Origin of the sequence: Nocardioides sp. Root140 (genome assembly GCF_001426745.1) — a bacterium.
Classification (GTDB): Bacteria; Actinomycetota; Actinomycetes; order Propionibacteriales; family Nocardioidaceae; genus Nocardioides.
Genome location: NZ_LMFI01000015.1, coordinates 1 through 111,664, shown reverse-complemented (window position 1 = coordinate 111,664; position 111,664 = coordinate 1). Strand labels below are relative to the sequence as shown.

Below are 111,664 nucleotides of genomic sequence, written 5' to 3'. Positions count from 1 at the left end.
TTCGATCGACCGCTCGTGCCACTGGTGAACAGGATCACCGCCGGGTCGTCCTCGTCGACGTCGGCGACGGGCATCGGGGTCCCGCGGTGCCGCTCGACGAGGGCGGCCAGGTCGGTCTCGAACGACAGCACGGGCACCGCGGTCTCCGCGATCAACGCCGCACGCGGACCGTCGGCGAAGATCACGGAGGGTTCGGTGAGCTCCAGGCCGTGCGCGATCTCGTCGGTGACCCACATCGAGTTCACCCCGACCGCCACGGCACCCAACGCGACGGTGGCCCAGAACGCCACGATCCACTCCGTCGAGTTCGCGCCGCACAACGCGACCCGGTCGCCGGGGTGGACGTCGTACTCCTCACGCAGTGCGGTGGCCAGCGCGGCGACCGCCTCGTGGTGCTGGGCGAACGTCACCCGGCCCTCGATGGTGACGAGGTAGTCGGTGTCACCGAAGGCCTCCGAGGCGTGGAGCAGCTCGGTCAGGCTGCGGTGCCGGTTGCGGAACACCTGCATCGGCACACCGCGCACCAGCTCCTCGTGCAGCTCGAAGGGCTGGCCGGGGCCGGTGAGTCGAGCCATCGCCTGCTCGCGGGGCGTCATCCGTTCGTCCTCCAGAAGGGGTGGGCTCACCGGACGGTGAGCTGGCCACCGTCGATGTTCCAGCACTGCCCGGTCACCCACGCGGCCTGATCGCTGGCCAGGAACACCGCGGCGTGGGCGATCTCGACCGGTTCGCCGACCCGACCCAACGGCAGGTTGGCCCGCACGTAGGTCTCCCACGCCTCGGGCGACCAGTCGTCGAGGCGGCTGGTGGCCGTGACGCCGGGACAGAGTGCGTTCACCCGGATCCCGTGCTTGCCGAGCTCCTTGGCGGCGGTGGAGGTCAACGACTGCACGCCGGCCTTCGACGCCGAGTAGACGCCGGTGCCCGGACCCGACAGCTTGCCGCCGATCGAGGAGATGTTGAGGATGCTTCCTCCGTCACCGCGTTCGACGAAGGCCCGGGCGAAGGCCTGGGTCATCAGGAACGTGCCGCGCAGGTTGATGCGGACCACCCGGTCGAAGTCGGCGACGTCGAGGTCCAGCAGCGGCGCACGGTCGCCACCGCGGGAGGCCGCGGCGTTGTTGACGAGTACGTCGACCCGGCCGAACTCCTCAAGCGTTCCCGCCAGCAGCGCATCGACCTGGTCGGGTTCGGAGACGTCGCAGACCACCGGCAGGGCGCGGCGTCCGAGCGCACGGACCTCGTCGGCCACCGACTCGATGTCGCGCCACCCCGCCTCCTGCTCGTCGGCCGGCCGGTGTGCCGGCGTACGACCGGTGCCGGTGACCACCACGTCGCACCCGGCCCGGGCCAGCTCGACGGCGATCTGGCGTCCGATCGACCGCATCCGGCCGGCACCGGTGACGACCGCGACCTTCCCGTCGAGCCCGGTCAGCTGGTAGCTCATGCGTGCACCCCGTCGATCGTGATGAAGAGGCCGGTCGCCTCGACGCACCGGACACCCTCGTGCTCGATCCAACCCACGGCGTGGATCTTCCGGCCGCTGCGCCCGGTGATCTCGGCGTGCAGGTCGAGCGGTGCGTCCAGCGGCGTACGGCTCAGGTAGCGCAGGTCGAGGGTGCCGGTCACCGCCCGTTCGCCCGTGCCCTGGACGAGGCTGCCGAGCAGGCAGTCCATCAGGTGCGCCGAGAAGCCGCCGTGCAGGTGATCAGGCGGGCCCTCCAGGAGCGCGTCGCCGACCAGGGTGGCCCGCGCGGTGTCGCCGTCGAAGTGGATCTCGAGCGGGATGCCGAACGGGTTCACACCGTAGGTGCGCCACGGTTCGCCGGCCCCGCGCAACTCGGCGGGCAGCTCGAACGACGTCCTCAGCACCCGGGTCCGCGTCTCGGTGCCGAGCAGGTCGGCCAGTCCGGAGATCGACTTGGTCGCCTCGACGAGGTCGTCGACCGGCAGGTCGGTGGTGGCCACCGCGAGCATCAGGGCCCGGGTCGCCTCGACGAGCTCGACGGTCGCGGCCCGGCGCTCGGGGTCCGTCACAGGGGTGGCTTCGGATTCTCGGGGGTTGCTGGACACGCACTGTTTCTAGCGGCTGGGCCTCGGATTCGATGGGACCGCTCCCGGCCACCGGGAACACCTGCACCGCGGGGTGGGTCCGCGCCTAGGTTCGCGACATGAAGTTCGCCGTGATCGCACCCACCGCTGCCGGAACCACCGCCGATCCCGTCTGGATGACGGCCTACGCCCAGCACGTCGAGGCCTGCGGCTTCGAGTCCCTGGTCCTCGTCGAGCACGCGGTGGTGATGAGCCGCTACTCCAGCGTCTATCCCTACGACGCGTCCGGGAAGATGGAGCTGGCCGACGACCTCGACATCCCCGACCCGCTCGACCTGCTGGCGTTCCTCGCCGGTCAGACCACGACGCTCGGCCTGGCCACGGGCGTGCTCGTCCTTCCGAACCACCACCCCGTGGTGCTGGCCAAGCGGCTGGCCACCATCGACCGCCTCTCCGGCGGTCGGCTGCGGGTCTGTGTCGGCATGGGCTGGATGAAGGAGGAGATCGAGGCCTGTGGCGCCCCGTTCGAGTCCCGTGGCCGCCGCGCGGACGAGCAGCTGCAGGTGCTCCGCGAGCTTTGGGCCGACTCGTCGCCCGACGGCGCGGACCACCACGGCGAGTTCTTCGACTTCGACGGCGCGATGTCCTACCCGAAGCCCGCCCAGCCCGGCGGCGTACCCCTGCACGTCGGCGGTCACAGCAAGGCTGCGGCGCGACGCGCGGGCCGGTACGGCGACGGCTTGCAGCCGCTGGGCGTCGCCGGTGAGGAGCTGGCCGCGCTGGTCAAGCTGATGAGGACCGAGGCCGAGGGCGCCGGGCGCGACCCGGAGGCGCTCGAGGTCTCCCTGGGGCACCTGGTCTCCAGGATCGACCAGCCGCGCGCCGAGCGGCTCGCGGCCCAGGGCGCCGACCGGATCGTGCTCGCCGCCGGCGAGACCGCCGACCTCGACCAGGCCTGCGAAGAGCTGTCGGCCTGCGCCCAGCGCCTGGGACTCTCATGAGTGGCCCGGCTCTGACGCCGGAGTCCGCCGACCTCGTCGAACTGCGCCACCTGGTCCACCGGTACGCCGGGGCCGTCGACGACCGCGACCCGGCCGGGGTCGCCGGGCTCTTCACCGACGACGGGGTGCTGGCCACGGCGCAGCCCCCGACACACCTGGACCCGGTCGAGGAACACGTCGGGCAGGCCGGCGTACGTGCCGCGATGGAGCAGGTGCTCGGACTGCGCGGCACGTTCCACGCGGCCTGTGGCGAGGTCTTCACCGCCGGTCCGGACGCGGACACCGCGACCGGGCGGATCGCCTGCGAGGCGCACCACTACACCGACTCCCCCGACGGCCCACGCGACCTGGTCTGGACGGTGACCTACCGCGACCACTACCGGCGTACGCCGGCGGGCTGGCGGTTCAGCCGCCGAGAGGTGCACGTCGGCTCGGTGCGGACCCAGACGTTGAAGGCCGTCCGGTGAGCCGGGTCAGCGTGGTGACCGGTGGGGCGCTCGGCATCGGCGGCGCCACCTCCAGGCGCCTGGCCGCCGACGGCGACACCGTCGTGCTGGTGGACATCGACGCGGAAGCGGCCGACGCCACCGCCACGGAGATCCGGGCCGCAGGAGGGACCGCCCACGTGGTGGTCGGCGACGTGGCCGACGACGGCGTGGTCGAGGCGGTGTCGGCGCAGGTCGGCGAGCTCGGCCGGGTCGACGTCCTTGTCAACAACGTCGGCGACTTCCGCCCGGCGTCGAAGACGTTCCTGCACAGCAGGCCCGAGCAGTGGCAGCGCCTCTACGAGCTCAACCTGCTGCACGTGCTGAAGGTGACCCACGCGCTGCTGCCCCGGATGGTCGAGCAGTCCTCCGGTGCGATCGTGAACAACTCGACGGTCGAGGCGTTCCGCGGCATCCCCGGCAACGCCGCCTACTCGGCGTACAACGCGGGCGTCTCGGCGTTCACCAAGAGCCTGGCGGTCGAGGTCGGGCAGTACGGCGTCCGCGTGAACGCCATCGCGCCCGACCTGGCCGACACCCCGCAGACCTCGCGCGACGCGATGCTGCGCGGCCGCGACCCCGACCTGCTGCGCACCTGGATCCCGCTGGGCAGGTTCGGGCACGTCGACGACTACGCCGCGGTGATCGCGTTCCTCGCCGGCGACGAGGCGCGGTTCGTCACCGGCCACACCATCCCCGTCGACGGCGGCACCCTGGCCGCGTCGGGCTGGTATGCACGCGAGGACCGCAAGGGCTGGACGAACATGCCCGACCATCCCTAGGCGGGTCGCTCAACGTGAGCTGAACTGCACAGTCTCGCCCTTGACTCCCTGGCGGCTGTTGGCGGCGATCGCGACCCCTGCAAATCCGACGCCCATGAACACGATCGTCCACGACCCGAACAGGCGCGGCGCCAGCGCACCGAGCGGAAGGGTGGCCACGTGGGCCAGCAGCAGGGCGGGCACCCACTTCGACGTGGTGCCGGCCCGCAGCAGGGCCAGGCCGATCAGCAGCTCGCCGAGGTAGAACGCGGCCACCCACCCGAGCAGGAAGCCGTTCAGTCCGGGATCGGCGACCACCTCGTCGAGTGCCTCCGCGCGCACCGCACCGCTGAGGGCAAGGGCCCGGAAGAACGCCAGCAGCATGGCGTAGCCGGCCGTTCCGACACAGCCGATCAGGAAGATGCAGCAGCCGACCAGGCCGAGCAGCCCGCCCCGCTTCTGGAAAAGGGTGAGCACCGCCGGGAGGCCGAGGACGAGTGCGATCGCGGCGATGAAGAAGAGCACCGAGACCGCGAGCCACTGCGAGTCGTGTTGCTCGACGAGGTGCAGGGACTCCGTCGGGGTGTCTCCGCCGGGCAGCAACGTCGATCCCAGGGCCAGCGTCACCGCGCCGGCAATCAGCGACGCCGCCGAGGCCGGCACCCAGTCGAAACGCATGGAGACACGTTACGGCGTACCGCGGCCACGGTGCAGGCGTTCGCGCGAGTGGACGCGGTGAGAGTTACCTATCGGTAGCAGTTAGCGTCGTTGTGACAGTCGTCGATCGGATCAACGAGGAGAAGACATGGAGAAGATCGGGGTCGTCGGATGCGGCCTGATGGGAGCCGGCATCGCGGAGGTCTGCGCCCGCGCGGGGCTCGACGTCGTGGTCGCCGAGTCGTCGCAGGGTGCCGCCGACTCTGGCCGGTCACGACTCGAGAAGTCGCTGGCCCGTGCCGAGGCCAAGGGCAAGATCTCCTCCGCTGCCGACGTCCTGGCCCGGATCCGTGTGGTCATCGACCTCGACGAGCTCGCCGACCGCGACCTGGTCGTCGAGGCGATCCTCGAGGACGAGGACGCCAAGACCGAACTGTTCCGCCAGCTCGACAAGATCGTCACCTCCCCCGACGCCATCCTGGCCTCCAACACCTCCTCGATCCCGATCATGAAGCTCGGCGTGGTCACCAACCGCCCGCAGAACGTGCTCGGCATCCACTTCTTCAACCCGGTGCCGGTGCTCAAGCTGGTCGAGCTCGTGCCGTCCATCGTCACCGCGCCCGAGGTCACCGAACGCTCCCGCGCATTCGTGCAGGACGTGCTCGGCAAGGAGGCGATCGACTGCCAGGACCGCGCCGGCTTCGTGGTCAACGCGCTCCTGATCCCGTTCATCCTCTCCGCGATCCGCATGATGGAGTCGGGCTTCGCGACCGCCGCCGACATCGACCGCGGCCTGGTGCTCGGTGCCGCCCACCCGCAGGGCCCGCTCGCGCTGGCCGACCTGATCGGGCTCGACACCACCAAGGCCGTCGCCGAGTCGCTCTACGAGGAGTTCAAGGAGCCGCTCTACGCCGCCCCGCCGCTGCTCAACCGCATGGTCGACGCCGGCCTCCTCGGCCGCAAGACCGGCCGTGGCTTCTACACCTACAACTGAACGAGGAATCCATGCCTGACGAGAAGATCGTCCTGGTCGACGGCGCCCGCACGCCGGTCGGCAGCTTCGGCGGAGTGTTCAAGGACGTGCCCGGCTTCGAGCTCGGCGCGACCGCTGCCCGCGAGGCCCTGAGCCGCGCCGGCGTCGACGGCGCCGACATCGAAGAGGTGGTGATGGGCTGCATCGGCCAGGTCGGGCCCGACGCCTACAACGCCCGCCGGGTCGCGATCACGGCCGGCCTGCCGAAGAACGTGCCCGCCTACACCGTCAACCGGTTGTGCGGCTCGGGGCTGCAGGCCATCTGGTCGGCCGCCATGGAGATGCGCTGGAACGACCTCGGCCTCACCCTGGCCGGCGGCGACGAGTCGATGACCCGCATGCCGTTCTACGACTTCGGTGCCCGCAACGGCTACAAGCTCGGCAACCGGTCGCTGGTCGACGGCACCGTGATGATGCTGACCGACCCGTTCCACGACATCCACATGGGCGTCACCGCCGAGAACGTCGCCACCAAGTACGGCGTCTCGCGCCAGGAGCAGGACGAGTTCGCCCTGCTCTCCCAGCAGCGCGCCGCCAGCGAGGCCGCCAAGGCCGCGTTCGCGGAGGAGATCACCCCGGTCGAGGTGGGTGGCCGCAAGCCGTTCACCGTCACCGAGGACCAGCACCCGAAGCCCGACACCACGCTCGAGACGCTGGCCGGACTGCGTCCTGCGTTCAGCAAGGACGGCACGGTCACGGCCGGCAACGCCTCCGGGATCAACGACGGCGGCGCGGCCGTCGTACTCGCCCGTGAGTCGGTGGCTGCCGAGCGCGGCCTGACCGGACTGGTCTCCATCGAGGCCGTCGCGACTGCGGCGATGGAGCCCGAGCTGATGGGCTACGCACCCGTGCTCGCGTTGCAGAACCTCTTCGAGAAGACCGGCACGAAGCCCTCCGACATCGGCTCGATCGAGCTCAACGAGGCGTTCGCCTCGCAGGCCGTCGCGGTGATCCGCGACGCGAAGCTCGACCCCGAGCAGGTCAACCCGTACGGCGGCGCGATCGCGCTGGGCCACCCGGTCGGCGCGACCGGGGCGATCCTGTCGCTGCGGGTGGCCAAGGACCTCGTGCGCCGCGACCTCGAGCTGGGCATCGTCACCATGTGCATCGGCGGCGGCCAGGCCCTGGCCGCCCTGTTCCGGAGGATCTGACATGAGCGACCTTGTCTCGTACGCCGTGACCGACGGTGTGGCCCGCATCGAGCTCAACCGCCCCGAGGTCTCCAACGCGGTCGACCTGCCCACCGCCCACGCACTGTCGGCGGCGATCAAGTCGGCGGCCGCTGATGATGACGTACGCGCCGTGCTTGTGACGGGTGCCGGCAAGCGGTTCTGTGCCGGTGGCGACGTGGCCTCGATGGTCGCGTCGGACGGCGACCAGGCGGCGTACCTCCTCGAGCTGGCCGGCGCACTGGACGGCGCGCTGCAGGAGCTCACCGCGCTCGAGAAGCCCGTCGTCGGCGCCGTCCAGGGTGCCGTCGCGGGAGCGGGTCTCGCGGTGATGCTCAGCTGCGACCTCGTGGTGGCCGATCCCGGCACGAAGTTCGTGACCGCCTACCCCGGTGTCGGGCTGACCCCCGACTGCGGTGTCTCGTGGCTGCTCCCCCGCGCGATCGGGCAGCAGCGCGCCCTCCACATGGCGCTGACCAACACCCCGATCACCGCCGACGTGGCCCTCGACTGGGGCCTGGTCACCGAGGTCGCCGGCGCTGACCGTGCCCTCGAGCTGGCCACGACGCTGGCGGCCGGGCCGGTCTTCGCGTTCGGCCAGGCCCGGCGACTGATCCGTGGTTCGTGGGAGTCCGACCGGGCCTCTGTCGGACGCGACGAGGCGGTCACCATCGCCAAGGCCGTCGGCACCGACGACGCCCAGCGACTGCTCGCCGCCTTCACCAAGCGCTGAGCTCGGCTGGCGCGTCCCTGACTGGGACGCCTTCGCACTTGTGCGGCGCTGTGGTCGCCTCGCCCGCGTCACGACGCGTGTGGAGCGACCGTAACCCCGCGTTGCACGAGGCGGCGCGGGTGTGTTCGGGTCAGGGCAGCGGCGGGAAGATCGGGCCGCCACCGAACATCCGCCTCGGCGACACCGGGGTCCCACCGCCGGGCTCGACGATGCCCAGCTCGGCGGCCGCCTCGGCGGTGATCACCACGCCGCCCGTGCGCCGGTGCAGGTCAGGATCCGCGGCGATCGCGGCGAGCACCCGCCCCTGCAGCTCCGGCGTCTCGGTGTCGGACACCGAGACGCCCGCGATGTTGTCGACCCCGCTGGCCAGCAGCTTCTCGGTGCGGACCAGACCGGGCCACAGCGACAACACGGTCACCCCGTGCTCGCGCAGCTCCAGTGCCGCGTCGTGGGTGAGTTTGTCCAGCCCTGCCTTGGAGATCCCGTACAGCGTGGAGTGCAGGTAGGCACGGGTGCCGACGGAGGAGATGTTGATGACCAGCCCCGTGCGCCGGGCGACCATGAGGGGCGCCGCGACGTGGGTGGCCACGTAGTGCGCGCGCAGGCCCACGCCGATCAGCGTGTCCCAGTCGGACAGCGGCCTCTCCCAGAACTTCTCCGGCGTCACGTGGTTCATCGGCGGACCGGCCCAGGCGTTGTTCACGAGCAGGTCGAGACGTCCCGCGTGGTCGTGCACCTCCGTGACGAGTCGGCGTACGTCGTCATCGTCGGTGTGCTCGCAGGTGTGGGCGTGGCCCGTGCCTCCCGCGGCACCGACGCGGTCGACGGTGGCCTGCAGGCGCTCGCGGTCGCGGCCGGAGACGTGCACGGTCCAGCCGGACTCGGCCAGGCCCACCGCGATCCCTTGGCCCACGCCCTTGCTGCCCCCGGTGACCAGGGCGACCCGGCTCCCCCCGCTCACGAGAACGACTCCGTGACGGCGAAGCCCTCGGGCAACGGTGTGGTCAGGGTCCACAGCACCGTGACCTCGCTGCGGGCGATCCGCCACTCCCCGTCCTCGACGACGTAGCGGTCTGCGTATTCGACGGCGCTCACTGACTCGGTGCTCCGAGTCAGGTCGACCTGGCGGAAGCGCAGGGTCCAGGCACCGGTGGCCTCGTCGTCGTCGACTTCGATGTCGGCGTGCAGGGCGTGGTGCATGTCGAGGACGACGACCTTCCCGTCCACCCGCTGCAGGGCGATCCGGCGAAACACCGCCGCGATGCCGTCGGCGTCGTCGAAGCTCCCGATCCGTGGCCCGTAGTCGAGCACCGCACCGCGCTCGATGAAGCAGGCGCGGAAGTCCTCGGGACGCTTCGCGTCACAGGCGCGCAGGTAGCGATGCTTGAGTGCCTTGATCTGCTCGACCGCCTCGAGGCGGGAGACACGTGCTTCCAGGTCCACGGGGACACCTGCCCTTTCGCGGGGTGGTCGGTCTCGCGCAGGAACCAACGGCCCCGAGCGTTGCTGCAAGGCAAGCACTGACCCGCCATCAGCTCGACGTCAGTCCCGCCCAGTGGGCACCGTGGTCAGGCCCGTTGCCCGGCCCGTCCGTGCGCGCAGCATCGGAGCGAGTGCCGACAGTCCGGCCAGTGGCAGCAGCGCGAGCACGACCAGGCTCCAGTCGATGCCGACCACGTCGCCGAGGCCGCCGACGACGGCCGAGCCCACGGACCCGCCGACCAGGAACAGCAAGGTCGCGACACCCAGGGCCACACCGCGTACGTCGGCGTGCACGGCGTCACCGACCGCGGCACTGAGCGCGGGCTGGCCCATGCCGAACGAGGCGGTGGCCAGCATCACGGCGACCAGCAGCACCGGCGCCCACGTCTGGTGAGCACCGACCGCGGCCACGAGCATCGCGACCGAGACGATCGCGCCCGATGCGGCCAGGGTGTTCGTGGCGCCGACCCGGTTCAGCAGCGGACCGGCGAAGCGAGGGGTGATCAGGCCGACCGCAGCGCTGGGCACCATCAGCAGGCCGACCTGCCACGGCTCCCAGCCGTCGCCGACCAGCACCGCCGGGATGGCGATCAACAAGGCGAACCATGCGGCGGGGATGGCCATCGCGGCCAGCGCGCTGCGCACCACGACAGGGTTGGTGATCACCGAGGCGGGCAGGAAGCCGTGTGGTCGGCGGCGGACCCGCAGTACGACGGCCGGTGTGCCCAGTGCCATCAGCAGGACGCCGGCCACCGCCACGGCCACGCCGGTCGACGGTGACTGCACCAGCAGGACGGCGCCGGCGGCCGTGGCCGCGACCAGCACGGCACCGACGATGTCGAGCCGGGCCCCGGTGCCCTCGTTGTGCAGGGCGTGCCAGAGGAACGGGATCACGAGCAGTCCGAGGATCGGCAGCGCCATCACCGCACGCCAGCCGAACTGGTGCTCGACGATGCCGCCGATGAGGGGGCCGAGGCAGCTCAGTGCCGCGGCGAAACCGGCCAGCCGGCCGAACGCCAGGCCCCGGATCTCGCCGTGGTAGCGCGCGCTCAGCACCGCGACCCCCATCGTGGGTACGGCGGCCGCGCCCGCACCCTGGAAGATGCGGGCCACCAGCAGCACCTCGAAGTTGGGGGCGAGGGCAGAGACGATCGCGCCGCTGGTCATCAGCGCCACGCCGACCAGCAACGGCAGGCGTACGCCGACAAGGTCGGCCACCCGTCCGTAGACCGCGGTGGTGACCGCGAGCATCAACGCGTAGAGCGTGATGGTCCAGGTGCTGACACCGACGCTCACACCGAGGTCCTGGGAGATCAACGGCAGCGCGATCGCGGCCGAGGAGGAACCCATGCCGGCGAGGCCGAAGAGGAGTCCGAGCAGTACGGACACACGTCTCGCGTCTTTGGCCATCACAACCTTCACCAACCGCCGCCCGGCACCATTCATTCCTCTCCGGCGGGGGCGGATGTCGGGCGAGGCCCCGACTCGTCACACTCAGGAGACGAAGACGACCGAGTCCTCGAACGTGGCCCGGCTGGTCCGGAAGGCGTTGACCGGGTGATCGGTGTCAGCGAAGCCGAGAGAGACCGCGCAGACCACCAGTCGGTCCGCCGGCAGGTCGAGGACGTCGCGAACGGTCGGCGACTGCATGGCGATGGCAGCCTGCGGGACGGTCGCGACCCCCAGCTCGTGGGCGGCGTTGAGCAGGTTGGCGACATAGCCACCGCAGTCGACCGCCCCGTAGACACCCTGGTTGGCGTCGGTGGTGATGATCGCGACGTGGGGTGCGTCGAAGAACGTGAAGTTCTTCAGCATCTGGAGATCGCGCGCCACGCGGTCATCACGGGCGATGTCGAGGCTCTCGTAGAGCGCGTAGCCTGCCTCGCGCCGACGCTCCTGGTGGACCCCGACGTAAGCATCCGGCATCGGCAGGTCGGAGCCACCGGCTCCAGAGACCACAGCGTCGACAAGGCCCTTGGCCAACCGCTCCCTGGCCTCGCCGCTGAGCAGGTGCACCTGCCACGGCTGGGTGTTGCACCACGACGCCGTGCGTTGTGCGAACGCGAAGATCTTGCGCAGAGTCGTCTCGGGCACCTCGTCGGTGGTGAAGGCGCGGCAACTCCAACGCTCTTCCAGAACACTGTGAAACTCCACCATCACTCCTGTCTCGTGTCTGGCACCCGTCTGGTACCCGTGTGGTGCCCGTGGTGCTTGGTCGACCGAGTCAGAGGCCTCACACGGTCAGCGCGCCGACGACGAGCGCGGCGAGCTCGGTGTACGCCTCCGCGTCGCTCATCTCGAGCCGCGCGAACATCTCGCCACGCTGGATCTCGAACATCGTCGCGGCCACCATCTCCGCAGCGAACGCGGCGTTGACCGCGCGGAACTGGCCGGCTGCGATGCCTTCCGCGATCAGCTCGCGGATGCGGTTGGCCGCGGCGATGGTGTTGGTGCGATAGACCTCCGCAGCCGGCGCGAACGACGCCACGTCGTCCATGAAGTCGCGCGAGAGCGGGGCGAGGTAGTCGGCCACGGCGAGCAGGTAGGCCGTGACCCGATCGGCCGGCGCCTCGGCCGCGGCGACCGACTCCTCCATGCGAGGTACCGAGTTGCGGAAGTACTGCTTGACCACCTCGACCACGAGCTCCGGCTTCGAGGGCGCCAGCGCATAGAGGGTGGTCTTGGAGCACCGCATGCGCACGGCGATGTCGTCGAGGGTGAACCGCGCGAAACCCTCGCTCGTCATCAGGTCGACCAGGCGGTCGAGCAGGTCGAGCTGACGGGGCGTACGCCGACGGCCGGTGCCGCGCACCACCGCGCGGCCCGGCCCCTTCGACGTACCGGCACTCACGACTGCGACGCCGCCGCGATCTCGGAGGCCCGCTGCGAACGGAGCTGGAAGCGCTGGATCTTGCCCGACGGGGTCTTCGGGAGCTCGGCGACCAGGTGGATCTGGCGCGGGTAGGCGTGCGCCGCCAGCTTGGTCTTGACCCGCTGCTTGAGCTCGTCGACGAATTCCGGCGTGGCCGAGGTTCCGGGGGCGAGCACGACGAACGCCTCCACGACCTCGCCGCGCAGGTCGTCGGGGACCCCGACCACGGCCGCCTCGACGACCCGCGGGTCACCGACCAGCACGCTCTCGACCTCGAACGGGCCGATCCGGTAGCCGGCCATGATGATCACGTCGTCGTCGCGCGACGAGAAGTAGACGTAGCCGTCCTCGTCCATCGAGCCGGCGTCGCCCGTGTAGTACCACCGGCCGTCGGCGCTGAACCGCTCGGCTGTCTTCTCGGGAGCGTCGACGTAGCCGGTGAACCACATCAGCGGACTGCCCTGGAGGTCGATGGCGACCCGGCCCAGCTCGCCGGCGTCGGCGGGTTCGTCGGCCTCCTCCTTGAGCACGGCGGCGTCCCACCCGGGCATGGGGCGCCCCATCGAGCCGTGGCGCAGCTCGCCGGCGACGTCCGCCTGCCAGCCGTTGACGATCGACATGCCGAGCTCGGTCTGGCCGTAGGTGTCGTGGATCGCGGCGCCGAGGACGTCGGCGCCCCAGGTGACCACGTCGGGGTTCAGCGGCTCGCCGGCGCTGGAGATGCGGCGCAGGTCGAGCCCGGCCGGGGCAGGCGTCTCGGCGCTGCGCAATGACCGGAACACGGTGGGCGCGGCCGCCAGGTTCGTGACGCCGAGCGACTGGATCACCTGCCAGGTGGTCTCGGGGGTGAACTTGGCCTGCAGCAGGATGTTGCGGCGACCAGCGGCGAGCGGACCGGCGATTCCGTAGTAGAGGCCGTAGGCCCAGCCCGGGTCGGCAGCGTTCCAGTAGACGTCGTCGGCGGTGACGTCGAGGCCGTACTCCAGGTAGACCACGAACGTCGCCAGCGCCTTGACCGGGATCGGCACGCCCTTGGGCGTTCCGGTGGTGCCCGAGGTGAAGAGCCGCACGAACTCGGCACTCCCGGCAACGGCCACGTTCGGGGCGGCAGCCGGGTCGGCCTCGGCGAGCAGGGCGGTCAGCGAGAGGTCGCCCGACGCGACCCGGTCGCCGGCCACGATGACCTGCCGGGCCGGGTCCTCGGGGAGGTCCTCGCCGGGCTCGAGCTTGGCGCGCTGGTCGGCGTCGCAGACGACGTACTTCGCATCGCTGCCGTCCAGGCGCAGCGCGATCGCCGGCGTCGCGAAGGCGGTGAACAGCGGCACGTGCACCGCCCCGGCGCGCCAGATGCCGAGGATGACGGTGACCAGGTCTGCCGACTTGCCCATCAGGGTGGCCACCCGGTCACCGGGCTCCACACCCTGGTCGGCGAGGTAGGCGGCGAAGCGGCGCGAGCTCTCGGCCAGGTCGCCGTAAGTCAGGTCGCCAAACTTCAGGTCGCCAAACTTCAGGTCGAGCGTGGACAGATCGGGCTGGACGACGGTGAACGCGACCGCGTCGGCCGGGTGGCCGTCGCAGAGGAGCTCGCCGAGGTTCACCTCCGGTGCGTCGAAGGTGTCCAGCAGTTGTGCCACGCGGGCCTCGGGGGTCATCTGTTCTGCCTTTCGGATGCGCTCGGGGTCACTCCGTCGTGACAAGATCGTACTCGTATTAGTACGCTAGGTTCAGTCACAGTATCAATATCGCATGACCCAAGCCACAGGAGTGACCATGCCCGCCAGCCGCGTGCTGCCCACGTCCGAAGCCGCCGACCTGCTCAGGCTGGTCCGCGACCTGGCCACCAAGGAGCTGCTCCCCCGCGCCGCGCAGGACGAGGCGACAGAGACCTTCCCGCGCGACGTCTTCAAGCTGCTCGGTCGCGCCGGCCTGCTCGGACTCCCCTACTCCGAGGAGTACGGCGGCGGAGGCCAGCCCTACGAGGTCTACCTCCAGGTGCTCGAGGAGATCGCCTCGGTCTGGTCGAGCGTCGGCGTCGGCGTCTCGGTGCACGCGCTCAGCTGCTTCGGCCTCCACGAGCACGGCACCGAGGAGCAGAAGCAGGCGTGGCTGCCCGACATGCTCGGTGGCGAGCTGCTCGGCGCCTACTGCCTCAGTGAGGCGCACGCCGGTTCCGACCCGGCCGCAATGAAGACGTCGGCCCGCCGCGACGGCGACGACTACGTGCTCAACGGCGCGAAGGCGTGGACCACCCACGGCGGCAACGCCGACTTCTACAAGGTGATGGCCCGTACGTCGGACGACCGCAACGGCATCTCCTGCTTCCTGATCCCGGCCGACACCCCGGGCTTCGAGGCCGACCCGCCCGAGAAGAAGATGGGCCTGACCGGCTCCTCGACGACCACGATGCGCCTGAACGACGTACGCATCCCGGCGTCGCGGCTGCTCGGCAACGAGGGTGACGGGCTCAAGATCGCGCTGGCCGGGCTCGACTCCGGCCGCCTCGGCATCGCCGCGGTCGCCACCGGCCTCGCCCAGGGGGCGCTCGACCACGCCGTCGCCTACGCCAAGGAGCGCGAGACGTTCGGCAAGAAGATCATCGACCACCAGGGGCTGGCGTTCGTGCTGGCCGACATGGAGGCGGCGATCCAGTCCGCCCGCGCGATGGTGCTGCACGCCGCACGTCTCAAGGACCGGGGGCTGCCGTTCAGCCGCGAGGCGTCGATCGCGAAGATGGTGGCCACGGACAACGCCATGAAGGTCACCACCGACGCCGTCCAGGTGCTCGGCGGCTACGGCTACACCCGCGACTTCCCGGTCGAGCGCTTCATGCGCGAGGCCAAGGTCATGCAGATCTTCGAAGGCACGAACCAGATCCAGCGCATGGTGATCAGCCGCGCGCTGGCCAAGGACAACAACGGAACCATCAAGGAGAGCAACTGATGCAGGTCGAGAACACCGCGGCGATCGTCACCGGCGGAGCGTCGGGTCTGGGTGCGGCGACCGCCGCCGCCCTCGCCGGTCGCGGAGCCACCGTCTACGCCTTCGACCTCCCCTCGGCGATCGACGGCGCGCCCGCCGTCGACGGCGTGCACTACGTCGGCGTCGACGTGACCGACCCGGAGCAGGTCCAGGAGGCGGTCGACCAGGCCGCCGCCGACCCGACCACTCCCCTGCGCGTCGTCGTCAACTGCGCCGGCATCGGTCCCTCGGCGCGCATCCTGTCGAAGAAGGGCGTCCACGACCTCGCGCTCTACGCCAAGATCGTGCAGATCAACCTGATCGGCTCGTTCAACGTGCTGGCGCTGGCGTCCGAGAAGATCGCGGCCACCGAGCCGCTCGAGAACAACGCCCGCGGCATCATCATCAACACCGCCTCCATCGCCGCCTTCGAGGGACAGATCGGCCAGGCGGCGTACGCCTCGTCGAAGGGCGGCATCGTCGGCCTGAACCTGCCGGCCGCCCGCGACCTCGCGCAGCACGGCATCCGTGTCAACACGATCGCCCCCGGCATCGTCGAGACGCCGATGCTGGCCACGGTCTCGGAGGAGTTCCGGGCCGGCCTCGCTGCCGGCGTACCGTTCCCGCAGCGCCTCGCCAAGCCGTCGGAGTACGCCGACCTCGCGCTGTTCCTGGTCGACCACGACTACCTGAACGGCGAGGTGTTCCGCATGGACGGCGCCCTCCGCATGGCCCCCCGCTGACAGTTCCCGCTCGTCGTGTCGTTCACGCCGCGGGCCGTCCGGGAACCCACCGGTGCAGACTTCGGCTCAGCATGACCGCTCGACTGTTCAGGTGAACATACAGTTCGCTGTCCCGGCCCCGGATCCACGCTCACCAGCGTGGATCCGGGGCCGAACTGCGTGCTCAAATGAACGGCGCTCCGCCAGTGGCGGCGAGGCACGAGCAGGCTAGGCGAGTCTTGACCAGCAGGTGCAAGGCTTCGCGGACCCGTTCGGGCGCGTGCATCACGTCCTCCCAGAGGAACCGCGCAACCACCCATTGCTGCGTCGCGAGCCACGTGTAGCGGCGCACGTCCGCGCGGAACAGCTCCTTGCTCCCGTGGAAGGCGTAGGACTCGGCCTCGATCACCAGCCGGAGCCGGCGGTCGGCCAGATCGACGCGGTGAGGCCCGATCTCCACCTGCGGCTCTGCACAGAGTCCGGTCACTTGTGCGGCGATCACGCGAAGACAGCTCTCGAACGGGTTGGCGGCGCGGCCATCGGCGAACTCGACGACCGCCATCGCTCGTGAGCGACCAGTCCTCGGCAGCGACACGACAACAGCTCGGAGGTCCTCCTTCGTCACCAGCCTGCTGCGCAGAGCGGAGTCCGCGACACACACCGCCTCGTCGAACGGGAGCCAGCGCGCGCAGTCGGCCACTGTCCGGGCGAGTGAGGTCACGCCTTGGAAGACGTGGCCGGCAGGCAGGGTGTCGCGATGAAGCTGGACACCCTCGCGGCGCGATGCGTCGACCCGGCGACTGCGAGGCACGGTCACCGTCGGATGCTCCGGTTCCTTCTTCATCTTGAGGCCCCAGTGCAGGGCAGCACTCAGGCCAGAGACGACTCCGCAGAGTTCCCCGGCCGCGCGACGATGATCGTCCGTCGGCAGTGCATAGCTCCCGTGCCTGTGCTTGACGATCACGCCCAGCTGCAGTGCCTTGTCGAGGCCTCGACGGTTGGTCAGGCCCTTGAGCTCTGCCCACGTCGCGCTGCCGCCACAGCGGTGCAGAGCGGTCAGAGCGTCCATGGACCCAGTCTTCTTCGCATGGCGCGGCGGCGCATCTCGCTGTCCACAGGCTCTGTGCTCGGAGGCCTGTGGAGTCAGCGTGCGTGCAGATGGACCTGCAGTTCGCGGCGCCGCCTGTCGATGCACGCTCGACTGCCGGGCGACCGGTCCGAACTGTATGTCGAACTGAACATCTCGCGCTGGGTTGTCGCGTGGTACGGCGGTGTACGGCGGTGTGCGGATCCGTGCGCGTGTCGCCGGAGGCAGCTGCGCCGTGTGACGCGCAGATCAGCGGGCGATGAAGAGGATCTCCTCGCGCCCGTAGGTCATGCCGGGGTGCTCGGCCGCGAGGTGGGCCTGTGTCTTCTCGACCAGGTCGTCCTCGTCGGTCCCCTTGATGTGCGCCCCACAGGGGCAGTGCAGCTGCGTCTTCATGGTCGTCACCCTACGACCGGTCAGTGCAGGAGCGCCGCGAAGCGACGGTTCATGTCGGCCACGGCGGCGTCGGCGGCCGGCGAGAACGCGGGCATGTCGACGAAGCCGTGGATCAGGCCGTCGTAGGTCACCGAGTCCACGGGTACGCCGGACGCGGCCAGTGCGTCGGCGTACGCCCGGCCCTCGTCGCGCAGCGGGTCGAACTCGGCGGTGACCACGATGGCTGGCGCCAGCTCGGGTCGTACGCCGTGCAGGGGCGAGAGGCGGGCGTCGTCGGGTGCGGCGGCGGACTGCAGGTAGTGGCCCAGGAACCACTCCATCAAGGGCAGCTCGAGGAAGTAGCCGGTGCCGTTGGACTCGCGGGACGCGTAGTCGCCGAACACGTCGACGGCCGGGTAGATCAGCAGCTGCGCGGCGACCCCCGGCACCTGCTGGGCGACGACGGCGGAGAGGTTGCCGCCGGCACTGTCGCCCGCGACCGCCCAGACGTCGGAGCCGCCGTAGGCCGCGAGGTCCTCGCTGATCGCGGTGGCTGCCGCGAGCGCGTCGTCGACCGCGGCCGGGAAGGCGTGCTCGGGTGCCACGCGATAGTCGACCGAGACGACCACGGACGACGTGTCGCGGCACAGCCGACGGCAGGTGTTGTCGTGGGTCTCGAGGTCACCGACCACCCAGCCGCCGCCGTGGAAGAACACGATCGTGGGCACCGGACCGTCGACCGCCGGACGGTAGACCCGGGCCGCGAGTCCGGCGACCGAGATGTCGACGACCGATCCGACCTCGATCCGGCCCGACTGCGCGGCCGCGATCTGGGCCAGGGCCGCGAAGGCCTTGCGCGCATCGTCGGGCGACGACTCGTGCATCGGCGGGTTCCCCGACGATTCGATGAATTGGAGCAGGGCCGAGATTCCTGGGTCCAGGGGCATGTCCGCGACGATATCGGTGCGCCGTGCCGAACTCCGGCAGTTCCCGCGGTGGGTCGCCTCAGCGGGCCAGGAAGACGCGGATGCCCCGGGTCAGCCCGGCGGCGTACGACGACCGTCCGCGCGGCGTGGTCATCCGGCGGGCGTCGGCGGCCGAACGCATGTTGCCCAGCTCGACCATCACCGCGGGCATCGCGGAGAGGTTCAACGTGCCGAGGTCGCCGCGCACGTCGAGGCCGTCGCCGCCGGCGATGTAGCCGGCGTACGGCAGTCGGCGCGCGTGCAGTCCGGCGCGAACGTCGAGCGCCAGCCGACGCGCGGCGCGGTCACGGGGCGGCGTGATCACGTGGAAGCCCGGGCCGCCGGCGTACGACCCGTCGCCGTGGAGGCTGATCTTGAGGTCGGCCCCGAGCGCGTTGCCGCGGCGGCCGCGGACGTCGACGCACGGCCCCCAACGATCGAGGCGGTTCGACGTGCGGGTCAGCACGACCTTCGCGCCCAGGCCGGTCAGTCGAGACTGGAGGAGGCGGGCGACCTGCCAGGTGAAGGTCGCCTCGGGGTAGCCGTTGTTCGTCGAGGCCCCCGTGGTGTTGCAGGGTTTGCGGAAGCCGCCGGCCGGCACGAGGCGGTTGATCTCGCTGGGGAAACGCGCGTTGCCGAGCTGGTGCCCGGGGTCGATCACGATCACCTTGCCGGCCAGCGGCTCGGGAGCGGCGGGGGCCTGGACGGCGGCCCGGTGGGTCGGCGCCTCCACCGGCGGCACCGGCAGCAGGGCTCCCGCACAGGCCGCGGCGGCGACCACGAGCGCAGCAAGACCGGACCGGAACATGGCCGCCAGCCTACGTGGCCGCGGGGTTGCGAGACGGGGTGCCGGGCAGCAGGCTCGCGGCTGCGTCGACCCACGAAATGGCGTACCCGCGAGTAGGTCCGGGAACCCCCGAATGACCGTCACCTCGGCGTGCTGGCGTCGTTGGGCAGGACAGCGGTCACCTGCCGGCCGCACTGGTCGACAGCGGCCACTCGCGAGACAACGGGGACTTGTGTGAGCAACGACGTGGAACTGGACGGACCGGAGGTCGGCACCGTCGACACTGCACCGACGTCCGGCGAGCGAGTCCTGGTCCGGCGGCGTCGGCGCCGCAGCTGGATCAAGCGCCGCTGCGCATGGTTCCGCAGGCACAAGGCGATCACCACGCTCGTCGTGATCGCCCTCGTGCTGCTGGCGATCCTGATCGGCTGGCTGCTCTACCTGAACTCGAAGCTCGGCGACGTACGCCGGTTCGAAACCGACCTCGGCGACAACCGCCCGCCGCAAGGCCAGGGCACGGACATCTTGCTGATGGGAGTCGACGACCTCGACGGCTCTCGCGAGGTCGGCGACAGCGTCTACGAGATGCTCGAGGCCGGCACCTGGAAGCCGGGCACCGCCCGCAGCGACACGATGATGGTGCTGCACATCGAGGCCGACCACCGGGCCGCCCAGCTGGTCTCGATCCCGCGCGACTCGTACGTCGCCATCCCGGGCCACGGCCGGTCGAAGATCAACGCGGCGTTCTCCTGGGGCGGCCCCGACCTGGCTGCGCGCACGGTCGAACAGACCATGGGCATCCGCATCGACCACCTCGTGATCGTCGACTTCGACGGCTTCAAGGACGTCACCGGGGCCATCGGTGGCGTCAACGTCTTCGTGCCCAGGACGGTGAGTGATCCCCGGTCCGGCACGGTCGACTGGGAACGAGGATTCCACCACCTCGAGGGTGACGAGGCGCTGCACTACGTGCGCACCCGCTACAGCCTGCCGAACGGCGACTTCGGCCGCATCCAGCGGCAGCAGAACTTCCTCCGCACGGTGCTGGAGAAACTGACCACGCGTGGCGTGATGTTCAACCCGGTGCGCCTCACCAGGCTGGCGCGGAACCTCTCGAGCCTGGTGATGGTCGACGAAAGCCTGACCAGCGCGAAGATCCGCGACCTCGCCCTGGCGAACAGGCACCTGCGCAGCGGGTCGTTCCGCTTCCTCACCCTGCCCAACTCGGGCAGCGGCATGGTCGGCGACGCGAGCGTCGTGAAGGTCAAGCCGCGCCAGGCCCGCGCCATGTTCGAGGCGATCTCGAAGGACCAGTTCGAGTCGTGGTACGCCCATCACCCGGTCAGCGAGCTGCCTGCTGGCAACGAGGTGCCGTGACGTCAGTCGAGCAGACCGAGCAGGTACTCGCCGTACCCGCTCTTCGACAGCGGCTCGGCCACTCGCCGCAGGTCGTCGTCGCTGAGCCAGCCCTGACGCCAGGCGACCTCCTCGGGCGCGCCGATCTTCATGCCCTGGCGGCTCTCGATGGTGCGCACGAAGTTGCTGGCGTCGTTGAGGGAGTCGAACGTGCCGGTGTCGAGCCACGCCGTGCCGCGCGGCAGCACGGTCACCTGCAGCTTGCCCTCGTCGAGGTAGAGCCGGTTCAGGTCGGTGATCTCCAGCTCGCCGCGCGCCGACGGCTCGAGCGTGGCGGCCCGCGCCAGCACGGAGTTGTCGTAGAAGTAGAGCCCCGGAACGGCGTACGACGAACGCGGTGTGGCCGGCTTCTCCTCCAGCGACAGTGCGCGTCCTTCGGCGTCGAACTCCACCACGCCGTACGCCGTCGGGTCGGCCACCTGGTAGCCGAAGATGGCCGCACCGTCGAGGTCGGCGAAGCGGGTCAGCTGGTTGCCCAGGCCGTGGCCGTAGAAGACGTTGTCGCCCAGCACCAGCGCGACCGACTCGTCGGCGACGTGGTCGGCGCCGATCAGGAAGGCCTGGGCCAGTCCGTCGGGCGAGGGCTGCACGGCGTAGGTCAGCGAGACGCCCAGCTGCGACCCGTCACCGAGGAGTCGCCGGAACGCCTCGGCCTCGTGAGGGGTGGTGATCACCAGCACCTCGTGGATGCCGGCCAGCATCAGCGTGGAGAGCGGGTAGTAGATCATCGGCTTGTCGTAGACCGGCACCAGCTGCTTGCTGATGCCTTGCGTGATCGGGTGGAGCCGGGTGCCGGTGCCACCGGCCAGGATGATTCCACGCATGGCGGTCAGCATAGGTGCGAACGCGTGAATAGGGTGGCCGCATGAGACTGCTCGTGACCGGTGGCGCCGGGTTCATCGGCTCCAACTTCGTGCACCACGTCATCACGCACACCGACCACCACGTGAAGGTGCTCGACAAGCTGACCTACGCCGCCTCCCGCGAGGCACTGGCCGGGCTGCCCGTGGAGCTGGTGGTCGGCGACGTCGCCGACGCGGCCGTGGTCGACGCACTGGTGGCGGAGGCCGACGCGGTCGTGCACTTCGCCGCCGAGTCCCACAACGACAACTCGCTCGACGACCCGTCGCCGTTCATCCGCACGAACCTCCTTGGCACGTTCGCGATCCTCGAGGCGGTGCGGAAGCACGACGTACGCCTGCACCACGTCTCCACCGACGAGGTGTACGGCGACCTCGCCCTCGACGACCCCAAGCGGTTCACCGAGGACACCCCCTACGCGCCGTCGTCGCCGTACTCCGCGTCGAAGGCCGGGTCCGACCACCTCGTCCGTGCGTGGGTGCGCAGCTTCGGGGTGCGCGCGACGGTCAGCAACTGCTCCAACAACTACGGCCCGTGGCAGCACGTCGAGAAGTTCATCCCGCGGCAGATCACCAATGTCATCCACGGCATCCGGCCGCGGGTGTACGGCGACGGGCTCAACGTGCGCGACTGGATCCACGCCGACGACCACTCGTCCGCGGTGCTGCGGATCCTCGATGCGGGCCGGATCGGCGAGACCTACCTGATCGGTGCCGACGGCGAGAGGAACAACCTCGAGGTGGTGCGGCTGATCCTCACGCTGATGGACCGGCCGGCCGACGCGTTCGACCAGGTGACCGACCGGGCGGGCCACGACCGGCGCTACGCGATCGAGTCCGGCAAGCTCCGGGCCGAGCTCGGGTGGGCGCCGCGCTTCGAGGACTTCGAGCAGGGCCTGGCCGACACGATCGAGTGGTACCGCACCCACGAGGAGTGGTGGCGCCCGCACAAGGCCGCCACCGAGTCGTCGTACGCCGCGAAGGGCATGTGATGGGCGGTCCCTCCCTGGAGGTCGAGGCCACCCCGGTCCCCGGCCTGCTGGTCGTCCGCCTGCCGGTGATGGCCGACAGCCGCGGCTGGTTCAAGGAGAACTGGCAGCGCGAGAAGATGACCGCGCTCGGGCTGCCCGACTTCGGACCGGTGCAGAACAACGTCTCGTTCAACACGCGCCGCGGCACCACCCGCGGCGTGCACACCGAACCCTGGGACAAGTTCGTCTCGGTGACGAACGGCCGCGTGTTCGGTGCCTGGGTCGACATGCGTGAGGGCTCGAGCTTCGGGACGTCGTACTCGATCGAGATCGACCCGTCGGTGGCGGTGTTCGTGCCGCGCGGCGTGGGCAACAGCTACCAGACGCTCGAGGACGCGACCACCTACAGCTATCTCGTCAACGAGCACTGGCGGCCGGGCGCGGCGTACCCGGCACTCGACCTGGCCGATCCGACGGTGGCGATCCCGTGGCCGATTCCGCTCGCGGAGGCGGAGATCTCGGAGAAGGACCGGCACAACCCGCGCCTCGACGCGGTCGCCCCGATGGCGCCGCGGCGTCCACTCGTCATCGGCGCCCACGGACAGCTCGGCCGCGCCCTCGTCGCCGAGTTCCCGGACGCCCGTGCCGTCGACGCGGACGAGCTCGACATCACCGACGCCGAGGCACTGCGAGCCTGGCCGTGGCACGAGCACGACGTGGTGCTCAACGCCGCGGCCCACACCGCCGTTGATGCCGCGGAGACCGAGCGCGCGGAGGCGTGGGCGGCCAACGCTGCAGGTCCTTCACTGCTGGCGGCGATCGCCCGCGAGCACCGGCTCACCCTGGTGCACTGGTCCAGCGACTACGTCTTCGACGGCACGGCCGAGTCCTACGACGAGGACGACGCGGTCTGCCCCCTGGGCGTCTACGGGCAGTCGAAGGCGGCCGGCGACCTGGCCGTGGTGACGGCCCCCCGGCACTACCTGGTCCGTACGTCGTGGGTGATCGGCGACGGCCACAATTTCGTCGCGACGATGGCGCGACTGGCCCGCGACGGGGCGTCTCCAGGCGTCGTCGACGACCAGGTCGGCCGGTTGACGTTCACCACCGAGCTGGCCCGCGCCGTACGACACCTGCTCACCACGCGCGCGCCGTACGGCATCTACAACGTGACCGGCGGCGGCCCCGCGACGAGCTGGGCCGACGTGGCCGCCGAGGTCTTCGAGCAGTGCGGGCGCTCCCGCGGCGACATCGGCCGGGTCACGACGCAGGAGTACGCCGCCGGCAAGGCGCTGGCACCACGTCCGGCGCGCGGTGTGCTGTCGACCGGGAAGATCGAGGCCACCGGCTTCACCCCCGAGGACGCGATGACGACCCTGCGCCGCCACGTGGCGGGCTGAACGAAGGGGCCGGCGGCAGGCGCCGGCCGCAGAGTCAGCGGCGGGTGAGCTCCTGGACCGCCGGGCGTACGTCGACGAGATAGACGATCGCGGCGATCGAGCCGATGAGGTGCAGCAGGTTCAGCGGCGAGGAGTCGATCAGCAGCAGCTGTGCGGCCAGGGCAACGCCGAGGATGCCGACCCACGCGGGCTTGGTCAGCTTGTTGGCCGCGTGGTAGGCCTCCGCGGGCCAGAGCAGCGCGTTGACGAACGCGAAGACCTTGACGGCGATCGCGATGAAGACCACGGCAAGCATGACGTAGCCCTCGACGGCAAAGATGTTCAGCACGCCCCAAAGCCTACCGGGGACACTCCCGGAGGCGGATTCCGCGCGAGATCGCGTGCCGCGGCGCGCGACCTGCCGGCACTGGGGACTCGGGCCCGATCGCCCCCAGAACGTGCACAACCCCGGACCGCATACGTCCGGGGTTGTGCACGCCCCCGAGTTCGGGGCAATGAAGTCAGAACAGCGTCAGCTGTTCCGATTCAGCCTCAGTCCTTCAGGCCTGCTCGGCCGCCGGCGCCTTCTTGGCGGCCGGGGCCTTCTTGGCCGGAGCCTTCTTGGCGGCGGGCGCCTTCTTGGCGGCCGGGGCCTTCTTGGCCGGAGCCTTCTTCGCGGCCGGCTTGGCGGTGCCGGTGGTCGACTTCGCCGAGGCGGAGACGGTGGTCTTCGTCTGCTTGGCGTCGACGTCCAGCTTCAGCTCGACCTTGCGGAGCTTGGCAACGGCCTTCTCGCCGCGCTTGGCGAGCTCGGTGTAGGTGTCGGTCGCCTCGCTGACCGCGTCGGCGACGAAGTTCTGCGCCTTGGCGGGGAACGCCTTGGCCTCGGCCTGGAGCTCGTTGACCTGGGCCACGAAACGGGCCTGGGCCTTCTTCGCCTCGGCCTGCAGCTCGGCGAGCTTCGCCTCCAGCTTGGCCTGGGCGTCCTTGGCTTCCTTGGTCACCGTCTCGACGCGGGCCGACACGACGGTCTGGGCCTGCTTGTTGAGGTTCTTCGGCTCGAACTCGAAGCCGGCAACCTTCTTCTGCACGTCGGCGACCTTGGCCTGCACGTCGGCGGCGTACTGGCGGGCGTACTCGACGGTGAGGTCGGTGGCGCCGACGGTGGCGTAGAACGGGCGAGCCGCTTCGGTCTTGATGTCGAACTTGGCCTTGGCCATGTCGATCTCCTTGGTTTGTACGTCGCGATCCCGGGGACCGCTCCGAGTGGGATGGTCAGCTGTCGGTCGGCTCGTCGTCCGTGGCGTTGAGCGCCAGGAACGAGGAGTAGACGTCGAGCAGGGACTGCTTCTGACGCTCGGTGAGCGCAGGATCGGCCAGGACGGCCAGCTCGACGGAACCGCCCGCGGTGTCCTCGGGGCTGAGGATGCCGGCACGGATGTAGAGCTGCTCCGCGGAGATGCGGAGCGCCTTGGCGATCTGCTGGAGAACGTCGGCGGAGGGCTTGCGCAGACCACGTTCGATCTGACTGAGGTACGGGTTCGACACGCCGGCCTGCTCGGCGAGCTGCCTCAACGAGAGCTTCGCAGTGGTGCGCTGCTCCTTGAGGTAGTCACCGAGTGACTCGACGGTCTTGCCGACCACGCCCTTTGCCATGGCTCCATGGTGCTAACAAAAGTTAGCAAATGCAAGCCGGCTCGACGTGTGACGGGCCACAGCTGCCGTGGAACCCGCACAGGACAAAGAGATTGCGTCTTCAACCACTGCTAACTGCAGTTACCGCCCTGTCGATCAGAAGGAGGCGCGGATCTCTCCGACGGGCTTCCCGCCACCGAGCAACGGAAGCTCACCGGTCCTGTTCATCGCCGCGACGTCGACGCCGTCCAGCTTGTCGACCCCGGAGCGGCGCAGCGCCTCGGCCATCAACACCGGCCGGACCCGCGGTGCCCCGTCGTCGCACTTCAGTGCGAACGCCTGGCCGTTGGGCAGCGCCACGGCGTAGCAGGACTCGGCTCCGGCCTTGCCGATCGCGCCGGGGATGGCCGTGAAGAGCGCGAGCTCGTCGCGGGTGGAGCCGGACACGTTCTGCGGGAACTCGCGCATGGCCTGGGCAACCCTCGCCTCAGGACCGGAGGTGGCGAGAGCGAGTGTGCGGAACGCCCGTGCCAGGCCGATCAACGAGGTCGAGAGCAGCGGGGCCCCGCACCCGTCGACAGCCACGTGGGCGACCGCCTCACCCGTCAGCTCGGCGAACGTCTCGGCGATCGCGACCTGCAGCGGGTGGTCGACCGCGAGGTACGTCGCGGTGTCCCAGCCGTTGACCACGCAGGTGGCCAGCATCGAGGCGTGCTTGCCGGAGCAGTTCATCAGCACCGGCGCCTTCTCACCGCCGGACCGGATCAGCGCCTCCTTGGTGGCGTCGTCCAGCGGGTAGTCGGGCGGGGTCTGCAGCGCCGACTCGCCGAGCCCGGCGCCGGCGAGGATGCGGCGTACGCCGTCGACGTGGAAGGGCTCACCCGAGTGGGAGGCGCAGGCCAGCGCGAGCAGGTCCGGCGGAAGGTCGAGACCGGCCCGGACCATGCCGAGCGCCTGGATCGGCTTGTTGCACGAGCGCGGGAAGACCGGCTGGTCCACCATGCCGACCGACCACTCCACCTCGCCGGAGGTGTCGAGTGCGACGACGGAGCCGTAGTGGTGGCCCTCGACCACTCCGGAGCGGACGATCTCGGCGGCGACAACGGGTGCAGACATGAGTCCGACGCTATCGCCCACGCGACGGCGCTGTTACCGCGCCGTCTCCAAGGGCACGATCTCCCCCCGCTGGCCCGGACGGACGGCGCGACACGGCCGACTGACCCGATCACCGTGGTGGACGATCTGCTGCACACAGAACCCGGGTGCCGACGCGTCACCGCGTCCGGGCGTCAGGATCGCGCCACATCCGCCAGCGACACGACCGATCGCGTGCCCCGACCCGGCGCTGCCCGCGGGGATGACACAGGCCTGCGGGTCACCGAGGTCCAGCTGCGCCTCAGGTGCGAGAACCCGCTCGGGGCCCGGGAAAGCCGCCCGGGAGTGGCCCGACGCCACAGGCACGGCGGTTCCGGCCGGGGCGGCGCCGAGCAGCACCAGCGCAAGGAGTGCGCAGACCGCGACGATCCTCAGGTCCATGCGCCGAGTATCCGCCCGAGCAGGTCATCGCGGCAATGAGGCAGGATTGCGCCCGTGTCGACGACTCCGCAGAACAGCCCGGCCCAGCACTGCCCGACCCAGCGCGAGCTGGACGACCTCGAGCTCCTGGTCACGGGCGCCTACTCGCCCCTGACCGGGTTCAACGAACCCGGCTCGCCGGTCAAGCTGCATCTCCCAGAGGGCCTCGGTGACGAGGTGGAGCTGGTCGACCCCGAAGGCCTGCCGCTGGCCACGGTCACCCGCGACGGCAGCGTCACGCACCTGACCCACGCGCAGTACGGCCCGTTCCGTCGGCTCTACCTCTCCCCCGGCGATGTGCGCGAGCAGCACGCCGGCGCCACGTTCGTGCCGATCACCGACGCACTGACGCAGGCCGAGCTCGACTCGCTGCCGACGGGACGCATCGTCTTCCTGGCGCTGGTCGGCGCGGGCACTCCCGACGACCTGAGCCCGGTCGGACTCATCCGGGCCACGCTCGCTGCGGCGGCACTGCTGCCGGACGCGGCCGTGGTCGCCGTACCACTCCCTTCGCACGACGACCCGTCCGCCGACCACCTGCTCGGCACGCAGGTGGTGGCCCACTACGCCGCCGGCGACCCGGTCTTCGCGTTGCCCTCGAATGAGAGTTCGCTGGTAGATGAGGCGGGGAACGAGTCGTCTGCCTCGGTGGTTGAGGAGGCGAGGAACGAGCCGTCTCGAAACCACCCCGCCGAGATCCAGGCCGTCGTGGACTTCGACCGCCCCGCGCCCGACGAGCGCGGGCTCGTGCTCTTCTTCACCGGACTCTCCGGCAGCGGCAAGTCGACCATCGCCCGGGCCCTGCAGGACAAGCTGCTCGAGCAGGGTCGTCGTACGGTCACCTCCCTCGACGGTGACGTCGTACGCCGCAACCTGTCGGCCGGCCTGACCTTCTCCAAGGAGGACCGCGAGACCAACATCCGCCGCATCGGCTGGGTGGGCGCGGAGATCTCCCGCCACGGCGGCGTGGCGATCTGCTCGCCGATCGCGCCGTTCGACGAGACCCGCCAGCAGGTCCGTGCGATGGTCGACGCGGCCGGCGGCGAGTTCTTCCTGGTCCACGTCGCGACCCCGCTCGAGGAGTGCGAACGTCGCGACCGCAAGGGCCTCTACGCCAAGGCGCGCGCGGGCGTGATCCCGGAGTTCACCGGCATCTCCAGCCCGTACGACGAGCCGACCGACGCCGACGTACGCGTCGACACCACCGGCCGCACGATCGAGGAAGCCCTCGACGACGTGCTCGACGCCCTGCGTGAGGCCGGTCTGCTCGACCTCTGATCCGTCGACCCGTCGCCAGTTCGGATCGACCCGTCGCCAGTTCGTGCGATCGGCCGCGAACTGGCGACAGGTCGACGTGAACTCACGACAGGTCGACGTGAACTGGCGACGGGTCGACAGCCTTGCCATTTCGGTTTCGCGGGCATATCGTCAGTTATTGAACAGGTTGTTCGTATCTGAACAGGAGACACCATGCGGGTCGGAATCATCGGTGGCGGGATCGGCGGACTGGCCGCGGCCATCGCACTCGAGCTCAAGGGCGTCGAGACCATCGTGCTCGAGCAGGCTCCCGGGCTCGGCCGGGTGGGCGCCGACATCAACCTGACCCCCAACGCCGTCCGCGCCCTCGACGGACTCGGCGTCGGTGACCGGATCCGCGAGACGGCGGCCCGTCCCACGCACCGGATCAGCCGAACCTGGGACACCGGCGAGGAGACCTCACGGCTCCCGATGTCCGATGCGGCGCAGGAACGGTACGGCGCACCCCAGCTCACGATGCACCGCGCCGACCTGCTCGACGCTCTGACCGCGGCGCTCCCCGCCGACCGGCTGCGGCTGGGCAAGAGGCTGGTGCGCATCGAGGAAGGACCCGACTCGGTGGTGGCCCACCTCGAGGACGGCAGCACCGAGACCGTCGACCTGCTGGTCGGCGCCGACGGCATCCACTCGGTCGTCCGCTCCGCGCTCCTCGGCGAGGAGCACCCCGAGTTCACCGGAGTCGTCGCCTACCGCGCGGTGGTCCCCGTCGAAGCAGTCTCCGCAACCGTGCAGAACCTCGACGCCTTCACCAAGTGGTGGGGTCCCGACGCGGCCACGCAGATCGTCACCTTCCCGCTCAACCAGGGCAAGGACGTCTTCATCTTCGCGACGACCCCGCAGGACTCGTGGCGCGAGGAGTCGTGGACCTGCCCCGGCGACGTGGTCGAGCTGCGGGCGGCGTACGCCGACTTCCACCCCGAGGCCCGCACCCTCCTCGACGCCTGCACCAGCGTGCTGAAGTCGGCGCTCTACGTGCGCGACCCACTGACCCGCTGGAGCACCTCACGCGTCACCCTCCTCGGCGACGCCTGTCACCCGATGATGCCGTTCATGGCGCAGGGAGCCGGCCAGGCGATCGAGGACGCCGTCGTGCTGTCGCGATGCCTGACCGAGCCCGGCGACGACATCCGACCCGGCGCCCAGCGCGACCCGGCTGCGCGACTGCAGCGCTACGAGGGGACCCGCCGCGAGCGCACCGCGCTGATCCAGGTGGGCTCGCGCGAGAACAACTGGCTCAAGGCGGCCGGCAACGGCGACTGGGTCTACGAGTACGACGCGTGGACGGTGCCGCTCGCATGACCGAGCCGAACTCTCCGACCGAGCGCGTCTTCGCGCTGTTGCGTCACGTGTCCGAGGGCGGGTCCACGGCCAACCTCAGCGAGCTCGCTCGCGCCACCGGCATCAACCGGGTCACCGCGATGCGGCTGCTGGAGGACCTCGAGGCGGCCGGCATGCTGGAGCGGCAGGAGAGCGGCGGTCACCGCATCGGGTTGGCCTTCCTCAAGCTCGCCGGGCACTCCCTCGGGTCTGTCGACCTGACCAGCCTCGGGCGTCGTTGCCTGCGGGCCTTGAGCAACCGCCTCCAGCTGACCGCCTACCTCGTGGTGCTCGACGGCAACGAGTGCCTCTACCTGATGCGCTCCGTGCCGGCCACTCCACTGGTGAGCAACATCGCCGTGGGCAGCAGGGTGCCGGCCCACTGGGTGGCACCGGGCCGGGTCCTGCTCGGCGGGCACACCGAGCCCGACCTCCGCGCCCTGCTCGGGACGGAGCCGCTGCCCACGGTGAGTGACCAGACTCCGTCGTCGTACGACGCGCTCACCGCGCTGCTGGCCGAGGAGTCTGCACAGGGCACGGCGTGGAGCTCAGGGGCCTACGAAGCGGGCGTCGATGCCTGCGCCGCCGTGGTCAACGGTCACGACGGCCGACCTGTGGCAGCACTCTCGGTCGCGGGGCCCACCGCGCAGCTCACCGACCGGCGCGACGAGATCGAGCGGGCCGTCGCCGACGAGGCGACCGACCTCTCCACCATGCTCAGCGGCTGAAGACCCGCTCAGGCCCGGCGCCGATGATCCCCTGCGCCTCGACCTCGACGGTCAGGCCGGGCTCCACGAGCGCCGACACCTCGACCAGCGTCGACGTGGGCATCACGCCGGTGAACACCTCGCTGCGCGCCCGCCCGACCAACGCCTTCTCGCCCATATCGGTCAGGTAGACGCGCAGCACGAGGATGTCGTCGACCGCCGCCCCACAACTCTCGGCCAGGACCACGACCCGTCGGAACGCCTCGCGCGCCTGAAGCAGCGTGTCGGCGCCGCCGACGATTCCGTCCGGACCCCCGGCGTGCATCCCCGAGAGGAAGAAGTGCTCGCCGTGCACGCGGGCGTTGCTGAACATGCCCGGCCGCGGAGGCGCCGGAACTCCCGCGGCGTCGGGGCTCACGACGGCACGCCGGAGCGGCTCGCGTCGGAGAGCCGGGCGTCCGACTCCCGGGTCAGCCGCTCACGCACCGGCACGAAGTCGTACGTCGGATAGAAGTCGGTCTCGAAGACGCCCCAGGCCCGACGTTCCAGCTCGACGTTCACCTGGGCCAGGCGACTCGCCGGGAGCCGGAGCGTGACGACCTGCCCGAGGCCCATCGCCACCACCCACGAGACGACCTCGCAGCCCTCCGGCGGGAAGCCGTGCCACCAACCAGCATCGTCCAGCCTGCCCTGCAGCTCCTCGAGGTTCTGGGACTGGTCGTGTCGCAGGACCACGGTGAGCAGCAGCGTCTCGGACGACATCAGCGTGCCGGCGTACCGGCCAGCACGGCGGCCTGGGCGCGCGCGTCGGCACGATAGATCCGCCGGATCCGCGACACCCCGAGGTCGTGCTGGTAGAGGTGCTCCTCGGTGTCGGCGTCGCTCGCCAGCGCCTCGAGGACCTCACGGTCCTGCTCGAGGACCGTCCAGTGCTTCGCCTCGAGCTGGGTGCGGTAGAGGAAGCGCCAGACCTCGCGCTCCCAGCCCTGCACCCGACGGGTGCGCCAGTGGAAGATCGCCGAGTTGTCGGCGTCGATCGGCGTGGCCATGCCGACGATGCCGAACACGCCGCCGGGGCCGGCGTTCGGCGCGTAGGGGATCTCCAGGTCGACGTAGTCCATCGAGCCGCGCACGTATTCGACCCAGTCGAAGTTCACCCCGACCTGGTCGGTCTTCTCGAAGAAGAACCCACGGTCGGTCTCACGGATCCGGAAGCGTGCGGACGTGTCACCACCGAACATCGAGTGCGAGTCGCGGTGCAGGAACGCGCCGTGCATCGGGTCGAGCACGTTGTCCATGTAGAAGCGCCAGGGCCCCGCCCACTCGGCGTAGTTGGGGAACCACGACACCTCGTCGTCGGTGAGCCGGTCGGGCAGGACGAACGGAGTCGGCTCGGAGTCGGCGGTGAGCGGCACGAACGCGAAGATCGTGTCGGCGGCCTCGACGACCTGCAGAGACACCGTCGCCTGCTTGCCCTCCAGTGCGCAGCCGGGCATGCCGGGCACGGAGACGACCGTGCCGGTGCCGTCGACCTGGACGCCGTGGTACTTGCAGGCGACCCGGTCCCCGAGGTGCTGGCCGACCGAGAGCGGTGCACTGCGGTGCGGGCACCTGTCCTCGAGCATGAAGAGCTTGCCCTGGGCGCCGCGGAAGAGCAGCCAGTCGACACCGAGTCGGGTGACCTTGACCATCGCGCCGGGCTTGACCATGTGGGACGGGTAGATCGGGTACCAGCGGTCGCGGAGTCCGGTGGCGGCGAGGTCGCCGGCATCGAGCGGGCGTCGTACGCCGACAGCGCGGCGAGGTGCCGACGCGGTGGTCGTGGGTGCAGCAGTGGTGGTCATGTCAGTCTCCCAGTCGGCGCATCTCGGCGCGGAAGTTGGCTTCGTTCCAGGCGTCGCCCTCGGGGGCGTTGAGCCCCATGGCGTTGAGTCCGGCCAGGAGCCCGTCGAGGTCGTGCACTCCGGTGCCGAAGATCTCCATGAGCGCGCCGGAGAGCTTCTGCTCGTAGGGGCTCAGCGGCTCCGGGTGGGTCTGGTTCTGGACGAGATACTGCTCAGGCATTGATGTCCTCCTGTCGTTGCGGCGCCAGCGCCATGAGGCCCTCGGCGATGATCGTGAAAGAGCTGACCCATTCGTTGAACGAGCTGCCGCGCTCCCGGTGGGCCGGGACCCGGCAGCCGTCGATGATGACGAACACGCCGTTGTCGATGCCGCCGGCGAGCGCCTGGGCGTCGGCTGTGCCGTGGCCCGGGTCAGGGGCCGAGGCGATCACGAGCGTGGGTGCGACGATCGAGCGCAGCAGGTCGGCGCGCTCCGTCTCTGCGCCGGCTGCGTGTGCCAGCTCGGGGTCACCGAGCAGGAGGCTCACGACCAGCTCCGGGTGCCGGGAGGCGAGCACGATCGCGCCGTACGCCGCGGCGCCGGTGGCCAGCACGTGCACGGGACCTTCGCCACGCGAGGTCACCGCGGTGACCGCTCCCTCGACCCAGCGGTCGACGGAGCCCGGGTCGGTGGCGTCGAGGGCGAGGTCGCCCGGAGTCTCCCAGGCGATCACGTCGAGATCCTCGTGCTGCTGGTCGAACCAGTCGGCGGCGCCGGGTGTCGGGTGCAGGCACACGATCGGCCGCACCGCCGTGCGCTCGGCCTCGAGGAGACCTGCCACAGGATCTGTCATCGGACTCACCCCTCCTTCGTGGGCACGTGGACGGGTGGCACGAAGGCGCCCGGCTTCGGTTCGACGGCAGCCACGTCGACCTCGACGATCACCGGGCCACGGACGGCGAGGGCGTCGCGGAAGGCGCCCTCGAACTCCCCGGGCCCCTGGACGAGGTGGTACGGCATCGCCAGCGAGGCGGCCAACAGGGCGAAGTCGGGGGTGAAGAGGTCGACGCCGGCCTCGTCGAAGCCGTTGGCGCGCTGCATGTTGCGCAGCACGCCGTACCCGCCGTCGTTGAAGACGACCACGACACACCAGGCGCGGGAGCCGGCCAGCGAGGCCAGCTCACCCAGGTGGACGGCGAGCCCGCCGTCGCCGGCCATCACGACCGTGGGTACGTCGGTGCGCGCCGAGGCCGCACCCAGTCCCATCGCCAGGCCCTGGCCGATCCCGCCACCGAGCGGGAAGATGTTGGTCTCACGGGAGTAGAGCTCGAGCAGCCGGTTGCCCCATTGGCTCGACGGAATGGTGACGTCGCGGGCCACGACCGACTCGCGGGGCAGCATCGCCCGCATCGTCGAGCAGATCTCCGCGTAGCCACCGATGTAGTCGGTGAGCGTCCTGCGCGCATCGGCCCGCACCGTGCGTACGGCGTGGGTCCAGGTGGACTCCACCGACGTGTCGACGAGGGCCTCGTTGATCGCGGCCAGGGTGGCCGCCGCGTCCCCGGTGACGCCCACGTCCGCGGGGTGCACCCGGCCGATCGCCGCGGGGTCCACGTCGATCTGGATGTGCGGGGTCGGCAACGGCAGGTGATAGCTCTTGGTCTCGTTGGACCGGAAGTGCGACCCGACGCTGAGCAGCAGGTCGGCCCGCTCGAGGAGGCGCGCCACCTGCGGGGTGGAGGCGAAGTTCCCGATCACCAGGTCGTCGTCCTCCGGGACGATCGCCCGGCCCGAGTTGCTGGTCAGCAGCCCGGCCCCGAGGGTGTGCAGCAGCTCGGTGAGCTCGGCCCGGGCACCGGCCGCTCCGCCGCCGACCCAGATCAGGGGCCGCTTGGCCGTGGACAGCAGGCGCACCGCCTCGGCCACGTCGGTCGGTTCGGGGGCGACGGTCGCGTCGACGACGGACTCGAAGGGCAGCTGCTCGTCGGGGCGTGCGAGGTACTGAAGATCGCTGGGCCACTCGACACTCGCGGGACCCTGGGGTGCGGACAGGATTCGGGCCACCGCCTGCTCCAGGTCGGCCTCGACGCTCTTCGCGTCGGTGATCGTGTGGGCATGCTTGGAGATCGCGTCGAGCATCTGCAGCTGGCGCGGCACCTCATGGATGACGCCGCGTCCCGAACCGAGGTGCTCGGTCTCGATCTGGCCGGTCACGTGCAGGACCCGGCTGCCCGCGGTGAGGGCCTCCAGCATGGAGCCGGCTGCGTTGCCGGCACCGGTGCCGGTGCTGGTCAGGGCGACGCCGATCTTGCCCGAGGCACGGGCGTAGCCGTCGGCGGCGTTGACCGCGGCGGCCTCGTGCCGGACCTCGACGAAGGTGAGCTCGCGGGCCACCGCCTCGACCAGGGGCAGGTTGTGGATGCTGATCACGCCGAACGCGGTGTCGATGCCGTGACGGCGCATGACCTGCACCAGCACGTCGCCGCCGGTGGGCTCACGAGCAGGCAGCTGGCCGGCGGGTCGGCCGGTGGGGTGGGGCGTCTTGTCGTTGCTCATCTTCGAGTCCTTTGTCCTTGCCTGGTCAGACGTAGCGGCCGACGCCGCCGCCGACGTCGATGGAGGCACCGGTGGTGTAGCCACTGAGCGGTGAGAGCAGGGTGACGATCTGGAAGGCGACCTCGTCGGCCGTGCCGAAGCGGCCCAGCCCGATGCCGCGCCCCGCGGCGATCTCCGCGCTCCAGGCGTCGTAGTCGAGGTCGGTGTCTGCGGCCTCGAAGCGCCGACGCCACTGGCCGGTGTCGACCAGGCCGAGCAGGACCGAGTTGACCCGGGTGCCCTCGGCGGCCAGCTCGGTGGCCATCGAGTGGGTGAGGTTGAGCAGGGCGGCCCTCGCGGCGGAGGTGACCGCCAGACGACCCTCGGGCTGGCGGGAGAGGATCGCGTTGACGTTGACCACAGCACCGCCGTCCGACTTCGCCAGCGCTGAGCGCGCACCCCGGACCAGGTTCCACGAGCCGAAGATCTTGAGCTCGAGCTCTTCGCGGATCTGGTCGTCCTCGGTCTCGCCGAGCCGCGCCATCAGCGAGCGTCCGGCGTTGCAGACGAGGCCGTCGACACCGCCGAAGGCGCCGACGGTGCTGGCGACGAAGTCCTCCGCGGCCGCTCGGTCGGTGACGTCGCACGAGGCGAGGTGGACCCGGTCGGGATCGGCCCCCAGGCCGCCCACCGCGTCCTCGAGCCGGCCGAGGTCGCGGGCGCATCCGGCCACCCGAGCTCCCTCCTGCAGGAGGAGGCGCACCGTGGCGAGCCCGACGCCGGAACTGGCGCCGGAGACGATCACGGTGCGATCTGCGAGCTTGAGGTCCATGTGGGTCTCCTGGATCTGGATGGTCAGGTGTTCATGACGAAGCCGCCGTCGACGACCAGCGTCGAGCCGGTGACGAAGCCGGCGTCGTCGGAGAGCAGGAACGCCACCGCACCGGCCACGTCCTGCGGGGTCTGCTCGCGGTCGAGCACCTGGTGGTCGGCGTACAGCTGGTAGCGGGAGGCCGGCACGGTCTCGGTGGCCTCGACCCGGGTGAGGCCGGGCGCCACGGCATTGACGCGTACGCCGTGCTGCCCGGCGTCGCGGGCCATCGACCGGGTCATCGCGAGGACGGCCCCCTTGGAGCCGACGTAGTGGACGAGCCGCGGCGAGCCGTAGAACGCCGCGTCGGAGGCGATGTTGACGATGGCGCCGTCGCCGGTGGCCGCGAGCTGGCCGAAGAGGTGCTTGCTGACCAGCCAGGTGCCGTAGGCGTTGACGTTCATCACCCGCGAGAAGGCTGCTTCGTCGAGCTCCCAGAAGGTGTCGCCGCCGACGCCGTCGGCCAAGGCCGCGTTGTTGACCAGCCGGCTCGCTCCGCCCAGGGACGCGGCGTGCTCGGCGAGCGCCGCGACCGAGTCCTTGTCGGAGATGTCGGTGACCACGGCGTGCGCGTCGACGCCCTGGTCCCTCAGCTGCTTCTCGGCCTTCTCGGCGAGCTCGGGGCGCAGCTCGGCGACGATGATCCGGTCACCGTCGGCGCCGAGTCTCTCGGCGATCGCGAAGCCGAGCCCGCGACCCGCTCCCGTGACCACGGTGAGAGTGCTCATGCGGGAACCCCTGCCCAGAAGGCGATCAGGAGGTCGGCGATCTGCTGCGGCTTCTCCTGCAGTGCCGCGTGCCCGGCGCCGGGGATGACCTCCAGCCGGGCGTCGGCGATGCGGTCGGAGAGGAGCTGCGACTCGGGGACGCCGGTGACCACGTCGTCGGCGCCGACCACGACCAGGGTGGGAGTGGTCAGGTGGGCGAGTACGTCGCCGAGGTCGGTGGCGGCCATGTGCTCCGCCGCCGCCGCGTAGCCGGGCACGCGCACCCGCGCCATGCCTGCCTCGACGGCCGAGGCGACGTCCGGTTTACAGGACGGAGCGACCAGGCGCGGCGCGCGGGCCGCGGCGAAGTCGCGTGCCCCGAGACGGGCGAGGTCGTCGACCCGGGCCCGCATGGACGCGGCACGCTCGGGAGTGACCGCGGAGCCGCGGGTGCTGTCGGCGAGGACCAGCGAACGCACCAGGTCGGGACGCGCGAGTGCCACCTGTACGGCGATCACCCCGCCCCACGAGGTGCCGAACAGATGGGCCGGCGCGTCGACGCACTCCTCGAGGAGTGCGATCGCCTCGGCCACGTGGTCGACCTGCGCGCCCTCCGCGGGGTCGGCGGAGTCGCCGTACCCGGGGGCGTCCCAGCACAGGGTGCGGTGTCCGTCGAGCTGCTCGGCCAGCGGGCCGCAGGACTCTGCGTGCCCGCCGATGCCGTGCAGGAGCAGCACGGGATCGCCGCTGCCGCGCACGTCGACGGACACACCGCGGGTGGTGCGGATCCGTTGGAGGGCGGGGAGGACGGTCATCGCCTGGTCACTCCCCGGAGAGGAAGTAGTCGGCGACGCCCGGGACGACGCGGTCCCGGTGCCCGAGGTCCGCGACACCGGCCATCGCCGAGCGCACGGCGGCGGTCGGCGGACCGGCGGTCCCCCACTGGTCGGACAGCTCGGGCGTGCGCTGCCAGGTGCGGCAGAGCCAGGCGTCCTCGTCGATCTGCGCCACCTCGGAGGTGTACTCGCAGACCAGTCCGGCCGGGTCGGTGAAGTAGGAGAACGTGTTGTCGCCCGGACCGTGGCGGCCGGGACCCCACTGGGGCGCGATGCCGTGGTGCTTGAGGCTGCCGATGCCGCGCATGAAGTGGTCGATGCTCTGCATCTCGTAGGCCACGTGGTTGACCGACGTCCACGGCGCCTGGTTCAGCGCGATGACGTGGTGGTCGGAGTTGCAGCGCAGGAAGGTCATCTGGTGCTCGGACCAGTCGGAGATGCGCATGCCGAGCACCTGGGTGTAGAAGTCGGCGGCCCGGTCGATGTCGACGGTGTTGAGCACGACGTGGGCGATCTTGCGGGGCACCGCGCGTCGTCCGGCCGGCTCCTGCGCGACGACGGCGTGGGTGTCGGTGGACAGCTCGACGCAGCGTCCTTCGGGGTCGACGAGCTGGAGGCCGTAGCCGCCGCCGGCGTCGTCACTGAGCAGGCCGGGCTCGCGCAGCAGCGGGATGCCGAGCTTCTGGAGCGCACGCGCGGCCTCGTCGACCTCGACGCGGGAGCCCAGGGCGAAGCTGATCTTGCCGAGGGCGTTGACGTCGTGCTGCTCGAGCCGCAGCACGTGGTGCTCGCTGCCGGTGGCGCGCAGCCAGAAGGTCGAGCGGTCCTCGTCGACGGTGCTGAGTCCCCAGACCTCGTGGTAGAAGTCCTTCGACTGCACCGGGTCCGGCACTCGGAGGGTGATCGAGCGCAGTGATCTCATGCGGCACACGGGGGTGTCGGCGTAATGCATGGTCGTGTCCTTCCTTCGTCACTTCCCGGACCAGCATGGTGGATCCGGTGCGGGCTGCCCATGGGATCGGGCTGCACAGGGGTACGGGTCAGAGGTCGAGCACCAGCTCCGCGGACCGGCACCGGGAGACGCACACGAACATCGACTTCCCGCTGGCCTGCTCCTCGGCGCTGAGGAGGAAGTCGCGGTGGTCGATCTCGCCCTTCACGACACCGGTCTCGCAGGTGCCGCAGATGCCCTCGGTGCACGAGCTCTCGACCGGGATGCCGGCGTCGCACAGCGCAGCGAGGACCGAGGTGTCCGGTCCCACCGGGATGCGCTGGCCGGTGCTGTCGATGACCACGTCGAAGGCGACGTCCTCGCCCGCGACGACGACCGGCTCGGGAGCCTTGAAGCGTTCGATCCGAAGTCGAGAGCTGTCGGGCAACGCCTCGGCGCAGGCCTGCATCAGCGCCTCGGGGCCACAGCAGTACGCCGTCGCGGTCGCGTCGAGGTCGCCGAGCAGCGCGACCAGGTCGGGGAAGCTGCCGTTCGCCTCGTCGTCGGCGTGCACCGTGACGCGGTCCGCGGGCAGTGCCGCGACCTCGTCGAGGAACGCCATCGTCGAGCGCGAGCGGCCGGTGTAGAGCAGGTGCCAGTCCGCGCCCTCGTCGTGCAGTCGCCGGACCATCGCGATGATCGGCGTGATGCCGACCCCTCCGGCCACGAGGACGTGCCGGCTGGCGTCGCCGTCGAGCGAGAAGTTGTCGCGTGGTCCCTCGACGGTGATCACCTGCCCGACCGGCAGCGCTTCGTGCACCAGGCGGCTGCCGCCCCGGGAGTCGGGCGTCTTCAGCACCGCGACCTTCCAGTGCGAGCGGTCCGCTGGGTCCGAGCACAGGGAGTACTCACGGACGAGGTTGTCGGAGAGCCGCAGCGCCAGGTGTGAGCCGGGAGTCCAGCTGGGCAGCTCGGCGCCCGCCGGGTCGACCAGCGTGACACTGGTGACGCCGTCGGCCTCCCACGTCTTCTGCTGGACGCGCAGTGCGCGTGCCGTGTTCTCGTCCATGAGTTGCTCCTGTGTCCGGGTCGGGCGTCAGCGCGTGACGCCGTACATCTCCGAGGTCTTGGGGTACGTCGGCAGCTGCGGCTTCTGGGTGCCGATGACCACGCAGAACAGGGCATCGGTGTCGCCCACGTTCGTCAGGCTGCGCGGCACGCCGGCCGGGACCCGGATCAGGTCGCGGTAGCCGAGCTTGCGGACCGCCGTCTTGGTGCCGTCCTCGACGTCGTGCACGGCCACCTCGAGCTCGCCCTCGAGCACGAAGAAGACCTCTTCGACGTCGTGGTGGGTGTGCTCCGGGCCGACTGCGCCGACGGGAAGGCGCATGTTGGAGAACGTGAAGTGCTCCGACGGCAGCGAGCGGCTGTCGTCGTCGTGGTTGCCGGTCGCGCCGGAGCCGATGTAACGGATCTGGGCCCGCTTGAAGCGGTCGCCGCCGGCAGCCGCCTGGAAGCCCAGGGTGTCCCAGTCCTCGTGACGGGTCTCGCGCGAGGCGATGCAGGAGTCGATGAGCTCCTCGAGGTCGACGGCGCTCTGCGATTCAGCCTGCTGGGTCTCGGTGCTGGTCATCTTTTCTTCCTTCCTGTGGGGTGCTGCAAACCGGCGTACGCCGGGGGTCGGCATGGGTGGGTCACGCCCGGCGGGCGATGGCCTCGATCTCGACGGTGGCGCCGTAGGGCAGGGCTGCCACCTGGACGAACGACCGCGCGGGACGCGGCTCGGCGAAGATCTCCTGGTAGTGCGCGTTGGCCTCGTCGCGCAGGGAGACGTCGGTGACGAAGTAGGTCGTCTTCACGACGTCGGACAGCTGCATGTCCACGGTGGCCAGGCGCTCGGTCAGGCGGGCCACGGCGGCTTCGAGCGCCTCGCGACGACCGGGTACGGCGACACCGTGCCCGTCGACGGACAGGGCGCCCGAGACGAAGCCGAAGCCGGCGCTCTCGAAGGCGGGACTGTAGGGATGGGCGGTGGTGGTCATGACTCCTCCTGGGGAGTGGCCCACGGGAGCGCGTGCCCCGACAGGTCGACGTAGATGCTCTTCTGGTTCATGTAGGAACGGATGCCGTCACGGCCCTTCTCGGTGCCGATCCCGCTGTCCTTCAGCCCGCTGAACGGCGTGGAGATGCTGAACTGCTTGTAGGTGTTCATCCAGACGGTGCCGGCGCGAATCGCCTGCGCCGTGCGCCAGCCCTTGACGAAGTCGCGGGTCCAGATGCCGCAGGCCAGGCCGAAGACGGTGTCGTTGGCCCGGGCCACGAGGTCGTCCTCGTCGTCGAACGACAGGACGACGGCGACCGGCCCGAACACCTCCTCCTGGCAGATGGTGGCGGTGTTGTCGACGCCGGTCAGGACGGTGGGGAGGTAGTAGGCACCCGTCTGGAGCGCGGGGTCGTCGGGGATGCCGGCGCCGCACAGCACCTGCGCCCCCTGCTCGACCGCTGCGTCGACCATCGCGGCGACACCGTCGCGGTGGGAGTGGGTCACCATCGGGCCGACCTGGGTGCGCGAGTCGTCGCCCGGCCCCACGTGCAGCTGCCGGGCACCGGCCACGAGGCGGTCGACGAACTCGTCTTGGATGCTGGAGTGCACGAAGATGCGCGATCCGGCGATGCAGCTCTGGCCGGACGAGGAGAAGACGCCGAAGAGCACACCTGCGACGGCCTGGTCGAGGTCGGCGTCGCTGAACACGATCGTGGGCGACTTGCCGCCGAGCTCGAGGGTGATCGGCATCAGCTTGTCCGCGGCCACGTGCGCCAGGTGGCGTCCGGTGGTCGTGCCGCCGGTGAACGAGACCTTGCTGACCTGCGGGTGGGCGACCAGGGCCTCGCCGACGGTGCGACCGGGGCCGGGGAGCACCGAGAGGAGACCGGCCGGCAGACCGGCGTCCTCACACAGGCGGGCCAGGAGCAGGGTCACCCAGGGCGCCCACACCGGGGGCTTGGACACGACGGCGTTGCCGGCGGCCAGGGCCGGGGCGATCTTCTGGGCGTCCGAGGCGATCGGCGAGTTCCACGGGGTGATCGCTCCGACCACGCCCATCGGCTCGTACGTCGCCAGCGTGAGGAAGTTGCCACGGGCGGGCGTCATCGCGCCCTCCATGGTCTCCAGCGCGGCCGCCATGAACCGGAAGGTGCCGGCCGCGCTGCGGGCCAGGGCCCGGGTCTCGGTGAGGGTCTTGCCGGTGTCGAGGGTCTGCAGGGCGCCGATGCGGTCGACGTTGGCCTCGAGCGCGTTGCCGATGCGATGCAGCACCGCGGCCCGCTCGTGGGGCAGCCACGTGGCCCAGCCGGAGCCGGCAGCGGCGCGGAGGCCGGCGTCGACGGCGAGGTCGACGTCGTCGACGACCGCCCCGTGCAGCTGGGCGAACACCTTGCCGTCCGCGGGGTTGACCGACTCGATCAAGGTTCCGCGTCCGCGGGTCCAGCGGCCGCCGACAAAGATCTCGTCCGGGGTGTCGGCCTCGGGTACGGCCACGCCGGTCCCCTCGCTTCGCACGTTCATCGAGTCCTCATCCATGTCAGATTTGTTTAACTACAAAGAGTTTGAGCGCTAAGATATTAGGTGTCAAGGCTTTTTCCGAACCTTCTCGGACGTTCTCGGATCCGAGGGGTCAGGCGATCAGCGGTGGACGCTCGGTCAGCCCGGAGACGGTGCGCAGGATCGAGTAGGGCACCACGGCACTGGTGCGTGGGTTGTCCGCGCTGGGACGGTTCTCGATGCACCAGCTGTAACGGCCCACCGGACCCCACGCCTCGATCTCGTGGCGGGTCAGCTCGGCCGTGCGGTCGGCGTACAGCTCGACGGAGACGTCCGTGCGCGCGCCCACCGAGAGCGCCACCGACACCGCCACGTTGAGCAGGGTGGGAAAGGCCCGGGCAGCCTCGCGCGGCGTGCCGGCGAAGACCAGGTGCGGGCCGGTTGCTGTCAGGATCTCCTGCTGCTGCGACTCGGGCATCCACGACTGCACCAGCGACTTCGGTCCCTTCGTGGTGCGCACCCGGACACCGTCGAACGGCGCCGCATCGCTGGCCGAGGCCAGCAGGTCCAGGCCCCCGACCGCGCCGTGGGTGCAGAGCACCCGGCCCGGTCCGGCCAGCAGCCGCTCGGCGACGGCGGGATCGGCCAGCGCCCCGACGGAGGAGACGACCAGCGTCCGTCCGGCGGCCACCACCTCGGGGCCGAAGCTGCGGAGCGCCTCCTGTCCGGCAGCCTCCACGACGACGTCGCTGCCTTCGATCGCCTGGGCGAGGGAGATCTGGAGCCCGGGAGCACCGGGCAGCGGACTCCGGTTGACGACCCCGACCAGTCGGGCACCGGGCACGGCACCGTCGCGCAGCCCGGCGGCCACGACCTGTCCGATCGCGCCGTACCCGAGGACGCTGACGCGGAGTGGACCAGCGCCGGTCACGACGACTCGATCCGCGGGTGCAGGGCCCGGAAGACCCGTTCGGGTGACATCGGCAGGTCGGTGAGCTGTGCGCCGACCGCATCCGCGATCGCCTGTGCGATCACCGGAGCGACGGGGAGCATCGTCCCCTCCCCCATGCCCTTGGCGCCGAACGGACCGGCGCCGTGGCCCTGTTCCTGGGTCAGGGACCAGAAGCGCTCCGGGAGGTCCTCCGCCAGCGGCACGCGATAGTCCAGCGCCTCGGCGTTGACCGGCCGGTCCCCGTCGTAGCGGAGCTCCTCGAAGAGTGACTGGCCGAGCCCGAAGACGGCTGCGCCCTCGTCCTGGCCGCGGCACCCGAGCTTGTTGATCACCTTGCCGGCATCGCCGCTCACGACCAGCTGCAGCACGGTCACCTTGCCGGTCTCGGGGTCGACCTCGACCTCGGCGGCCGCCCAGCCGATCTCCCAGAAGACACAGGGCGCCTCCAGCGGCGCGAGGTGGGAGTTGCCGGACTTGAAGAACCCGTCGGCGGTGAACTCGAAGCCGGTGCCGCCGAAGGTGCCCATCACCAAGGGCGCGAGCGGGTGCTCCGCGCCGTCCGGACCGACCACGACCCAGTCCCGCAGGGCCAGGGACCCGGGGTCGAGATCGAGCTGGCCGCCGGCCCACGAGAGCACCTCTCGGCGCACCTTCTCCGCGGCCTGCTGCACCGCCTGGCCCATGACCGCGATGCCCGACGACGCGTTGGTGCCCTGGTCGAACGGCGTGTTGTCGGTGTCGATCCGCGCGAACGCGACCCGCCCGGGAGCACAGCCGAGGACCTCGGCCACGATCTGGCAGAGCGCGGACTGGCTGCCCTGCCCCATCTCCGTGAGACCACTGGAGAGGAAGACGTCTCCCTTGGTGGAGACCTTGACCCTGGCCTGGGCCGGCTTGTTCACGCCGCCACCGTCCTTGATGCCGATGCAGACACCCATGCCGCGGCCGGGCACCTGCACCCGGTCGGGGTAGCCGATCTCGTCGGCGACGAGCCGCAGTCCCTCGCGCAGGTCCGAGTCGATCGGTGCCTCGCCGGGGACGAACTCCTCACCCAGCTCCTTGAGGTTCTTCATCCGCAGGTCGAACGGGTCGATGCCCAGCCGCTCGGCGATCAGGTCGAGCTGCCGCTCGCTGGCCCAGGTGGCCTGGGTGCCGCCGAAGCCGCGGAACGCGCCGGCGGGGACGGTGTTCGTGGTGACCACCGACGCCTGGGAGTCGATGTGCTGCCAGCGATAGGCGCCCGGGGTGCGGTAGCCCGCCTTCTCGCACACGAGCGGGCTGAGCTCGGTGTAGGCGCCACCGTTGAGGAGCACGCGCGCCCTGCGCGCCACGAACGTGCCATCGGCCATCACGCCGGTTCGGTAGACGAGGCGCGCCGCGTGCTGCGAGACCGTGAGGAAGACCTCCTCGGTCGTCATGGCGTAGCGCACCGGGCGGCCGCCGCTGAGCTGCGAGAGGCGTACGGCGACCGGGTCGGCCTTCAACCCGTTCTTCGCGCCGAAGCCGCCGCCGAGCAGCATCGTCTGCACGCGGATCCGGTTCTCCGGCAGCCCGAACGTCCAGGCCAGCTCCTTGCGCAGCGGGAACGGGGACTGGGTGGAGCTCCAGATCTCGATCGCGTCGTCGGTCGCCTCGGCCACGGCGACGAAGGGCTCGAGGTGCATGTGGTTCATCCGCGAGAAGGTGAACGTGTCCTCGAAGATGTGGTCGCACTGGTCCCACACGTCGGGCGAACCCGTGGTGTAGCGGAACGTGTAGCTCACGTTGTGCTGGGTGCGCAGCTCGCCGGAGGCGCCCTGGCCGTAGTCGGGAACCATCCCGACCGGTGCCTCGGGCCAGATCTCCACGCCCGCCGGGTCGAGGGCCTCGTCGAGCTCGGTGACGTGGGGCAGCACCTCGTAGACCACCTCGATCAGGTCGAGGGCCGCGAGCGCAGTGCGTTCGTCGACCGCGGCGACCGCGGCCACGACGTCGCCGACGTACCGGACGTGGTCGATCGCGACGACGGGTTGGTCCTTGACGAAGGTGCCGTAGGGGTTGAGGTGGCGCACGTCGTCCTGGGTGAGCACCGCCGTGACTCCCGGCACCGTCCTGGCTCTCGCCGCGTCGATCGACACGATGCGTGCGTGGGCGTGCGGGCTGCGCAGCACCTTGGCGTGCAGCATGCCCGGGCGCACGACATCCGTGGTGTAGACGGCCTTGCCGGTCACCTTGAGGGGCGCGTCGGCGCGGGCACCGTCGCGGCCCACGACCCGGTGGGCGGACGGGGCGGTCGGCAGCTCGTGGAGCACCGGGCCGGCGTCGGTGGACGGTTGCGTCAGGGTCATCGTGCGCCCCCGTCGCCCAGCTCGGCGGCCCGCTCCACCGACTCGAGGATCATCTCGTAGCCCGTGCAGCGACACGTGTTCGAGCTGATCCACGACCGGATGTCCGCGCGCTTCGGACACGGGTTCTGGCGCAGCAACCCGGTGGTCAGCATCAACATCCCCGAGGTGCAGAAGCCGCACTGGAACCCGCCGCACTCGGCGAAGGCCTGCTGCTGCGGCGACAGGGAGCCGTCGGCGGCGGCGAGTCCCTCGACGGTCTCCACGGAGGCCCCGTCGACGTCGAACGCGAAGGTCGAGCACGACGCGACGGGCAGGTCGTCGACCAGCACCGTGCAGGCTCCACAGACGCCGCGCTCGCAGGAGCTCCGCACGCCGTGGCAGCGCAGGTCCTCGCGAAGCAGGTCGGCAAGGAGCCGGTTCGTGGGAACGGTGACTTCCGTCGGTGTGCCGTTGAGCCGGAAGTCGATGGTGGTCTCGTTCATGCGGTGACTCCTTCGGGTGCCTGCGCGCCGCTGTCGCGGGCCGTGGCGACCAGTCGCCCGACCAGTACGGCGACCAGGTGGCGGCGGTACTCCGCGGAACCGGCCCGGTCCTCGATGTCGTCGGGGAGCCGGGAGGCGACCGCCCGCCCCACTGAACCGGGGTCGAGATCGGTCGGGTGTGCGACGTCGGCGGTGGTCGAGACGGTGACGGGACGGCGGTACTCCGAGCCGATGGTGGCGGTGACGCGCAGGGAGCCGTCGACGACCCGGATGGCCAGGGCAACGGTGGTCGTCGGTCGCATCGATCGCTCGTAGCCGAACCAGAGCAGGTCGGACGTGTCGATCGCGACCCCGGTGAGCAGTCCCCGCGTGCGCCAGGCTCCCGCGCCGGCCCCGTCGCGCTCTGACCCGTCGTGGTCGCCACCGTCGTGGTCGCCACCGCCCCACAGCCAGTCGACCGGGCGACGGGGCTCCGTTGCGCCGGCGAGCTCGAGGTCGGCCTCGAGCGCCCCGAGGAGGACCGGCATCTCGTAGCGGAACCGGCGGGCCAGCAGGTTGCCCCCGATCGTGGCGGAGTAGCGGATGCGTACAGTGGCGATGTCGGCCCAGGCCGCGGCGAGCGACGGCAGGGTCGCCTGCAGCAGCGGGTGACGGCTGCCCTCGTGATGGGTCAGCCCCGCGCCGATGCGCAGCACTCCCCCGTCGTGCCGGACCTGCTGCAGGTCCGGCACTCGACGTACGGAGATGAGGTCACGGGGGACGCGGCCCTCCCGCAGCTGTGCAGTGAGGTCCGTGCAGCCGGCGGCGATCACGGCCTCGGGGTGTACGGCGAGCAGCGCCACCACCTCGGCCACGGAGCCGGGGCGGTGGAGCTCGAACGGCGGGATGCTCGACTGGGTCTGGGCAACCAGGCCGGCGCCCAGCGCCTGGGCCCGCACGTCAGTGGGTTCCGTCGTCGGCCGGTCGGCCAGCCCCTCGCAACAGCCGGGTCACGTGGCCCCGGATCTCGACGAAGCGCGGGTCGGTCTTGGTCGTGACGTGGTCGCGCGGCCGGGGCAGGTCCACCTCGATCGTCTCGGCCACCACACTCGGCGGTGCGGAGAGCACGATGACGTGGTCGGCGAGATAGACGCTCTCGTCGATGTCGTGGGTGACCACGAGCACGGTGATGCCGAGCCGGGCCTGGATCGCGAGCAGCAGGTCCTCGAGGTCCGCGCGGGTCTGCGCGTCGACGGAGGCGTAGGGCTCGTCCATCAGCAGGAGCTTGGGATGGCTGGCCAGGGCCCGGGCGATGGCCACCCGCTGCTGCATCCCGCCGGACATCTCCCACGGGTAGAGGTGTTCCTTGCCGGCGAGCCCGACCGCGTCGATGGCCTCCTGGACCCGTTCCGCACGCTCGGCGGGCTTCAGGTGCCGCAGGGGGAAGGCCACGTTCTTCGCGACCCGCATCCACGGGAAGAGTGAGCGCGAGTAGTCCTGGAAGACCATGGCCAGCCCCTCGGGCACACCGGTCACCGGGCTGCCCTCGAAGGTCACCGAGCCCTCGGTCGGGGTGTCCAGCCCGCTGATGATGCGCAACAGCGTCGACTTGCCGCAGCCGGACGGGCCGACGATGACACTGACCTTCCCGGCCGGCACCTCGGCGCTGATGCTGCGGACAGCCAGATTGGCCCCGTAGCTCTTCGAGACGCCGTCGAGGACCAGCTCGGCCTTCGTGTTCACAATCTCAAGTGTCTCAGTCATGTTGTTGCGTCGCTCCTCGGTGCCAGGCCAGGACCCGGCGTTCGATGATGGTGAAGATGATGTTCATGACGACGCCGAGAATCGCCAGCACGACAAGGACCGCCCAGAAGCCGGTGTAGTCGAAGTTTCGTTGGCTCTGGATCAGGAGGTAGCCCAGGCCGTTCTGCGACTTCTGCAGCTCCGAGATGATCATGATGATCAGCGAGAGGGACATCGCCGTACGCATGCCGGCGAAGATCTTGGGAGCCGCACCGGGCAGCACGATGTGCACGAGCCGGTCCCAGCGGTTGATCTTGAAGACGGCCGCGGCCTGCATGCGCGCTGCGCCGATGCTGGAGACGCCGTCGATCGTGTTGAAGAGGATCGGCCAGACGACGCTGAACGCGATCAGGAAGACCTTGGGGCTGTCTCCGGTGCCGAAGACGAAGAAGAAGACACCGACCAGGGCCGGGCTCGGCAGCGACCGACCGAGGTGGATCAGCGGCTGGAACAGCGCCATCAGGATCCGGTTGCGTCCGAGCGCGATGCCGATCCCGACGCCGACCACGACGGCCAGGCCGAGACCCTGGAGGGCCCGCCAGACGCCGGGGAAGAGGTGGTCCCAGGTGGCGTCACCAAGGAACGCATGCCCTTCGCCTGCGGCGAGGAAGTCGGTGCGCACGCGGGTGAAGGTCTCGAACGGGTCGGCCACGAACAGGCCTGCGGTCTCGGCACGCGACCCGGCCCACCAGGCGGCGAGGATCAGCGCGGGGACGATCAGCCGGAGTCCGGTCGTGGTGGCGACGCGTTGCAGTCGCCGTGAGCGCTCGCTCGACGCGGCCCTCCTTCCCGGCACGAGCGGACGTCGCTCGTGGGTCGTGGTGATGCTCATTGGGCGAGTCCCTTCTTCCAGCCGAAGACCTTCGCGTCGACCACGGTGAGCAGCATGCTGATCGCGATGCCCATCAGGCCGGCCATGAGGGTGGCGGCGTAGACCAGGTCGAGGTCACTGGCCTGCGAGGTGCGGACCAGGATGAACCCACCGATCCCGCGGCCGTTCCCGATCAGGAGCTCGGAGCTGACCGCCACGATGAGGCCGATGGAGGCGGCGACCCGCAGACCGGTGAAGGCGAACGGCATGGCGCTGGGCAGCTTGATCCGGAAGAAGATCCCGAGGTTCGAGAGCCCGAAGCTCCGACCGGACTGGACTGCTGTCGGGTCGGTCGCGCGGACGCCGTACATGGTGTTGAGCAGGATCGGCCAGACACAGGCGAGTGCGACGGTGAGCGAGAGCGGCAGCATGCCGGTGCCAATGACCAGCATCAGGATCGGGCCGAGTGCCACCGACGGCAGCACCCGGAAGACCTCCACCGGGAGCTCGAAGGCGATGAAGACCTTGGTGAAGGCACCCATCAGGCCACCGAGCACGACACCCACCACCGTGGCCATGACCAGGGCGAGGAGCCACTCCCGGAACGTGAAGCCGATCTCGGTCCAGAAGATCGAGTCGCCCAGGAGGGTGCCCAGCTTCGAGATCACGTCGCTGGGAACCGGGAAGCCCGGCGTCGTGATGATGTCCTTGCGGACCAGCAGCTCGGCGAGGGCGCCGGTGCCGACCACGCCCAGGGCGCCGTAGCCGACCTGCTGCCACGTGCCGAGGGGCTCACCCGTGTCCATCGAGGTCACTTCTCCGGGACGTAGGTGTGGTCGAGGATGGAGAAGTCGTCGTCCACCAGACCCTGGTCGACGAGGGTCTTGTTGACCTTCTCGAGCCCCGCCGTCGGCAACTCCGTCGCGAAGACCGGGATGGACATGGTCTGCGCGGTCTTGGCGTCCACGCCGGCCACGCCGGGAAGCCAGGCCCGGAACTCCTTCTCGTGCTTGCTGATGTCGGCGTTCGCGGCGTACATCGCGTCGATGAAGGCTGCCACGGTGTCGGGGTTGGCATCGATGAACTTGTCGCTGGCGATGAAGGTGGAGGCCGCGAACTCCGAGTTGACGCCACCGGCCAGGTCGACCACCTCGCGGAGCCCGGCTGCCTCGGCAGCCGACTTGAAGGGCTCCGGCACGTAGCCGGCCTCGATCGATCCGGCCTCGACGCCGGCGATCATCTCGCTGAAGGGAACCTCGATCCACTCAGGCTTGACGTCGAGTCCCTCGCTGTCGACGAGGCTCTGGAAGGTCACGTCACCCATGTTGTTGGTGGTGTTGATCCCGATGGTCTTGCCGTCGAGGTCTTCCAGGTCCTTGATGTCGGAGTCCGGCTCGACGAACACGCCCATGCTGTCGGGTCCGAGCGAGCTGCTCAGCACCACGGTCTGGACCGGGGCGCCCTTCGCCTGGGCGATGGAGCCGGAGACGGAGTTGGTGAAGCTGAAGTCGAGCTCACCGGCGGCGACCTTCTGGACACCGACCGGCCCGCCCTGCAGCGGCTCGAGCTCGACAGTGAGGCCCTCGTCCTCGAAGAAGCCGTTCTCCTTGGCCCAGTAGACGGTGGCGTAGTCGGCCAGCGGCAGCACGCCGATGGTGACCTTGGTCTTCTCGAGCTTGCCGTCGGCCTGCTGTGCCTCGCTGCCCGAGCCGCATGAGGAAAGAAGAAGGGCGAGGCTCGCAGCTACCGCAGCGGTGGTGATTCGGGTCGTGCTCATGGGCTGACTCCCTGGCTCTGGCGCGATGGGTGAATTTATCTCACCGGAAAATTACTTTGCGCCAAGATTGTTACCGCCCTCACATGCCTCCGTCAACGGTTTTGCCGATCTTTCTTGCCGAAGAGGTACGCCTGGGGCAGAAATGGAGAAGGGCGCCCGCGACCAACCGGTCGGCGAGCGCCCTGATCGAGGCGGTCAGGGTCAGGCGGAGTCCTTGACCTCGCCGTCCGGGCCGAGTTGGACGACCGCGCGCAACGACGACTCGAGCTCGCCGAGCAGGGCGGAGAGGTTCGTGCGCTGCTTGTTCGTCAGGCCGGCGAGCATGCGCTGCTCGTTGGCGAAGTGGGCGTCGGCAACCTCGTCGATCAGCCGCCTCCCCGCTTCGGTCAGGGTCACGTAGACCACGCGATTGTCGACGCCGTCGCGCTGGCGCTGGACCAGCCCGGCCTCCTGAAGGCGGTTGACCCGCAGCGTGAGACCGCCCGTCGTCACCAACGTCTGGGCGGCCAGCTCCCCCGCCGTACGTCGATGTTCGGGCGCGGCCCTGCGCAGGCTGGCGAGCACGTCGAACCCGGCCTCGTTGGTGCCGTAGCTCTCGAAGATCGCCGAGATCTGTGCCCGGTAGAGCAGGAAACTGCGATGCAACGGGCCGAAGACGCTCATGGCAGAGACGTCGAGCTCGGGTCGGACCGCAGCCCACTGCTCGATGATGTCGGCCACGCCGTCGGAGGAGGACTTCACACGCTCCACAACCTTCCAGTCGGCCAAGCGGCGAAACCATGAGGACCGCTCAATATCTTGGCGCCAAGGCACTCTAGTGGCTTCGGCGTCCGGACACAACGGCCCACGCGGGCGGGAGCCACCTTGTCACCACGGCAATGTCACCGCGACGCAGACAACGACGCACTCCACAGCGGCTCGCGGGAGCGAGCCACACCCCACGCAATCCATGCGCTTCGCACGGTCAGCGGTAGCGCGCCACCAGCTGGCGTGCCTCTTCGATGGTCACGATCACGCCTTCCGAACCGAACAGCGAGAACCAGTACGGGTAGCCCTTCAGCTGGAAGTAGGTGACCCGATAGGTGCGGTCGCTTCCGCATCGGCGGTACGTGCGCACCTGGCTGCGCAGGTCGCCATGCCAGGCGGTGAGCCGGACCTGCTTGCCGGAGCTGTCGAACACAGTCTCCACACGCGAGAGGGTCGCGTAGAGACCTCCCCTGTCGGGCTGCACGCTCAACCATTCGCCGGTGGTGACGCAGGCCCGCGCATCCCTTCGGGTCGGCAGGTCGTAGATCAGCCGGACCCGGTTCACCCGGAGGTTCGCGTTACTGGCATGCACCAGGATCCCGTAGGTCCGCCTGTCCATGCGCATGCCGAACGACCCGGTGTCGGAGTACGGCCCCTTGGCGAGGACGTCGTACATCGCCTGCGTCCGCAGGTTGATCGCTGCCCCGGGGATCTCGAACTTGTAGATCAGCGAGTCGCCCCGGTCGCGCGCACACTTCAGGGTCGCGGTGGGCGCCGCGTTGGTCACCGAGCAGTTCCCGCTGTGCCGCTCGTGCTGCACACCGTTGAGGTCGACGACGACACGCGTCGAGTCCTCGGTCAGCAGGTCAGTGCCCGCACTCGCGGACGCCGGCGTCGCCAAGAGGGCGACTCCCGTCGCCACGGCAGCAGCCAGGACCAGCAGTCGACGCATCATGCGTGTTGTTCTCCCCGTTCGAACCGAATCCACGTCCGCAGACCGTACGACGACGCGGGCCTCGCCGTCCGCCGAACGGCACAGTTCATCGCCCGAGATCAGCGCATGCGCCAGACCGGTTCCCGCTTCTCCTTGAACGCGGCGACGCCCTCGCCGATGTCCTCGGTGGTGAAGGCCAGTGCGAGCTGCGAGCGCAGTGACGAGAGTGCGTCGGGAAGGCTCTGGTCGCGGGTCGCGTTGATCGCGTCCTTCCCGAGCTTCATCAGCAGCGGCGACTTGGCCGCGATCCGGTGCGCCCACTCACGGACCGTGTCGTCAAACTCGGCGGCCGGTACGACGGCGTTCACGACGTCCATCCGTTCCGCCTCGGTGGCGTCGATCGGTTCGCCGGTCATCATCAGCTGGTTGGCGCGCATCCGTGGCACGTTGCGGTAGATCAACGCGGAGATCATGAACGGGAAGACACCGACATTGATCTCTGGGCAGCCGAAGCGGACGCCCTCCTTGGCGATGATCAGGTCGCAGGCCAGGGCCAGCCCGAAGGCTCCGGCGAGGACGTCACCACCGGCGGCGCAGATCACCGGCTTGCCCATGCCGCCGATCGTCTCGTAGAGCCGGGGGAAGCGGTCCAGTCCCGCATACTTCTCGATCGTGGGCCGGTCCGAGGCGAACGCCTTGAGGTCACCGCCGGCGGAGAAGATCCGTTCGTGGGACGACCCGATCACGACCACGCGGACAGCGTCATCGTCGCCGGCCCGCTCCAGCGCATCGAGCAGCTCGTCGAGCAGGGCATCACTGAGCGCGTTGCGGGTCTCGGGGCTGTCGAGCGTGACGAACGCGGCACCGCGCTCGTCGATCTCGTAGCTGACCTTGGACATCCGGTTTCTCCTTGCTGTGCAGTCAGAACTGGCCAGAACAGACAGTGGCAGTCAGATCTCGAGCACGACCTTGCCGAAGCCGCCGCCTGCTTCGAGGTGCCGGTGGGCATCGGCGGCCAGATCGAGGGCGAAGGTGCGGTCGATGACCGGCGGCGGGACAGCATGCTCGGCCATCAGGTCGAGGAGTCCGGCGAAGTCGCGCGGGCTGCCCATCGTGGTGCCGAGCAGGTCGAACTGGCCGAAGTAGTAGGGGCGAACGCCCAGCTCTGCCGTGTCTGCGCGGTTGGCACCGAGGACGACCAGCCGACCTCCCGGACGCAGCACCTCGAGGGCCTGCGCCCAGTTGCCGACCGGGTCGAGGACGACGTCGAAGCCACGCCCGCCGGCCAGCTCGCGCACGGCAGTGGGCCAGGCCGGGTCGTCGTACCGCACTCCGCCGTGGGCGCCGAGCTCCTGCGCGGCGACGATCTTGTCGTCGCTGGAGGAGGTGACGAAGACCCTCGCACCGATCGCGGACGCCAAGGAGACCGCCATCGTGGCGACACCGCCGCCGGCGCCGAGCACGAGCAGGCTCTCCCCCGCGCGCAGCCGCCCACGGGTGAACAGGGCGCGATGCGTCGTGACGCCCACCAGCGGAAGCGCCGCGGCCTGGGCCCAGGAGAGCCCCGCCGGCTTGGGCGCCACGGCCTCGGTCGGGACCAGCACCCGCTCGGCGTAGGTGCCGGGTCGGTGGTCGCCCAGGATCTCCCAGTCGGGACCGGGTGCGGACTCGTCAGATCCCCACCACAACGACGGGAGTACGACGACCTCGTCACCGGTGGACAGGTCGATGCCCGCCCCGTCGGCACCTGGCGTGTGCGGGAGCGGGGAGCCGTACTTCCCCTGCCGCACCAGCACGTCGTGCCAGTTCAGCGCCGCCGCACGGAGCTCGACGACGGTCCAGCCGGGTTCGGCGACGGGATCGGGCACCTCGGCCAGCTCCAGCACCGACGCGTCGCCGTACGAGCGCTGGCGGACCGCCTTCATCCGGCGACCGGGACGGCTGGCTGCAGCTGGCGGCGCACCTCACCGGAGAGCTCGATGGCCTCGTGAATGGTCTCCGCGACCGGGATGATCGTGATCGTGCGGGCGCCCGCCTCGACGTAGGTGTTGAGGAACTCGGCGACGGTCTCGGGGCTGCCGGCGGCGGTGATGTGCTGGAACTTCTCGGCGGGCAGGTTGTAGAGGGCCGACATCCGCTCGCCCAGGCTCTCGCGCGCCTTCGCGGCATCGGACCCGAGCCCGACCCAGACGTTGAAACCAGCGAAGGTGGGCCCTCCTGTGCGACCGCGCTCCTCGAACGCCTCGTGCAGCTGCTGGTGGGTGGCCGCGTAGCGCCGGGCCGAGCACCACATGCCGAGCCAGCCGTCGCCATGGTCGGCGGTACGACGCACCGCCACGTCGCCTGCGCCACCGATGACGATCGGCACACGCGGCTCGGGCGCGGGAAGGATCAGACCCTTCTCCAGGGTGAAGAACTCGCCCTCGTGGTCGACCGCCTCGCCGGTGGCCAGGCGGCGGAGCAACCCCAAGGTCTCGTCCATCCGTCGTCCGCGGCTGGAGGGATCCACACCCATGTTGGCCACCTCGGTGCGGTCCTCGCCGGCCACGCCGACTCCGAGCGTGAGGCGGCCGGGGGCGATCTGGCTCAGGGTGGCGAGCTGCCGGGCAGTGGCCATCGGGTGTCGCAGGCCGGCCAGGTAGACGCCCATCAGCACCTTGAGCGTGTCGTGGGTCGCCAACGCGGTGCTCGCCGCCACGAAGCCGTCGAACCCGACGCCGCCGTGGAAGCTGATGTGGTCGCCGACCGTGAGGTGGTCGAGGCCGACCTCGCCCATGTGGTCCAGAAGAGCACGCCGTTCGGCGGGATCGGGGTTCAACAACTCGTCGTTGACGGCAATGCCGAGCTCGATGTCAGTGGTCACCTGCATGATCATCGACCCTCGGACACTCCCGATCAAGGAATGGACTGACCAAAAGTGGGGAGATCTCCATCGTCCCTTGCCCGGCCGGTTGCGCAGGGGCGCCGGCAGCGCCGACAGTGGCCCGGTGACGACACGAGGAATCACCGTTCTGGCCGGAGGTCTCAAGGAGACCGTCGAGATCACCAAGGCGGCCGACGAGGCCGGCTTCGAGGGCGCGTGGTCAGGAGAGTTCCTGAACCGCTCCGCCGTGGTCTCGGTCGCCGCCATGGCCGCCGCGACCGAGAGGATCGGCGTCGGCACCGCCATCGCGTACGCCGTGGGCCGCTCGCCGCTGGTGCTGGCCAACGACGCCCGCTTCCTCGACGAGATGAGCAACGGCCGACTGACGCTCGGGCTCGGCACCGGCACCCGCGGCATGATGGTCGGCTGGCACGGCGTGACGGACCCCGACGGTCCGGCCAGCCGCATGGAGGAGCTGATCCCCCTGCTGCGGCGACTGTGGCACCTGCACGAGGAGTCGGTCCAGCACGAAGGCCGCTTCTACTCGTGCAACATCACGCCCACCGCCGACATCGAACCGCCGGTGCGACCCGAGATCCCGATCTACACCGCGGGCGTGAACGCCCGCATGATCGAGGTCGCCGGCCGCGTCTCCGACGGGCTCATCTGCCACCCGACACTGACCGACCAGTACCTCGCCGACATCGCCCGCCCGGCCATCGAGAAGGGGGCGGAGAAGATGGGCCGGGACGCCGCTTCCGTGCAGCTCAAGGGCGTCATCATCACCTCCATCCACGACGACCCCGCCCAGGCACGGCGTGAGGCCGCGGCCCAGATCGCCTTCTACGTCGCGCCCAAGGCGTACGGCCCGGTGATGGAGGCCTCCGGGTTCGGCGACGAGGCGGCGGCCATCCAGACCGCGTTCCGGGCCAAGGACCATGACGCCATGGTCGCCGCGGTCAGCGACGAGATGCTCGACCAGATGGCCGCCGCCGGCACTCTCGACGAGGTGCGCGAGCGCGTGGCGCACCTTGAGAAGCGCTACGACCACGCGGCCCTCTACTCGCCGAGCTTCACCCTGTCCGCGGATCGGGTGCGTGAGAACACCTTCGCCATCATCGACGCCTTCCGGCGGTGAGCGACGGGCGGCTCGACGGGACCGTCTCGCTGGTCACCGGCGCCACCAGCGGTATCGGCCGGGCCGTGGCGCGCGCGTTGGTCACGCAAGGCAGCCACGTCGTGGCCGTGGGACGCCGACGCGACCGGCTCGAGGAGCTTGCCGAGGAGCTCGGTGACAGCTGCCATCCCGTTGTCGCCGATCTGACCGTCCAGCCCGAAGCGGCCGACGCCGTGGCGACCACGATCGAGCATTTCGGCCGGCTCGACACGGTGGTCAACAGTGCCGGGGTGATGCTCAACGGACCGACCCTGGAGGCCCGGCTCGACGAGTGGGACACCATGGTCGACCTCAACGTCAAGGGCCTGATGTACGTCGCCAGGGCGGCGCTGCCCCACCTCGTCGACGCCGCGGGTTCGAGCCCACGCAGAGTCGCCGACCTGGTCAACATCTCCTCGATCGCGGGACGGTTCGCGAACCGGAACGTGGCCGTCTACAACGCCACCAAGTTCGGCGTGACCGCGATGTCCGAGGCCTGGCGCCAGGAGTTCTCGCCGTACGGCGTGCGCGTGTCGGTGATCGAGCCGGGCGCCGTCGAGACCGAGCTGTTCGATCACCAGCAGCAGCCGGTGATCGAGCACTACGAGCGACTCTTCGCCGGTGTCGAGAAGCTGCACCCGGAGGACGTGGCCGACGTCGTGCTCCACGTCGTCACGGCCCCGCGCCGGGTGGCGCTGGCCGAGGTCGTCATCCGCCCGACCGACCAGGTCTGAGCCGGCAGGTCACGACTCCTCGACGGCCAGTGCATGGGTGGGACAGCGACGAATCGCCTGTTCCACGGCCGCGCGCTGACCCTCCAAGGGCGTGTCGTCGAGCACCTCGAGGTCACCCTCGTCGTCGATGGTGAACACCTCCGGCGCGGCGAACTCGCACTGTCCGTGACCCTCACAGAGGTCCCAGTCGACCAAGACCTTCATGTCAGCCCTCCTTCTCGATCACGACTCGAAGCCGCTTGTAGGCGTTGAACTGGTTCGTGTGCAGCCGGTCCGGCGCGGCGACGGGGCGGATCCGGATCCCGCGCTCGAGCGCCTTCCTGAAGAAGGTGGCCACCTCGGCACGTGCCAGGTGCGACCCCATGCAGGCGTGGATCCCCCAGCCGAAGCCGACGTGGTCGTTGGGGTGCCGGTCGATCTTGACCACGTCGGGGTCCTCGAACACCGCAGGGTCACGGTTCGCGGCCTGGAACCAGCAGACCACCTTGTCGCCGGCCTTGATCGTCCTGCCGTTCATCTCGACGTCCGCCGTCGCCGTACGCCGCATGGCCCGGATCGGGGTCACGTAGCGGAGCATCTCCTCGATCGCCGAGCCCAGGAGCTCGGGCTCACGAACCAGCCTCTCCCACTCGTCGGGGAACTCCTCGAAGGCCAGGACGGTTCCGGTGATCAGGTTTCGCGTGGTCTCGTTGCCCGCACCCACGAGGACGAAGTAGTAGGCCGCCAGGTCCTCCCACGGAAGGGGTTCGCCGTCGAGCCTCGCGTGCACCAACTTCGAGACGAGGTCGTGTTGCGGCTCCTCACGACGCTTCTCGGTGAGCACCTTGAAGTAGTCGAACATCTCGTTCCGGGCGCGCTCCTTCTCGTCCGGACCACGCATGTACTCCGGGTCGTCGGAGATCACCCGGTTCGTCCAGTCCAGGAGCAGGCCGCAGTCCTCGCGTGGGACGCCGAGGACCTGACCGAGGACCTGGATCGGGAGCAACGCGGCAGCGGCCTTAACGAGCTCGACCTCGCCCTTCGCCTCCAGGTCGTCCAGCAGGTCGTCGACGCACTGGTCGATCACCTCCTGCCACTCCTTGACCCTCATCGCCCGGAGGTGCGGCGCGGCCAGCTTGCGCAGGGGGCCGTGCCGGGGCGGGTCGGTGTTGTGGACCGTGCTGGTCGAGCCCTCGACCTTGCGGCTGAGGATCTGGGTCCCGTCTCCGTTGATGAACGTGGCCGGGTCACTGACAACCTTCACCACGTCGTCGTACCGGGTGACGGACCAGAAGCCCGGGCCGTCCGACTCGTCGTTCCAGTGCAGGGGCCGGTGTTCTCGCAGGGCGGCCAGGAGCTCGTTCTCCCGTCCCTCGATGAAGGGGGCGAGGTCCATCAGGTCGACCTCGGGACCCTCGACGTACGCCGTCATGTCGTTCACTCCTCGGTGACGTGGGGGAATCCCTTGCCGAAGAGCAGCACGGGCGTGAGGATCTCGGCGGCACGGGGACTGGTGAGCACCGGCCAGGCGGCCTGGGCGTTCGGATGCAGGGTGTCGAAGCCCTCGGCCAGGAACTTGTCCCAGATCCCGGCCCGGGTCGCGTGCGGCAGGAGGAACTCGCGGGTGTAGACCATGACACCGTCGCGGATCTTCTCCTCGTGCGACTTCTTGGCGAGCACCTTGTACATGTCCATCGTGCCCTTGCGGCACTGCGCGGAGATGCGGGCCATCTCCTCCTGCTCGAGCACCCGGAGCTCGCCCATCGGGGTGTCGATCCTGTCCCGGGCGAACACGACACCGGCCTCGAGGTAGTCCAAGTAGTTGGACGGTTCGGAGAACGTGGTCTGGATCTCGGTGACCACCATGCTCACCTTGTCCGCGGGGAAGATCAGCACTTCGGTGACGCAGTAGGGCAGGCCCTCCGCGACACCTGCCCAGGGGTAGGCGGTCTCGTTGAGGAAGTGGTCACGCACGATGGCCACACGACCGTCAGGCAGCGGGTATGGACCGGTATCGGCCATGCCGGCCCGGCAGTCGTAGTGCAGCATGAAGCCGAAGAGCTCGGTGCGCGCATTGAAGGCGCGGAAGCTCGCGAGGTCCTCCGGGTCGTCGAACGGCTTGGCCTGGCTGACCAGGCTCTGCAGGACGTCGTCGTCCAGGGTCGGCACCTTGAAGCCGCGGGCCGAGACGAACCCGGGTCCGTCCCCCCAGGTGCCGTTCTGCAGGCGGCGGCCGTACTGGATGATCGACTCCAGGTCCTCACGGCGGGAGGCTGCGGTGTCCTGGTCCAGCTCGATGCCGATGCCGCGGCCCAGGATCGGGCACACGGACGCGGCCCAGTTGCGAGTGACGTTGATCTTGGTGCCGACCTCGCGGGTCGACGTCTTCGCCAGCTCCAGGAGGCCCTCGACTCCGAGCTCGTCGGTGAGCATCTGCTGGAACTTCGGGTAGGTGTTCCACTGCTGGACGAAGGAGACGGTCTCGTACTCCTGGCGCGGGATCAGGCCGGACTCGCCCTCGCTGGCCCGCCCGAGGATGAAGTCCCACAGGTTCCACGCCGCGTAGTCCAGCCAGCTGTTGACCTCGTCGGTCTCCAGACGCTCACGGCGCACGTTCTCGTGGGTGGTGTCGATGAACGGGACCGCCAGGCGGTCGCGCATCATCGCGTTGCCGGGCTCTCCCTGGGGCACCTCGCCGAGGAAGGCAGCGAGGTAGGTGGCCGGGTCGAAGGTCTCGGTCATGATGTCGTCCCCACTCAGCTCTCGACCAGGTGCACAAGACCCTGGTCACCAGAGATGTCGAGTCGGACCGTGGTGCCGTCGGCCGGGATGGTCTCGCCACGGCCGGTCTGGACGCCTTCGGTGAACTCGGTGGACATGACACACGGGATGCCGAACTCACGGGAGAGGATTCCGAGGTGGCTCTCCGGCGCCCCCTGCAGGGTGATCAGGCCGGCGACCCCCGCCATCAGGGCCGGTGACATGAACGTCGTGGTGCCACCGCGTGAGATGACGACCGTGGTCTCCACGTCGGGGCCGTCGATGAAGTCCAGCACTTCCTCCGGGGAGTCGAGGAACCTGATCGTTCCCGTGGCACTGTTGGCCGAGGTGAAGGCCTTGACCCCCGTACCGATCTGCCGTTCCTGAACCGCGTCGGTGGTGCTCATGGTGACTCCTCCAGAACCTGTGATGAAAACGATCAGTAAATGGACTGACCGAAGTTGCGCCATCGTGTGTTCGCGGTCACACTGACGTCAAGGGTTTCCTCGACCAAGGTCTGCAATTCACTCTTTCGAGGGAAGCCGGGGCCCGGATCGGGCGATCGGAGCAGAGGTGAGTGGACGTGTCGACGGCAAGTGACTACGAACCCGCCATGCAGGCCGCGGTGCGTGCGATCCTCCGTGCTGCCCAGAACCTCGATGCCGCGGAGAAGGACGCCGTACGACGGGTCACTGACCCCAACAGCGCGCTCGAGGCTCTCGACGCGATGGAGGCCCACCTGGGTGCCACGGCCGCGCGCGACGCCAACGGCTCACGCAGGGCCATGATCGACATCGGCGCAGCCCGGTCCGACCTGCTCGCCTACCAGCTCGCCCGACAGCGAGCCATGCTGGGCCATCTCACGGAGAGCCTGACCCGGCTGCGCGCCACCACGTCCGTGGCCGACCTGGCCGACTGCATCCCGATCCACTCGGTGGAACTGGGCTACGAGCGCGCCCTCTTCTCCTGGATCCGCGACGAACGCTGGATCCCCCACGCGATGCACACCCTGAACGGGCCCTCCGAGGCACACGCCGTCGTCGACGCGGGCACCCGGGCACCGCGACACACCCGCGAGCTGCTCGAGGTCGACGTCGTGCGCGGCCGGCGCACGATCCTGGTGCTCGACGCGATGACGAACCCTCGCGTCCATCGAGAACTCCATGACGTGACCCAGTCGCAGACCTATGTGGCCGCTCCCATCATCGCCAGGAACCACGTGGTGGGGCTCCTCCACCTCGACCGGAACGCCGACACCGGCACCACCGACGAGTTCGACCGCGACCTGCTGACACTCTTCAGCCAGAGCGTCGGCGCACAGCTCGACCAACTGCTCCTGCAGGAGTCCGTGGGACCGGCCACCGCCGTGGGCACCGTCGACTCGTCCTGGACCGACGTGCTCACCGAGCGTGAGGCCGAGGTCCTCCAGCTGGTCGCCAGGGGCCTCACCAATGCCCAGATCGCCGAGCGTCTCTTCATCGGCGAGGAGACCACGAAGACCCACATGCGAAAGCTCCTGCGCAAGCTCGGTGCGGCCAACCGTTCCGAGGCCGGCGCGATGTACCACCGTCTTGCTGCGAGGCGGTTACCTGCCCCATCCCTCTAACGGGTGATATCTCCGGGAGCGGGTGATGAACCCTTCCGCACCGGTCGACTTCGTTGTTAGGTTCGCCACATCCACGTTCGGTCTGACCATTTGGAGTGGCAATGCCCAAGATCTTCGCCTTCGACCACGACCACGGCCGTGCGCCAGCCGAACTGGCAGGTCTGCTCGGCGGCAAGGGCGCCGGCCTGGCGGAGATGAGCTCCGCCCTGGGCCTCGCTGTTCCGCCCGGCTTCACCATCAGCGTCCCGGTGTGCCGGGACTACGCCTCCGGGGGCTGGCCGAGCGACCTGGACGCCGAGATCGACGACCACCTTCGCCACCTGGGTGAGCGGATGCGGCGCAACTTCGGCGACCAGGGGGACCCCCTCCTGCTGGCCGTGCGCAGTGGGGCCCCGGTTTCGATGCCGGGAATGATGGACACCGTCCTCAACCTCGGCCTCAACAGCGAGACCGTGGTCGGCCTGGCCGCGAAGGCACGGGACGAGCGGTTCGCCTGGGACACCTACAACCGCTTCCTCACCATGTACGCCACCACGGTGATGGGCGTCGCTCCGGACGAGCTGGAGCCCCCGCTGAGGACGGACCGCGTCGAGGAGTTGAAGGCCCAGAACGAGCGCCTCAAGGAGCGCATCCTGGAGCTGGCCGGTCGCCCCGTCCCCGAGGACCCGACCGTGCAGCTCAAGGAGGCCGTGGAGGCCGTGTTCCGCTCCTGGGACTCCGATCGGGCCCGCGCCTTCAGGGCCAAGGAAGGCATTGACGGCGACCTGGGCACGGCGGTCAACGTCCAGGCCATGGTCTTCGGCAACCGGGGCGAGGACTCCGGGACCGGGGTGGTCTTCAGCCGGAACCCCTCCACCGGCGAGAACTGCCCCTACGGTGACTTCCTCCTCCGCGCACAGGGCGAGGACGTGGTCGCCGGCATCCGCAAGACCATGCCGATCGCCGAGATGGCAGTCCACCAACCAGCAGCCGCGGAGGAGTTGTTCGAGGTGCTGCGTCGCCTCGAGGCGCACTACGCCGATGTCTGCGACGTGGAGTTCACCGTCGAGGACGGCCGCCTCTGGCTGCTGCAGACCCGCATCGGCAAGCGCTGTCCCACGGCGGCGGTCCGAATCGCCGTGGAGATGGTCTCCGACCCTCACATCTTGCTGTCCAGGTCGGACGCGCTCCTCCGGGTGTCGCCCGCCGTCCGGGCCGCCGCCCGCGAGGAGCTGGCGGCTGCCTCGGGCAACGCCGTCGATGACGAGCACCTGCTCGGACACGGCCTCGGCGCCTCTCCCGGATTCGTCTCGGGCAAGGTGGTCCTCAACCCGCTCGACGCGCTCGACGCGGAGGAGGACGTGATCCTCGTACGCCGCGACACGAGCCCCGAGGACGTGGCCGGAATGGCCGCGTCCGTCGGGATCCTGACCACCACCGGCGGGCTGGTCAGCCATGCCGCCGTGGTGGCTCGCGGATGGTCCATCCCTGCTGTCGTCGGGGTGGCCGACCTGGTGCTCGGACAGGACGAGTTCACGTCGGCCTCGGGCCTGCGGGTCCGCGCCGGCGACGTCATCACCATCGACGGCACCAGTGGCAAGGTCTGGAAGGGCCACCACTCGGCTCCGGACCCGAATGAGGAGGCCCCGGCCCGCCACTTCCCGGAGCTCGCCCAGCTCGAGGAGTGGGCCGCGCACGAGGAGTCGGCCACGGTGACGCCATGAGGCCGAACGCGGATCACGTCGTCGTGGTCGGCGCATCGCTTGCCGGGCTTCGCGCCGTCCAGACTGCGCGCCAACTCGGCTTCGCCGGACGCCTGACCCTGGTCGGCGCCGAGGAGCACCTCCCCTATGACCGGCCGCCGCTGTCCAAGGAGATGCTCCACGTCGAGAAGGAGCCCAGCACGCCGGCCCTACCCGGCGCCGCCGACCTGCACGAACTGAATGTCGAGTGCCTGCTGGGCACACCGGCCACAGCACTCGATGTGCAGGCCCGCCGGCTCACGGTCGGCGAACAGCAGCTCTCGTACGACGCCGTGCTGATCGCCACCGGCGCCCGACCCCGACGGCTGCCCGGTACGGACAGCATGGCCGGCGTCCACTGCCTGCGCACGCTCGAAGACTCGCTCGCCGTGCGCTCTGCCCTGGACCGAGGTGCCAGGACGGTGGTGGTCGGCGCGGGCTTCATCGGGGCCGAAGTGGCCTCTGCTGCCCGCCGCCGGCACCTGCCGGTGACGGTCGTGGAGGCGATGACGATTCCCCTGACCCGAGCGGTCGGGGAGACCGCAGGCGCCAGCCTGTCCGCACTGCATGCGCGCCACGGCACCGACCTGCGCTGCGACGTCTCGGTGGAAGCAGTTGTCGGAACCGACCGGGTCGAGGCCGTCCGGCTCAGCGACGGCTCCATCGTCCCGGCGGACCTGGTCGTGGTGGGCATCGGCGCGGAGCCGGTGACGGACTGGCTCGAGTCCTCGTCACTGACCATCGACAACGGGGTCGTCACCGACGCGAATCTCTTGGCGGGCCACAACGTGTGGGTTGCGGGCGACGTCGCCCGGTGGCACAGCTCGCTCTTCGACCGCCACCTGCGGCTGGAGCACTGGACCAACGCCGGGGAACAGGGTGCCCACGCAATGCAGAACCTGTTGCAGCCGAGCGAGCCCACGCCGTACGAGCACGTGCCCTACTTCTGGTCCGAGTGGTACGGCCAGTGGATCCAGATGGCTGGCCTCCCGGAGGGGGAGCCTGAGGTGGTCACCGGCACCTGGGACGCCGAGGCCTTCGTCGCGCTCTATCGCCAGGGAGAGCGCCTGGTCGGTGCCCTGGCCATGAACCGGCGCGGCGACATCATGAAATACCGCACACTCATCGCCCGCGGGGCCACCTGGCAGGACGCCCTCGAGCTCGCGAGCAAGCGCAACGAACGCTCGCCCGTGCCTGCTGTGACCGTCTGACCAGCCGAGGAGAATCCGATGCGCCACGACGACATCTACGTTGCCGGCCGATGGGTCCAGGCCCATTCCCAGCAACGCCATGACGTCATCAACCCCGCCACCGAGGAGTTCATCGCCTCCGTGCCCGACGCAGACGTCCAGGATGTCGACGCCGCGGTCGATGCTGCCCGCGCAGCCCTTCCGGCCTGGCGCAGTCTCAACGCGGAGGAGCGTGCCGCGGCCCTTGAGCGCTTGGCCGACGAGATCTCCCGTCGCAGCGAGGACCTGACCCGCCTGATCACCACCGAGAACGGCACCCCGGTGTCCGAGAGCTCCGGGGCACCGAAGCACGCCGCTGCCCATCTGCGCGTGACTGCGGAGTTGGCTTCCCTGCTCAGCGGGCTGGACGACCGCCCCAACCCGATGGCTCCCGGGCATTCGGTGGTCAAGCGCGTGCCGGTGGGCGTGGCCGCACTCATCACGCCCTGGAACTTTCCCCTGGGCCTGGTCATCATCAAGCTGGCCCCCGCGCTGCTCGCGGGCTGCACCGTGGTGATCAAGCCCGCGCCCGAGACTCCGCTGGCCACCCGACTCCTGATGGAGTGCGTGGGCGCCGCGGGCATTCCCGACGGGGTCGTCAACCTCGTCACCGGCGGTGTCGAGACCGGGCAGGCCCTGGTCGAGCATGCTGGCGTCGACAAGGTCTCCTTCACCGGATCGACCGCCGCCGGGCGCTCCATCGGCGCCTCCTGTGGGCATCAGCTCAAGGCGGTCACCCTGGAACTCGGCGGCAAGTCCCCCGCAATCGTGCTCGACGACGCCGACCCGTCCGTGATCGAGCAGCACCTGCTCAAGGTCGCCATGCGCAACACCGGCCAGACCTGCAAGGCCTGCACCCGCCTGCTGGTGCCCAGCTCCCGGTACGACGAGTACGTCGACCTGGCCGCCGACGTGATCTCCGGCGCGAAGCTGGGCGACCCCTTCGACCCCGACACCTTCTTCGGCCCGCTGGTCTCCGCCCGACAACGCACACGCGTCCTCGACTACTACGAGATCGCTGCCGCCGAAGGCGCCAAGGCCGTCATCGGCGGACGAGCCGCCACGGGCTTCGCGAAGGGGTACTACGTGGAGCCGACCGTCTTCCGTGACGTCGACAACGGCATGCGCATCGCCCAGGAGGAGATCTTCGGGCCGGCCCTTGCCGTGATCCCCTACCGCGACGTCGACGACGCGGTCGCGATCGCCAACGACTCGCCGTACGGCCTCGCCGCAACGGTCTTCAGCAGTGACCTCGACCGGGCCACCGGCGTGGCCGATCGTCTGTCCACCGGCAACGTCGGCATCAACCACTACGGGTCGAATGCGGCCGCCCCCTTCGGTGGGCACAAGGACAGCGGTCTCGGCACCGAGTTCGGCGCCGAGGGCCTCGAGGCCTATCTGACCTATACGTCCATCCATTACCAAGCCTGACGCGCAGAGGGAGCAGCCATGAGAGCCGCAGTGATGTGGGAAGCCGGGAAGCCGTTCGAGATCGCCGAGGTGGAGATCGCCGCCCCTGGCCCGGGCCAGGTGAGCGTCGAGCTCCACGCGTGCGGCGTGTGCGCATCCGATCTGTCCCTCACGACGGGCTTCGGCCAACCGGTGCCCGTGGTCCTGGGTCATGAGGGTGCCGGGATCGTGACCGAGATCGGCGCAGGTGTGAAGCACATCGAGCCCGGCCAGCACGTGGTCGTGGCATGGGTCCCGCCGTGCGGGCACTGCACTCCGTGTCGGCGCGGTGATGACTACCTGTGCGCCAACCGTCGTTCCTCGGCGGACGCCCGCGCCGGACGCGGCACCCCTGTCACCTCGCCACTCTCCGTGGACGGGATGCCCATCCATCAGGGCATGGCCACCGCCACCTTCTCCGAACGGACCGTGGTGCCCGCGAACGCCGTGGTGCCGATCGATGCCGACGTGCCGTTCCCGGTGGCCGCGATGATGGGCTGTGCGGTGCCGACCGGTGCCGGGGCGGCGCTGCGCAGCGCGAAGGTCCAGCCCGGGGACGCCGTGGCCGTGATCGGTTGCGGTGCGGTCGGCCTGAATGCCGTGATGGGAGCCGTGGTCGCCGGCGCAGCGGAGCTGATCGCCGTGGACCCGATGCAGAGCCGGCGGGACAAGGCCATCGAGCTGGGTGCCACCCGGACCATCGCCCCGGAGCAGCTGGAGGAGCTCTCCGACCTCGACGTGGTCATCGACGCCGTCGGCAACCCCACCACCGTGCAGGCCGCCTGGCGTGCCACCCGTCGCGGTGGCACCATCACCGTGGTCGGTGCCGGCCGTCCCGACCAGACGGTCGAGATCAACGCCTACGAGCTCTTCCACGACGACAAGCGCATCACCGGCAGCTTCCACGGCGGCATCTCGATGCACCGCGACCTGCCGACTCTGGTCGGACTGTGGCGCAGTGGGCGGTTGCCGGTCGAGAAACTCATCGACGACGTGGTCGACCTGAGCGAGATCAACGACGTGGTCAAGCGCCAACAGTCCGGAGACGTCGTGCGCACCATCCTGACCGCCACCGGAACCGAGTCCGCAGCGGGCAACGATGCCTGAGACCCACGAGTCTGCTGCGACCCACCTGCCTCTGCCGGGCACCACGAACCTGCGCGACCTGGGCGGCCTGCCGACCGATGACGGAAAGGTCGTCGCCCACGGCCGGCTCTACCGCGCCGAGGTCCTGGCCCGCGCCTCGGACGACGTCCTGAACGCCCTGCACGGCGCCTACGATCCGATCCATGCCGAACTGTTCCGTGGGTTGGGCGTGCGTACGGTTCTCGATCTCCGCTCCGACCGCGAGTTCGAGTCGACTCCCTCTGCCTGGCCCGAGGCCACCGGCGGCCAGGCCCGGCGTTTCGTCTTCGCCGAGGGAGGCGAGGGCAAGGACACCGGCATCGTCCTCAGGATCCTGGCCGGCGAGCTCACGAAGTTCGATGCCGAGGACCTCGCCGAGTTCTACAAGGGCACGATCGACCGGACCGGGACCACGTTCGCGCAGGCGATCTCGACCCTCGCCGACGATGGCCAGTTGCCCGCACTGATCCACTGCACCGCCGGCAAGGACCGGACCGGGCTGATGATCGGGCTCGTGTTGGAGCTGCTCGGTGTCCCCCGCGAGGTGACGGTCACCGACTACGCCTACACGCAGGTGCTCCGGCCGAACCGGGTGGACGCCTACGCCTCCATGATCCGCGAGGCAGGCGTCGACCCGGACGCCGTGCGGGTGGTGTTCGAGACGCCGGCCGAGAGCATGCGCAGGGCTCTCGCCCATCTGGACGAGGAGTACGGCGGCCCAGTGGCGTACCTCGTCGCGGCCGGGATGAACCCTGATGTGGTGCCGGCACTGCGTGCCGCGCTTCTGGTGGAGCCGACTCAGCCGGCGGCGTAGGTGAGGTAGACGGACTCGCCGACCATCGCGGGGCGCTCCTGGCCGTTGATCTCGATCGTGAGGGCCACGCGGTACTGCACACCGCCGTCCGGCCGACGAGTGCCTTCGGGGATCGAGGCGCTCAGCCGAATCTCGGCGTCAACGGGCACGGGTGCGGTGAACCGCACCTTCTCGAGGCCGTAGTTGGTGCCGCGCCCGTGATCGGTGATGGTCATCAGCTGCTTGAGCATCGACGGCACGAGGGAGAGCGTCAGGTACCCGTGCGCGATGGTGCCGCCGAACGGCCCGTCTGCCGCCCGCTCCGGGTCGACGTGGATCCACTGGTGGTCGTCGGTCGCGTCGGCGAAGGTGTCGATGCGGGTCTGCTCGAGCCTGCGCCAGGGCGAGGAGCCCAGGTCCAGGTCCTTCGCCTCGGCCAGCTCGGCCACCGTGATCTCAAGCGTCATCAGGTCCTGCTCCTCGTTCGACTCGTCCAGCGTTGTGGCGAGACCATCACTGCCGACACCGCTGGTCAACCGGGACAGGACCTTCCGCCTGTCGCGATCGACAGCGCGGCGCGTGGGACGAGAGGACCGGGAAGGCTCCGACGTCTTACGTTGGCCCCATGAGCAAACCCGCACTGCCGTCGTACGCACAGGTCCTCGAGCTCGAGCCCCTGCTGTCCGGCGAGGTCTCCCCCGATTTCATCGACGTCAACGGGCACATGAACATCCGCCACTACCTCGACTACTGCGCCACGAGCGCCGATGTCATCTGCCGGCGGGTGGGCATCGACGACGACTACCGGGCGCAGCGCCGGATGGGCGTGTTCACCGCGGAGCACCACATCCGCTACTTCAGCGAGATGCACGAGGGCGGCAAGTTCTCCGTGCACACCCTGCTCCTCGGGCGCTCGCGCAAGGCCGGCCACGTGCTGGCGTTCCTGGTCGATCGCGACCGCGAGGTGCTGGCCTGCACCGTCGAGATCGTGCTCGTGCACGTGGGGATGGACACCCGTCGGCCGGTCGACTTCCCCGAGGACGTGTCCGCGGCGATCGACGGCTGGGTCGCAGAGGCTGCGCAGGTCACCTGGCCGATTCCCCTGTCCGGCTCGATGGGCCTGCGGTCCTGAAGGACCGGCGTCAGCCAGCCGCGAGCTGGGCCCGCAGCTCGTGCTTGCGCACCTTGCCGCCGACCGTCTCGGGCATCGCGGCCATGACGACGACCCGCTTGGGCGTCTCGTAGCCGGCCAGTCGCTGACGTGCCCAGGCGATGAGGTCCCGCTCGTTGACCGCGGCCCCCTCGGCGGGGATCACCACGGCCGTGACCAGCTCACCCCACGTGTCATCCGGTACGCCGACCACGGCAACGCGACCCACGGCGGGGTGACCGGCGAGCACGCCCTCGACCCGGATGCTGGAGACGTTCTCCCCACCCGACTTCACGACGTCCTTGAGCCGGTCGACCATCACCTGCGCACGGTCACCCTCGGCGACGTAGGCGCAGCTGTCACCGGAGTGGAACCAGCCGTCCCGGAACGCTTCTCGGGTGGCCTCGAGGTTGCGGTAGTAGCCGGCAGTGATCATCGGGCTCCGATAGACGGCTTCGCCTGCTGCGCCGACCGTGCCGGCGAGCGACGTACCGGACGGGTCGTGCACGTCGGCGGCGAGCAAGGGCGTCGGGAGGCCGACATGGTTGACGCCCTGGAACGACTCCGCCGCCCTCCCGGGCTGGGCGTCGGGCCAGAACCGGAAGCACGACTGGGACTCGGTCTGGCCGAAGACCTCGAGCATCGCGACGTCACCACCCGCCGCGGTCTTCAAGCGGGGAAAGAGATCCGGGGTCATCGCGCCCCACGAGAACATCACGACGGTGAGTGAGGAGAGGTCGACTCCGGCAGGGTCGGCCTCGGCGGCCTCGACCAGCTTGCCGACCCACAGCGGTGAGCCGGCCCAGACGGCGGTGACCTTCTCGCGGGTGACCGCCGCCGCCAGCCCCTCGGCATCCGGTCGGCGGCCGATCACGACGGTGCCGCCGCTGAGCATCGCAGGCATCACGGTCGAGTTGTGCCCGCAGTGGTAGACGATCGGCAGGAACGTCGCGAGCACGAGGTCGGTCTCGTGGGCGAGCCCGCGCGTCAGCGACATCGCGTAGGAGTACGCACTCAGATAGGAGTAGGAGTGCGCCGTCATCGACGCCTTGGGCATCGAGGTCGTGCCCGAGGTGAACAGCAGGGCCCAGATGTCGTCGCCGTGGATGGTCACGTCGACCTCTTCGGTCGGCCGGTCGCCGATCCAGTCGGCGAACTCAGTGCTTCCGGCCGGAGTCTCCCCTCCGATGGGGATGCTGACCGCCGGGCGCAGGCCCCGCGCCGCGAACACCGCGTCACCTCGAGCCGCCAGTCCGGCATCGGCGACGACGAGTGAGACCTCGACGTGGTCGAGGACATGGGCGAGTACGTCGTCCGCGAGCAGCGAGTTGACCGGCACCGCGACCATCCCGGCCTTGGCGATGCCGAAGAACAGGACGATCGCCTCGACGGAGTTGTCGCAGTAGAGCAGGACCCGGTCACCGGGCTCGAGGCCTTCGCCGAGCAGTGCATGTGCCACCTGGTTGGCGGCCTCGTCTGCTTCGCGGTAGGTCATCCGGGCGAACCGCGGGTCGCCGTACGCCCCGTCCCAGCCGACCAGAGCGGTCTTGTCAGGCGTGCTCCAGGTGACCCGCTCGAGGATGTCGCCCACTGACATCCTGTTCCAGCGCCTGTCGGCGCGGCGCGCACGCAGGGTCTCGACGTCGAAGTCTTCGGCTGTGGGGTCGAACCTTGGAGGAGTCACCCTGCGAGTCTGCGCAGGTCGGGCGCCCGGCTCCACCGTGACCAGCATGCAGCGGTGTGGACCTCGACAGTCGCCCCGACTTCAGGATCCGTTGATCTCCGAGAACAGGGCCCGCACCGACGGTGTCCACTTGGCGCGGCGCTCCTCGATCTCCCGTGCCACACGGCGGCCGATCCAGTCGGGCAGCAGCGCCTCGGGCAGCTGCGGGTCTGTGCGGGGCAGCTCCTGCCACTCGCTGATCATGCGGAGGAAGGCGAACATGGTGTCCTCGCCCGGCTTCGGGTCCAGCGTGCCGATCGCCTTGAGCACCATCCGGTAGTGCTCTTCGAGGGCAGCGAGGTCCCACCCCCGAGAGACGATCTCCAACTCCCCGATGCCCACCTCGTCGGTCCTGCCCACGAGCGAGATGGTGTGTTCGTGCAGGTCGAGTTCGGCGATCAGCTCGCGCACCTCGTCGACGCGCTCCACGTGCGGGCTGAGCCAGAGTCCGGGGACGGGGTTCCCGAAGCCTGCCCAGGTGAGTCCGGCGTACAGCGGCCGGCGGGTACGACGGTGCGTCGAGGGGATGGTGACCAGGACCGAGAGCCAGGTGCCCGGCCAGTCCTCGAACGGGTCGCTGAGTGAGAAGACGCGCTTCGAGCCGACCTCGAAGATGTGCTCGAGCCGCGGCCCGAGCGACCAGCTGACCTCGCGGCCGCGTCGCTCCGGGACCATCCAGCCCGACTGTGCGCCTCGTGCGATGGCCTGGCGAGCGGTCTGCTCCTCGATGCCGAGGCCACGCAGGAGCCGCACCAGTGTGGAGGTCCACACCGGTTCGCCGGTGGGCCAGACCAGCTCACCGAGGATCGTGACGAGCAGGGAGCGCGCACTTCCGGGCGCCAGGCTCTCGCCCTCGGCCCGGAGCAATGGCGATCGCCCGACGAGCGGTGCCGTCGATGACGGTGTCGGCATGTGCATTCCTCCTGCGTCCGGACGGCAGCCTAGCCATCTGCCCTTGCCCGATGCGGACCCGAGGTTTAGATTCTACGTGAATCGTGATCGAGTTACATTGAATGTCAATCTTTGGAGGAGCCGATGGACCACGCACCGAGCGACGACCAGCTGGCGATCCGGGAGTCCGTGCGCAGGTTCGCCCGCGACGAGCTGGCCAGCGGATACCTGACCCGCGCGCAGGCCGACGACTTCCCGTGGAAGCAGCACAGACAGGTCGGCGAGCTCGGAGTCCTCTCCTTGCTGGCCGGGCCCGACCACAACCCGCTCGACACCGAGGACTACGTCGCCGTCGGCCTCGCGGTGGAAGAGCTCGCGTACGCCGACTTCAACGTCGCGAACGCCGTCATCCCGGTGCTGCTCATGACGTCGCTCATCGCGCAGCACGGCGACGACGCGATGCGGAAGCGCTGGCTGCCTCCGCTGACCTCCGGCGACACCTACGTCGCATTCGCGCTCACCGAGCCGCACGCGGGGTCGGACGCCACGGCGATCCGGACCACGGCCACGGCCCATGACGGCGGCTACCTGCTCAATGGCGAGAAGACCTCGATCACCATGCTCGCCCAGGCCGAGGCGATGATCGTGGTCGCCCGCACCCTGCGCGACGGGGAGGACGTCGGGGTCTCGACGTTCCTCGTCGACCTGGAGGCCGCCGGGATCACCAAGAGCACCATGTCGGACACCGGCTGGCGACCGATGGGCCGCGGCACGATCTTCTTCGACGACGTCCACGTCCCCGCCGAGGCCCTCGTCGGAGCGGAGGGAAGCGCCTTCCGCAGCGTCCTCGGCGGCTTCGACTTCACCCGCCCCCTGCTGGCGCTCACCGGCATCGGCGCAGCCCAGGCCGCGGTGGACCTGACCGCCCGCTACGTCCGCGACCGCCACGCCTTCGGCCAGCCGCTGTCGCGCTACGAAGGCGTCTCGTTCCCACTCGCCGAGCACAGCACAACCTTGGAGGCCGCACGACTGCTCTGCTACTCGACCCTGTCGCGGCGTACGGCCGGCGAGAAGCACACCGCCGAGGCCGCCATGTCCAAGTGGTTCGGACCCAAGCTGGCCAGCGCCGCGGTCAAGGAATGCCTGCTGCTGCACGGCCACTACGGCTACGCCACAGAGATGGGGCTGGAACAACGACTCCGCGACGTGATGGCCGTGGAGATCGCCGACGGCACTGCCCAGATCCAGAAGATCATCATCGCCCGCGAGCGGTTCGGCCGCGACTTCGTCCCCTACACAAAGGAAACCTCATGACCTCGTCACCGACCGCGCAGCCCACCGCGCCGCCCGCTGCACCACCCGCGCCACCGGCCACCACCGCCCCACTGGCCAACCGGTGGACTCGGCTCGTCGGCGTCGACCATCCGATCGTGCAGGAAGGCCTCGGACCGTTCCGTACGCCGCGCCTTGCCGCGGCGGTCTCCAACGCCGGAGGTCTCGGCACGGTCTCCATGCCAGGCATGCCCGAGGACCTGGCCGCCGGCGCCCGCACCTTCCGCGAGCACATCGAGGAGTGCGCCTCGCTGACCGAACAGGCGTTCGCGGTCAACATCCCGATCGGAGTGGACGCCAACGGCGACGTCCTGCCGTTCACCGACATCTACGTCCGCACCGCCCTGGAGGCCCGCGCCGCGGACAGCTCCATCGCCGCGCGGCTCCGAGTGGTGACCACCTCCGCCGGATTCCCCGGCCCCTACATCGGGATGCTGAAGGACGCCGGCGTGGTGCACCAGCACAAGGTCGGATCGACCCGACAGGCCGTGAAGGCCGCCGAGGCCGGCGTCGACGTGGTCATCGCCGCCGGGTTCGAGATGGGCGGGCACGCACCCAGCGCCGCCGTGCACACGTTCGTCCTGGTCCCCAGCATCACCGAGGCGGTGGACGTACCGGTGCTGCTCACGGGCGGTGCACGCGACGGGCGAGGCCTGGCCGCCGCCCTCGCGATGGGCGCCGACGGCGTCGCCATGGGCACCCGGTTCATCACGACCCACGACAACAGCGACTGGCACCCGGCGTACCTGCAGGCCCTCCTCGACGCGAAGGAGGGCGACGACGTCGCGTTCAACGGGGTCTACGGACCGTGCCGGGGGCTCAGGAACACGGCGTCGCGCGAACTTCTCGAGGGCGCGAAGCTCGGTGAGGTCGATGCCGTGAGCCTGGTGCGCCACAAGATCGAGTCGATGCAGCGGGCCCAGACCGAGGGAGACGTCGAGAACAGCCTGGTCCTCACCGGACAGGTCGCCTCCGCGATCCACGACCTCGTGGACGTGGCCGAGTTCGTGCCCCGGACCGCACGAGAGGCGGCCGACATCCTGCGAGCCCTCACTCGGGACATGGTCGTCGCCTGACCAAAGGCACGCAGAGCCCGACCGTCCAGTGGCGGTCGGGCTCTCCGTTTACTTGTCAGCCTGGCTGTCAGATCGAGGTCGATCGGAGCTCTGCAGGCTCAGGCCTGGGCGCTGACCCGGGTGGTCGCGCAGACCTTGCCGTTCCACACCGCGTCGACGTCGGTGACCCAGAGGGTGCGGCCCGCGTGGCGGGTCGTCGTACGCAGCTCCAGGTCCACGCCGCTCGGCACAGCGCGGGTGTGGACGATGTGCAGGGACGAGGTGGCCAGGTCGCTGCCCGCCTCGACCCTCGAGGCCGTGGCGGCCGCCTCGCTGGCCGCGAGGGAAACGCCGCCGTGCAGTACGCCGCGTGGGTTCTCCCAGCGTGGCACGACGGGAAGCACCCAGCCCTCCCCCATTTCGCGCAGGGAGAGCACACCACTGAGGTCCTGGTCGAGGTCGACCGCGCCATCGAAGGCGAAATCAGTCCGGGCCACGGCGAAGTCCGGCGGATCGGCAATCTCCCGACCACGCTCACGACACTCGGCGATCAAGTTTCCCGAAGCATCGATCAGCTCACCGGTCGCGAAGGATCCGGGCGCGATGCTGCGCGCCGACGCACTCAGCTCACCTTCGGCATCGGCAAGTGGGCGGACGATGTCGATCCAGATCTCGGTACTGACGGTCCAGGCACCCTCGGGGAGGCTGCCGATGATCGAGTAGCCGACCACCTCGTCGACCAGTACGCCGAGGGATCCGACTGCCGGCCGACCGTCAGCCCCCGGGAACAAGCGATCGGCGGGCATCACGCCCCGCACAGTGTCGCCGTCCTGCCAAGGGTCTGCTCCGAAGAGCTTCGTCGGTCCGGAGAGGACGAACTGGATGGCACTCAATGCGTTCACGCCGTCGGCGACGCTCACTCCTGCCCTCATGCTGCCGAGATCCCGCCGTTCACGCTGATCGCCTGGCCGGTGACCCGCGCGGCGCCGGGGCCGGCGAGGAAGACCACCATGGCAGCCAGGTCCTCGGGCTCCGCCACTCCGAGGTGGGCCTGCTCGGCCGCCTTCTCGAAGAGCTTCTTGCTGAAGCCGTCGCTGAGCACGTTCTTAGCGGTGGCCGTCCCGGCGATCAGGGAGGGTGTCAGCACATTCACCCGCACGCCGTCCCGCTTGGCCTCGATCGCGGCGACCCGGCTGAACATCACGATCGCCGCCATCGCCGCACCCAGCACGGACTCACCGGGAGTGGCCACCTTGGCAGCGTCGGAGGCGATGTTGATGATGCTGCCACCACCCTGCTCACGCATGAACGGCAAGACCGCACGGGTCAGCAGCATGGGCGGGACCGCCTGCCCGGAAAGAATCCCCGCGATGTCGAGGGGGTCGGTGCGATGCAGCAGTTCGGGCCGGTACGCCGTGGTCACCGAACTGACGAGGACGTCGAGACCACCGAGCCTCCGGTGCACTTCTGCGACTGCCTCCTGCACCAGGTCGACGTCGCCGGCGTCGACCGACAGGAACTCGACCTGCGCGTCGGGACAGCGCTCGAGGAGGGTCGCCCGGGCACGCGTACCGCGCTCCTGGGACCGGCCCATGAGCGCAATCCGCCGTACGCCGGCATCGAGGAACGCTTCGGCACTGGCCAGGCCGACGCCCGACGTACCACCGGCGACCAGGACCGCCTGTTCTGAGTGAGTGCGGACCAGAGGCCTGGCGTTCATGGGCTCCTCCTGTGGAGTACTACATTATTGGCAACTGAGTTCTCTTGAGTGTCGCACGTTTTCGATCTACCGTGCAGGTGGCACGCATCACACGACCGACTTCTGGAGCGCGACATGACCGATGGCACCGCACGCATGAATCTGACGGAGTCCTATTGGCCGGCCGAGCCCGGCGAGGTCCGCGAGGTCACCGTCTGCGACGTGATCCGTCACGCGGCGACGACCGTGCCCGATCGACTCGCCCTGGTGAACTGCGTGCCGGACGCCGACGCCCGCAAGGAGTGGACGTACGCCGAGTTCCTCAGCGACATCGAGGACGTCGCCAGGGCACTGCTGGCCCGCTACCAGCCCGGGGACAGGATCGCGATCTGGGCACCCAACAGCGCGGAGTGGATCGTGCTTCAGCAGGGCATCGCCATGGCCGGGATGGTGCTGGTCGCGCTGAACCCGGCGTACCGCGCCCGCGAGATGCAGTTCGTCCTCTCCCAGTCGGAGTCCGTGGCGGTCTTCCTGGTCGACACGCACCGGGACTTCGACATGCGCGGCATGGTCGACGAGATGAGCTCCGGACTCCCCCACCTGCGCGGCATCCACCCCTTCTCGGAGTGGGACGAGTTCCTCGCCTCGGGCAGCCCGTCCACCGCGCTGCCCGCCATTGAGCCGCGGGACGTCGTGCAGGTGCAGTACACCTCGGGCACGACCGGCTTCCCCAAGGGCGCCGTCCTGCACCACATGGGCCTGGTCAACGAAGCGACGTTCGTCGCCGAGCGGGCCGGCATGTCCGACGGAGGCGTCTACATCAACGCGATGCCGATGTACCACATCGGCGGTGGTGCAGTGACCTCGTTCGGGGCCTGGGCCAAGCGCGGCACGTTCGTGATCCTTCCCGGTTTCGATCCCGGCCAACTGATCGAGGCGTTCGAGACCTACCGGGGCACGCACACCCTGGTCGTGCCGACCATGCTCATCGCGATGCTCGACCACCCCGAGCTTGACCGGCGGGACATGTCGAGCCTCCAGACCATCCTCAGCGGCGCGGCAGCCGTCCCCGCCGCTCTGGTCCGCAAGACCATGGCTCGGCTGCACTGCCAGTTCAGCATCCTCTTCGGGCAGACGGAGGCGCACGGCGTCGTCTCACAGACGCGCGTCACCGACTCTCCCGAGGACCAGTCCGACACCGTCGGCCAACCGCTCCCGCAGCTGGAGATGAAGATCGCCGACCCCCTCACCGGTGCCCCCGCGGCTCTCGAGATCGCCGGGGAGATCTGCGTGCGCGGCTACCAGAACATGCTCGAGTACTACAACATGCCCGAGGAGACGGCCCGGACCATCGACGACGAGGGCTGGCTGCACATGGGGGACATCGGGAAGATGGACGCCCGTGGCTTCCTCAAGGTCACCGGACGGGTCAAGGACATGATCATCCGTGGCGGCATCAATCTCTACCCCGCTGAGATCGAGGCAGCCCTGCAGGACCACCCGGCCATCGAGACGGCGGCCGTCGTGGGCGCGCCCGACGAGAAGTGGGGCGAGCAGGTCAGTGCCTTCCTCAAGATCAGGCACGGCAGCGAGCAACCCACGGTCGCCGAGCTCACCGACTTCCTGCGCCAGCAGATCGCGCCGCACAAGACGCCCGTCTTCTGGAAGTTCGTCACCGACCTGCCGATGACACCGACCGGCAAGATCCAGAAGTTCGTGCTGCGCGACCAGATCGTCGAGGGGTCGGTGACCTTCGACGAGGTCCGTACGTCGACGAGCGCTCCCGCCGACGCGTAGCTCAGGGCGCGCACGCGTAGCTCACAGCGCCAACGTGTAGCTCCCAGCGACGCCGGGTGCCTCTGGCGCGACTCCGCGAATCCACCAGCGCAGGCCCTACGCCTGAGGTGTGATCCACGTTGAATGAACGTTTGTTCAAGACCTGTTCTTGAACAAACGTTCATTCAACGCCGACCGTGTCGGTGGCGGTGACGTCGGGCTGTTCCGAGGCATCGAGGATCGCCTCGACGGGCTCAGCGACGAACCGCGATGGAGGCGCCGAGGTCGACAGGTCCGGCCAGGTTGCCGTCACACCCGGCGCAGGAGTGGCCGGGCTCGTCGTGCGACGTACGCGGAAAGAGGTGATCGGCGCCGGCCACGTCCTGCACGGGCCGACCCCGCTGGTCGGCCTCCAACGCAAGCAGCGCGGCGCCGTACGCTCCGGTGATCTGCGGCTGCTCCGGCACCCCGACCTCGACCCGGAGGGCACGCGAGAGGAAGTGCACGGCCGCCGGATTGCGCGCCACACCACCGGTGAGCACCACCGGTGTGCGCTTCCCGACCTGCGCCACCAGGGCGAGTGTTCGCGCTGCGATCGCACGGTGCACGGAGGAGGCGATGTCGGCCACCGGCAGGTCCTGCGCCATCAGCGAGACGATCTCGGTCTCGGCGAAGGTCGCGCACATGGTGCTGATCTCGAGATCGTCGTTGCCCTGCATGGCCAACGCACCCAGATCGTCGATCTCGCACTCCAGGGCGCGGGCCAGCACCTCGTAGAAACGGCCGGTGCCGCTGGCACAGCGGTCGTTCATCGCGAACTCGTCGACCAGGCCGTCCGAACCGACGGTGATCGCCTTGCTGTCCTGGCCCCCGACGTCGATGACCAGTCTCACTCCGGGCACCATCTCGGAGGTTCCCCGCGCATGGCAGGTGATCTCCGTGAAGGTGCGCTGCACCCCGGGCACGAGCTTGCGGCCGTACCCCGTCGACACCGTGCCTGAGAGCTCCGCAGTCTCGAGGCCCGCGGACTCCAGCGCGGCATCGATCGCCCGCTGCATGCCGCGTCGGCTCACCGCGCCCATCGCGATGGTGCTCGACGCGGCAATGCCGCCAAGGCCGTCGATGACGACGGCCTTGGCGGTCGTGGAACCGAGGTCGACCCCGAGGTAGTGGCGAGTGGTCACATCGACCCACGCTCACGGCGTACGTCGATCACCTCGAGCATCGCCGCGAGGCGGCTCTCGAGGATCTCGTCCTTGTAGAAGGAGGCGTCCGCGACGTCGCCCTCGAAGAACATCGAGGGGATCCCGAGGTTCTTCTCGGCCGAGGCGGCGAGCAGGCGCTGCGGTCCGGTGAAGGCGCGGCAGGTGCGCGTGGAGTGGAACGCGATCCCGTCGACCTGGTAGTCGGCGCAGTCCTTGAGCGTCAGGTGGTCCAGCGTCCGGGTGCCGTGGTTGGTCGGGCAGAGCAGGTAGTGCTGTGCCATGCCGAGGAGCGGGTCGGACGGGTTTAGGAGCTGCGGCTCCTGCCAGAAGGCGTTCTGGATGTAGCGACCGGCCACCACCGATGCGCCGTGCTCGGCGAACTTGCGGGACAGGAAGCCGAGCTTGTTCCAGTTCATGATGCCGTCGAAGTAGATGCGGTACTTCTCCCCCTCGACCGCCTGGACGCCGGTGTCGATGCGGCCCTGGATCTCGTCGCGTACGCCGGCGAAGTAGTCGACCAGCGCCTGGTCCCCGGGAAGGAAGTTGATCGGTGCGACCGAGGCGATCCAGTCCCAGAAGGTCGCCGGTGCCGGCTTCTGCTTGCAGAGGTCGAGGCCTTCCCGGCGCAGCTCGGCGGCCTGCTTGATGTAGAACATCGACTCACTGAGTGCGTCCCAGTCGAAGGGCCGCCCGGTCTGGAACTCGAGCCAGCTGATCAGCTCGCGCAACTGGTCGGCGACGTACTTCGAGGCGGCGTCCCACTCCTCGCCCTTGAGGTAGCCCGCGTCGGGCTTGTTTCCCCAGAGGAACGGGTGCGAGACGTTGAAGATCGGGACCTCCTTGCCGAACACACGGTAGGACACCTCGTCCCACTGCTGGCCGGTGCTGCAGCCCGCATAGTTGTTGACGAAGAAGTCCGGGCGGGGCAGGCGGGCAGCCAGCTCCTTCTGGTCGTGCATGCCGACGACACCACTGCCGTCGCCCTCGCCCTGCACGGTGAGGACGGAGCAGCCGAGGTGGGTGCGCGAGTAGGAGCAGAGCTCGGAGCTGTAGCCGTACTCTGCGCCGGCCAGCTGGGCCGGCCCCTCCATCTGCTGCGCGGCCAGACGGGCGGAGAACGCCTCGCCGTGGCACCACGCGACACCCGCGGCCTGGAAGATCGGGTTGAGCGCGCCACCGTTGTACCAGACGATCTGCTTTCCCTCGTCGCGTGCGGTGAAGAGCTTCTCCCAGTAGTCGGTGATGAGCTGGCCGCCAGCGCGAGTGATCGCGAGGCGGTTGGTGCGGTCAGGTGCAGTCACAGTCATCGTGCGTTCCCTCTTCCATGCAGTAGGTGGTGGATCAGGCGTACGCCGGCCGCTTGCGCAGCACACGTTCGACGAGGGCCTCGACCCTGGTCCGGAAGGCCTCGAGCGGAATGCCCTCGTGCTCGGTCTCGATCAGCAGCTGCGCGATGCCCTCGGCGTCGAGGCGCTTGCGGAGCTCGGGGTAGAGCAGCATGTGCGGCTCGCAGAACTTCGGCATCAGGTGGATCACTGCCTCCGCACCACTGCGCTCCGTCGACTCCACGAGCCAGGTGTCCCAGTCGGCGTCGTGCTGCACGCGGGTCGGGCAAGGGAGGTTGCCGTTGCGGGAGGTGTACCAGTGGCCGATGGCCTCCATCGGCTCGAGGACCTCGTCCACGTCGGTGGACAGGAAGCGCCGCCCCGTCCAGAGGTCGTCGTCGACCACGAGCGCGCCGCTGTCCTCGATCACCTGGAGCAGCTCGCGGCGCGGGGCGTGGCACATGTGGCCGGAGAGGTGAACCCGCACGCGCTCGTCGCGCGGCTGGCCGACCTTCTCGGCCCGGGCCAGCTCCAGGAGTGCGAGGTGCTCGACCGGGTCCATCACCATCGCCGAGGCGACCAGGTCCTGGAGCTCGGTGGGCGCCCAGGCGGTGCTGCCCGCCGTACGCTCGTCGAAGATCTGCCGCAGGGCGCGCCGGTCTGCGTTGTACGCCGCGATGCTGGCCCTCAGCGACTCGTCGGTCACCTTCGACCCCGAGAGTGCCTCGACCTCCTCGCGGAAGGTGTTCATCATCTCGGCGACCTTCTGCCCGGCCCAGGCATCGCTCAGGGAGGTGGCGAGCATCCCGAAGAAGACCGGGGTCTCCGGCTGCAGCTGACGGGCGACGTCAGCCGCGCCGACCAGCTGGATGCAGTGGTCGGCCATGAAGACGGCGTCGTAGAGGTCGAGGCGACCGGTGGCCACCTGGTCGGCCAGGTTGCGGGTGAAGCCGCAGTAGAACTCAGGAAGCAGGGCGCGTCCCTCGGTCACCGGCTCCTGGTCGTCCGGGACGATCACCGGCAACAGCCCGGCGGCGTGGGCGAGTTCGCGGGGGAAGTTCATCGGCATGACGCCGAGGACCTTGCCGTCGGGGTGTGCCGCACGCCAGGCCGCGACGTACCCGCGTGTGTCGCGAGCCGCCCGGACCAGGCGCTCCATGGCTGGGACGGTCATGTCACTCTCCTGTGGGATGTTCTACGTATTCTGTAAGCGAGTTCCCAATACTGTACAACAAATGATGCATCCCGGGAAGAGCGGCCGCCACAGAGGCATTGCCGGACCAGGGGTTGTGAACGATCGTTCTCAGGGCTATTCTGCAAATGGTCAGGCCAAAGCCTGCCCGCACCCCGAGAGAGGACAGCGACACCTCATGGACGACTTCACCGACATCACCTACGAGGTCGAGAACGGCCTCGCCACGATCACCATCAACCGGCCGGAGCGCTACAACGCCTTCCGCGCGCAGACGGTCGACGAGCTGGTCCTGGCGTTCAAGCGCGCCTGGGGCAGCAACGAGGTCGGCACCGTCTGCCTCACAGGTGCCGGCGAGAAGGCCTTCTGCTCCGGCGGGGACCAGAAGCAGCGCGCGGAGACCGGCGACTACGGCCCGTCCGTGAGCGGCCTGTTCGAGGTCGAGGCGCTGCACCGCGTCATGCGCGACATCCCCAAGCCCGTGATCGCCGCCGTCAACGGCATCGCCATCGGCGGCGGCCACGTGCTGCACGTGCTCGCCGACCTGACCATCGCCGCCGACACCGCGACCTTCGGCCAGAACGGTCCTCGCGTCGGCAGCTTCGACGCCGGCCTCGGCTCGGGCTACCTGGCCCGCGTCATCGGCGAGAAGCGCGCCCGCGAGATCTGGTTCATGCTCCGCCGTCTCTCCGCGAAGGAGGCCGAGGACTGGGGCCTGGTCAACAAGGTCGTGCCGGCCGCCGACCTGATGACCGAGGTCCGCGCCTGGGCGGACACGATGAACTCCTACTCCCCCACCGCGCTGAAGGTGCTCAAGCAGTCGTTCAACAGCGACACCGAGCACTTCGTCAGCATCGGCAACATGGCGATCACGACGTTGAAGATGTTCGGCGAGACCCCTGAGGCAAAGGAGGGCATCACGGCGTTCAACGAGAAGCGCCAGCCCGACTTCTCCGCCTACCGCGGCAACTGACGGGTCCGGGAGACGCCATGAGGCTCGACGCCGAACGACTCGAGTTCGCGGCCGCGATCGCCGACTTCGCAGCCCGCGAGTGTGGGACCCAGGCCCGGCTCGACGAACTGACCGAGAACGAGACGCGGGCGCACAGCCCGGAGATCCTCACCAAGCTCTCGGAGCTCGGCTGGCTCGGCGTCTCCCTTCCCGAGGAGTACGGCGGAGGCGGGGCCGGCTTCGTCGACGAGTGCGTCTTCATCGAGGAGGCGCACCGCGGCCTGCTCCCGGGACTGCTCGCCTACACCACCGGACTCACCGCTGCCCAGACCTACCTCAAGTGGGGCAACGAGGAGCAGAAGAAGCTGATCTGCTCCAACCTGGCCGGCGGTGTCACGGAGGCCATCGCGCTCTCGGAGCCGGGCACCGGGTCCGACCTCGGCGCGGTCCGCACGCGCGCGGTGCGGGACGGCGACGAATACGTCATCGACGGACAGAAGACCTGGATCTCCGTGGCCCACATCGCGGAGCACATGCTGGTCCTGGTCCGCGAGGACTCCTCCGGCCCCAAGCACGAGGGGCTCACGTTGTTGATGGTCCCGACGGCCACGCCGGGAATCGAGATGCGCGAGGTGCGCACGATGGAGGCCCGCACCTGCAACGACGTGTTCTTCACCGGCGTCCGGGTGCCCGCCGCCAACGTCGTCGGCACCGCCGGACAGGGCTGGAAGCACCTGATGCGCGGACTCAGCGTGGAGCGGATGATCATCGCGGCCTTCAGCATCGGGGCCGCACGCCGATCGCTCGACGACGCGGTTGCCTACATGAAGCAGCGCGAGGCGTTCGGCCAGCCGACCAGCAACTTCCAGGCCCTGCGCCACCGGGTCGCCGACCTCGCCACCGACATCGCGACCACGAGGGCCTTCGTCTACGACGTCGCCCAGGCCATCGACGACGGCCACGAGGACGGACTCTCGGCGGAGTCGTCGATGGCCAAGATGCGCGCCACCGAGGTCGCCAAGAACGCCGCCCTGGAGGCCATGCAGCTGATGGGTGGCGCCGGCTACGCCCGGGAGTACGGCATGGAGTTCCAGGTACGGCGCGCGCTCGCGCCGCCGATCTTCGGAGGAACCAACGAGATCCAGCGCGAGATCATCGCCAAGTCGATCTTCTGACCCCGACCCACACGACGGGCCTCGCCGGCTTACCGGCGGGGCCCGTTCCCGTCTGTGCGACAGACGGGAGACACGCCTCGATGTGCTGGCCCACAGCGGCTCCCGCCGGCGCGCTTACGTTCCTGCTGCCGCAGACCTACGTTGACGCAATGAGCCAAGGCAACGAGTTCGAGAACAAGGTCGTCATCATCACGGGGGCGGGCGGTGGCATCGGCGGCGCCACGGCGCGGCTCTTCGCGGCAGAGGGAGCCGTCACCGTCCTCGTGGATCGCGACCAGGGGCCGCTGACCGAGGTCGCGGATGAGATCGGTGGCCATGCGCACCCGTTGGACCTCCGGGACGAGTCGGCCATCGACGGCTTCGTCGAACAAGTGGTCGCCGAGCACGGGCGGATCGACGCGCTGATCAACATCGCCGGCGTCTTCGTCGGCTCCGAGGGCTCGGTCGAGGAGAGCTCCCGGCGTACCTGGGACCTGAGCCTCGACGTGAACCTCCGCGCCACCAGCCACCTCACCGCCCGGGCCCTGCCCCATCTGGTCGCAGTGGGGAACGGAGCCGTCGTGACCACGTCGTCGACGCAAGCCCGCGCGGCCGACGTCGGCTGGTCGTCGTACGGCATCGCGAAGGCGGGGGTCGAGGCACTCACCCGGTACGTCGCCACCCAGTACGGCCCACAGGGCGTCCGGTGCAACTGCGTGGCGCCGGGCGTCACCGCGACCCCGCGTGCGCTCGAACGCTTTCCCGAGGACCGGGCGCGGAGCGTCCGCGCCAACACGCCGCTGCGCCGGTTCGGACAGCCCGAGGAGCTGGCGGAGGCCTACCTGTTCCTCGCCTCGCAACGGGCTTCGTTCATCACCGGTCAGGTGATCCCGGTCGACGGCGGCATGATGGTCCACCTGCCGAGCTGATCGGTGAACCCGATGCCCGCCCGGCGGTTCTCACCGGGCAGGCATCAGGCGTCAGTCGTCGTTGGTCTCGTCCAGATAGATCGTCTTCATCGACTGGAACGCGGCGAGACCTTCGGGGCCGAGCTCACGACCGAGCCCGCTGGAGCGCACCCCGCCGAACGGTGCGAACGGGTCGTTGGAATATCCGTTCACCCCGATCGTGCCAGTGCGCACACGCCGGGCGAAGGACTCGCCGCGCGCAGGATCGGCGGTCCAGACCGAACCGCCGAGTCCGTACTCGCTGTCATTGGCGATCGCCACGGCGTCGTCCTCGTCCTCGTACGGAATCACCGCCAGGACTGGACCGAAGATCTCCTCCTGGGCGATGGTTGCCTTGCGATCCACGTCAGCGAAGACCGTCGGCTCGACGAACCACCCCTTGTCGAGGTCGGCCGGTCGGCCGCCACCGACCACCAAGCGACCACCGTCACTGCTTCCCTTCCGGATGTACGACTCGACGCGGTCGCGCTGACGTTCGGAAACCAGCGGGCCGACCTGTGTCCCGTCCGCCAGCGGATCGCCGACGACGAGCGACTCTGCCAGTCCGGCGATCGTGTCGAGCACTTCGTCGTACCGCGTGCGAGGCGCCAGGACGCGCGTCCCGAGCCAGCAGATCTGCCCGTTGTTCAGCATCGTGGCGGCGAAGAAGTCCTCGATGGTCTCCGCGAGGTTCGCGTCGTCCAGCACCACCGCGGCAGACTTGCCGCCGAGCTCGAGAGTGACCGGACGCAGCAGGTTGCCGCAGGTCGAGGCGATCGCCCGACCGGCGGCGGTGGAGCCGGTGAAGGAGACCTTGTCGACACCGGGGTGCTGGACCAGGTAGCCGCCTACCTCGCGCCCGGCGGGGACGACGTTGAGCACTCCCGGGGGCAGGCCCGCCTCAACGGCCGCCTCTGCCATCAGGAACGCGTCAAGGACGGTCTCCGGCGCCGGCTTGAGCACCACGGTGCAGCCGGAAGCCAGCGCCGGGGCGAGCTTGAGGAACGTGATCGCCTGCGGAACGTTCCACGGCACGATGGCGGCCACCACACCGATCGGCTCCTTCAGCACCAGAGCCTGCTTGCCGAGCATGCCCTGGCGACGTTCTTCCTTGCCCGTTTCGACCAGGCCGGCGTAGTAGCGCAGGAGAAGTGCGGGGAAGCCGGCCTCGAAGTTCATCGCCAGCCACAGCGGCATGCCGTTCTGGATGGAGACGCGTCGCGCGGTCTCGGGGCCGCGCGCCTCGAGGGCGGCGGCGAACCGCTCAAGGACCTCGGTGCGCCTGGCCGGCTCCCACGTTGCCCAACCGGACGGGTCGTCGAAGGCACGGCGGGCGGCGGCCACGGCGTTGTCGACGTCGCCTTCAGCCGCTTCCGGGACACTGCCGATGAACTGCTCCGTCGTCGGCGAGTGGACGTCGATGCGCTGGGTGGTGGTCGGCGACGCCCACTCGCCGTCCAGGTAGAAGCTGTCGTAGTCGATGGTGGTCATGGTTCTCTCCTGAGGGTGGTGGGATTCCCGAGGTGGTGGGTCGTACGGCAGCGCGTCACTCGTGGACCAGGACGACCTTGACCGCCTCGCCGCGCGCCTGGGCGGCAACGGCGTCGTTGATCTTGGCGAACGGCATGGTCGTGACCAGGCGGTCGAACGGGAACCTGCCGGCGAGGTGCAGGTCCACCAGTTCCGGGATGAAGTGGTCGGGGTCGCTGTCGCCCTCGACGATGCCTTGGAAGTGCAGGCCGCGGGCCTGCATCTCGATCAGTCCGACGGCCAGTTCGGAGGTCGGGTCCGACGGCACACCGACCATGCCGAGGGTGCCGCGCTGAGCGAGACTCGCGATGATCTCGTTGACCACGGGGATTGCGGCCGTGGTGTCCAGGGCGAAGCCGACGCCCTCAGGCAGGATGGCGCGGACCTGCTCGGACAGCGGTCCCGCGGCCGGGTCGATCACGTGCGTCGCGCCGAGCTCCAGGGCCAGTTGGCGACGTGCGGCGAGGGGCTCGGCCACGATGATGGTCCCGAGCTCGCGGACCACCGCGCCGAGCACACCGGAGAGGCCCACTGATCCGCCGCCCACGACCAGGAGCGACGACCCGCCGGGGCAGGCCATGGACTGCATGACCGCTCCGGCGCCTGTCTGGATGCCACAGCCCAGGGGGCCGGCCAGCGCGATGTCGAGGGCCGGGTTCACCTTGACGACGTTGCGCTCGCGAGCGATCGAGTGCGTGGCGAAGCTCGACTGGCCGAAGAAGTAGCTGCCACACGCCGTGTCCTGGCGGTGCAGGGTGCTGGTGCCGTCGGGACGCGCTCCGCCAAAGTTCCGGCCCATGAAGTCGGCGCAGTACGACGGAGCGCCCTGCGCGCACTGCGTGCACATGCCGCAGGAGTTGAACGTCGCTGCAACCGGGTCGCCGACAACTACCTTGGTGACGTCGCTGCCGACCGCGACCACGGTGCCGCTGCCCTCGTGGCCGACGACACCGGGGAACGGGAACGGGAGATGGCCGTGCTGAACGGCCAGGTCCGTGTGACAAAGCCCGACCCCGGCGATCTCGATGACGACCTCGTCAGGGGCCGGGTCGGCGAGCGTGAGTTCCTGGAGGACGAAGTCCTGGCCGAGTCCTTCGAGCACTGCTGCGGTGATCTGCATGGTTCTTCCTTTGTCCGATGGGATCAGTTGGTGTCCGGCACGACGACGCGGGCGCCGTCGCACTCGGCCGAGACGATGAGTTGGCAGGAGAGCCGTGAGCGTTCGCAGGCACCGTCGAGGAACTCGACCAGCTCGGTCTCCTCGTCCATCGGCTCGTCGAACAGGGCCATGTGCTCAGGGGCGACATGGACGTGGCAGGTGGCGCACGAGCAGCTGCCCCCGCACTCGGCGACGATGCCCGGCAGGTTGTTGCGCACCGAGCCGTCCATGACGGTCTGGCCTTCGGGCACATCGACGGTCTGTTCACTGCCGTCCGGCAGCTGGTAGGTGATGTTGGGCATGGGCTTGCTCCTGGAATCGGACGAGCTGTTGATGGGTCAGGCGAGGGCGAGCTCGCGCAACGGGACTGTCGGGTCGCCGAGTCGGTCCGCGTCGACGGGGCGGTTCGAGGCGAGCAGCCGACGTCCCGCCATGAAGTCGGCATTGGCGTTCGCGGCCTCCACGGCCACGAGGCGCCCACCGTGGTGGTGGAAGAGCGCGAACGATCCGGTCGCGGGCTCGCCGCGCAGGACGGTGTCGTACGGCGCCGCGACGACGCCGGCGATCTTGAGCTTCAGGTCGAACTGGTCGGACCAGAACCACGGGACCTCGGGTTCCACCGACGGCTTCCCCATGATCGATGCGACTGCCTGGCGGGCCTGCTCGGTCGCGCTCGGGATGCTCTCGAACCGCATCGGCTCGCCTCCGCCGTGCCGCGGGCGCACGGTGACGTCGCCCAACGCCCAGATGGCGTCATCACTGGTCCGCGCGGCCCCGTCCACCACCACGCCGCCACGGCAGAGGAGGCCGGAGCGTGAGGCGAGTTCGTCGCACGGGATGGCACCGACTCCGACGACGACCGTTCCAGCGTCGACGGCCTCGCCATCGGCCAGGCGGATCCGGCGAACTCCGTCGGCGTCGCCCTCGAAGGCCACCACGTCGGCGCCGGTGCGCACATCGGTGCCCCGACCACGGTGGTGCGCGGCCAGGATGCCGGACAGCGCCGGGCTGGCCACTCGCGCCAGGACCCGGTCCTCACGTTCGAGGACGGTGACCGGCACGCCTCCCGAACGGGCCACGGCGGCGACCTCAAGGCCGACGTAGCCTCCGCCGACCACGGCCAGCCCCGCGGCTCCGGCCAGCCCGTCGCGGAGTGCGGCCGCGTCCTCGATCGTGCGAAGGCTGAGCACCCCGGGCAGGTCGCATCCGGGCACGTCCAGCATGCGCGGCCGTGCCCCGGTCGCGAGCACCAGGGCGTCGTACGTCAGCACCTGGCCCAGCGATGTCTCGACCGTGTGCGCGACCCGATCGATCAGGGTGATCGTCTCGTGGAGCCTGACAGTGATCGAGTTCTCGACGTAGAAGGGAGCCTCGCGGAGCCATTGCGTGGCCGGCTCGGCCAGGAAGGTCTTCGACAGGGGTGGTCGCTGGTAGGGGAGATGTCGTTCAGCACCCACGAGCACCAGCTCGCCGTCGTACCCCGCCTGGCGCAGCAGCGCCGCGAACGTGCCGGCCGCATGCCCGGCTCCGACCACGACGACCCGGCCCGACATCAGGCTCACGTGAGTTCCAGGCGCATCGGCAGCCTGCGAAGTCCGCCGACGAAGTTCGTCTGCACCACCTTGCGCTCGCCGGTGACCCGGAGGTCCGCGATGCGAGGCAGGAGTTCCTCGAGCATGATCCGCAGCTCCTGCTTGGCGAGGTGCTGACCGATGCACATGTGCGGGCCGTAGCCGAAGGCGATCTGCTTGTTGGGCTTGCGGTCGAAGTGGAACTCGTCGGGGCTCTCGAAGACATCTGCATCGCGGTTGGCCGACTGGTAGAGCAGCATCATGCGCTCTCCCTTGCGGATCTCCTGGCCACTGAGCACGTAGTCCTGCTCTGCCCGGCGGGTGAACTGCTTGACGGGCGAGGCCCAGCGCAGGCCTTCGTTGACGAGGTCGGGGATGCGGCTCGGGTCGGCCTGGACCTCGGCCAGCTGACCGGGGTTCTGGGCCAGCGCCTCGAGGAGGGACGCCATGGTGCTCGACGTGGTGTCGTGCCCGGCGGTCGCGATCGCGATGAACCAGCCGTAGGCGACCTCCTTGGGGAAGTAGTCCCCCGTCTCCGGGTGCCTGGCCTGGGCGATGATCGTGGCGAGGTCCTCGCGCGGTTCGGCACGCCGCGCGTTGAGCAGGGTGTCGAAGTAGGCGTAGAAGTCCTGGATGGTCGCCGACCATTGCTGGGCGGCAGCGTCGGGCGTGAGTGGTTCGACGTCCTCACGCTGGGTGTCAGGGTCGGCGGTGCCGAAGAACTCCTGGGTCAGCGCCATCATCCGGGGCTCGTCCTCGGCGGGGACCCCGAAGAGCGTCATGATCACGTGGAGGGGGTAGCGCAGGCAGAAGTCGGCGACCACCTCGATGTCGTTGACACCTGGCTTGAGCTGGTCATCGATCGCTTCGCGGGCCAGCTCCCGGATCCGGTCCTCCCACTGCTTCAGCGACGCCGGTCGGAACCATTGGGTCGCAATGTCCTTGACCATGGTGTGCTCGGGCGGGTCGAGGTAGGTCAGCGTCTCGAGGACCCGGAGGCTGCCACCGGTGAGCGACTTGGTGAAGGCGTCGCCGGCCTGGTTGGCGAGGACCGGGTTGTGCGACCCGGGGTCGTCGCCGCCGCCACTGGTGAAGACGTCCGGCTGGCGCTCGATCTCCATGATGTCGGCGTGCTTGACGACCAGCCAGAGCGGGTCGTAGCCCTCGACGTCGGAGAGCGCGAGCGGTGCGTTCTCACGGAGCCACCGATAGGCCTCGAACAGCGCCTCGTCGTCGCTGTGCCCCTCCGGAAGGACGACGCGACGGCCGATCTCGTCGGGAACTGTGGCCCGGGTGGAAGGGGCGGTGACAGTCATGGTTTCTCCTCGATGTGATGCCGGTCACGAACTGGCACCATCTTGCGAGGATCGGGGGTTGCGGCTCATCCCCCTCGAGGGGTGGCTTCCTACCCCTCCGTCCACCCCGGCTCCCGGCGGGGACGGGAGCGATAGAGCGCCCCGGCGTGGGCCCGGTTCTCGGCACTCACCTTGCGGAGCACGTGCTTCACGTGGGTCTTGACCGTGCCCTCCGCGATGTAGAGCCGGTCGGCGATCTCGGCATTGCTGACGCCGTCGCCGAGCAGCGCGTAGACCTGCGCCTCGCGTCGAGTCAGCCCCTCTCCCAGACGGAGCGGCACGGACTCGGACGACGCGGGAAACGCCACCTCCCCACGTGGCTCCTCCACTGCAGAGGTGCGGGGCTCGGTCGCATCGATGTCTCCGATCTGCGCCACCAGGTCACTGAGGGCCGAGGCCTGGCGCCCCAGACGGGAGCGAACACTGTCGAGTTCCTCCCGCATCGCCACGCGCTCGAAGGCAAGGCCCAGTCCCTCCACGAACATGCTGATCAGGTCACGGTCGAACCCGTCCAGCTCCGCGCCCTCGACGCTCTGGTCGGCGTGCACGAATCCGACCACCTTCGACCCCCGAATGAGGGGCGCGGCGACGTACGACGTCGAGTGCATGACGGCCTGGATGTCGAGGTGCACATGAGGGTTGTCGAGCGCATCGCGGACCAGCATCGAGCGCCGATGCCGGATCATCGCCGCCTCGAGCAGGTCGCGGGTGTGCCAGTAGGGCGCGTCGCCCGCGGCCATGATCGCCCGCGCCTCTTCTGGCCCGCTCGCGGTGTACGTCGACACCGGCACCCAGCGGGCCTGGTCCACCCAGGAGAAGAGCACGCGCCGGAAGCCGAGCGCCGACACCTCCCGGGGCACTTGCGCAGTGAGCGCCTCGACCGAGCCAGCCGTACGCATGCGACGCAAGGCGGACTGCAAGGCGTCGACCGACTCGCGGCGGCGGGTGAGTTCGTGGGTCTGCACCTGCAGGCGGACGGCCCCCACCTCGTTGGCCACGGCGCCTGCTCGCACCTGCTCATGTGGGTGGGCGGCCAGCCAGCCGCTCAGCGTCGCGTCAGCGCGATCCAGGGCGTGGTTCAGGGACTCAATGCCCCCCACTGCATGGAACGCCGCAAGGCCCGGTTCCGCCGTGAGGCCCGAAGTCAGGCGCAGGACCGCATGCACGCGCTCGGCAAGTTCGTCGAACATCAGTCCCCTCTCGGCACACTCTGGATCGGACTGGTGTCGGCAATGGTACGACCTTTTTGTCCTGATGCGCACCCCCGGAGGGATCAGGTCCAGATCACGCCCGGGCGGCCGCCGTCGACCGTGATCACCGACCCGTTGGCCACGCCTCCCCGCGGCGAGGCGAGGAAGGTGATCACGTCGGCGACCTGCTCCGCGGTCACCGGCCGACCCAACGCATTGCCCGCGGCCTGCTCGGCGTACGCGGCGTCGTCGGCAACCCGCTCGGTGACGGTCAGGCCTGGGTGGACACACGTCACCGAGATGCCGAACGGGCCCAGCTCGTCGGCAAGGTTCTTGGTGATCGCGACGACCGCGAGGTTGCGCACCGAGCCGGTGATGGAGCCCGTGAGACGCGCGTTCATCCCACTGACGTTCACCACGGCGCTCCTACCGGCGGCCTCGAGGTGAGGTGCGGCCGCCCGGACGACGCGCACGTAGCCAAGCGCCTTGGTGTCCATCTGCCGCAGGAAGTCGTCGTCATCGAGGCCGGCCAGCCCCGGAACCTGACCGGGAGTGGCGCGGGGCGCCGCACAGTTGACCACGATGTCCAGCCGTCCCAGTTCGAACACGGCCCGGTCGACGGCAGCACGAACCTCGACATCCTGCGTGGTGTCTGCACGGACGACGACAGTGCCCGGGCCGACCCCTGCGGCACTCTCGGCCAGGCTCTGCCGATCCCTCCCGAGAAGGGCCACGCGGGCGCCTTCCCGGCCGAGCGCCTTCGCCACCGCGAGGCCGATGCCGCGATTGCCGCCGGTGACGAGAGCCGCCTTGCCGTTGAGATCGAGATCCATGGAGTCACTCTGCCGGATGCCGGGCATGGCGGCGCTCCGGCGTCCAGCAAGGGGTGGAGCCTCCCACACCCGAGCCGACCTCGACGACCTGCCCACCCGTTGACGTTTTAGGTCTGACCATTCTATTGTGAGTCAGTTCCCCACAGGAGGCGAGATGTTCCCCGACCAACTCGCGGTGGAAATCAGGCTCTCCGACACGAGAGCCGAAGGCGGGTCGCTGCGTGATCTGGTCGCGACCATCTCGGCCGTCTCCGACACCGTGGCTTATCTGATCGACCCCGACGAGCGCATCGTGGCGAGCTCCGTCCCCACCGGACGCGAGGCATCGATCCCGCGGCTCGGACGCCTCCTCGCGGCCATCGGGTCCCAGGGCGAACCACCGATCTCCGCCACGGTGCTGCCACGTGACCGACGACTTCCCCTGCGGCGCCACGTCATCGCACCGGTCGCGCACGACGGGCACCTCTTTGCCTATCTGGTCCTTGCCTGCGACGACCCCGACGACTCGTCTGAGGACCTCGTCTGGATCGCCGACCGCGCCACGATCCATGTGCGCGGGGAGTACCTTGCCCAGCGCCGGCTGGCCCGCGTGGCGTGGAACGCGCGCACCAACCTGGGCCGCCAGATGGTACGCAGCACGACGTACGACGCGGACCTGCGTGCGTGCGCCGAGTACCTCGGCGTCGACCTGGCCGCCGACCGCGTGGTGGTGTTCGTGCTCGAACGCGGGCGTTCCTCCGGGTCGACCGTCGACGCGGGCCGCCTCTCCGACCTGGTCGCCAAGGACTTGGCGGTGGAGATACTCCCGATCCGCGGTTCGGAGGGCGTGCTGCTTGCAGTCAAGGTTCCCGAGGACTCCGCCCATGCCCCGTTCCTCGACCGCATCAAGGGCGCCGTCATCGACGGGCTGGAGCGCATGGGGGACGAACAGGCCGTTGCCGGCTTGTCGTCGGTGACCAGGCCGGGGCAACTCCGCCGCGCCTACCGTGAGGCGCGCGAAGTGGCCCGGTGCCTCGACCGCTACGGCTCCCCCGACACCAGGGCAGTGGGCTGCGACGAGCTGGGCCCCGCCCGGCTGTTCGTCGCCAACAGCGACGAGAACTCCGTGCGCATCTACGTGCATGACGTGGTCGGCCCGCTGCTCGAGGGCGGCGAGGCGATGCGCATGCTCCTGAAGACCCTGCAGGTCTTCTTCGAGTCGGGACGCAGCATCCGGGACTCTGCCACGGTCCTGCAGGTGCACGAGAACACCGTGCGCCATCGCCTGTCCCGGGTGCATGACCTGACCGGGCTGGACGTCGCGTCGACCCCCAATGACCAGTTGAGCGTGCAGACTGCCCTCCTCGTGCTCCGCCTGCAGGGCCACCACGCCGTTCCACGGTTCGGTCGTGGCACCGAATCGACGCTGCGAACACTCGCCTGAAGGCTCTTGGCACAGCCCTGGGCTGAACGGGTTGTGGGTTACTCCAACCGCCGTCCGGCCGTGAACCCACGATTCCTTGACCCCCTTCTCGCCCCGTTCCTACATTCCGGTATCGCCCAGGCCATGTGACCTGCGCCACCGGAACCAAGGAGAGCTCATGTCCATGAAACCCACCCGCCGCCTGTCCCGGCTCATCGTGCCGGGCGCCATCGGTGTCCTGCTGGCCGCGACCGGTTGTGCCGGTCCGTCCGCCGGTGACTCCGATGCCGTTCAGGTCGGCCTGCTGGCCAATCTCTCGGGCCCCGCTGCCACGTCGTTCGGGGTTCCTTTCCAGCACGGCTTCGAGCTCGCCCTGCAGCAAGCCAAGGCCGCCTTCGACGACGCCGACGTGAAGGTGGAGATCCAGACACAGGACGCCAAGTCGGAGGTCACCTCGGCTGTCACCGGCTACAACAAGCTGCGCCAGGCCGGCGCACCGATTGTCATCAACGACTCCCAGAGCCCGCTCGGCCAGGCAGTCGCGCCACTGGCCAACGACGACAAGATCGCCTTCCTCTCCGGTGCCGGCAGCGAGCTGGAGAACAAGGACGGCTTCGCCTTCCGCTTCACCGACCTCGGCACCCCGACGACGGCGATGGGCCAGTACCTCACCGAGCACGGCGCCAAGCGAGTCGGCGTCATCGTGGCCAGCGACAACCCCTCCTTCGCCACCCTCGCTGACACCACGGAGAAGGGCCTCCCCGGCGGGTTCGACTCCCGACAGGAAGTGGCTTCCACCGACACCGACTTCTCGGCGGTACTGGCCAACCTTCGCGACGACGACGTCGACGCGGTCGTGCTGTCCGTTCTCCCGGCCCAAGCCGGCAACCTGATGCTGCAGATGGACCAGTCCGGCGGCTTCGACCACGTGATCCGGGCCGGAACGGTCGCCATCAGCAGCGAGACCTACACCGTCGCCGAAGACGCTGCCGACGACTTCGTCTTCCCGCAGGTCTGGGCGCCGGGCATGCAGGGCGGGTCATCGTTCGAAAAGGCGTACGCCGACAAGTACGACGAGTCCCCCACGGCGTACAGCGCCCTGGGCTACCAGGTCGGCTGGACCGTCGCGGCGGCCATCCTGGCTGCTGACGAGGACGGCGACGTCGACGGCGCGTCCCTCCGCGATGCGATCCCCGCGGCGTCGACGAGCGACCTGGTCGCGGAGCACAGCATCCTCTCCCTGGAACTCACCAAGGACGGCGCCGCCGTCTCTGAGGGTGTGATGGCGAGCTTCGCCGACGACGGCTCCATGCAGGTCGCGAGCAACTGACATGGACTTCTGGCTGCAGCAGACGGTGAACGGCATCGTGCTCGGAAGCGTCTACGCGCTCTATGCATCAGGCTTCGGCCTGGTCATGGCCAGCCTGCGGATCTTCCACGTGGCCCACGCCGCCGTCTTCACCTGGGGAGCCGTCGTGGCGTGGGACCTCACCACGCGACTCGGATGGCCCCTGGTCGCGACGCTCCCCGTGGTGATGCTGGCGGCCGGACTGCTCAATGTCGCCGCCTACTTCCTGCTGATCCGCCATCTGCTCAAGCGGCAGGACGCCGAGCTCGCAGCCTTCATCTCCAGCATGGGCGGGCTGATCATCCTGGTCGAGGTGGCCCACCACCTGCTCGACGGTGCGGTCGAGCGGATGCCCGCCGGGGTCTTCCCGGTCAGCCCGCTCGAACTGGGGCCCGTGCGGATCACCACGCTCCACGCCACCATGGTGGTCGTCTCGATCGGGCTGATCGCACTGCTCGCCTGGGGCATGGCGCACACCCAGGCAGGCCGCGAGGTCCGCACCGTGGCTGCTGATCGCGAGACGGCCTCCCTGCTCGGCATCAACGTCGACCGGGTCAGTGCCGGCGTCTTCTTCGCCTCGGGAGCGCTTGCCGGTCTGGCCGCCGCAATGGTGGCAACGGCGTTCAACGTGGTCAGTGCCGACCTGGGATCCGGTTACCTGGTGATCGCCCTTGCGGCGATGGTGGTCGGCGGGTTCGGCTCCGTCGCTGGCGCCCTCGCCGGCGGGTTGCTGATCGGTGTCGCATCGACGTACGCCACGGGCTACCTGGACAGTTCCTACCGGGACCTGGTCGTCTTCGCCCTCCTGCTGGGCTTCCTGGTGGTCCGGCCCACGGGCCTGTTCCACACCCGCTCCGAGCTGGCGAGGGTCTGAGCCATGGACGACTTCCTCTCCCTCTTCGGCGTCTACGACTTCGCCGTCCGTGACGCGCTCGTCCTGGTGCTGGTCTCGCTCGCCCTCTACGTCCTGCTCAGCGCGGGAATCTTCGCCGTGCCGCAGGTCGGCCTGATGGCGATCGGGTCCTACGGCTCGGCGATCCTCTCGGTCGACATGGGAGTGCCTGTCGCCCTGGCGGTACCAGCAGCAGCCGTCATTGCGGGCGCGGTCGGCGTACTTCTGGCGGCCCTGGTCGCCCGACTCAACGGGATCTACCTGGCCATCGCCAGCATCGCGTTCTCCGAGGTGGTCCGGGTCGCGGTGCTCAACGTCCCGCTCACCGGAGGCTCCCAGGGCAAGGTGGGGATCTCCCGCGAGGTGACCGACCTGTGGATCTGTGGGGCCGTCCTGCTGGCCACCGTCGCCCTGGTGTGGCTGCGCCGCTCCCGGCACGGTCTGGTGATCTCGGCCATGCGCGTCGACACCCTGATGGCCCAGCACCAGGGCATCAACGTGGTGCGCGTCCGCACGCTGCTCTTCGGCCTCTCCGGTCTGCTGTCGGGCACGGCCGGCGCCCTCCAGGCGCACACCGCTGGATTCATAGACCCGGGTCAGTTCAACTTCGACCTGCTCACCAAGCTCCTGGCGGTTGTCGTGATCGGCGGCATGACGTTCGTGGGTGGCTCGTTCGTCGGCGCCCTGGTCATCTTCGGCCTGCCTTTCACCCTCGAGGGCTTCGCCGAGTACCAGGTGCTGGTCAACGGGCTGATCATCGTGCTCGTGGTTGCCTTCGCCCCCGGCGGCATCCTCGGCGTGCTGTCACGGCTCCTGGCCCGGCTCCGTCGGTCCGACGCACCCGGTGAGGCCGGATCGCCCGTGGTGCCGGGGCCCGGGGACGCTCCCGCCGGAATCGGCCCGGTCGCCCTGGACGCCGACGACGTGCGCGTCACCTTCGGCGGTGTCCACGCACTCGACGGAGTCAGGCTCACCGTCGGACAAGGTGAAGTGCTCGGCGTGATCGGGCCGAACGGGTCCGGCAAGACCACGCTCATCAACGCACTGTCGGGCGCCTACACCCCGAGCTCGGGCACGGGCGCAGTGGACGGCGTACCCCTGGCACTGCTGTGGGGCCGGCCGCACCTCCTGGCCCGCGCCGGCATCGCCCGCACGTTCCAGACCATTCGTCTGATGGACGACAAGTCGGTCGCCGCCAACGTCGCCCTCGGGTTCCCGCCCCAGGTCCCACGCCGATCGGAGGCCACCCGCGAACTGCTCGTCCGTATGGGGCTGGACCAGATCTCGGGAGTGCCGGCGGGCGAGCTGCCCTACGGCGTACGCCGGCAGGTGGAGATCGCCCGGGCCCTGGCCCGGAACCCGCGGGTGCTCCTGCTCGACGAGCCCACGGCAGGGATGAGCCCGACGGAACGCGAGGGCGTGTTCACCGCGGTCGACGCCGCTCGGCGCCATGGCCTGGCCGTGGTGCTGGTCGAACACGACGTCGCGATGATGCGGCGCTTCTGCGACCGGCTGATGGTTCTCGACTTCGGCCGTGTCCTGGCCGAGGGCTCACCCGACGACGTGCTCGACTCGAAGGAGGTCATCGATGCCTACATCGGTTCCGGCGCTCTCGCTTGAGGGAGTGAGCGTCTCCTACGGCCACGTGCGGGCGGTGACGGACGTGTCCTTCACCGCCCACCCCGGGCGCGTGGTGGCCCTGCTCGGCCCCAACGGCGCAGGCAAGTCCACCCTGCTGCGGGCGATCTGCAACCAGGCCACCAAGGTCTCCGGGCGGGTCACCCTGTTCGGGGCGGACATCTCGACGACACGCACCCACCGCATCACCCATCGTGGCGTCGCACTGGTTCCCGAAGGCCGTCGGGTCATCGCACCTTTGACCGTGCAGGAGAACCTGCAGGTCGCGGCCGGTGGCGCTCGACGGCTGGAGCCACGCGACCGCACGGCGGCCATCGAACGCGTCTACCACCTGTTCCCACCACTTCAACGGCTGCGGGACCGACCCTCGGCACTGCTCTCCGGGGGCGAGCAACAGATGGTCGCCATCGGTCGCGCGCTCGTCGCACGACCCGACGTGCTGCTCCTCGACGAGCCCAGCATGGGCCTGGCCCCGGTGATGGTCGAGACCATCTACGGCTTCCTGAAGGAGCACGGCGCCACCCTCGGGGAGACCGCCGTCGTGCTCGCCGAGCAGAACCGCTCCGCCCTGGCCGTCGCCGACGAGGTCGTCGTGCTCTCCCGCGGGCGCGTCGTCCATGCGGGGCCGGCCAGCTCCCTGCCCGAAGACGTGCTGACCGAGGCCTATCTCGGGTCGGCCACCCCCGAACCACCCGTGCCCGCCTCGAGCGGCGCCAACTGAGGAGACAAGATGATCACCGACGCTGATTCCGAGTTCCACCCCCGCGACCCGAACGACCGGACGTGGACCGAGACGATGTTCGTCCCGTTTTCGATCCCCGAGCACAACATCTTCGGCAACGTCTACGTGCTGGCACGCCCCAATGCCGGAGTCGCGACATCCTCGATCCTGGTCGGCCAGGGCTTCTGCCACCAGCCCTATGAGATCGACTTCACCGACCCGCAGGTTCACCTGCCGTGCCCCGAGTCGTTCCGCAAGTTCGACCTGCCCAACGGGCTGAGCGTGAACACGCCCAACCCGAAGGAGTACGACGCCACCTACCGCAACGTGCTCGGCGCATGCTCCTTCGACCTGTCGTTCCGTGCCCTCCACGAGCCGTTCGATCCGGGCGACCCCGACCAGAACCCGCTCCTGGAGAAGGACCGCTCCACCGGCGACACCCGCCACGGCGACGAGTGGGAGAACGGGCACTTCGAGGTCAAGGGCCACATCACCGGTGAGCTCGAGCTGCGCGGCAAGAAGTACACCATCGACTGCTATGACGGCATGGACCACAGCTGGGGCCCTCGCCTGGAGACCGGTACGCGGTCCGTCGCATGGGTCTCGGTGAACTTCGGCCCCGAGCTCGCCATGCACCTGGCCGTGCTGATCTCGATCAACGCCGGCAAGGTCACCTATGAACGCCTGCGGTTCGGGTTCGTCAGCCGCAACGGCGAGGTCCGACCGATCGTGGCAGCCGAGATCACCGCAGAGCACACCAGCATGCTGGCGATCAGCAACCACATCGTGGCCACCGACGACCGGGGTGAGACCTACGAGTTCTTCGGCGCCGCCATCTCCAGCCACCCGTGGCACAGCTTCAACCCCTCGCACGTGGCCTACCAAGGCATGTTCCGCTATCACTGGGGCGACAAGGTCGGCTATGGCGAGATGGCCGACATCTATGGCCTCGACTACCTGGCCGAACGCATGTCGAAGCACGGCCGTCACCGTGGCCTGGCCGGACAGGAGATGGCATGACGGCGTCAATGGACGAGACGGAACCCGCGAACCAGACGGGGCCTGACCACGACCCCGGTGTGGACCTCATCTGGGACGTCGACTTCGACGTACGCGACGCCCCGTCGGCGGCCTTCATCGACGAGGTGCGACGCACGTTCCCCACCGAACCCGAGATCGACCGGACCCTCACCCGCAAGATGCACCACCGGTCGGGGCCCGCCTACCAACGGCCCTCCCTCGAAGAGCTCGCGAAGCATCTGGAGACCTTCTTGCGCCATGAGCTCGGCGACGTCGAGTTCGAGGTTGTGGACCTGCACTGGTTCACCGGCGGGGTCTCCAAGATCCAGGTCGGCTTCGTGCTCGAACGCCGCGAGCCCGACGGGTCGACGCGGTCGGACCACATGGTGGTGCGGATGGATCCCTCTGAGGGCTCCAACGCGACCAGTCGGGCCCGGGAGTTCGAGCTGCTGCGCCTGCTCAAGGGCACGGTCCCCGTCCCGGAGACGTACTTCATCGATGCCGAGGGAGAGTTCTTCCCCGAGCCAGCGCTGATCTACGCCTTCGCCGAAGGCGTGACCAAGCCCCGGGTCGCGACGACCGGGAAGATCAGCGGGTTGGGCACGAACTTCGGTGACCACCGCAGACTCCTGGCCCCGCAGTACCTCCAGCACCTCTCGGCGATCCACAACGCCGACTTCCGCGGTCACGAGTTCAGCACCCTCGCCGTCCCCGAGGCAGGCACCACCCAGGCCGCCGAGTGGGCGGTCAACCACGCCCTGCGTTGCTGGGAGGAGGACCGTGGGGAGGACAGCCCGCTGATGGAGGTGGCCGCCCGCTGGTTGCGCCGCAACCTGCCGACCCTCGACGTCGCCAGCGTGGTCCACGGAGACTTCCGCAGCGGCAACTTCCTGTTCGACGAGGACAGCGGCCGGATCAACGCCTGGCTCGACTGGGAGCGCGGGCTCATCGGCGATCGTCACCGAGACCTCGCCTGGATCACGCTCCCGACCATGGGCCACTACGACGCCGAGGGCACCTACTGGGTCTGCGGCCTGGTTCCCCTCGACGAGTTCTTCACGACGTACGAGGAGGTGTCGGGTCTGACCGTCGATCCGGAGCGCCTGCGGTTCTACCAGGTCCTGTGCTGCTTCTCGATCATCGTGTCCACGATGGCCTCGAGCTATCGCATCGCGCGGCTCGGCAAGTCGCACCAAGACATCCTGCTCACCCGGGTCGAGGGCATGGTCCCGGTGATCTCCCGCGTGCTGATCGATCTGCTCAAGGAGCCAGTCACATGAAGGACCACAGCGAGAACACCCTCCGCGCCGCGATCAAGTCCCTGCGGGACACGGTCACCCCGGCGGTCGACCCGAGCGACCCCCAGGCCGCCGAGCAGCTCCGGCTGACCATCGACTTCCTGGAGTTCCTGCGCACCAGGCTGTACGACGTCCACGCCCGGCACCGCTACGAGCTGGAGCACCAGATGGTCGTCGCGCGATCCCTCCTCAAGGACGCCCACCAGGTCTCCGACCGGGTCGGAGACGCCATGATCCGTGCGCTCAGCACGGCCGCCGCCGCGCATGCAGACGCGGCTACCCACACCCGGGACCTCCAGGCGGCCTCGGATGCCCTGTGGGGCAGCGTCCGGACCCTCGTGCGCGAGGCCGCAGCGGCTCCCGAGGCAGTGCAGGAACGGATCAGCACCAGCATCCTGTCCGGGATGGAGCCGCTGGTCGAGCTGGAGAGCGCGTGGTATCTCCCGTTCGGGTTCGAACCGGATCCGGAATCGGTGACACCGCTCGCCGACCTGTGGTCCACACCGAGCGGTACGGCGTCTTGAGGATTCTGGTCACCAACGACGACGGGATTCGGGAACCCGGTCTGATCGCACTCGCCGGAGAACTGACCCGGGCCGGGCACGAGGTGCACGTGCTCGGGCCGGCGCGCGAGCGCAGCGGCAGTTCCGCCGGGTTCGCCACCGTGGTCGACCACGCCCGGATCCCGATCGAACCGGTGGTGCTGGACGGCCTGCCCGGCATCACCGCCCGAGCCATCGACGCCCCGCCGGCGCTGGCCGTCAAGGCGGCGTGCGCCGGCGCCCTCGACTGGACGCCGGAGCTCGTGGTCTCGGGAATCAACCCGGGGTTCAACACCGGCCGGATGGTCCTGCATTCGGGCACGGTCGGAGCGGCCCTGACCGCTGTCAGCCACGACGTCCCCGGTCTCGCCGTGAGTACGGCCAGGGCCGATGCCGACGGCTTCGCCACCGCCGCCGTACTGGCCGCTTGGCTCGTTGAACTGGCAGAGGCCGAGTCCCTGCCGCCGATCGCGCTGAACCTGAACGTCCCGGCCCTGCCCCTGGCAGAGCTCGACGGGATCAGCGCAGCTTCATTCTCGGACATCTCGGTGAGCGACGTCGGGTTCGTCCTGGAAGGGGACGCGTTCGTCGTCCATCGTTGGCAGAACCAGCCGCCGTTCACGCCCGGGACGGACGCCGCACACCTGCACGCGGGTTGGGCCACGCTGAGCGCCGTCTCGCCCCCTTGGGCATCCGCCAGCCCGGTCGATGCCCTTGCCGACGCCCTGTGCAAACGCTGGATCGACACGGTCAGGTCATGACGTGACGACGACGCCCCTGTCCACCGACGCGGGCACGCAGGGGCGTCGTCCGCGCGCAGCAGACATCCTCAGCGGCCCGGACCGAGTCCAGCCACGAAGGCCCGGATCTCTTGGGCGAACAACTCCGGGACCTCGGCGGCCGCGAAGTGGCCGCCACGATCCTGCTCGCTCCAGTAGGTCAACCCGCGGTAACGCCTGGCCACAGCCTTACGGGGCGGACGGATGATCTCGTGCGGGAAGACGGTGACGCCTGTCGGCACGTCGACGTACGTCGCCCGGTCGAGCCCGACCGCTTCCCGATAGAGGCGGGCCGAGGACGCAGCGGTGCCGGTCAACCAGTAGGTCGAGACCACGTCGAGCATCGTGTCGTCATCAAGCAGGCAGTGCCCGTCCTGATCGACGCCTGACCAATCCTTGAGCTTCTCCACGATCCAGGCACACTGACCCACCGGAGAGTCGGCGAGCGAGTAACCGATGGTCTGCGGCCGGGTGCGTTGGAGCAGGTTGTAGCCGTGGCCGTGCCTGCGGAATCGGCCCTCGCGCTCGACACCCGCCAGCTGAAGCTCTGACGCGCCGTCCTCATCGCCCTCCTCGCGGGCAGCCATGGGCATCGTCAGGTGCACCCCGAGCAGGCGGTCGGCGTGGCGTACGCCGAGCTCGGTGGTCACCATCGCACCCCAGTCGCCACCCTGAGCGATGAACCGGGAGTAGCCCAGGGCCTCCATCAGAGCGACCCAGGCATCGGCGGTGCGCTCGACACCCCAACCCGGCCCGGTCGGCTTCGCGCTCCAGCCGTAGCCGGGCAGGGACGGACAGACCACATGGAAGGCCTGGCCCTGTTCCGGCTCAGTCAACAGCCCGATGACGTCGAGGAACTCGAAACAGGTGCTCGGCCATCCGTGGGTCAGCAACAGCGGGATCGCCTCAGGGTCGCTCGACCGGGCGTGCACGGCGTGGATGTCCAGGCTGTCGATCTCCACCAGCACCTGCGGCACCGAGGCAATGCGGGAGGCGTAGCGCTCCCAGTCGTAACCGTCCTGCCAGTGGGCCACCAGCCGTTTCATCTCATCCAACGGCGGGCCCTGGGCCCAGTCGGGCTCGGTGGCCGCTTCAGGCCACCGGGTCCGGCTCAATCGGAGTCGCAGGTCAGTGACCTGTTCCGGGTCGAGGCTCGGTGTGAAGGGCCGCGGCTCAGCCATGGCCAGTCAGACCAGCGTCGGCACGTAGGAGTACGACGACGAACGGGTCAGCGCGAACTCGAAGATGCCCGAGCCGTCCACGCCGTCCAGCGTGAACGACGCGAGTCGGTCGGTGAGCGACGAGTCCACGGTGCGCTGGGTGACCGAACCGTCGAGCGGCCAGGTCTCCCCCTCGACGTGGTCGACGCCCAGCGCCTCGCCGTGGTGGCCGCCGTACCCGGCGCCGGCCATCAGCCCGCCACCACCAGAGGCATCGGTCTCGATCGGCAGCACGTCGCCGGACGCGGTGGTCACCTGCACCAGTCCCGACTTGAGGTCGAGCTGGTCGTCGAAGACAAGGTCGTGCTTGACGTCGGTGATCTCGTCGAGCCGGCCGTCGGTGTGCATCACCGCGCCCTCCAGGAGCAGCCGTGAGCCGTCGCGGCCCTCGACCAGCAGGAAGCCGACGGAGCGATCCGGGAACTGCGCCTGGTACCAGATGTGCAGGCCCTGGCCGCCCTGCATCGTGCGTACGCCGCGGGAGCGGTCGCGCTGGCTGTACCACTGTTCGACGCGCTGTTCCTCGCCGTCGATGGTGACCGTGCCGTCGGCGTACCCCGACTGGAAGAGGTGCGCGAAGGAGGTGGTCTCACCCTTCGGGTTGGTGACGTCGATGTCGCCCCACCAGGCCGGCGTGCGCGCGTGCCACGTGAGGTCGAAGGTCAGGCCGGTCGGGTTGTCGGCGAGCTTCAGCCGCCAGGTCGTGTTGGGCTCGACCACCTCGTAGGAGAAGGGCCCGCAGGTGTCCCAGGACGTCGCCGAGAGCTCGGTCGAGTAGCGGGCGTTGCGCTGCTCGGTGTCCGTGCTCAGCTGGGCGAAGCCGTCGACGGTGTCGCGCAGCGGGTGCAGGCCCAGGCCGACGATGATGGAGGGCCGGGAACCGTCGGTCCGGTGGAAGTTGAAGACGAACCGGTCGAAGAACTTCTCGGGCAGGCCGTCCAGCTCGTCGGGCGTGACGATCGGGTCGTGGAACGGCTCGTTGGATCGGTTGGTCATCTCAGTCCTCCGGTGGAGCAGGGGCAGGGGGCAGTCCGGCGGTGTGGTGGGCGGCATCGAGGAACGACTGCACGAGGGCCTGGTCGGCGTAGTAGTCGTCGCCGACGCCGCGCGCGGCCCGTCGGCGGCCGTATTCGTAGAGCACGGCGAGCTTCCACAGGGCCAGCGCGGTGTACCAGTCGAGCTCACCGAGGTCGGCGCCGGTGCGATCCGCGTAGCGGGCAGCAAGCTCCTTGCGGGTCGGGTAGCCGTCCTCGAGCATGGCCGTGCCCAGCTCCTCGGTCGGAGTCAGCGGCTCCTCCGGGTCGGGCACACTGCTCAGGAAGTAGCCGAGGTCGAACAGGGGGTCACCGATGGTGGCCAGCTCCCAGTCGAGCACCGCCTTGATCTCGCCGGGCCGGTCCGCGTCGAGCACGACGTTGCCGATGCGGAAGTCGTTGTGCACGATCGCCGCGCCCGACTCGGCCGGGACATGCACCTGCAGCCAGGCGTCGATCTCCGCGAAGTGCGGCGGCGGCTTCCCGTCGTCGTCGGCCACCAGGCGCGCCATCCGCTTGAGGTGGCGGGCGTTGAAGCCCTCGGGCTTGCCGATGTCGGCGAGCCCGGCGGCCCGCCAGTCGACGGCGTGCAGGTCGGCCAGCGTGTCGACCAGGGTCTCGCCGATCCGGCGCCGCACCTCAGGAGTGTCGAGGGGTGCCGGGGACTCGGTGGTGACGACCGGACCGGCGGCGAAGCTCATCACGTAGAAGTGCACGTCGATGACCTCATCGGCCTCTGCAGTGGCCAGGACATCGGCGACCGGGACCGGCGTTCCCGCCAGGGCCCCGACCAGCCGGGCCTCGCGCAACATGTCGTGGGCACCCGGCGGGGTCGGCGGTGGCGGCGGACGGCGTACGACGACCTGGCGTCCGGTGCTGTCGGAGACCAGGTAGGTGAGGTTGGAGTGGCCGTCACCGATGCGCTGCGTGGTCACCTCACCCGAGGACAGGCCTCGCTTCTCGAGGAAGGCGGCGAGTCGGCCGCGCTCCTCGACGGACCAGTCCCAGTCGCTCATCGCGTCCTCACTCCCCGGTGAAGCGGGGTGCCCGCTTCTCCTTGAACGCGGCCAGTGCCTCGGGCATGTCCGTGGTGCGCGACATCAGCGCCTGGCCGCGGTTCTCGAGCTCGATCGCCGCGGCGTACGACGTGATCTCCTGGTTGCGCTGGATCGCTCGCTTGGACATGCGGACTCCACCGGGCGAGTTCTGCGCGATCATCCGGGCCATTGCCAGGGCCTCGTCGAAGAGTTCGTCGGAGGGTACGACGCGGTTGACCAGCCCGATCCGCTCGGCCTCGTCGGCCTTCACGATGCGTGCGGTGTAGCCGATCTCGGCTGCCTTCGCAGGGCCGATCAGGCGGCTCAGGTTGTACGACGTGCCGAGCTCGCCCATCGACAACCCGACCTTCACGAAGGCGGCGCTGAACTTGGCCGTCGGCGCGGCAAGCCGGATGTCGGCGGCCAGGGCGAGGGCCAGCCCGCCACCGGTCGCCGGTCCGTGGATCGCGGCGATCACCGGGAACGGCAGGTGCCTGATGCCCTGGATGCCACCCGTGGCGATCTCCTGGAACTTGAGGAACTCACGCACGCCCATCTCGGTGATCCGGTGGATCTCGTCGAGGTCGAAGCCTGCGCAGAAGGCGCGGTCACCCGTGGCGGTCAGGATGAGGGCGCGCAGGGGCGCGTCGCGCAAGGCGAACGCGGCCTCGCCGTACTCACTGAACATCCGGATCGTCTGGCTGTTCATCCGGTCGGGTCGGTTGATCCGCAGGACGCCGATGTCTCCCTCGAGGACCTCGAAGGTCAGCTCCTGGAGGGGCGGGAAGTCCACGGCCACGGTTGCCTGCTGGGGTCGGTCGGTCACGGTCATCTCACTCACTCCCCCGTGAAGACGGGCTGGCGCTGTTCCTTGAAGGCCGCGAGGGCCTCGGGCATGTCCGATCCGCGGGTCAGGAGCGCCTGGCCACGGTTCTCGAGCTCGAGCGCGGCGGCGTACGAGCCGACCTCCATGTTCGCCTGCAGCGCACGCTTGGAGAGCTGCACTCCCCCGGGGCTGTTCGAGACGATCTGGGCGGCCAGCGCGAGGGCGTCGTCCAGCAGCTCGTCGTCCTTGCTGATCGAGTTCACAAGGCCGATCCGCTCGGCTTCCTCCGCCTCGACGATGCGGCCGGTGAACGCGATGTCACTGGTCACCGCCGGCCCGACGAGCCGGGTGAGCAACCAGGATGTGCCGAGGTCGCCGGCCGACAGGCCGATGCGGACGAACGCGGCGTTGAACTTCGCGGCCGGCGTGCCGATCCGGATGTCTGCCTGCAGGGCGAGCGCCAGGCCGCCTCCGGCAGCAGCTCCGTTGACGGCGGCGATGACCGGCACCCGCATGGACCGTACGGCGACCAGGGCCCGGGCAGCACGTTCCTGCTGGTTGAGCATGCCCATGGCACCCAGGCTCGAGAGGTGCTCGGCGTCGGCCAGGTCGTAGCCGGCGCAGAACGCCTTGCCGGCACCGGTCAACACGACGGCTCGGAGGCTGTCCTCGTCGTCGAGGTCGAGCGCCATCCGCTCGAGCTCGGCGAACATCTGGTTGGTCATCGCGTTGTAGCGGTCGGGCCGGTCCAGCGTCACGACGACGACGCCGGGACTGACCTCCTGCAACCGCAGGGTCTCGTAGGACCTCTCGAGGCTCTTCATCTTCTGAGGCTCTCCTTGTGGGTACTCGTGTTGTCGGTGGATGGGGGATCCGTCTGGGCGATCGCACCGGACCGGGTCCACTTCTCGATGCGGTCATGGGGCACTCCCCAGGCGGCAAGCGCCTCGAGGGTGTGCTCGCCGGGCGCGGCCGGAGGACCGTCCACCTCGGCGGGGGTGCGGCTGAACCTGGGCTGGGGCGAGGGCTGGGTGATGCCCGCGACGTCGACAAAGGTTCCGCGCGCCACGTTGTGCGGGTGCTCCCACGACTCCTCGACCTCGAGCATCGCCGAGACGCAGCCGCGGCCGTCGGCCCGGTCGACCCACTCGTCGCGCGGCCGGGTGCGTACGGCGTCCGCGAACACCTTCTTCATCTCGGGCCAGCGGGCGCGGTCGTTCTGGTCCGGGAGACTGGCCGGGTCGATGTCGAGGATCTCCAGGAGCTCGGCGTAGAAGTGCGCCTCCATGGCCGCGACCGCGAGCCACTTCCCGTCCGCGGTCTCGTAGACGTCGTAGAAGGGCGCCCCCGAGTCGACGATGTTCGCGCCCCGCGTGGTCTCCCAGGTGCCTCCGCTGACGAAGCCGTGGAAGGCGGCGCCGAGCAAGGCCGAGCCGTCGACCATGGCGGCGTCGACCACCTGGCCCGTGCCGGAACGCTGCGCCTCCCACACCGCGGAGACGACGCCGAGGGCGAGGACCAGCCCACCCCCACCGAAGTCGCCGACGAGGCTGAGCGGCGGTGTCGGCGGTTGGTCGGGACGCCCGATCAGGGCGAGCACGCCGCTCTGTGCGACGTAGTTGAGGTCGTGCCCGACGGCCTGGGCCATCGGTCCGTCCTGGCCGTAGCCCGTCATCCGCCCGTAGACCAGGCGCTCGTTGACGGCGGCACAGTCGTCCGGCCCGATGCCGAGTCGTTCGGTGACGCCGGGTCGGAACCCCTCGATCAGGACGTCCGCGTCACGCACGAGCTCGAGGACGACGTCGCGTCCCTCGGGGTGCTTGAGGTCGACGGCGATCGACCGCCTGCCGCGATGCATCACCTCGGTGCGGAAGTCGGCGTTCGGGCCCACCAGCGCGGCACCGCTCGTGCGGTCCACGCGGATGACGTCGGCGCCGAGATCGGCGAGCAGCATGGCGCAGAACGGGCCCGGCCCGATACTCCCGATCTCGACCACCTTCAGGCCCGCCAGCGGACCTGTGAACGATCGTTTCGTCATGTCACCAGCCTACGCGATGTGTCAATGGTCAGTCCATAACTTGCGGCATGCGGAGTGGGGACCTCTCCACCTGCAGGGTTGAGGGCTGAAGTGGTTGGCTGGACGACCACTTCAGCCCTCAACCCGCCTACAGCGCGATCAGTTCCTGGACGGCCCGGTCCTCGAGCTGCGACACCGGGCCGTCGCCGACCAGGCGGCCGCTGCGCAACGCGAGATAGCGGTCGGCGAGCTTCTGGATCATCCCGATGTGCTGCTCGACCAGGAGCAGCGCCGTCCCCCGTGAGCGGATCTCCTTGAGCGCCTCGATGATGCCGTCGATGATCACCGGGGCGAGGCCCTCGGTCGGCTCGTCGAGCATCAGCAGCGCCGGCTCGGCCATCAGGGCACGACCGATCGCGAGCATCTGCTGCTCGCCGCCACTGAGCGACGTGCCGGAGCGTTTCTTGCCGCGGGCCAGGTTGGGGAACAGGTCGTAGATCGCCGGCAGCGTCCAGGTGCCCTTGCGGCCCGAGGCGCGGCCGAGCATCAGGTTCTCCTCGACCGTCAGGTTGCTGAAGATCCGCTTGCCCTGCGGGACCAGCGAGACGCCGCGCGCCGTCGGCACGTGTGCGCGACCGGAGACCTTCTTGCCGCCCACCAGGATGTCGCCCTTCACGCTCGGTACGCCGTAGACCGACATCAGGGTGGTCGACTTGCCGGCGCCATTGCGGCCCACCAGTCCGACCGTCTCGCCCTCGTTGATGGCGAACGAGATCTCCTGCAGGATGACCGCCCCGCCGTACGCCGCCGACACGTCACGGAACTCAAGGACCGGGCTGCTCATGCTGCACTCCCCAGGTAGGCGCGGATGACGTTCTTGTCGGCACGGACGGACGCCGGGTCACCGGTGGCGAGCAGCTTGCCGAGGTCGAGCACGGTGATCACGTCGCAGGTCCGGAAGACGCCCTCGACGTCGTGCTCGACCAGCAGGGCCGCAACGTTGCGCTCCTTGCAGAGGTTGCGCACGTGGTCGAGCATGCGCACCGACTCGTCGGCGACGAGACCCGCGCACGGCTCGTCGAGGAGTACGACGCGGGGCTGGCCGATCAGCGCGATGGCCAGGTCGACCGAACGCTGGGTGCCGTAGGCGATCTCGGAGCAGACCCGGTCCCGGATCTCGTCGAGGCCCAGCGTCTTCATGATCCCGTCGAGATCGGGCTCGTCGTTCTTGCGGGCCACCATCTCGAGCTGCTGGCCGACGGTCATCGAGCCGAAGACGCTGGTCCGCTGGAAGGACCGCGAGACCCCGTTGCTGCGCCGCCAGCGCGCCGACCGACGGGTGATGTCGGCCTGTTCGAGCAGCACCTTGCCCGACGAGGGCCTCTTGCGGCCGGACAGGGCGTCGATGAACGTCGACTTCCCTGCCCCATTGGGCCCGATGACGCCGTGCACAACGCCCGGCTCCAGCGTGATGTCGATGTTGTCGAGGGCGACCACGGCGCCGTACTTGACCGTCAGTCCGCGGCCTTCGAAGATGCTCATCGGCGTTCCTTTCCACGAATGCGTCGGCTGAGCTTCTGCAGGGCTCCGGTGATGCCGCCCGGCATGAAGACCAGGACCACGATCAGGGCGATTCCGGTGAGCAGGTGCAGGTTTCCGCCGAAGTTGAAGTTGGCCTGGGCGTAGACGAAGAGGAACGTCCCGAGCACCGGGCCGAGGATGATCCCGAATCCGCCGATCAGCGCGGCGATCAGTGAGTCACCGGCCTGGGTGAAGCCGAGGATCTGGGGCGAGATGTAGCCCGCGTTCAGCGCGAAGAGTGCGCCGCCCAGCGAGGCCACCGCACCGGAGAGGACGAAGGCGACGAGGCGGGGCAGGAAGGTGTTGTAGCCGGAGAAGCGCATCCGCTCCTCGTTCTCCCTGATCCCTTCCAGGGTGGTGCCGAACTTCGAGCGACCGACCATCCACAGGACGATCCCGCTGATCACCAGAGCGCTCCAGGCGAAAGGCCAGTAGAGGCCGGGGTTGATCAGGTCGGCCTGGGTCAGGCCGAGGAAGGTCATGTCGGGTTCGTAGGCGATCAGCTTGCCGTCGTGCGCGCCCGTCCAGGGACGGGCCGAGATCTGCACGCTGAGCTGGTAGAGCGCCTGCGACAGCGCCAACGTCAGCATCAGGAATCCGAAGCCGGATGCCCGCACGACGAGCACGCCCATCAACAGCGCGGTCGCGGATCCGACGAGGATCCCGAACCCGACTGCGGTGAGTGGACTCCAACCCCAGTTGGTGATTCCCACCCCGACTGCGTACGCGGAGACGCCGAAGAAGGCGCCGTGGCCGAGGCTGATCATGCCGAGGTGCCGGGCGAGGAACCCGATGCCGAGCGCCAGCATGCTGAGGATGGTGGCGTCGAGCACGAGGCTCATCCGGTAGGTGTCGGTGAGGACGTAGGGGATGGCCAGCCCGACGAGCAGGACGGCGATGCCCACGCCGAGCCCGAAGAGCATCCGGCCGGGGCGACGCTTGATGACGACTGGCTCCACCATCTCGCCGGTGATGTCGTCGGCAGGTGCGGTGGTGGTCATGAAATCCTCTTCCCGGCGAGCCCGGTGGGCCGCCACAACAGGACGATGGTCAGGGCGAGGTAGGGAACGAGCACCGCGAAGCTCGGCGACCAGACGGTGCTGAGGGTCTGGATGAGGCCGAGCCCCATGCCCGCGATCATGGCGCCGGCGATGCTGCCGATGCCGCCGACCACGACCACGATCAGCACGGTGATCAGGAAGGCATTGCCCATCCCCGGGTCGAGCGCGATGTACGGCGCGGCAAGGGTTCCGGCGAGTCCGGCGAGGGCCGAGCCGAGGCTGACCACGATGAGGCTCACCTTGTCGACGTTGATGCCCATGATCGAGGCGGTCTCGATGTCCTGGCTGGCTGCGCGGATGTGCAGGCCGACCGTGCTGAGCCGCAGCCACAGGATGAGGCCGGCCGCCAGGGCGAGGGCGATCACGATGATCGCGAGGCGATAGCTGGGGTACTCGACGCCGAAGACGGTGCTGGTGCCCTGGAGGAACTCCGGCGGCACGACCCGCAGGGTCTTCTCACCCCAGACCAGGATCACGACGCGCTCGACGATCAACGCCAGTCCGAACGTGATCAGGCCCAGCTCGATGTGCGACCGGTGCTGCAGCGGCCGGAAGAAGCACAGCTCGAGCACCACACCGATCACGGCCAGGGCGAGCGGGACGATGACGATGGCCGCGCCGAAGCTCATCCGGTCCGAGACCGAGTAGGCGATGTAGGCGCCGGACATGTAGAGCGCACCGTGGGCGAAGTTGGCCACGCCGCGCAGCCCGTAGATCATTGCCAGTCCTGAGCTGAGGACCATCAGGAGTGATCCGAGGGCCAGCCCGTTGAGCACCTGTGCTGCGTTCACGAGTTTCCTTCCATTGCGTCGGCGCCCGCCGCTCCGAAGAGTGGGCCGCGGGCGCCGACGTCGAGTGGGCGAAGGCGCGCTGTGGCTACTTCTTGCAGGCGGAGTCGGGCTCCGGCGTGGTCACGTCGGGTGAGGAGTTCGTGAGGATCTTGAACTTCAGCCCATTGCCGGCCTTGACCACCTCACCGAGGTAGGAGTCACGCATCAGGCTGTTGTCAGCGCCACGCAGCGTCACGTTGCCGACGATGCTGTCGAAGCTCAGGTCCTGGAGCGCGTCGGCAACCTTGGCCGGGTCAGTGCTACCGGCCTTCTCGATGCCTGCGAACAGGGTCTCGGCAGACAGGAAGTTGTCGGCCGGGACGTAGTAGGGAGCCGAGCCGTGGTCCTCGGTGTAGGCGGCGACGAACTCCTTGTTCAGAGCGTTGTCGCCGTCGACGTCGTAGCCGACGTTGTTGTAGTAGCCGGCGATGGAGTTGCCCAGTGTCTTGAAGAGCGGCTCGGAGACCATGTTGAAGCCGAGGACTGTCTTGAGCTGCTTGTCGAGGTTGAACTGGTCGGCCTGCTGCACGAACGCAACGCCGTCGGCGCCGTACTCGACCGCGAAGACCGCGTCGGCGCCGCTGTCCTTGATCTTCGTGATGTACGAGCCGAAGTCCGTGGTGTTCAGCGGAGCGAACTGCTCGAGGACGACCTCCTTGCCTTCGGCCTCGGCTGCCGCCTTGAACTTCTTGGCGGCACTGTGACCGGTGGCGTAGTCGACGGCCATGATGGCCCACTTGTCGCCGGCCAGCTCCGAGATGGACGACGCCAGGCCGGTGATGTCCATGCTGCTGGTCTGCACGACGTGGAAGGCATTCTTGGAGCACTGCTCACCGACGAGGGCGTCGTCCTTGCCCAGTCCGTTGAAGGACAGCACGTTCAGGCCCTCCAGCTGGGCGTTGAGCGCTGCGTGCTCCGGGGAGGTCATCACGGCACCGATGAACTGGGCGCCGTCCTTCGTGGCCGCCTCCCGCGCCTCGCGCAGGGTGGTGGCGGGGTCCGCGTCGGTCCCCTTGATGATCAGCTCGACCTTCTTGCCGTCGATGCCGCCGTTGTCGTTGGCGAGACGTGCCGCGGTCTTCCAGGCGTTGACCGCGTCGGTCCCGAACTGGGCCAGGGCCCCGCTGGTGGGTGGGATCAGGGCAATCTTGATCGTGTCCCCGCCATCACTTCCCGAGTTCGTGCTGGCGGCGCCGCAGGCTGCCGTGGTGGCCAGCGCGAGTGTCGCCGCGGCCGCAATGAGCTGTCGTTTCATGATGGTGTTCCAATCCACTCGGGTAGCACCGACCCGTGCCGGTGTGCTCCACATCACGAAAGTATGGTCTGATAATTAGATACATACGACCCTAGTAAGGGGGGTCTCTCTGCCCCTTAGACGGTATGACGTGACCCCGTCGTAGTCGGCGGGGTTGCGGGCCGGGGCCTCACTCACAAGATTCGTGGGTTACCGAGCAGGGGCCGCCTGCTCGGCCTATCCGACAATTGTGGGAGGGGTCAGCATCGTGGCCGTCCGGTAGCCGAAGACGTGCGGGCCCAGGGCGATCAGGCCGAAGATGCCGACCCGCTTGCCGGCGAGGTCGGGTGCGGGCTC

Annotated in this window: 115 protein-coding genes (1 of these 115 cut by a window edge); 38 read left to right on the top strand and 77 right to left on the bottom strand. The window is 69.4% G+C overall.

Going from position 1 to position 111,664, the window contains the following annotated elements; translation table 11 throughout:
* The 3 genes in view from ASD30_RS23710 to ASD30_RS23700 are tightly spaced (at most 26 nt apart) and all read right to left on the bottom strand, a layout consistent with a single transcriptional unit that may run on beyond the window.
* Positions 1-596, bottom strand: partial view of a class I adenylate-forming enzyme family protein gene (locus tag ASD30_RS23710; RefSeq protein ID WP_056688057.1) — the start only. 1,018 nt of this gene lie to the left of the window's left edge; 596 of the gene's 1,614 nt are visible here — the first part of the coding sequence; it begins with the start codon at positions 594-596; its stop codon lies beyond the left edge, outside the window.
* 26 nt (positions 597-622) lie between these two features.
* A complete protein-coding gene (locus ASD30_RS23705; protein ID WP_056688054.1) occupies positions 623-1,447 on the bottom strand; it encodes an SDR family NAD(P)-dependent oxidoreductase in 825 nt (274 codons plus the stop codon).
* On the bottom strand, positions 1,444-2,073 hold the full coding sequence (locus ASD30_RS23700; RefSeq protein ID WP_200951237.1) for a PaaI family thioesterase: 630 nt from the start codon (positions 2,071-2,073) through the stop codon (positions 1,444-1,446). Before ASD30_RS23700 ends, ASD30_RS23705 begins: the two co-directional genes overlap by 4 nt.
* Before the next feature lie 98 nt (positions 2,074-2,171).
* On the opposite strand from ASD30_RS23700, the gene ASD30_RS23695 reads away from it, so the two are divergent.
* The 3 genes from ASD30_RS23695 to ASD30_RS23685 are packed head-to-tail and all read left to right on the top strand — an operon-like array spanning position 2,172 to position 4,320.
* Positions 2,172-3,053 carry an LLM class F420-dependent oxidoreductase gene (locus ASD30_RS23695; protein WP_056688048.1) on the top strand — a complete coding sequence of 294 codons (882 nt, stop codon included), beginning with the start codon at positions 2,172-2,174 and terminating at the stop codon, positions 3,051-3,053.
* The gene (locus tag ASD30_RS23690) at positions 3,050-3,520 is read left to right on the top strand and encodes a nuclear transport factor 2 family protein (protein ID WP_056688045.1); all 471 of its coding nucleotides are present in this window, start codon (positions 3,050-3,052) and stop codon (positions 3,518-3,520) included. Before ASD30_RS23695 ends, ASD30_RS23690 begins: the two co-directional genes overlap by 4 nt.
* The gene (locus ASD30_RS23685; RefSeq protein WP_056688042.1) at positions 3,517-4,320 is read left to right on the top strand and encodes an SDR family NAD(P)-dependent oxidoreductase; all 804 of its coding nucleotides are present in this window, start codon (positions 3,517-3,519) and stop codon (positions 4,318-4,320) included. Before ASD30_RS23690 ends, ASD30_RS23685 begins: the two co-directional genes overlap by 4 nt.
* A 9-nt stretch (positions 4,321-4,329) precedes the next feature.
* Here the strand turns inward: ASD30_RS23685 and ASD30_RS23680 are convergent, their stop codons facing one another.
* Positions 4,330-4,977, bottom strand: coding sequence for a hypothetical protein (locus tag ASD30_RS23680; RefSeq protein ID WP_056688038.1), 648 nt, complete (start codon positions 4,975-4,977; stop codon positions 4,330-4,332).
* A gap of 127 nt (positions 4,978-5,104) precedes the next feature.
* Here ASD30_RS23680 and ASD30_RS23675 point away from each other — a divergent pair, with 127 nt between their 5' ends.
* The 3 genes from ASD30_RS23675 to ASD30_RS23665 are packed head-to-tail and all read left to right on the top strand — an operon-like array spanning position 5,105 to position 7,891.
* Complete coding sequence (locus ASD30_RS23675; protein WP_056688035.1) at positions 5,105-5,950, top strand: 3-hydroxybutyryl-CoA dehydrogenase; 846 nt, start codon at positions 5,105-5,107, stop codon at positions 5,948-5,950.
* Positions 5,951-5,961: 11 nt separating this feature from the next.
* The gene (locus ASD30_RS23670; RefSeq protein WP_056688032.1) at positions 5,962-7,140 is read left to right on the top strand and encodes a thiolase family protein; all 1,179 of its coding nucleotides are present in this window, start codon (positions 5,962-5,964) and stop codon (positions 7,138-7,140) included.
* Between the two features lies 1 nt (position 7,141).
* Positions 7,142-7,891, top strand: a complete 750-nt coding sequence (locus ASD30_RS23665) for an enoyl-CoA hydratase/isomerase family protein (RefSeq protein WP_056688029.1) — start codon at positions 7,142-7,144, stop codon at positions 7,889-7,891.
* A 130-nt stretch (positions 7,892-8,021) separates the two neighbouring features.
* Here ASD30_RS23665 and ASD30_RS23660 read toward each other — a convergent pair whose 3' ends face one another.
* The 6 genes from ASD30_RS23660 to ASD30_RS23635 form a co-directional block, all read right to left on the bottom strand.
* On the bottom strand, positions 8,022-8,852 hold the full coding sequence (locus tag ASD30_RS23660) for an SDR family NAD(P)-dependent oxidoreductase (RefSeq protein WP_056688026.1): 831 nt from the start codon (positions 8,850-8,852) through the stop codon (positions 8,022-8,024).
* On the bottom strand, positions 8,849-9,334 hold the full coding sequence (locus ASD30_RS23655) for a nuclear transport factor 2 family protein (RefSeq protein WP_056688023.1): 486 nt from the start codon (positions 9,332-9,334) through the stop codon (positions 8,849-8,851). Before ASD30_RS23655 ends, ASD30_RS23660 begins: the two co-directional genes overlap by 4 nt.
* Before the next feature lie 99 nt (positions 9,335-9,433).
* The gene (locus ASD30_RS23650) at positions 9,434-10,783 is read right to left on the bottom strand and encodes an MFS transporter (RefSeq protein ID WP_162251049.1); all 1,350 of its coding nucleotides are present in this window, start codon (positions 10,781-10,783) and stop codon (positions 9,434-9,436) included.
* Between the two features lie 84 nt (positions 10,784-10,867).
* The gene (locus ASD30_RS23645; protein WP_056688017.1) at positions 10,868-11,530 is read right to left on the bottom strand and encodes a nitroreductase; all 663 of its coding nucleotides are present in this window, start codon (positions 11,528-11,530) and stop codon (positions 10,868-10,870) included.
* 76 nt (positions 11,531-11,606) lie between these two features.
* Complete coding sequence (locus ASD30_RS23640; RefSeq protein ID WP_235529959.1) at positions 11,607-12,224, bottom strand: TetR/AcrR family transcriptional regulator; 618 nt, start codon at positions 12,222-12,224, stop codon at positions 11,607-11,609.
* Entirely contained in the window at positions 12,221-13,897 is a 1,677-nt protein-coding gene (locus ASD30_RS23635; RefSeq protein WP_056688013.1) for an AMP-binding protein, read from the bottom strand. Before ASD30_RS23635 ends, ASD30_RS23640 begins: the two co-directional genes overlap by 4 nt.
* Before the next feature lie 118 nt (positions 13,898-14,015).
* Here ASD30_RS23635 and ASD30_RS23630 point away from each other — a divergent pair, with 118 nt between their 5' ends.
* Positions 14,016-15,185, top strand: coding sequence for an acyl-CoA dehydrogenase family protein (locus ASD30_RS23630; protein WP_056688009.1), 1,170 nt, complete (start codon positions 14,016-14,018; stop codon positions 15,183-15,185).
* Positions 15,185-15,946: an SDR family NAD(P)-dependent oxidoreductase gene (locus ASD30_RS23625; protein WP_056688005.1), complete on the top strand. Its 762-nt coding sequence runs from the start codon at positions 15,185-15,187 to the stop codon at positions 15,944-15,946. The genes ASD30_RS23630 and ASD30_RS23625 overlap by 1 nt, the downstream gene beginning before the upstream one ends.
* Before the next feature lie 163 nt (positions 15,947-16,109).
* Here ASD30_RS23625 and ASD30_RS23620 read toward each other — a convergent pair whose 3' ends face one another.
* The 4 genes from ASD30_RS23620 to ASD30_RS23610 form a co-directional block, all read right to left on the bottom strand.
* Complete coding sequence (locus tag ASD30_RS23620) at positions 16,110-16,994, bottom strand: DUF559 domain-containing protein (protein WP_056688002.1); 885 nt, start codon at positions 16,992-16,994, stop codon at positions 16,110-16,112.
* A gap of 267 nt (positions 16,995-17,261) precedes the next feature.
* Positions 17,262-17,408 (bottom strand): DUF1059 domain-containing protein, encoded by a 147-nt coding sequence (locus tag ASD30_RS26215; RefSeq protein ID WP_082564138.1) that lies wholly within the window; start codon positions 17,406-17,408, stop codon positions 17,262-17,264.
* Positions 17,409-17,428: 20 nt separating this feature from the next.
* Complete coding sequence (locus tag ASD30_RS23615; RefSeq protein ID WP_056687999.1) at positions 17,429-18,334, bottom strand: alpha/beta hydrolase; 906 nt, start codon at positions 18,332-18,334, stop codon at positions 17,429-17,431.
* Between the two features lie 58 nt (positions 18,335-18,392).
* Positions 18,393-19,160, bottom strand: coding sequence for an N-acetylmuramoyl-L-alanine amidase (locus tag ASD30_RS23610; protein WP_056687996.1), 768 nt, complete (start codon positions 19,158-19,160; stop codon positions 18,393-18,395).
* Positions 19,161-19,373: 213 nt separating this feature from the next.
* Between ASD30_RS23610 and ASD30_RS23605 the strand changes: the two genes are divergently transcribed.
* Positions 19,374-20,516, top strand: a complete 1,143-nt coding sequence (locus ASD30_RS23605; RefSeq protein WP_056687993.1) for an LCP family protein — start codon at positions 19,374-19,376, stop codon at positions 20,514-20,516.
* A gap of 2 nt (positions 20,517-20,518) precedes the next feature.
* Here the strand turns inward: ASD30_RS23605 and rfbA are convergent, their stop codons facing one another.
* A complete protein-coding gene (gene rfbA, locus ASD30_RS23600; RefSeq protein WP_056688267.1) occupies positions 20,519-21,379 on the bottom strand; it encodes a glucose-1-phosphate thymidylyltransferase RfbA in 861 nt (286 codons plus the stop codon).
* A 41-nt stretch (positions 21,380-21,420) separates the two neighbouring features.
* On the opposite strand from rfbA, the gene rfbB reads away from it, so the two are divergent.
* Both rfbB and ASD30_RS23590 read left to right on the top strand, forming a co-directional pair.
* Positions 21,421-22,407: a dTDP-glucose 4,6-dehydratase gene (gene rfbB, locus ASD30_RS23595; protein ID WP_056687990.1), complete on the top strand. Its 987-nt coding sequence runs from the start codon at positions 21,421-21,423 to the stop codon at positions 22,405-22,407.
* Positions 22,407-23,786: a sugar nucleotide-binding protein gene (locus ASD30_RS23590; RefSeq protein ID WP_056687989.1), complete on the top strand. Its 1,380-nt coding sequence runs from the start codon at positions 22,407-22,409 to the stop codon at positions 23,784-23,786. The genes rfbB and ASD30_RS23590 overlap by 1 nt, the downstream gene beginning before the upstream one ends.
* A gap of 34 nt (positions 23,787-23,820) precedes the next feature.
* On the opposite strand, the gene ASD30_RS23585 is transcribed toward ASD30_RS23590, so the two are convergent.
* The 5 genes from ASD30_RS23585 to ASD30_RS23565 form a co-directional block, all read right to left on the bottom strand.
* Positions 23,821-24,114 carry a DUF2516 family protein gene (locus ASD30_RS23585; protein ID WP_056687985.1) on the bottom strand — a complete coding sequence of 98 codons (294 nt, stop codon included), beginning with the start codon at positions 24,112-24,114 and terminating at the stop codon, positions 23,821-23,823.
* Between the two features lie 211 nt (positions 24,115-24,325).
* On the bottom strand, positions 24,326-24,985 hold the full coding sequence (locus tag ASD30_RS27315) for a hypothetical protein (protein WP_056687983.1): 660 nt from the start codon (positions 24,983-24,985) through the stop codon (positions 24,326-24,328).
* Between the two features lie 55 nt (positions 24,986-25,040).
* A complete protein-coding gene (locus ASD30_RS23575; protein ID WP_056687980.1) occupies positions 25,041-25,421 on the bottom strand; it encodes a helix-turn-helix domain-containing protein in 381 nt (126 codons plus the stop codon).
* A 135-nt stretch (positions 25,422-25,556) separates the two neighbouring features.
* Positions 25,557-26,516, bottom strand: a complete 960-nt coding sequence (locus ASD30_RS23570) for an asparaginase (RefSeq protein ID WP_056687977.1) — start codon at positions 26,514-26,516, stop codon at positions 25,557-25,559.
* Positions 26,517-26,549: 33 nt separating this feature from the next.
* Positions 26,550-26,936: a hypothetical protein gene (locus ASD30_RS23565; protein WP_056687973.1), complete on the bottom strand. Its 387-nt coding sequence runs from the start codon at positions 26,934-26,936 to the stop codon at positions 26,550-26,552.
* A 54-nt stretch (positions 26,937-26,990) separates the two neighbouring features.
* On the opposite strand from ASD30_RS23565, the gene cysC reads away from it, so the two are divergent.
* From cysC to ASD30_RS23550, 3 genes are all read left to right on the top strand, one after another.
* Positions 26,991-28,253 (top strand): adenylyl-sulfate kinase, encoded by a 1,263-nt coding sequence (gene cysC, locus ASD30_RS23560; protein WP_056687971.1) that lies wholly within the window; start codon positions 26,991-26,993, stop codon positions 28,251-28,253.
* Positions 28,254-28,445: 192 nt separating this feature from the next.
* Entirely contained in the window at positions 28,446-29,591 is a 1,146-nt protein-coding gene (locus tag ASD30_RS23555) for an FAD-dependent monooxygenase (protein ID WP_056687967.1), read from the top strand.
* The gene (locus tag ASD30_RS23550; RefSeq protein ID WP_056688264.1) at positions 29,588-30,337 is read left to right on the top strand and encodes an IclR family transcriptional regulator; all 750 of its coding nucleotides are present in this window, start codon (positions 29,588-29,590) and stop codon (positions 30,335-30,337) included. The genes ASD30_RS23555 and ASD30_RS23550 overlap by 4 nt, the downstream gene beginning before the upstream one ends.
* Here the strand turns inward: ASD30_RS23550 and ASD30_RS23545 are convergent.
* From ASD30_RS23545 to ASD30_RS23415, 27 genes are all read right to left on the bottom strand, one after another.
* Positions 30,327-30,734 (bottom strand): RidA family protein, encoded by a 408-nt coding sequence (locus tag ASD30_RS23545; protein ID WP_200951236.1) that lies wholly within the window; start codon positions 30,732-30,734, stop codon positions 30,327-30,329. The genes ASD30_RS23550 and ASD30_RS23545 overlap by 11 nt on opposite strands.
* Positions 30,731-31,078, bottom strand: a complete 348-nt coding sequence (locus ASD30_RS23540) for a hypothetical protein (protein ID WP_056687962.1) — start codon at positions 31,076-31,078, stop codon at positions 30,731-30,733. The genes ASD30_RS23545 and ASD30_RS23540 overlap by 4 nt, the downstream gene beginning before the upstream one ends.
* Positions 31,078-32,160 carry a Rieske 2Fe-2S domain-containing protein gene (locus ASD30_RS23535; RefSeq protein WP_056687959.1) on the bottom strand — a complete coding sequence of 361 codons (1,083 nt, stop codon included), beginning with the start codon at positions 32,158-32,160 and terminating at the stop codon, positions 31,078-31,080. Before ASD30_RS23535 ends, ASD30_RS23540 begins: the two co-directional genes overlap by 1 nt.
* Position 32,161: 1 nt before the next feature.
* Positions 32,162-32,380 carry a recombinase-like helix-turn-helix domain-containing protein gene (locus ASD30_RS23530; protein ID WP_056687956.1) on the bottom strand — a complete coding sequence of 73 codons (219 nt, stop codon included), beginning with the start codon at positions 32,378-32,380 and terminating at the stop codon, positions 32,162-32,164.
* A complete protein-coding gene (locus ASD30_RS23525) occupies positions 32,373-32,993 on the bottom strand; it encodes an alpha/beta fold hydrolase (protein ID WP_200951235.1) in 621 nt (206 codons plus the stop codon). The genes ASD30_RS23530 and ASD30_RS23525 overlap by 8 nt, the downstream gene beginning before the upstream one ends.
* 5 nt (positions 32,994-32,998) lie before the next feature.
* Positions 32,999-34,696 carry a thiamine pyrophosphate-binding protein gene (locus ASD30_RS23520; RefSeq protein ID WP_056687953.1) on the bottom strand — a complete coding sequence of 566 codons (1,698 nt, stop codon included), beginning with the start codon at positions 34,694-34,696 and terminating at the stop codon, positions 32,999-33,001.
* A 25-nt stretch (positions 34,697-34,721) separates the two neighbouring features.
* The gene (locus ASD30_RS23515; protein ID WP_056687950.1) at positions 34,722-35,507 is read right to left on the bottom strand and encodes an SDR family oxidoreductase; all 786 of its coding nucleotides are present in this window, start codon (positions 35,505-35,507) and stop codon (positions 34,722-34,724) included.
* A 23-nt stretch (positions 35,508-35,530) separates the two neighbouring features.
* Positions 35,531-36,274, bottom strand: coding sequence for an SDR family oxidoreductase (locus ASD30_RS23510; protein WP_056687947.1), 744 nt, complete (start codon positions 36,272-36,274; stop codon positions 35,531-35,533).
* On the bottom strand, positions 36,271-37,068 hold the full coding sequence (locus ASD30_RS23505; protein WP_056687944.1) for an alpha/beta fold hydrolase: 798 nt from the start codon (positions 37,066-37,068) through the stop codon (positions 36,271-36,273). The genes ASD30_RS23510 and ASD30_RS23505 overlap by 4 nt, the downstream gene beginning before the upstream one ends.
* Before the next feature lie 7 nt (positions 37,069-37,075).
* Positions 37,076-38,041, bottom strand: a complete 966-nt coding sequence (locus ASD30_RS23500) for a VOC family protein (protein ID WP_056687941.1) — start codon at positions 38,039-38,041, stop codon at positions 37,076-37,078.
* An 88-nt stretch (positions 38,042-38,129) separates the two neighbouring features.
* A complete protein-coding gene (locus ASD30_RS23495) occupies positions 38,130-39,089 on the bottom strand; it encodes a PDR/VanB family oxidoreductase (RefSeq protein WP_056687937.1) in 960 nt (319 codons plus the stop codon).
* 27 nt (positions 39,090-39,116) lie between these two features.
* Entirely contained in the window at positions 39,117-39,653 is a 537-nt protein-coding gene (locus ASD30_RS23490) for a cupin domain-containing protein (protein ID WP_056687934.1), read from the bottom strand.
* A 61-nt stretch (positions 39,654-39,714) separates the two neighbouring features.
* On the bottom strand, positions 39,715-40,062 hold the full coding sequence (locus tag ASD30_RS23485) for a RidA family protein (protein ID WP_056687930.1): 348 nt from the start codon (positions 40,060-40,062) through the stop codon (positions 39,715-39,717).
* The gene (locus ASD30_RS23480) at positions 40,059-41,585 is read right to left on the bottom strand and encodes an aldehyde dehydrogenase (protein WP_056688256.1); all 1,527 of its coding nucleotides are present in this window, start codon (positions 41,583-41,585) and stop codon (positions 40,059-40,061) included. Before ASD30_RS23480 ends, ASD30_RS23485 begins: the two co-directional genes overlap by 4 nt.
* 109 nt (positions 41,586-41,694) lie before the next feature.
* Entirely contained in the window at positions 41,695-42,492 is a 798-nt protein-coding gene (locus ASD30_RS23475; RefSeq protein ID WP_056687927.1) for an aspartate dehydrogenase domain-containing protein, read from the bottom strand.
* Complete coding sequence (locus ASD30_RS23470) at positions 42,489-44,840, bottom strand: xanthine dehydrogenase family protein molybdopterin-binding subunit (protein WP_056687924.1); 2,352 nt, start codon at positions 44,838-44,840, stop codon at positions 42,489-42,491. Before ASD30_RS23470 ends, ASD30_RS23475 begins: the two co-directional genes overlap by 4 nt.
* Positions 44,837-45,322, bottom strand: a complete 486-nt coding sequence (locus ASD30_RS23465) for a (2Fe-2S)-binding protein (protein ID WP_056687921.1) — start codon at positions 45,320-45,322, stop codon at positions 44,837-44,839. Before ASD30_RS23465 ends, ASD30_RS23470 begins: the two co-directional genes overlap by 4 nt.
* A complete protein-coding gene (locus tag ASD30_RS23460; RefSeq protein ID WP_056687918.1) occupies positions 45,319-46,260 on the bottom strand; it encodes an FAD binding domain-containing protein in 942 nt (313 codons plus the stop codon). The genes ASD30_RS23465 and ASD30_RS23460 overlap by 4 nt, the downstream gene beginning before the upstream one ends.
* Position 46,261: 1 nt before the next feature.
* Positions 46,262-47,065: an ABC transporter ATP-binding protein gene (locus ASD30_RS23455; protein ID WP_056687914.1), complete on the bottom strand. Its 804-nt coding sequence runs from the start codon at positions 47,063-47,065 to the stop codon at positions 46,262-46,264.
* The gene (locus tag ASD30_RS23450) at positions 47,058-47,936 is read right to left on the bottom strand and encodes an ABC transporter permease (protein ID WP_082564136.1); all 879 of its coding nucleotides are present in this window, start codon (positions 47,934-47,936) and stop codon (positions 47,058-47,060) included. The genes ASD30_RS23455 and ASD30_RS23450 overlap by 8 nt, the downstream gene beginning before the upstream one ends.
* On the bottom strand, positions 47,933-48,721 hold the full coding sequence (locus ASD30_RS23445; RefSeq protein ID WP_056688251.1) for an ABC transporter permease: 789 nt from the start codon (positions 48,719-48,721) through the stop codon (positions 47,933-47,935). Before ASD30_RS23445 ends, ASD30_RS23450 begins: the two co-directional genes overlap by 4 nt.
* Before the next feature lie 5 nt (positions 48,722-48,726).
* On the bottom strand, positions 48,727-49,692 hold the full coding sequence (locus tag ASD30_RS23440; protein WP_056687912.1) for an ABC transporter substrate-binding protein: 966 nt from the start codon (positions 49,690-49,692) through the stop codon (positions 48,727-48,729).
* 201 nt (positions 49,693-49,893) lie between these two features.
* Entirely contained in the window at positions 49,894-50,433 is a 540-nt protein-coding gene (locus tag ASD30_RS23435) for a MarR family winged helix-turn-helix transcriptional regulator (RefSeq protein ID WP_056688248.1), read from the bottom strand.
* A gap of 223 nt (positions 50,434-50,656) precedes the next feature.
* Positions 50,657-51,394 (bottom strand): hypothetical protein, encoded by a 738-nt coding sequence (locus ASD30_RS23430; protein ID WP_056687909.1) that lies wholly within the window; start codon positions 51,392-51,394, stop codon positions 50,657-50,659.
* Between the two features lie 98 nt (positions 51,395-51,492).
* Entirely contained in the window at positions 51,493-52,272 is a 780-nt protein-coding gene (locus tag ASD30_RS23425; RefSeq protein WP_056687906.1) for an enoyl-CoA hydratase/isomerase family protein, read from the bottom strand.
* 51 nt (positions 52,273-52,323) lie between these two features.
* On the bottom strand, positions 52,324-53,298 hold the full coding sequence (locus ASD30_RS23420) for a quinone oxidoreductase family protein (protein WP_056687903.1): 975 nt from the start codon (positions 53,296-53,298) through the stop codon (positions 52,324-52,326).
* Positions 53,295-54,236, bottom strand: a complete 942-nt coding sequence (locus tag ASD30_RS23415) for an LLM class flavin-dependent oxidoreductase (RefSeq protein WP_200949862.1) — start codon at positions 54,234-54,236, stop codon at positions 53,295-53,297. The genes ASD30_RS23420 and ASD30_RS23415 overlap by 4 nt, the downstream gene beginning before the upstream one ends.
* 124 nt (positions 54,237-54,360) lie before the next feature.
* On the opposite strand from ASD30_RS23415, the gene ASD30_RS23410 reads away from it, so the two are divergent.
* Positions 54,361-55,374, top strand: coding sequence for an LLM class flavin-dependent oxidoreductase (locus ASD30_RS23410; protein WP_056688242.1), 1,014 nt, complete (start codon positions 54,361-54,363; stop codon positions 55,372-55,374).
* Positions 55,371-56,126 (top strand): SDR family oxidoreductase, encoded by a 756-nt coding sequence (locus tag ASD30_RS23405; protein ID WP_056687900.1) that lies wholly within the window; start codon positions 55,371-55,373, stop codon positions 56,124-56,126. Before ASD30_RS23410 ends, ASD30_RS23405 begins: the two co-directional genes overlap by 4 nt.
* A 9-nt stretch (positions 56,127-56,135) precedes the next feature.
* On the opposite strand, the gene ASD30_RS23400 is transcribed toward ASD30_RS23405, so the two are convergent.
* Genes ASD30_RS23400 through ASD30_RS23385 form a run of 4 tightly spaced genes read right to left on the bottom strand, consistent with a single transcriptional unit; the run spans position 56,136 to position 59,272 of the window.
* The gene (locus ASD30_RS23400) at positions 56,136-56,330 is read right to left on the bottom strand and encodes a ferredoxin (protein WP_056687897.1); all 195 of its coding nucleotides are present in this window, start codon (positions 56,328-56,330) and stop codon (positions 56,136-56,138) included.
* Between the two features lies 1 nt (position 56,331).
* Positions 56,332-57,537 (bottom strand): cytochrome P450, encoded by a 1,206-nt coding sequence (locus ASD30_RS23395; RefSeq protein WP_056687894.1) that lies wholly within the window; start codon positions 57,535-57,537, stop codon positions 56,332-56,334.
* 5 nt (positions 57,538-57,542) lie between these two features.
* Positions 57,543-58,847, bottom strand: coding sequence for a hypothetical protein (locus ASD30_RS23390; protein WP_056687890.1), 1,305 nt, complete (start codon positions 58,845-58,847; stop codon positions 57,543-57,545).
* Between the two features lie 14 nt (positions 58,848-58,861).
* Positions 58,862-59,272 (bottom strand): PEP-utilizing enzyme, encoded by a 411-nt coding sequence (locus ASD30_RS23385; protein WP_056687887.1) that lies wholly within the window; start codon positions 59,270-59,272, stop codon positions 58,862-58,864.
* 176 nt (positions 59,273-59,448) lie between these two features.
* Between ASD30_RS23385 and ASD30_RS27700 the strand changes: the two genes are divergently transcribed.
* The 6 genes from ASD30_RS27700 (at position 59,449) to ASD30_RS23355 (ending at position 66,809) form a co-directional block, all read left to right on the top strand.
* Positions 59,449-60,471, top strand: coding sequence for a helix-turn-helix transcriptional regulator (locus ASD30_RS27700; RefSeq protein WP_235532666.1), 1,023 nt, complete (start codon positions 59,449-59,451; stop codon positions 60,469-60,471).
* A 101-nt stretch (positions 60,472-60,572) separates the two neighbouring features.
* Complete coding sequence (locus ASD30_RS23375; protein WP_056687884.1) at positions 60,573-62,174, top strand: pyruvate, phosphate dikinase; 1,602 nt, start codon at positions 60,573-60,575, stop codon at positions 62,172-62,174.
* Positions 62,171-63,403 carry an NAD(P)/FAD-dependent oxidoreductase gene (locus tag ASD30_RS23370; protein WP_056688238.1) on the top strand — a complete coding sequence of 411 codons (1,233 nt, stop codon included), beginning with the start codon at positions 62,171-62,173 and terminating at the stop codon, positions 63,401-63,403. The genes ASD30_RS23375 and ASD30_RS23370 overlap by 4 nt, the downstream gene beginning before the upstream one ends.
* A gap of 18 nt (positions 63,404-63,421) precedes the next feature.
* Positions 63,422-64,852, top strand: a complete 1,431-nt coding sequence (locus tag ASD30_RS23365; RefSeq protein ID WP_056687881.1) for an aldehyde dehydrogenase family protein — start codon at positions 63,422-63,424, stop codon at positions 64,850-64,852.
* An 18-nt stretch (positions 64,853-64,870) separates the two neighbouring features.
* The gene (locus ASD30_RS23360; protein WP_056687878.1) at positions 64,871-65,977 is read left to right on the top strand and encodes a Zn-dependent alcohol dehydrogenase; all 1,107 of its coding nucleotides are present in this window, start codon (positions 64,871-64,873) and stop codon (positions 65,975-65,977) included.
* Positions 65,970-66,809, top strand: coding sequence for a tyrosine-protein phosphatase (locus ASD30_RS23355; RefSeq protein ID WP_056687875.1), 840 nt, complete (start codon positions 65,970-65,972; stop codon positions 66,807-66,809). Before ASD30_RS23360 ends, ASD30_RS23355 begins: the two co-directional genes overlap by 8 nt.
* Here the strand turns inward: ASD30_RS23355 and ASD30_RS23350 are convergent.
* Positions 66,794-67,255 carry a MaoC family dehydratase gene (locus ASD30_RS23350; protein WP_056688235.1) on the bottom strand — a complete coding sequence of 154 codons (462 nt, stop codon included), beginning with the start codon at positions 67,253-67,255 and terminating at the stop codon, positions 66,794-66,796. The two genes, ASD30_RS23355 and ASD30_RS23350, sit on opposite strands and share 16 nt — an antisense overlap.
* Positions 67,256-67,413: 158 nt before the next feature.
* On the opposite strand from ASD30_RS23350, the gene ASD30_RS23345 reads away from it, so the two are divergent.
* On the top strand, positions 67,414-67,920 hold the full coding sequence (locus tag ASD30_RS23345) for a thioesterase family protein (RefSeq protein ID WP_056687870.1): 507 nt from the start codon (positions 67,414-67,416) through the stop codon (positions 67,918-67,920).
* Positions 67,921-67,930: 10 nt separating this feature from the next.
* Here the strand turns inward: ASD30_RS23345 and ASD30_RS23340 are convergent, their stop codons facing one another.
* Both ASD30_RS23340 and ASD30_RS23335 read right to left on the bottom strand, forming a co-directional pair.
* Positions 67,931-69,622 (bottom strand): AMP-binding protein, encoded by a 1,692-nt coding sequence (locus tag ASD30_RS23340; RefSeq protein ID WP_056688233.1) that lies wholly within the window; start codon positions 69,620-69,622, stop codon positions 67,931-67,933.
* An 81-nt stretch (positions 69,623-69,703) separates the two neighbouring features.
* Complete coding sequence (locus ASD30_RS23335; RefSeq protein WP_162251047.1) at positions 69,704-70,573, bottom strand: PaaX family transcriptional regulator; 870 nt, start codon at positions 70,571-70,573, stop codon at positions 69,704-69,706.
* Between the two features lie 123 nt (positions 70,574-70,696).
* Between ASD30_RS23335 and ASD30_RS23330 the strand changes: the two genes are divergently transcribed.
* Both ASD30_RS23330 and ASD30_RS23325 read left to right on the top strand, forming a co-directional pair.
* Entirely contained in the window at positions 70,697-71,866 is a 1,170-nt protein-coding gene (locus tag ASD30_RS23330) for an acyl-CoA dehydrogenase family protein (RefSeq protein ID WP_056687864.1), read from the top strand.
* Entirely contained in the window at positions 71,863-72,960 is a 1,098-nt protein-coding gene (locus tag ASD30_RS23325) for an NAD(P)H-dependent flavin oxidoreductase (protein WP_082564133.1), read from the top strand. The genes ASD30_RS23330 and ASD30_RS23325 overlap by 4 nt, the downstream gene beginning before the upstream one ends.
* A gap of 98 nt (positions 72,961-73,058) precedes the next feature.
* Here ASD30_RS23325 and ASD30_RS23320 read toward each other — a convergent pair whose 3' ends face one another.
* Positions 73,059-73,871, bottom strand: coding sequence for a PaaI family thioesterase (locus tag ASD30_RS23320; protein WP_082564132.1), 813 nt, complete (start codon positions 73,869-73,871; stop codon positions 73,059-73,061).
* Entirely contained in the window at positions 73,868-74,659 is a 792-nt protein-coding gene (locus ASD30_RS23315; RefSeq protein WP_056687857.1) for an SDR family NAD(P)-dependent oxidoreductase, read from the bottom strand. Before ASD30_RS23315 ends, ASD30_RS23320 begins: the two co-directional genes overlap by 4 nt.
* A gap of 114 nt (positions 74,660-74,773) precedes the next feature.
* On the opposite strand from ASD30_RS23315, the gene ASD30_RS23310 reads away from it, so the two are divergent.
* Positions 74,774-76,435, top strand: a complete 1,662-nt coding sequence (locus ASD30_RS23310; protein ID WP_200951234.1) for an AMP-binding protein — start codon at positions 74,774-74,776, stop codon at positions 76,433-76,435.
* A 233-nt stretch (positions 76,436-76,668) separates the two neighbouring features.
* Here ASD30_RS23310 and ASD30_RS23305 read toward each other — a convergent pair whose 3' ends face one another.
* Genes ASD30_RS23305 through ASD30_RS23295 form a run of 3 tightly spaced genes read right to left on the bottom strand, consistent with a single transcriptional unit; the run spans position 76,669 to position 80,118 of the window.
* Positions 76,669-77,598, bottom strand: coding sequence for an acyl-CoA dehydratase activase (locus tag ASD30_RS23305; RefSeq protein ID WP_056687854.1), 930 nt, complete (start codon positions 77,596-77,598; stop codon positions 76,669-76,671).
* Complete coding sequence (locus ASD30_RS23300; RefSeq protein ID WP_056687852.1) at positions 77,595-78,926, bottom strand: 2-hydroxyacyl-CoA dehydratase subunit D; 1,332 nt, start codon at positions 78,924-78,926, stop codon at positions 77,595-77,597. The genes ASD30_RS23305 and ASD30_RS23300 overlap by 4 nt, the downstream gene beginning before the upstream one ends.
* A 34-nt stretch (positions 78,927-78,960) precedes the next feature.
* Positions 78,961-80,118 carry a 2-hydroxyacyl-CoA dehydratase subunit D gene (locus ASD30_RS23295; protein WP_200949865.1) on the bottom strand — a complete coding sequence of 386 codons (1,158 nt, stop codon included), beginning with the start codon at positions 80,116-80,118 and terminating at the stop codon, positions 78,961-78,963.
* A 196-nt stretch (positions 80,119-80,314) separates the two neighbouring features.
* On the opposite strand from ASD30_RS23295, the gene ASD30_RS23290 reads away from it, so the two are divergent.
* The 3 genes from ASD30_RS23290 (at position 80,315) to ASD30_RS23280 (ending at position 83,171) form a co-directional block, all read left to right on the top strand.
* Positions 80,315-81,109, top strand: a complete 795-nt coding sequence (locus tag ASD30_RS23290; protein ID WP_056687849.1) for an enoyl-CoA hydratase-related protein — start codon at positions 80,315-80,317, stop codon at positions 81,107-81,109.
* A gap of 17 nt (positions 81,110-81,126) precedes the next feature.
* The gene (locus tag ASD30_RS23285) at positions 81,127-82,263 is read left to right on the top strand and encodes an acyl-CoA dehydrogenase family protein (RefSeq protein ID WP_056687846.1); all 1,137 of its coding nucleotides are present in this window, start codon (positions 81,127-81,129) and stop codon (positions 82,261-82,263) included.
* A gap of 149 nt (positions 82,264-82,412) precedes the next feature.
* Positions 82,413-83,171: an SDR family NAD(P)-dependent oxidoreductase gene (locus ASD30_RS23280; RefSeq protein WP_056687843.1), complete on the top strand. Its 759-nt coding sequence runs from the start codon at positions 82,413-82,415 to the stop codon at positions 83,169-83,171.
* 51 nt (positions 83,172-83,222) lie between these two features.
* On the opposite strand, the gene ASD30_RS23275 is transcribed toward ASD30_RS23280, so the two are convergent.
* The 7 genes from ASD30_RS23275 to ASD30_RS23245 form a co-directional block, all read right to left on the bottom strand.
* Positions 83,223-84,680: an aldehyde dehydrogenase gene (locus ASD30_RS23275; protein WP_056687840.1), complete on the bottom strand. Its 1,458-nt coding sequence runs from the start codon at positions 84,678-84,680 to the stop codon at positions 83,223-83,225.
* A 55-nt stretch (positions 84,681-84,735) separates the two neighbouring features.
* Positions 84,736-85,839 carry an NAD(P)-dependent alcohol dehydrogenase gene (locus ASD30_RS23270; RefSeq protein WP_056687837.1) on the bottom strand — a complete coding sequence of 368 codons (1,104 nt, stop codon included), beginning with the start codon at positions 85,837-85,839 and terminating at the stop codon, positions 84,736-84,738.
* A gap of 23 nt (positions 85,840-85,862) precedes the next feature.
* Positions 85,863-86,180, bottom strand: coding sequence for a 2Fe-2S iron-sulfur cluster-binding protein (locus ASD30_RS23265; protein ID WP_056687833.1), 318 nt, complete (start codon positions 86,178-86,180; stop codon positions 85,863-85,865).
* A gap of 36 nt (positions 86,181-86,216) precedes the next feature.
* Entirely contained in the window at positions 86,217-87,431 is a 1,215-nt protein-coding gene (locus ASD30_RS23260; RefSeq protein ID WP_056688220.1) for an NAD(P)/FAD-dependent oxidoreductase, read from the bottom strand.
* A gap of 5 nt (positions 87,432-87,436) precedes the next feature.
* Complete coding sequence (locus tag ASD30_RS23255) at positions 87,437-88,765, bottom strand: cytochrome P450 (RefSeq protein ID WP_056687831.1); 1,329 nt, start codon at positions 88,763-88,765, stop codon at positions 87,437-87,439.
* 89 nt (positions 88,766-88,854) lie between these two features.
* Positions 88,855-89,994: a LuxR C-terminal-related transcriptional regulator gene (locus ASD30_RS27800; RefSeq protein ID WP_056687828.1), complete on the bottom strand. Its 1,140-nt coding sequence runs from the start codon at positions 89,992-89,994 to the stop codon at positions 88,855-88,857.
* An 83-nt stretch (positions 89,995-90,077) separates the two neighbouring features.
* The gene (locus ASD30_RS23245) at positions 90,078-90,827 is read right to left on the bottom strand and encodes an SDR family NAD(P)-dependent oxidoreductase (RefSeq protein ID WP_056688218.1); all 750 of its coding nucleotides are present in this window, start codon (positions 90,825-90,827) and stop codon (positions 90,078-90,080) included.
* 154 nt (positions 90,828-90,981) lie between these two features.
* On the opposite strand from ASD30_RS23245, the gene ASD30_RS23240 reads away from it, so the two are divergent.
* From ASD30_RS23240 to surE, 9 genes are all read left to right on the top strand, one after another.
* Positions 90,982-92,250 carry a PucR family transcriptional regulator gene (locus ASD30_RS23240; RefSeq protein WP_056687825.1) on the top strand — a complete coding sequence of 423 codons (1,269 nt, stop codon included), beginning with the start codon at positions 90,982-90,984 and terminating at the stop codon, positions 92,248-92,250.
* A gap of 157 nt (positions 92,251-92,407) precedes the next feature.
* Positions 92,408-93,559 (top strand): ABC transporter substrate-binding protein, encoded by a 1,152-nt coding sequence (locus ASD30_RS23235; protein WP_056687822.1) that lies wholly within the window; start codon positions 92,408-92,410, stop codon positions 93,557-93,559.
* Between the two features lies 1 nt (position 93,560).
* Positions 93,561-94,451, top strand: coding sequence for a branched-chain amino acid ABC transporter permease (locus ASD30_RS23230; protein ID WP_056687819.1), 891 nt, complete (start codon positions 93,561-93,563; stop codon positions 94,449-94,451).
* 3 nt (positions 94,452-94,454) lie between these two features.
* A complete protein-coding gene (locus tag ASD30_RS23225) occupies positions 94,455-96,089 on the top strand; it encodes a branched-chain amino acid ABC transporter ATP-binding protein/permease (protein WP_056687816.1) in 1,635 nt (544 codons plus the stop codon).
* Positions 96,058-96,828, top strand: a complete 771-nt coding sequence (locus ASD30_RS23220) for an ABC transporter ATP-binding protein (protein WP_056687813.1) — start codon at positions 96,058-96,060, stop codon at positions 96,826-96,828. Before ASD30_RS23225 ends, ASD30_RS23220 begins: the two co-directional genes overlap by 32 nt.
* Positions 96,829-96,837: 9 nt before the next feature.
* On the top strand, positions 96,838-97,848 hold the full coding sequence (locus tag ASD30_RS23215; RefSeq protein ID WP_056687810.1) for a DUF7064 domain-containing protein: 1,011 nt from the start codon (positions 96,838-96,840) through the stop codon (positions 97,846-97,848).
* Entirely contained in the window at positions 97,845-99,128 is a 1,284-nt protein-coding gene (locus ASD30_RS23210) for a phosphotransferase family protein (RefSeq protein ID WP_200951232.1), read from the top strand. The genes ASD30_RS23215 and ASD30_RS23210 overlap by 4 nt, the downstream gene beginning before the upstream one ends.
* Positions 99,125-99,670, top strand: a complete 546-nt coding sequence (locus ASD30_RS26985) for a hypothetical protein (protein WP_056687805.1) — start codon at positions 99,125-99,127, stop codon at positions 99,668-99,670. The genes ASD30_RS23210 and ASD30_RS26985 overlap by 4 nt, the downstream gene beginning before the upstream one ends.
* On the top strand, positions 99,667-100,449 hold the full coding sequence (gene surE / locus ASD30_RS26980; protein ID WP_162251046.1) for a 5'/3'-nucleotidase SurE: 783 nt from the start codon (positions 99,667-99,669) through the stop codon (positions 100,447-100,449). Before ASD30_RS26985 ends, surE begins: the two co-directional genes overlap by 4 nt.
* Positions 100,450-100,517: 68 nt before the next feature.
* Here the strand turns inward: surE and ASD30_RS23195 are convergent, their stop codons facing one another.
* The 11 genes from ASD30_RS23195 to ASD30_RS23145 form a co-directional block, all read right to left on the bottom strand.
* On the bottom strand, positions 100,518-101,648 hold the full coding sequence (locus tag ASD30_RS23195) for an epoxide hydrolase family protein (RefSeq protein WP_056687799.1): 1,131 nt from the start codon (positions 101,646-101,648) through the stop codon (positions 100,518-100,520).
* 6 nt (positions 101,649-101,654) lie between these two features.
* Positions 101,655-102,683, bottom strand: a complete 1,029-nt coding sequence (locus ASD30_RS23190; protein ID WP_056687795.1) for a DUF7064 domain-containing protein — start codon at positions 102,681-102,683, stop codon at positions 101,655-101,657.
* A gap of 1 nt (position 102,684) precedes the next feature.
* Positions 102,685-103,737: a phosphotransferase family protein gene (locus tag ASD30_RS23185; RefSeq protein WP_056687792.1), complete on the bottom strand. Its 1,053-nt coding sequence runs from the start codon at positions 103,735-103,737 to the stop codon at positions 102,685-102,687.
* 7 nt (positions 103,738-103,744) lie between these two features.
* Positions 103,745-104,590: an enoyl-CoA hydratase/isomerase family protein gene (locus ASD30_RS23180; RefSeq protein WP_200951231.1), complete on the bottom strand. Its 846-nt coding sequence runs from the start codon at positions 104,588-104,590 to the stop codon at positions 103,745-103,747.
* Between the two features lie 5 nt (positions 104,591-104,595).
* A complete protein-coding gene (locus tag ASD30_RS23175; RefSeq protein WP_056687789.1) occupies positions 104,596-105,408 on the bottom strand; it encodes an enoyl-CoA hydratase/isomerase family protein in 813 nt (270 codons plus the stop codon).
* On the bottom strand, positions 105,405-106,622 hold the full coding sequence (locus ASD30_RS23170; protein WP_056687786.1) for a CaiB/BaiF CoA transferase family protein: 1,218 nt from the start codon (positions 106,620-106,622) through the stop codon (positions 105,405-105,407). The genes ASD30_RS23175 and ASD30_RS23170 overlap by 4 nt, the downstream gene beginning before the upstream one ends.
* A 127-nt stretch (positions 106,623-106,749) precedes the next feature.
* Entirely contained in the window at positions 106,750-107,445 is a 696-nt protein-coding gene (locus ASD30_RS23165) for an ABC transporter ATP-binding protein (protein WP_056687783.1), read from the bottom strand.
* Entirely contained in the window at positions 107,442-108,143 is a 702-nt protein-coding gene (locus ASD30_RS23160) for an ABC transporter ATP-binding protein (protein ID WP_056687779.1), read from the bottom strand. The genes ASD30_RS23165 and ASD30_RS23160 overlap by 4 nt, the downstream gene beginning before the upstream one ends.
* Positions 108,140-109,183 (bottom strand): branched-chain amino acid ABC transporter permease, encoded by a 1,044-nt coding sequence (locus ASD30_RS23155; protein ID WP_056687775.1) that lies wholly within the window; start codon positions 109,181-109,183, stop codon positions 108,140-108,142. The genes ASD30_RS23160 and ASD30_RS23155 overlap by 4 nt, the downstream gene beginning before the upstream one ends.
* Positions 109,180-110,034 (bottom strand): branched-chain amino acid ABC transporter permease, encoded by an 855-nt coding sequence (locus ASD30_RS23150; protein ID WP_200951230.1) that lies wholly within the window; start codon positions 110,032-110,034, stop codon positions 109,180-109,182. Before ASD30_RS23150 ends, ASD30_RS23155 begins: the two co-directional genes overlap by 4 nt.
* Before the next feature lie 85 nt (positions 110,035-110,119).
* The gene (locus ASD30_RS23145; RefSeq protein ID WP_056687771.1) at positions 110,120-111,328 is read right to left on the bottom strand and encodes an ABC transporter substrate-binding protein; all 1,209 of its coding nucleotides are present in this window, start codon (positions 111,326-111,328) and stop codon (positions 110,120-110,122) included.
* Positions 111,329-111,664 lie beyond the last annotated feature (336 nt).

Coding starts and splice junctions, on each gene's coding strand:
- ASD30_RS23705 (WP_056688054.1), bottom strand. CDS start 1,447: ATGAGCTACCAGCTGACCGGGCTCGACGGGAAGGTCGCGGTCGTCACC.
- ASD30_RS23695 (WP_056688048.1), top strand. CDS start 2,172: ATGAAGTTCGCCGTGATCGCACCCACCGCTGCCGGAACCACCGCCGAT.
- ASD30_RS23690 (WP_056688045.1), top strand. CDS start 3,050: ATGAGTGGCCCGGCTCTGACGCCGGAGTCCGCCGACCTCGTCGAACTG.
- ASD30_RS23680 (WP_056688038.1), bottom strand. CDS start 4,977: ATGCGTTTCGACTGGGTGCCGGCCTCGGCGGCGTCGCTGATTGCCGGC.
- ASD30_RS23675 (WP_056688035.1), top strand. CDS start 5,105: ATGGAGAAGATCGGGGTCGTCGGATGCGGCCTGATGGGAGCCGGCATC.
- ASD30_RS23670 (WP_056688032.1), top strand. CDS start 5,962: ATGCCTGACGAGAAGATCGTCCTGGTCGACGGCGCCCGCACGCCGGTC.
- ASD30_RS23665 (WP_056688029.1), top strand. CDS start 7,142: ATGAGCGACCTTGTCTCGTACGCCGTGACCGACGGTGTGGCCCGCATC.
- ASD30_RS23650 (WP_162251049.1), bottom strand. CDS start 10,783: ATGGCCAAAGACGCGAGACGTGTGTCCGTACTGCTCGGACTCCTCTTC.
- ASD30_RS23645 (WP_056688017.1), bottom strand. CDS start 11,530: ATGGTGGAGTTTCACAGTGTTCTGGAAGAGCGTTGGAGTTGCCGCGCC.
- ASD30_RS23635 (WP_056688013.1), bottom strand. CDS start 13,897: ATGACCCCCGAGGCCCGCGTGGCACAACTGCTGGACACCTTCGACGCA.
- ASD30_RS23630 (WP_056688009.1), top strand. CDS start 14,016: ATGCCCGCCAGCCGCGTGCTGCCCACGTCCGAAGCCGCCGACCTGCTC.
- ASD30_RS23625 (WP_056688005.1), top strand. CDS start 15,185: ATGCAGGTCGAGAACACCGCGGCGATCGTCACCGGCGGAGCGTCGGGT.
- ASD30_RS23620 (WP_056688002.1), bottom strand. CDS start 16,994: ATGGACGCTCTGACCGCTCTGCACCGCTGTGGCGGCAGCGCGACGTGG.
- ASD30_RS26215 (WP_082564138.1), bottom strand. CDS start 17,408: ATGAAGACGCAGCTGCACTGCCCCTGTGGGGCGCACATCAAGGGGACC.
- ASD30_RS23615 (WP_056687999.1), bottom strand. CDS start 18,334: ATGCCCCTGGACCCAGGAATCTCGGCCCTGCTCCAATTCATCGAATCG.
- ASD30_RS23610 (WP_056687996.1), bottom strand. CDS start 19,160: ATGTTCCGGTCCGGTCTTGCTGCGCTCGTGGTCGCCGCCGCGGCCTGT.
- rfbA (WP_056688267.1), bottom strand. CDS start 21,379: ATGCGTGGAATCATCCTGGCCGGTGGCACCGGCACCCGGCTCCACCCG.
- rfbB (WP_056687990.1), top strand. CDS start 21,421: ATGAGACTGCTCGTGACCGGTGGCGCCGGGTTCATCGGCTCCAACTTC.
- ASD30_RS23590 (WP_056687989.1), top strand. CDS start 22,407: ATGGGCGGTCCCTCCCTGGAGGTCGAGGCCACCCCGGTCCCCGGCCTG.
- ASD30_RS27315 (WP_056687983.1), bottom strand. CDS start 24,985: ATGGCCAAGGCCAAGTTCGACATCAAGACCGAAGCGGCTCGCCCGTTC.
- ASD30_RS23575 (WP_056687980.1), bottom strand. CDS start 25,421: ATGGCAAAGGGCGTGGTCGGCAAGACCGTCGAGTCACTCGGTGACTAC.
- ASD30_RS23570 (WP_056687977.1), bottom strand. CDS start 26,516: ATGTCTGCACCCGTTGTCGCCGCCGAGATCGTCCGCTCCGGAGTGGTC.
- ASD30_RS23565 (WP_056687973.1), bottom strand. CDS start 26,936: ATGGACCTGAGGATCGTCGCGGTCTGCGCACTCCTTGCGCTGGTGCTG.
- ASD30_RS23555 (WP_056687967.1), top strand. CDS start 28,446: ATGCGGGTCGGAATCATCGGTGGCGGGATCGGCGGACTGGCCGCGGCC.
- ASD30_RS23550 (WP_056688264.1), top strand. CDS start 29,588: ATGACCGAGCCGAACTCTCCGACCGAGCGCGTCTTCGCGCTGTTGCGT.
- ASD30_RS23540 (WP_056687962.1), bottom strand. CDS start 31,078: ATGTCGTCCGAGACGCTGCTGCTCACCGTGGTCCTGCGACACGACCAG.
- ASD30_RS23535 (WP_056687959.1), bottom strand. CDS start 32,160: ATGACCACCACTGCTGCACCCACGACCACCGCGTCGGCACCTCGCCGC.
- ASD30_RS23530 (WP_056687956.1), bottom strand. CDS start 32,380: ATGCCTGAGCAGTATCTCGTCCAGAACCAGACCCACCCGGAGCCGCTG.
- ASD30_RS23525 (WP_200951235.1), bottom strand. CDS start 32,993: ATGACAGATCCTGTGGCAGGTCTCCTCGAGGCCGAGCGCACGGCGGTG.
- ASD30_RS23520 (WP_056687953.1), bottom strand. CDS start 34,696: ATGAGCAACGACAAGACGCCCCACCCCACCGGCCGACCCGCCGGCCAG.
- ASD30_RS23515 (WP_056687950.1), bottom strand. CDS start 35,507: ATGGACCTCAAGCTCGCAGATCGCACCGTGATCGTCTCCGGCGCCAGT.
- ASD30_RS23510 (WP_056687947.1), bottom strand. CDS start 36,274: ATGAGCACTCTCACCGTGGTCACGGGAGCGGGTCGCGGGCTCGGCTTC.
- ASD30_RS23505 (WP_056687944.1), bottom strand. CDS start 37,068: ATGACCGTCCTCCCCGCCCTCCAACGGATCCGCACCACCCGCGGTGTG.
- ASD30_RS23500 (WP_056687941.1), bottom strand. CDS start 38,041: ATGCATTACGCCGACACCCCCGTGTGCCGCATGAGATCACTGCGCTCG.
- ASD30_RS23495 (WP_056687937.1), bottom strand. CDS start 39,089: ATGGACGAGAACACGGCACGCGCACTGCGCGTCCAGCAGAAGACGTGG.
- ASD30_RS23490 (WP_056687934.1), bottom strand. CDS start 39,653: ATGACCAGCACCGAGACCCAGCAGGCTGAATCGCAGAGCGCCGTCGAC.
- ASD30_RS23485 (WP_056687930.1), bottom strand. CDS start 40,062: ATGACCACCACCGCCCATCCCTACAGTCCCGCCTTCGAGAGCGCCGGC.
- ASD30_RS23480 (WP_056688256.1), bottom strand. CDS start 41,585: ATGAACGTGCGAAGCGAGGGGACCGGCGTGGCCGTACCCGAGGCCGAC.
- ASD30_RS23470 (WP_056687924.1), bottom strand. CDS start 44,840: ATGACCCTGACGCAACCGTCCACCGACGCCGGCCCGGTGCTCCACGAG.
- ASD30_RS23465 (WP_056687921.1), bottom strand. CDS start 45,322: ATGAACGAGACCACCATCGACTTCCGGCTCAACGGCACACCGACGGAA.
- ASD30_RS23455 (WP_056687914.1), bottom strand. CDS start 47,065: ATGACTGAGACACTTGAGATTGTGAACACGAAGGCCGAGCTGGTCCTC.
- ASD30_RS23450 (WP_082564136.1), bottom strand. CDS start 47,936: ATGAGCATCACCACGACCCACGAGCGACGTCCGCTCGTGCCGGGAAGG.
- ASD30_RS23445 (WP_056688251.1), bottom strand. CDS start 48,721: ATGGACACGGGTGAGCCCCTCGGCACGTGGCAGCAGGTCGGCTACGGC.
- ASD30_RS23440 (WP_056687912.1), bottom strand. CDS start 49,692: ATGAGCACGACCCGAATCACCACCGCTGCGGTAGCTGCGAGCCTCGCC.
- ASD30_RS23430 (WP_056687909.1), bottom strand. CDS start 51,394: ATGATGCGTCGACTGCTGGTCCTGGCTGCTGCCGTGGCGACGGGAGTC.
- ASD30_RS23425 (WP_056687906.1), bottom strand. CDS start 52,272: ATGTCCAAGGTCAGCTACGAGATCGACGAGCGCGGTGCCGCGTTCGTC.
- ASD30_RS23420 (WP_056687903.1), bottom strand. CDS start 53,298: ATGAAGGCGGTCCGCCAGCGCTCGTACGGCGACGCGTCGGTGCTGGAG.
- ASD30_RS23400 (WP_056687897.1), bottom strand. CDS start 56,330: ATGAAGGTCTTGGTCGACTGGGACCTCTGTGAGGGTCACGGACAGTGC.
- ASD30_RS23395 (WP_056687894.1), bottom strand. CDS start 57,537: ATGACGGCGTACGTCGAGGGTCCCGAGGTCGACCTGATGGACCTCGCC.
- ASD30_RS23390 (WP_056687890.1), bottom strand. CDS start 58,847: ATGACCGAGACCTTCGACCCGGCCACCTACCTCGCTGCCTTCCTCGGC.
- ASD30_RS23385 (WP_056687887.1), bottom strand. CDS start 59,272: ATGAGCACCACCGACGCGGTTCAGGAACGGCAGATCGGTACGGGGGTC.
- ASD30_RS23375 (WP_056687884.1), top strand. CDS start 60,573: ATGCCCAAGATCTTCGCCTTCGACCACGACCACGGCCGTGCGCCAGCC.
- ASD30_RS23370 (WP_056688238.1), top strand. CDS start 62,171: ATGAGGCCGAACGCGGATCACGTCGTCGTGGTCGGCGCATCGCTTGCC.
- ASD30_RS23365 (WP_056687881.1), top strand. CDS start 63,422: ATGCGCCACGACGACATCTACGTTGCCGGCCGATGGGTCCAGGCCCAT.
- ASD30_RS23360 (WP_056687878.1), top strand. CDS start 64,871: ATGAGAGCCGCAGTGATGTGGGAAGCCGGGAAGCCGTTCGAGATCGCC.
- ASD30_RS23355 (WP_056687875.1), top strand. CDS start 65,970: ATGCCTGAGACCCACGAGTCTGCTGCGACCCACCTGCCTCTGCCGGGC.
- ASD30_RS23350 (WP_056688235.1), bottom strand. CDS start 67,255: ATGACGCTTGAGATCACGGTGGCCGAGCTGGCCGAGGCGAAGGACCTG.
- ASD30_RS23345 (WP_056687870.1), top strand. CDS start 67,414: ATGAGCAAACCCGCACTGCCGTCGTACGCACAGGTCCTCGAGCTCGAG.
- ASD30_RS23335 (WP_162251047.1), bottom strand. CDS start 70,573: ATGCCGACACCGTCATCGACGGCACCGCTCGTCGGGCGATCGCCATTG.
- ASD30_RS23330 (WP_056687864.1), top strand. CDS start 70,697: ATGGACCACGCACCGAGCGACGACCAGCTGGCGATCCGGGAGTCCGTG.
- ASD30_RS23325 (WP_082564133.1), top strand. CDS start 71,863: ATGACCTCGTCACCGACCGCGCAGCCCACCGCGCCGCCCGCTGCACCA.
- ASD30_RS23320 (WP_082564132.1), bottom strand. CDS start 73,871: ATGAGGGCAGGAGTGAGCGTCGCCGACGGCGTGAACGCATTGAGTGCC.
- ASD30_RS23315 (WP_056687857.1), bottom strand. CDS start 74,659: ATGAACGCCAGGCCTCTGGTCCGCACTCACTCAGAACAGGCGGTCCTG.
- ASD30_RS23310 (WP_200951234.1), top strand. CDS start 74,774: ATGACCGATGGCACCGCACGCATGAATCTGACGGAGTCCTATTGGCCG.
- ASD30_RS23300 (WP_056687852.1), bottom strand. CDS start 78,926: ATGACTGTGACTGCACCTGACCGCACCAACCGCCTCGCGATCACTCGC.
- ASD30_RS23295 (WP_200949865.1), bottom strand. CDS start 80,118: ATGACCGTCCCAGCCATGGAGCGCCTGGTCCGGGCGGCTCGCGACACA.
- ASD30_RS23290 (WP_056687849.1), top strand. CDS start 80,315: ATGGACGACTTCACCGACATCACCTACGAGGTCGAGAACGGCCTCGCC.
- ASD30_RS23285 (WP_056687846.1), top strand. CDS start 81,127: ATGAGGCTCGACGCCGAACGACTCGAGTTCGCGGCCGCGATCGCCGAC.
- ASD30_RS23280 (WP_056687843.1), top strand. CDS start 82,413: ATGAGCCAAGGCAACGAGTTCGAGAACAAGGTCGTCATCATCACGGGG.
- ASD30_RS23275 (WP_056687840.1), bottom strand. CDS start 84,680: ATGACCACCATCGACTACGACAGCTTCTACCTGGACGGCGAGTGGGCG.
- ASD30_RS23270 (WP_056687837.1), bottom strand. CDS start 85,839: ATGCAGATCACCGCAGCAGTGCTCGAAGGACTCGGCCAGGACTTCGTC.
- ASD30_RS23265 (WP_056687833.1), bottom strand. CDS start 86,180: ATGCCCAACATCACCTACCAGCTGCCGGACGGCAGTGAACAGACCGTC.
- ASD30_RS23260 (WP_056688220.1), bottom strand. CDS start 87,431: ATGTCGGGCCGGGTCGTCGTGGTCGGAGCCGGGCATGCGGCCGGCACG.
- ASD30_RS23255 (WP_056687831.1), bottom strand. CDS start 88,765: ATGACTGTCACCGCCCCTTCCACCCGGGCCACAGTTCCCGACGAGATC.
- ASD30_RS27800 (WP_056687828.1), bottom strand. CDS start 89,994: ATGTTCGACGAACTTGCCGAGCGCGTGCATGCGGTCCTGCGCCTGACT.
- ASD30_RS23245 (WP_056688218.1), bottom strand. CDS start 90,827: ATGGATCTCGATCTCAACGGCAAGGCGGCTCTCGTCACCGGCGGCAAT.
- ASD30_RS23240 (WP_056687825.1), top strand. CDS start 90,982: ATGTTCCCCGACCAACTCGCGGTGGAAATCAGGCTCTCCGACACGAGA.
- ASD30_RS23235 (WP_056687822.1), top strand. CDS start 92,408: ATGTCCATGAAACCCACCCGCCGCCTGTCCCGGCTCATCGTGCCGGGC.
- ASD30_RS23230 (WP_056687819.1), top strand. CDS start 93,561: ATGGACTTCTGGCTGCAGCAGACGGTGAACGGCATCGTGCTCGGAAGC.
- ASD30_RS23225 (WP_056687816.1), top strand. CDS start 94,455: ATGGACGACTTCCTCTCCCTCTTCGGCGTCTACGACTTCGCCGTCCGT.
- ASD30_RS23220 (WP_056687813.1), top strand. CDS start 96,058: ATGCCTACATCGGTTCCGGCGCTCTCGCTTGAGGGAGTGAGCGTCTCC.
- ASD30_RS23215 (WP_056687810.1), top strand. CDS start 96,838: ATGATCACCGACGCTGATTCCGAGTTCCACCCCCGCGACCCGAACGAC.
- ASD30_RS23210 (WP_200951232.1), top strand. CDS start 97,845: ATGACGGCGTCAATGGACGAGACGGAACCCGCGAACCAGACGGGGCCT.
- ASD30_RS26985 (WP_056687805.1), top strand. CDS start 99,125: ATGAAGGACCACAGCGAGAACACCCTCCGCGCCGCGATCAAGTCCCTG.
- ASD30_RS23195 (WP_056687799.1), bottom strand. CDS start 101,648: ATGGCTGAGCCGCGGCCCTTCACACCGAGCCTCGACCCGGAACAGGTC.
- ASD30_RS23190 (WP_056687795.1), bottom strand. CDS start 102,683: ATGACCAACCGATCCAACGAGCCGTTCCACGACCCGATCGTCACGCCC.
- ASD30_RS23185 (WP_056687792.1), bottom strand. CDS start 103,737: ATGAGCGACTGGGACTGGTCCGTCGAGGAGCGCGGCCGACTCGCCGCC.
- ASD30_RS23180 (WP_200951231.1), bottom strand. CDS start 104,590: ATGACCGTGACCGACCGACCCCAGCAGGCAACCGTGGCCGTGGACTTC.
- ASD30_RS23175 (WP_056687789.1), bottom strand. CDS start 105,408: ATGAAGAGCCTCGAGAGGTCCTACGAGACCCTGCGGTTGCAGGAGGTC.
- ASD30_RS23170 (WP_056687786.1), bottom strand. CDS start 106,622: ATGACGAAACGATCGTTCACAGGTCCGCTGGCGGGCCTGAAGGTGGTC.
- ASD30_RS23165 (WP_056687783.1), bottom strand. CDS start 107,445: ATGAGCAGCCCGGTCCTTGAGTTCCGTGACGTGTCGGCGGCGTACGGC.
- ASD30_RS23160 (WP_056687779.1), bottom strand. CDS start 108,143: ATGAGCATCTTCGAAGGCCGCGGACTGACGGTCAAGTACGGCGCCGTG.
- ASD30_RS23155 (WP_056687775.1), bottom strand. CDS start 109,183: ATGACCACCACCGCACCTGCCGACGACATCACCGGCGAGATGGTGGAG.
- ASD30_RS23145 (WP_056687771.1), bottom strand. CDS start 111,328: ATGAAACGACAGCTCATTGCGGCCGCGGCGACACTCGCGCTGGCCACC.